At 68.3% G+C, this 115,343-nt stretch carries 81 protein-coding genes and 2 pseudogenes (1 of these 83 cut by a window edge); 36 read left to right on the top strand and 47 right to left on the bottom strand.

Features of this window, described 5'->3' with window-relative positions:
* From M0G41_RS07655 to M0G41_RS07600, 12 genes are all read right to left on the bottom strand, one after another.
* Positions 1–1,128: the 5' end (the start) of a TonB-dependent receptor plug domain-containing protein gene (locus M0G41_RS07655; protein ID WP_248207237.1), read on the bottom strand. It extends 1,521 nt beyond the left edge of the window; 1,128 of the gene's 2,649 nt are visible here — the first part of the coding sequence; it begins with the start codon at positions 1,126–1,128; the stop codon falls past the left edge of the window.
* An 806-nt stretch (positions 1,129–1,934) separates the two neighbouring features.
* The gene (locus tag M0G41_RS07650) at positions 1,935–2,405 is read right to left on the bottom strand and encodes a hypothetical protein (protein WP_248207235.1); all 471 of its coding nucleotides are present in this window, start codon (positions 2,403–2,405) and stop codon (positions 1,935–1,937) included.
* 108 nt (positions 2,406–2,513) lie between these two features.
* Complete coding sequence (locus M0G41_RS07645) at positions 2,514–3,539, bottom strand: serine hydrolase domain-containing protein (RefSeq protein WP_248207234.1); 1,026 nt, start codon at positions 3,537–3,539, stop codon at positions 2,514–2,516.
* 122 nt (positions 3,540–3,661) lie between these two features.
* Complete coding sequence (locus M0G41_RS07640) at positions 3,662–6,169, bottom strand: ABC transporter permease (protein ID WP_248207228.1); 2,508 nt, start codon at positions 6,167–6,169, stop codon at positions 3,662–3,664.
* Between the two features lie 15 nt (positions 6,170–6,184).
* Complete coding sequence (locus tag M0G41_RS07635; RefSeq protein ID WP_248207227.1) at positions 6,185–8,602, bottom strand: ADOP family duplicated permease; 2,418 nt, start codon at positions 8,600–8,602, stop codon at positions 6,185–6,187.
* Positions 8,603–8,638: 36 nt separating this feature from the next.
* On the bottom strand, positions 8,639–11,125 hold the full coding sequence (locus M0G41_RS07630) for an ABC transporter permease (protein ID WP_248207225.1): 2,487 nt from the start codon (positions 11,123–11,125) through the stop codon (positions 8,639–8,641).
* A 12-nt stretch (positions 11,126–11,137) separates the two neighbouring features.
* The gene (locus M0G41_RS07625) at positions 11,138–13,534 is read right to left on the bottom strand and encodes an ABC transporter permease (protein ID WP_248207223.1); all 2,397 of its coding nucleotides are present in this window, start codon (positions 13,532–13,534) and stop codon (positions 11,138–11,140) included.
* 10 nt (positions 13,535–13,544) lie between these two features.
* The gene (locus M0G41_RS07620) at positions 13,545–15,986 is read right to left on the bottom strand and encodes an ABC transporter permease (RefSeq protein WP_248207221.1); all 2,442 of its coding nucleotides are present in this window, start codon (positions 15,984–15,986) and stop codon (positions 13,545–13,547) included.
* 30 nt (positions 15,987–16,016) lie between these two features.
* Entirely contained in the window at positions 16,017–16,781 is a 765-nt protein-coding gene (locus tag M0G41_RS07615) for an ABC transporter ATP-binding protein (RefSeq protein WP_248207219.1), read from the bottom strand.
* A gap of 193 nt (positions 16,782–16,974) precedes the next feature.
* Positions 16,975–18,228, bottom strand: coding sequence for an efflux RND transporter periplasmic adaptor subunit (locus tag M0G41_RS07610; RefSeq protein ID WP_248207216.1), 1,254 nt, complete (start codon positions 18,226–18,228; stop codon positions 16,975–16,977).
* 140 nt (positions 18,229–18,368) lie between these two features.
* Positions 18,369–19,667, bottom strand: coding sequence for a TCR/Tet family MFS transporter (locus M0G41_RS07605; protein WP_425511236.1), 1,299 nt, complete (start codon positions 19,665–19,667; stop codon positions 18,369–18,371).
* A gap of 484 nt (positions 19,668–20,151) precedes the next feature.
* Positions 20,152–23,061: an HzsA-related protein gene (locus M0G41_RS07600; protein WP_248207212.1), complete on the bottom strand. Its 2,910-nt coding sequence runs from the start codon at positions 23,059–23,061 to the stop codon at positions 20,152–20,154.
* Between the two features lie 185 nt (positions 23,062–23,246).
* Between M0G41_RS07600 and M0G41_RS07595 the strand changes: the two genes are divergently transcribed.
* Positions 23,247–24,029: a rhomboid family intramembrane serine protease gene (locus tag M0G41_RS07595; RefSeq protein ID WP_248207206.1), complete on the top strand. Its 783-nt coding sequence runs from the start codon at positions 23,247–23,249 to the stop codon at positions 24,027–24,029.
* Between the two features lie 69 nt (positions 24,030–24,098).
* Here M0G41_RS07595 and M0G41_RS07590 read toward each other — a convergent pair whose 3' ends face one another.
* Complete coding sequence (locus tag M0G41_RS07590; protein ID WP_248207202.1) at positions 24,099–25,025, bottom strand: 2-hydroxyacid dehydrogenase; 927 nt, start codon at positions 25,023–25,025, stop codon at positions 24,099–24,101.
* 159 nt (positions 25,026–25,184) lie between these two features.
* Between M0G41_RS07590 and M0G41_RS07585 the strand changes: the two genes are divergently transcribed.
* Both M0G41_RS07585 and M0G41_RS07580 read left to right on the top strand, forming a co-directional pair.
* A complete protein-coding gene (locus M0G41_RS07585; RefSeq protein WP_248207200.1) occupies positions 25,185–25,577 on the top strand; it encodes an ExbD/TolR family protein in 393 nt (130 codons plus the stop codon).
* A gap of 64 nt (positions 25,578–25,641) precedes the next feature.
* Positions 25,642–26,526 carry a vitamin K epoxide reductase family protein gene (locus M0G41_RS07580; RefSeq protein ID WP_248207198.1) on the top strand — a complete coding sequence of 295 codons (885 nt, stop codon included), beginning with the start codon at positions 25,642–25,644 and terminating at the stop codon, positions 26,524–26,526.
* Between the two features lie 22 nt (positions 26,527–26,548).
* On the opposite strand, the gene M0G41_RS07575 is transcribed toward M0G41_RS07580, so the two are convergent.
* Positions 26,549–27,493, bottom strand: coding sequence for a LysR family transcriptional regulator (locus M0G41_RS07575; protein ID WP_248207195.1), 945 nt, complete (start codon positions 27,491–27,493; stop codon positions 26,549–26,551).
* A gap of 309 nt (positions 27,494–27,802) precedes the next feature.
* Between M0G41_RS07575 and aceB the strand changes: the two genes are divergently transcribed.
* The gene (aceB, locus tag M0G41_RS07570; protein WP_248207193.1) at positions 27,803–29,401 is read left to right on the top strand and encodes a malate synthase A; all 1,599 of its coding nucleotides are present in this window, start codon (positions 27,803–27,805) and stop codon (positions 29,399–29,401) included.
* Between the two features lie 60 nt (positions 29,402–29,461).
* A complete protein-coding gene (gene aceA / locus M0G41_RS07565) occupies positions 29,462–30,802 on the top strand; it encodes an isocitrate lyase (protein WP_248207189.1) in 1,341 nt (446 codons plus the stop codon).
* A gap of 219 nt (positions 30,803–31,021) precedes the next feature.
* On the opposite strand, the gene M0G41_RS07560 is transcribed toward aceA, so the two are convergent.
* The 3 genes from M0G41_RS07560 to M0G41_RS07550 all read right to left on the bottom strand — a co-directional run bounded on the left by M0G41_RS07560 (position 31,022) and on the right by M0G41_RS07550 (position 32,785).
* Positions 31,022–31,219, bottom strand: coding sequence for a CsbD family protein (locus M0G41_RS07560; RefSeq protein ID WP_248207186.1), 198 nt, complete (start codon positions 31,217–31,219; stop codon positions 31,022–31,024).
* 78 nt (positions 31,220–31,297) lie between these two features.
* Positions 31,298–31,519 carry a hypothetical protein gene (locus M0G41_RS07555; RefSeq protein ID WP_248207183.1) on the bottom strand — a complete coding sequence of 74 codons (222 nt, stop codon included), beginning with the start codon at positions 31,517–31,519 and terminating at the stop codon, positions 31,298–31,300.
* A gap of 630 nt (positions 31,520–32,149) precedes the next feature.
* Positions 32,150–32,785, bottom strand: coding sequence for a peroxiredoxin-like family protein (locus M0G41_RS07550; protein ID WP_248207180.1), 636 nt, complete (start codon positions 32,783–32,785; stop codon positions 32,150–32,152).
* 167 nt (positions 32,786–32,952) lie between these two features.
* Between M0G41_RS07550 and M0G41_RS07545 the strand changes: the two genes are divergently transcribed.
* Both M0G41_RS07545 and M0G41_RS07540 read left to right on the top strand, forming a co-directional pair.
* Positions 32,953–35,019 carry a protein-disulfide reductase DsbD family protein gene (locus M0G41_RS07545; RefSeq protein ID WP_248207178.1) on the top strand — a complete coding sequence of 689 codons (2,067 nt, stop codon included), beginning with the start codon at positions 32,953–32,955 and terminating at the stop codon, positions 35,017–35,019.
* A 28-nt stretch (positions 35,020–35,047) separates the two neighbouring features.
* The gene (locus M0G41_RS07540; RefSeq protein ID WP_248207176.1) at positions 35,048–35,662 is read left to right on the top strand and encodes a redoxin family protein; all 615 of its coding nucleotides are present in this window, start codon (positions 35,048–35,050) and stop codon (positions 35,660–35,662) included.
* A 51-nt stretch (positions 35,663–35,713) separates the two neighbouring features.
* On the opposite strand, the gene glnK is transcribed toward M0G41_RS07540, so the two are convergent.
* The gene (glnK, locus tag M0G41_RS07535; protein WP_248207174.1) at positions 35,714–36,052 is read right to left on the bottom strand and encodes a P-II family nitrogen regulator; all 339 of its coding nucleotides are present in this window, start codon (positions 36,050–36,052) and stop codon (positions 35,714–35,716) included.
* Between the two features lie 155 nt (positions 36,053–36,207).
* Between glnK and ubiK the strand changes: the two genes are divergently transcribed.
* The 4 genes and pseudogenes from ubiK to M0G41_RS07515 all read left to right on the top strand — a co-directional run bounded on the left by ubiK (position 36,208) and on the right by M0G41_RS07515 (position 39,921).
* Positions 36,208–36,474 (top strand): ubiquinone biosynthesis accessory factor UbiK, encoded by a 267-nt coding sequence (gene ubiK, locus M0G41_RS07530; protein WP_248207173.1) that lies wholly within the window; start codon positions 36,208–36,210, stop codon positions 36,472–36,474.
* A gap of 56 nt (positions 36,475–36,530) precedes the next feature.
* Positions 36,531–37,175: pseudogene (locus M0G41_RS07525) on the top strand (magnesium chelatase domain-containing protein); the annotation flags it as partial.
* A 161-nt stretch (positions 37,176–37,336) separates the two neighbouring features.
* Positions 37,337–38,305, top strand: a complete 969-nt coding sequence (locus M0G41_RS07520) for a hypothetical protein (protein WP_248207172.1) — start codon at positions 37,337–37,339, stop codon at positions 38,303–38,305.
* Entirely contained in the window at positions 38,302–39,921 is a 1,620-nt protein-coding gene (locus tag M0G41_RS07515) for an N-6 DNA methylase (RefSeq protein WP_248207170.1), read from the top strand. Before M0G41_RS07520 ends, M0G41_RS07515 begins: the two co-directional genes overlap by 4 nt.
* Here M0G41_RS07515 and M0G41_RS07510 read toward each other — a convergent pair.
* Together M0G41_RS07510 and M0G41_RS07505 are read right to left on the bottom strand one after the other, a co-directional pair.
* Complete coding sequence (locus M0G41_RS07510; RefSeq protein ID WP_248207167.1) at positions 39,918–40,595, bottom strand: recombinase family protein; 678 nt, start codon at positions 40,593–40,595, stop codon at positions 39,918–39,920. The two genes, M0G41_RS07515 and M0G41_RS07510, sit on opposite strands and share 4 nt — an antisense overlap.
* An 852-nt stretch (positions 40,596–41,447) precedes the next feature.
* A complete protein-coding gene (locus M0G41_RS07505; RefSeq protein ID WP_282452791.1) occupies positions 41,448–43,175 on the bottom strand; it encodes a recombinase family protein in 1,728 nt (575 codons plus the stop codon).
* A 130-nt stretch (positions 43,176–43,305) separates the two neighbouring features.
* Here M0G41_RS07505 and M0G41_RS07500 point away from each other — a divergent pair.
* The 3 genes and pseudogenes from M0G41_RS07500 to bioC all read left to right on the top strand — a co-directional run.
* Positions 43,306–44,175 (top strand): annotated as a pseudogene (locus M0G41_RS07500) (YifB family Mg chelatase-like AAA ATPase); the annotation flags it as partial.
* 46 nt (positions 44,176–44,221) lie between these two features.
* Positions 44,222–46,024, top strand: coding sequence for a potassium/proton antiporter (locus M0G41_RS07495; protein WP_248207163.1), 1,803 nt, complete (start codon positions 44,222–44,224; stop codon positions 46,022–46,024).
* 57 nt (positions 46,025–46,081) lie between these two features.
* Positions 46,082–46,963, top strand: a complete 882-nt coding sequence (gene bioC, locus M0G41_RS07490; protein WP_248207160.1) for a malonyl-ACP O-methyltransferase BioC — start codon at positions 46,082–46,084, stop codon at positions 46,961–46,963.
* Positions 46,964–47,592: 629 nt separating this feature from the next.
* On the opposite strand, the gene M0G41_RS07485 is transcribed toward bioC, so the two are convergent.
* The 5 genes from M0G41_RS07485 to M0G41_RS07465 all read right to left on the bottom strand — a co-directional run bounded on the left by M0G41_RS07485 (position 47,593) and on the right by M0G41_RS07465 (position 54,037).
* Complete coding sequence (locus tag M0G41_RS07485) at positions 47,593–49,317, bottom strand: endonuclease (RefSeq protein WP_248207158.1); 1,725 nt, start codon at positions 49,315–49,317, stop codon at positions 47,593–47,595.
* 146 nt (positions 49,318–49,463) lie between these two features.
* Positions 49,464–49,796, bottom strand: coding sequence for a hypothetical protein (locus M0G41_RS07480; RefSeq protein WP_248207156.1), 333 nt, complete (start codon positions 49,794–49,796; stop codon positions 49,464–49,466).
* Between the two features lie 39 nt (positions 49,797–49,835).
* Entirely contained in the window at positions 49,836–50,966 is a 1,131-nt protein-coding gene (locus M0G41_RS07475) for a peptidoglycan -binding protein (protein ID WP_248207153.1), read from the bottom strand.
* 120 nt (positions 50,967–51,086) lie between these two features.
* Positions 51,087–52,088 (bottom strand): flagellar motor protein MotA, encoded by a 1,002-nt coding sequence (locus M0G41_RS07470; protein WP_248207150.1) that lies wholly within the window; start codon positions 52,086–52,088, stop codon positions 51,087–51,089.
* 188 nt (positions 52,089–52,276) lie between these two features.
* On the bottom strand, positions 52,277–54,037 hold the full coding sequence (locus M0G41_RS07465; RefSeq protein ID WP_248207148.1) for a patatin-like phospholipase family protein: 1,761 nt from the start codon (positions 54,035–54,037) through the stop codon (positions 52,277–52,279).
* 102 nt (positions 54,038–54,139) lie between these two features.
* Between M0G41_RS07465 and M0G41_RS07460 the strand changes: the two genes are divergently transcribed.
* Both M0G41_RS07460 and M0G41_RS07455 read left to right on the top strand, forming a co-directional pair.
* On the top strand, positions 54,140–56,194 hold the full coding sequence (locus M0G41_RS07460; RefSeq protein WP_248207146.1) for a M3 family metallopeptidase: 2,055 nt from the start codon (positions 54,140–54,142) through the stop codon (positions 56,192–56,194).
* Positions 56,178–56,969: an SGNH/GDSL hydrolase family protein gene (locus tag M0G41_RS07455; protein ID WP_248207144.1), complete on the top strand. Its 792-nt coding sequence runs from the start codon at positions 56,178–56,180 to the stop codon at positions 56,967–56,969. The genes M0G41_RS07460 and M0G41_RS07455 overlap by 17 nt, the downstream gene beginning before the upstream one ends.
* Positions 56,970–57,962: 993 nt before the next feature.
* Here M0G41_RS07455 and M0G41_RS07450 read toward each other — a convergent pair.
* The 7 genes from M0G41_RS07450 to M0G41_RS07420 form a co-directional block, all read right to left on the bottom strand.
* Positions 57,963–59,234: an HlyC/CorC family transporter gene (locus M0G41_RS07450; RefSeq protein WP_248207141.1), complete on the bottom strand. Its 1,272-nt coding sequence runs from the start codon at positions 59,232–59,234 to the stop codon at positions 57,963–57,965.
* A gap of 111 nt (positions 59,235–59,345) precedes the next feature.
* Positions 59,346–61,004 (bottom strand): AsmA family protein, encoded by a 1,659-nt coding sequence (locus M0G41_RS07445; protein WP_248207138.1) that lies wholly within the window; start codon positions 61,002–61,004, stop codon positions 59,346–59,348.
* Between the two features lie 161 nt (positions 61,005–61,165).
* The gene (locus M0G41_RS07440; RefSeq protein ID WP_248207135.1) at positions 61,166–62,125 is read right to left on the bottom strand and encodes a DMT family transporter; all 960 of its coding nucleotides are present in this window, start codon (positions 62,123–62,125) and stop codon (positions 61,166–61,168) included.
* A 91-nt stretch (positions 62,126–62,216) separates the two neighbouring features.
* Entirely contained in the window at positions 62,217–66,116 is a 3,900-nt protein-coding gene (locus M0G41_RS07435; protein WP_248207134.1) for a carboxypeptidase regulatory-like domain-containing protein, read from the bottom strand.
* Positions 66,117–66,524: 408 nt separating this feature from the next.
* Positions 66,525–66,896, bottom strand: coding sequence for a hypothetical protein (locus M0G41_RS07430; protein ID WP_248207132.1), 372 nt, complete (start codon positions 66,894–66,896; stop codon positions 66,525–66,527).
* A gap of 997 nt (positions 66,897–67,893) precedes the next feature.
* The gene (locus M0G41_RS07425) at positions 67,894–73,341 is read right to left on the bottom strand and encodes an AMP-binding protein (protein WP_248207131.1); all 5,448 of its coding nucleotides are present in this window, start codon (positions 73,339–73,341) and stop codon (positions 67,894–67,896) included.
* A 159-nt stretch (positions 73,342–73,500) separates the two neighbouring features.
* On the bottom strand, positions 73,501–75,009 hold the full coding sequence (locus M0G41_RS07420) for a hypothetical protein (protein WP_248207130.1): 1,509 nt from the start codon (positions 75,007–75,009) through the stop codon (positions 73,501–73,503).
* An 882-nt stretch (positions 75,010–75,891) separates the two neighbouring features.
* Here M0G41_RS07420 and M0G41_RS07415 point away from each other — a divergent pair.
* Positions 75,892–76,695 carry an isocitrate lyase/PEP mutase family protein gene (locus M0G41_RS07415; protein WP_248207128.1) on the top strand — a complete coding sequence of 268 codons (804 nt, stop codon included), beginning with the start codon at positions 75,892–75,894 and terminating at the stop codon, positions 76,693–76,695.
* A gap of 51 nt (positions 76,696–76,746) precedes the next feature.
* Positions 76,747–77,124, top strand: a complete 378-nt coding sequence (locus M0G41_RS07410) for a VOC family protein (RefSeq protein WP_248207126.1) — start codon at positions 76,747–76,749, stop codon at positions 77,122–77,124.
* 351 nt (positions 77,125–77,475) lie between these two features.
* Here M0G41_RS07410 and aceK read toward each other — a convergent pair whose 3' ends face one another.
* Positions 77,476–79,203, bottom strand: a complete 1,728-nt coding sequence (aceK, locus tag M0G41_RS07405; RefSeq protein WP_248207124.1) for a bifunctional isocitrate dehydrogenase kinase/phosphatase — start codon at positions 79,201–79,203, stop codon at positions 77,476–77,478.
* Between the two features lie 299 nt (positions 79,204–79,502).
* Between aceK and M0G41_RS07400 the strand changes: the two genes are divergently transcribed.
* Both M0G41_RS07400 and M0G41_RS07395 read left to right on the top strand, forming a co-directional pair.
* Entirely contained in the window at positions 79,503–80,264 is a 762-nt protein-coding gene (locus tag M0G41_RS07400; protein ID WP_248207120.1) for a hypothetical protein, read from the top strand.
* Positions 80,261–80,722: a DUF3592 domain-containing protein gene (locus M0G41_RS07395; RefSeq protein ID WP_248207117.1), complete on the top strand. Its 462-nt coding sequence runs from the start codon at positions 80,261–80,263 to the stop codon at positions 80,720–80,722. The genes M0G41_RS07400 and M0G41_RS07395 overlap by 4 nt, the downstream gene beginning before the upstream one ends.
* 45 nt (positions 80,723–80,767) lie before the next feature.
* On the opposite strand, the gene M0G41_RS07390 is transcribed toward M0G41_RS07395, so the two are convergent.
* Positions 80,768–81,838 (bottom strand): zinc-dependent alcohol dehydrogenase family protein, encoded by a 1,071-nt coding sequence (locus M0G41_RS07390; protein WP_248207115.1) that lies wholly within the window; start codon positions 81,836–81,838, stop codon positions 80,768–80,770.
* 103 nt (positions 81,839–81,941) lie between these two features.
* On the opposite strand from M0G41_RS07390, the gene M0G41_RS07385 reads away from it, so the two are divergent.
* On the top strand, positions 81,942–82,835 hold the full coding sequence (locus tag M0G41_RS07385; RefSeq protein WP_248207112.1) for a LysR family transcriptional regulator: 894 nt from the start codon (positions 81,942–81,944) through the stop codon (positions 82,833–82,835).
* A gap of 351 nt (positions 82,836–83,186) precedes the next feature.
* Positions 83,187–85,478, top strand: coding sequence for an FdhF/YdeP family oxidoreductase (locus M0G41_RS07380; protein ID WP_248207110.1), 2,292 nt, complete (start codon positions 83,187–83,189; stop codon positions 85,476–85,478).
* Between the two features lie 41 nt (positions 85,479–85,519).
* On the opposite strand, the gene fdhD is transcribed toward M0G41_RS07380, so the two are convergent.
* Genes fdhD through xth form a run of 3 tightly spaced genes read right to left on the bottom strand, consistent with a single transcriptional unit; the run spans position 85,520 to position 87,762 of the window.
* Positions 85,520–86,338, bottom strand: coding sequence for a formate dehydrogenase accessory sulfurtransferase FdhD (gene fdhD / locus M0G41_RS07375; protein WP_248207108.1), 819 nt, complete (start codon positions 86,336–86,338; stop codon positions 85,520–85,522).
* Positions 86,339–86,342: 4 nt separating this feature from the next.
* Positions 86,343–86,984, bottom strand: a complete 642-nt coding sequence (locus tag M0G41_RS07370) for a DUF6498-containing protein (protein WP_248207106.1) — start codon at positions 86,982–86,984, stop codon at positions 86,343–86,345.
* A gap of 10 nt (positions 86,985–86,994) precedes the next feature.
* The gene (xth, locus tag M0G41_RS07365) at positions 86,995–87,762 is read right to left on the bottom strand and encodes an exodeoxyribonuclease III (protein ID WP_248207103.1); all 768 of its coding nucleotides are present in this window, start codon (positions 87,760–87,762) and stop codon (positions 86,995–86,997) included.
* Positions 87,763–88,288: 526 nt separating this feature from the next.
* Here xth and M0G41_RS07360 point away from each other — a divergent pair.
* Entirely contained in the window at positions 88,289–89,179 is an 891-nt protein-coding gene (locus M0G41_RS07360) for a TolB-like translocation protein (protein ID WP_248207101.1), read from the top strand.
* 456 nt (positions 89,180–89,635) lie between these two features.
* Here the strand turns inward: M0G41_RS07360 and M0G41_RS07355 are convergent, their stop codons facing one another.
* Entirely contained in the window at positions 89,636–90,343 is a 708-nt protein-coding gene (locus M0G41_RS07355) for an HAD family hydrolase (RefSeq protein ID WP_248207099.1), read from the bottom strand.
* A 17-nt stretch (positions 90,344–90,360) separates the two neighbouring features.
* Positions 90,361–92,589 (bottom strand): DUF5916 domain-containing protein, encoded by a 2,229-nt coding sequence (locus tag M0G41_RS07350; protein WP_248207098.1) that lies wholly within the window; start codon positions 92,587–92,589, stop codon positions 90,361–90,363.
* 118 nt (positions 92,590–92,707) lie between these two features.
* On the opposite strand from M0G41_RS07350, the gene M0G41_RS07345 reads away from it, so the two are divergent.
* A complete protein-coding gene (locus M0G41_RS07345) occupies positions 92,708–93,811 on the top strand; it encodes a hypothetical protein (RefSeq protein WP_248207096.1) in 1,104 nt (367 codons plus the stop codon).
* Positions 93,812–93,816: 5 nt separating this feature from the next.
* A complete protein-coding gene (locus M0G41_RS07340) occupies positions 93,817–94,692 on the top strand; it encodes a DMT family transporter (protein ID WP_248207094.1) in 876 nt (291 codons plus the stop codon).
* Between the two features lie 457 nt (positions 94,693–95,149).
* Here the strand turns inward: M0G41_RS07340 and icd are convergent, their stop codons facing one another.
* Entirely contained in the window at positions 95,150–96,448 is a 1,299-nt protein-coding gene (gene icd / locus M0G41_RS07335) for an NADP-dependent isocitrate dehydrogenase (RefSeq protein WP_248207093.1), read from the bottom strand.
* A 125-nt stretch (positions 96,449–96,573) separates the two neighbouring features.
* The gene (locus M0G41_RS07330) at positions 96,574–97,041 is read right to left on the bottom strand and encodes an Lrp/AsnC family transcriptional regulator (RefSeq protein ID WP_248207091.1); all 468 of its coding nucleotides are present in this window, start codon (positions 97,039–97,041) and stop codon (positions 96,574–96,576) included.
* A 161-nt stretch (positions 97,042–97,202) separates the two neighbouring features.
* Between M0G41_RS07330 and phhA the strand changes: the two genes are divergently transcribed.
* A complete protein-coding gene (gene phhA / locus M0G41_RS07325) occupies positions 97,203–98,090 on the top strand; it encodes a phenylalanine 4-monooxygenase (RefSeq protein WP_248207074.1) in 888 nt (295 codons plus the stop codon).
* A 122-nt stretch (positions 98,091–98,212) separates the two neighbouring features.
* Complete coding sequence (locus tag M0G41_RS07320; protein WP_248207071.1) at positions 98,213–99,592, top strand: GAF domain-containing sensor histidine kinase; 1,380 nt, start codon at positions 98,213–98,215, stop codon at positions 99,590–99,592.
* A 517-nt stretch (positions 99,593–100,109) separates the two neighbouring features.
* Here M0G41_RS07320 and M0G41_RS07315 read toward each other — a convergent pair.
* Positions 100,110–100,526, bottom strand: a complete 417-nt coding sequence (locus M0G41_RS07315; protein WP_248207069.1) for a DUF2141 domain-containing protein — start codon at positions 100,524–100,526, stop codon at positions 100,110–100,112.
* 20 nt (positions 100,527–100,546) lie between these two features.
* On the bottom strand, positions 100,547–101,257 hold the full coding sequence (locus tag M0G41_RS07310) for a DUF2306 domain-containing protein (protein WP_248207067.1): 711 nt from the start codon (positions 101,255–101,257) through the stop codon (positions 100,547–100,549).
* A gap of 143 nt (positions 101,258–101,400) precedes the next feature.
* On the opposite strand from M0G41_RS07310, the gene M0G41_RS07305 reads away from it, so the two are divergent.
* From M0G41_RS07305 to M0G41_RS07295, 3 genes are all read left to right on the top strand, one after another.
* Positions 101,401–102,549, top strand: a complete 1,149-nt coding sequence (locus M0G41_RS07305) for a sensor histidine kinase (RefSeq protein WP_248207065.1) — start codon at positions 101,401–101,403, stop codon at positions 102,547–102,549.
* Entirely contained in the window at positions 102,546–103,181 is a 636-nt protein-coding gene (locus tag M0G41_RS07300; RefSeq protein WP_248207063.1) for a response regulator transcription factor, read from the top strand. Before M0G41_RS07305 ends, M0G41_RS07300 begins: the two co-directional genes overlap by 4 nt.
* A 519-nt stretch (positions 103,182–103,700) precedes the next feature.
* Positions 103,701–104,018, top strand: a complete 318-nt coding sequence (locus M0G41_RS07295) for an antibiotic biosynthesis monooxygenase family protein (RefSeq protein WP_248207060.1) — start codon at positions 103,701–103,703, stop codon at positions 104,016–104,018.
* Here the strand turns inward: M0G41_RS07295 and M0G41_RS07290 are convergent.
* On the bottom strand, positions 104,012–105,172 hold the full coding sequence (locus tag M0G41_RS07290) for a baeRF7 domain-containing protein (RefSeq protein WP_248207058.1): 1,161 nt from the start codon (positions 105,170–105,172) through the stop codon (positions 104,012–104,014). The two genes, M0G41_RS07295 and M0G41_RS07290, sit on opposite strands and share 7 nt — an antisense overlap.
* Before the next feature lie 249 nt (positions 105,173–105,421).
* On the opposite strand from M0G41_RS07290, the gene M0G41_RS07285 reads away from it, so the two are divergent.
* The 5 genes from M0G41_RS07285 to M0G41_RS07265 all read left to right on the top strand — a co-directional run bounded on the left by M0G41_RS07285 (position 105,422) and on the right by M0G41_RS07265 (position 109,094).
* Positions 105,422–105,988 (top strand): gamma carbonic anhydrase family protein, encoded by a 567-nt coding sequence (locus M0G41_RS07285; RefSeq protein ID WP_248207056.1) that lies wholly within the window; start codon positions 105,422–105,424, stop codon positions 105,986–105,988.
* A gap of 12 nt (positions 105,989–106,000) precedes the next feature.
* Positions 106,001–107,074, top strand: coding sequence for a PA0069 family radical SAM protein (locus M0G41_RS07280; RefSeq protein WP_248207054.1), 1,074 nt, complete (start codon positions 106,001–106,003; stop codon positions 107,072–107,074).
* A gap of 43 nt (positions 107,075–107,117) precedes the next feature.
* Positions 107,118–107,552: a GFA family protein gene (locus tag M0G41_RS07275; protein WP_248207052.1), complete on the top strand. Its 435-nt coding sequence runs from the start codon at positions 107,118–107,120 to the stop codon at positions 107,550–107,552.
* A complete protein-coding gene (locus tag M0G41_RS07270; protein WP_248207047.1) occupies positions 107,549–107,893 on the top strand; it encodes an MmcQ/YjbR family DNA-binding protein in 345 nt (114 codons plus the stop codon). Before M0G41_RS07275 ends, M0G41_RS07270 begins: the two co-directional genes overlap by 4 nt.
* 757 nt (positions 107,894–108,650) lie before the next feature.
* Positions 108,651–109,094, top strand: coding sequence for a hypothetical protein (locus M0G41_RS07265; protein WP_248207044.1), 444 nt, complete (start codon positions 108,651–108,653; stop codon positions 109,092–109,094).
* A 13-nt stretch (positions 109,095–109,107) separates the two neighbouring features.
* On the opposite strand, the gene M0G41_RS07260 is transcribed toward M0G41_RS07265, so the two are convergent.
* Positions 109,108–110,190: a leucine-rich repeat domain-containing protein gene (locus M0G41_RS07260; protein ID WP_248207041.1), complete on the bottom strand. Its 1,083-nt coding sequence runs from the start codon at positions 110,188–110,190 to the stop codon at positions 109,108–109,110.
* Positions 110,191–110,349: 159 nt separating this feature from the next.
* On the opposite strand from M0G41_RS07260, the gene M0G41_RS07255 reads away from it, so the two are divergent.
* Positions 110,350–110,790, top strand: coding sequence for a GFA family protein (locus M0G41_RS07255; protein WP_248207039.1), 441 nt, complete (start codon positions 110,350–110,352; stop codon positions 110,788–110,790).
* 343 nt (positions 110,791–111,133) lie between these two features.
* Here M0G41_RS07255 and M0G41_RS07250 read toward each other — a convergent pair whose 3' ends face one another.
* Together M0G41_RS07250 and M0G41_RS07245 are read right to left on the bottom strand one after the other, a co-directional pair.
* Entirely contained in the window at positions 111,134–113,902 is a 2,769-nt protein-coding gene (locus M0G41_RS07250) for an FG-GAP repeat protein (RefSeq protein WP_248207036.1), read from the bottom strand.
* A 133-nt stretch (positions 113,903–114,035) separates the two neighbouring features.
* Positions 114,036–115,343: fibronectin type III domain-containing protein (locus tag M0G41_RS07245; protein ID WP_248207034.1), on the bottom strand; the 1,308-nt coding region annotated here is incomplete at its 5' end.

Here is a 115,343-nt window from a genome sequence, read left to right as displayed (position 1 = left end):
GAAGCCGACCATGAAGTCATAGGCGTTGGCATCGACGGTATCGTCGCGGGTGCCCAGAGCGGCGAAGCGATGGCGCAGGCGCAGATCGGTACCAAACGGGTTGTTCGGCGAGCTGGCAGGCACGGCTGCGGTGGCCAGCGAGGGCGCGTAGCGGCCGAAGGATTCGACCCGGCTGACCGAGGCGTTCATGTAGGTCGCCCAGTCGTCATTGATCTGATAGGTGCCGCGGGCGAACAGGGCGCTGTTGCGCAGTTCGGCCTCGTCGGCGGCGACCAGGGCGAAGTTGTACAGGCAGCGGTTTCCGACCACGCTGAAGGCCGGTGCCGAGCAGCCACCCGGCACCACCGAGGTGCCCTGGGTCGGGCCGCTTGGCGCACTGAAGAACGTGCCGTTCGGATTCTGGAAGTTGTTGGAGAAGGTCGAGGCTCCGTCGTTGGACCATGGCCGCTCGCGCTGGAAGACGATGCCGCGGTTGGCATAGGAGACGCCGGCAATCAGCGCGCCGCGATCGCCCGAGGCGCCGAAGATCACCGAACCATCCTCGGTCTCGCCGCCGCTGCGACTGGGGTTGGAGGCGCCCAGCTGCATCTCGACGCCGTTGAAGTCCTTGCGGGTGATGATGTTGACGACGCCACCGATGGCGTCCGATCCGTAGATGGCCGACGCGCCGTCCGAGAGCACCTCGACGCGCTCGATGGCGGCCAGAGGAATGGCGTTGAGATCCTGGTTGGTGCCGCCCATGGCGGAGACCGGGGCGCGGCGCCCGTCGATCAGGATCAGGGTCCGGCCCGAGCCGATGCCGCGAAGGTTCAGCGAGGCCGTTGCCTGGCCGGCACTGCCGGAGCGTGGACGGAACGAGCCGAAGCTGTTGAACGTGGTGTTGCGAAGCAGGTCGGCGACGTTGAGCTCGCCGCTGAGGTCGATGTCCTCGCGGCTGATGACGGTGACCGGCAGCGCGCCTTCGATGTCGGCGCGCTTGATGCGCGAGCCGGTGACTTCGATGCGATCCAGCGTGGCGGCATCGTCGTCGGAGTCCTGCGCCACAACCGGCGCGGCCAGCGCAAGGGTGCCGAGGGTAACGGGGAGCAGTGCGAGACGGATGGCCTCCCGCAAAGGATTGCACTTCATCGTTGTTCTCCTGAGGTTCGTTAAGAGTGCGTAAACGCACCCGACGAACTTAGGAGCAGGCCGCCGCCGCCGCCTTGCCGAGTTTGGCCTGTCCGCATGCACGGCCCACGCAAACGGCGCAACATGGCGTTTCATCACTCCGGCACCGGCGAAATCGCAAGTTCGGCAAAGCCAACGACTGGCATCCGGCAAAGCCGTCAGGGGCCCGAAGGTTCATCCTGTTCCCGTCGCCCGCGCCCAGGAGGGCATGACGAGGCGACGCGTTGAGCCAGTGACCCCCATCCCCTGTCTCTTCGACGAAAGTGTCATCGCAGTTCGGGAAGCGCCGCTGGAGTCGGCGCTTTTTTTTGCCCGCGGGAATGCCCAGCGCCTGGAGTCGGATCGCCGAGGGGCAGGGTCGGTGCGCAGTCGGAGCGCAAAGAAGACAGTCATAGGGTGCGGCTGGCCGCACCGGGCGTACCGTCCGCACGCCCCTATCGGTGCGCCAAGGCACACCCAATAAGGGCTTCACGATGATGGGCGAAGCGACCGGGAGAGCAAGCGCCAAAGCCAGATGCGCCTTCGTTGTCAGGCCTTGAGAACCCGAACCCTCACCCCTGACCCGCACCCCGGCCCACGGGCCTGCATGCCGGTGGGCGTTCGCAGGCTCGCAGCTGCGCTGCTCGAAAGCCCTGCTCACCCCACCGGGGAGAGGGGAACCATCGGTCGAGCGCGCAAGCGCGAATGTCCGTTTGGCGCGCGGACTTTCCGGCGGGCCATGCGCCGCTCTCGCCGGAGTGGGGACGACGCCCGGCCCGGTGACGGGATCACCCAGCCCCGGCGTCGGGGCTGAACTCCAGCGTCACCTGGGTGGGCAGCAGCAGGTCGTGGATGAAGTCCTTCTCCTGGCTGCGGTCCCACAGGGCGACCACGCCCCTGAGCCTTTCGCCATCGAAGATTCCGGCCCAGTCGACGAAGCTGCCGTCGGGATGGATGACCCGTGCGCTGAAAAGCAGAATGCCGTTCCGTGTCTCGACCTGGTACGGCGCGGTCTCACGTGATCCCTGAGCCTGCCAGACGAGCTGACCGGCCTCGAAGGACAGGGTGCCGCGAACGCGGACCAGCCCGAACAGTCCGCGGGCGCGGATGCGGCCGTCGAAGGTTCGGCCCTCAAGGCTGAGCGCCCTGTCTTCGCCATCCGGGGCGGGATCCGCAGGCAGCTGTTCCGCCGCGCAGCCAATGGCAAGGCCGAACCCGACCAACCCGAGCAGGGCGTACATCCAACGCCTTCGCTTCATGGTCCCTCCCGGGCCCTACGGCGCGGTCAACGCGCCGGGGGCATTCGCTGACCTGGCCCGATCCTCCCACCGCTTTCCCGACCGTCCGCTGAAGGGCGGCCGGCAGGTTCAGTCTGGCGCCGCGGCCGACGCGCCCAGAGCGAGCAGGATCCGTTCGCCGAGCCAGCGCAGCGGCTCCATTGCCTCGGGCCGGTTGTAGCGCCGACCCACCGAGACGTAGACCGCGTCCAGCTCGGGCATCACCACCAGGAAATTACCGCCGTTGCCCCAGGCCATCTGCAGGCGGGTGCCCGGCAGCGCCGGATTACGCGTGGCGTCGATCCACCACAGGTAGCCGTAGCGCTGCGGACGGCCGGGGATGTCGGCGTGGGCGGTGGTCATGGCCTCGATCCAGGCGCGGCTGACGACCTGCCGGCCGTCCCGCACGCCGCCGTCCAGCACCAGCTGCCCGATCGCCAGCAGGCCTTCGGGGGCGATCGCCAGATGGCCGCCGGTGTCGGTGTCGCGGCCGCGGTTCCAGCTCGCCCAGCGTGCCTGGTCGATGCCCAGCGGCTGGAACAGCGCCTCGCGGGCGAACTCGGGCACCGGCTTGCCGGTGGCATGGGCCAGCAGCCGTCCCAGCGCGATTACATTGCCCGTGCAGTAGGAAAAGCGTTCGCCCGGCGCCTCGCGCATCGGCACCGCGGACCAGAAGCCGAGCCAGTCGCGGGTCTCGTACATAGTGTCCTCGTGACCGGGCGAGCCGGGCGTCCAGTCGTCGCAGTCGAGGCCGGAGCGCATGGTGAGCAGATCGGCGAGGGTAATCCGCGCCCGCTGCGGATCCTCGAAGGACTCGGCCAGCTCTGGCAGCAGCGTCCGCACCGGCACCTCGACCGATTGGATGTGCCCGCGGTCGATGGCGATGCCGACCAGCAGGGCTGTGACCGACTTGGTCGCCGAGCGGATGTCGATGCCGCGCCAGCGCAGTCGGGGCCGCTGCGCCGAGATCAGCAGCGTCCCGTCGCGCGACAGCAGCACGGCGTCGACGTCGCGGTGATCGCCGCGGCTGACCTCCCCGGCCAGCGCATCAAGTTCGCTGGCGCCGCAGCTCCAGGACAGGGCGCAGGCCATCAGCAGGCTCAGCGGCGTTCGCATGCTCGTCTCCCGCGGCGATCAGGAAAAGGTTCGATGCGCGCCGGCGCGCCAGGGTTTAAGGCCTTCGCAAGCAGCTCGTGACCAAGGTCGGGGCCTGCCGACGATCCGGTAAATCGTAGTGATCAGTCGTGGCGCAGTGCCTGCATGGGGTCGATGCGCCCGGCGCGCCGGGCCGGGACCAGGGCGGCGCCCAGGGCCGCGGCGAGCAGGACGGCCAGAGCGCCGAACACCACGCGCGGGTCGTGGGCGCTGAGTCCGAAGAGCAGAGATTCGGCCGAGCGGGCGGCGGCCAGGGCGGCACCGAGGCCGAGCAGCAGGCCGATCGTGGCCATCCGCCCGACCTGGGCGAAGACCATGCGGCGCAGGCGCTCGGGCGGCGCGCCGAGGGCCAGGCGCAGGCCGAACTCGCGCAGGCGCTGGTTCAGGCCATAGCTGACCACGCCGTACAGGCCGACCGCGGCGAGCAGGGTGGCCAGCACGGCGAAACTGCCGGTGAAGAGGCTCAGCACGCGCTCCATCGCGGTGCTCTGGCGCACGCGCTGGGACAGGGTCTCGAGGTTCTCCACCGGCAGCTGCGGATCGAGCTCGGCCACCGCCGCGCGCAGACTCTGCAGCAGCGCCTCGGGGGCCTGAGCGGCGCGCACATAGAAGAGCATCTGCGGATGGCCGCCGGTCTGCCGGCGCGGCAGGAAGAACTGCTCCTTGCCCTGGTCGCGAATGCTGTCGTAGCTGCTGCCGGCGACGATGCCGACAATCTCGATGTCGAGCTCGACGTTGCCGCTGCCAAGTCCCATGCGCTTGCCTACCGCCTCGCGGCCGAGGCCGAACTTCTCGGCAAAGCGCTGGTTGACGATGGCGACCCGCGGACGCTCGCCGGTGTCGGAGGCGGCGAAATCGCGGCCGGCGAGCAGGCGCACGCCGAGGGTGTCGAAGAAGTTCAGGCCGATCTCGTTGTAGTAGCTGTGGTCGTCGCCGCGCTCGCGCTCGCGGCCTTCGACCTCGACATTGGTGCCCCAGTCGCTGCCCGAGAGCAGGGGGACCATCGACGAGGTCACCGACAGCGCGCCGGGCACGGCGGCGAGGCGCTCTTCCAGTCGGCTGTAGAAGGCGTCCGCCTGCTCGGCGCCGTAGCCATTGCGGCGCGGCGCCACGGAAAAGCTGGCCACCGCCTCGATGTCCAGGCCCGGCTCGGCGCGCTGCAGGTTGTAAAGGCTCTGCGCAAACAGGCCGGCCAGCACCAGCGAGGCCATGGACAGGGCGATCTGCGCAGTGGCCAGGGTCTGCCGGAAGCGCGTCGCAAAGCGGCTGCCGCCGCGCGAGTCCCCCTGCCGAAGGGCCTGCATCGGCGGCACGCGGGATTGGCGCCACGCCGGCAGCAGGCCGAACAGCAGGGTGCTGCAAAGGGCCAGCAGCAGGGCGAAGCCGACGACCGGCAGGTTCAGCGCAAGGTCGAGGCTGGCGGTGGCGGTGTTCGGCAGCAGGCGCGCCATCAGGCCGAGGGTGGCCGCCGCCACCGGCAGGCTGGCAAGGCCGCCGAGCAGGGCCAGCGCGAGCGACTCGGCAAACAGCTGGCGCAGCAGGCGGCCCCGGCTGGCACCGATCGAGGCGCGCAGGGCCAGCTCGCCGGAGCGCGCCACACCGCGGGCCAGCAGCAGGTTGGCGACGTTGAGGCAGGCGATCAGCAGGACCAGGCCGGCTATCGCCCAGAGCATCGAAAGGCCGGTGCCGGCGCGGGCGGTGATGCTGCTCTGGCCCTGGAAGCCGGGCAGCAGCTGCAGGGTCTTGGCGGCGAAGGCCTCGCGCTGGCCGGCGTCGCCGAAGCTGAGCGCCGGCAGCTCGACCTCGCGCACCAGGCGCTGGTACAGGGTGTTCAGAGCGGCCTCGGCATGCGCCGCTTCGACGCCCTCTGGCAGGCGACCGAAGGCATAGACCCAGTAGCTGTTGCGGTCCTCGCGATCGTTGCGCTGCTGCGGCAGCAGGGCCCAGCGCAGGCCGATCGGCAGGAACACGTCGGTCGGGCTGGTGAGGGTGGTGCCATGGAAGCCTGGCGGGGCGATGCCGACGATCTCCAGCGGCTGGCCATTGACGCGCAGGGTCTGGCCGAGCACGCCCGGATCACCGCCCAGCCGCTCGCGCCAGAAGCGGTCGCTGAGCACCACGATGCGCGCATCGCCGGCGCCGCTGTCGTCGGCCGGGCCGATCAGCCGTCCCGCCTGCGGCGCCAGGCGCAGCAGCTCGAAGTACTGGCCGCTGACCAGGAGGCCTTCGCCCGGCTGGCTCTCGCCGGCGAAGCCTAGACCGACATCGATGCCGCGATGCCCGGCAACGCCCTCCAGCGGCGCCGGCGAGGCAGCCAGGTCGCGGAGCATCGGCAGGCTGAGGATGTGCTCGCGCGGACCGGCGTCGTTGTTCGAGGTCGAGCCGGGCTTGGGACCGGGCGCGCTGAAGTTGACCAGCTGGTGCGGCTGCTCGACCGGCAGCGGGCGCAGCATCACCTGCTCGTAGAGCGAGAAGATCGCCGCATTCACGCCGAGCCCCAGAGCAAGCGACAGGGCGGCGACGACCGCGACGACCGGCTGGCTCGACCAGCCGCGCAGGGCGTAGGCGAAATCCTTGATGAGACTGGTCATGGCGTTGTCCGGCTTCTATTCGTGGCGGAGGGCCACCAGCGGGTCGATGCGCGAGGCCTGGCGGGCGGGCAGCCAGCAGGCCAGCACCGTGCTGGCGGCGATCAAGAGGGCGGGCAGCAGCAGGCTGCCCGGATCAAGGGCGGGGATGCCGTACAGCAGGTGCTCCAGCGAGCCGCCGGCAAACAGGGCCAGCGGCAGGCCAAGGGCGAGGCCCAGCGCGGCGATATGCAAGCCGCGGCGCAGCACGAGGCGCTGCAGCAGGGCGGGACCGGCACCCAGGGCGGCGCGGATGCCGAGCTCGCGGCGCAGCCGGGCGACGACGAACCAGAGCACAACGGCCAGCCCCTGAAGGGACAGCAACCAGGCCAGCAGGGCAAAGCCGGAGGCCAGCCGCGCGGCGAAGCGCTCTGAGGCCGAGGCCTCGCCGACCCGCAGGCTGAGCGGGGCGACCTGGTCCAGCGGCACCTCGGGATCGACCGAGGCGATGGCATCCTGCATGGCGGCGGCGTATCCGGCCGGTTCGCCCTCGACCTCGATCAGGAAGCTGCCGAAACGCACCCACTCGCGCTGGCGCTGGGGATAGGGCAGGTAGACCGCGGGCACGTCGTCCTCGCGCAGGGTCGAGGCGCGGATGTCGCCGACCACGCCGACCACCTCCATCCACAGCGGTCCCTCGGCGTCGCCCGACACCGAGCCGGTCCGCCAGGCGATCCGACGGCCGACCGCGTCGCCCTGCGGGAACAGCTTCGAGGCCAGGGCTTGGTTGACCAGGGCGACCCGCGGCGCGTCCTCGTCGTCGTCCACGCCCAGCAGGCGGCCCTGCTGCAGGGGAATGTCCAGCGCGCCGAAATAGTCGCCGAGCACCGGCCGCACGCGCACGCCCAGCTCCTCGTTGGCCGGCTGCTCCACGTTCTCGGCGATCAGCCGGCTGCCGATGCAGCAGTCCGGCTGCAGCGGCCCGCCGGTGACGAAGCTGGCCCGGCGCACGCCGGGGATGGCCTGCAGCGCGGCCAGCATGCGCTCGACCGCCAGGGTCTGCGGCGGGCGGCTGCCGTAGCGGCTCTCCGGCAGCACCAGCTGGGCGTTGAGAATGCCCTCGGCGTGGAAGCCCAGCGGCACCTGGGACAGCGCGTGGACGCTGCGCAACAGCAGGGCGGCGCCGACCATTAGCACGCAGGCGAGGGCAATCTCTACCACCAGCAGGCCGCCGAGCGCGCGACGCTCGCCGCGGCTTCCCGCGGACTGCATGGCCGCCGGGCGCACCGCGCGCAGCGCCGCCCAGGCCGGCAGCAGGGAGGCGAGGATCGCCCCACCCAATGACAGGGCGAGACAGGCGCCCACCACACGCAGGTCCAGCGATGTGCTGACCTCGCCGGGCAGGGCGTCGGCAAACCAGCTGCCGGACAGCCCGATGGCCAGATGCGCCAGCGCCAGCCCGAGCAGCCAGCCGCCCAGACCCAGCAGGCTGCCTTCGGCGAGCAGCATGCGGATCACCGTGGCGCGGTCGGCGCCCAGCGCCGTACGCAGCTGGTACTCGCTGCCGCGCGCGCTGCCGCGGACCAGCAGCAGGGCGCCGAGGTTGACCACGGCCACCGCCAGCAGCACCAGGGTGGCGAGCTGCAGCGACCAGAGCAGGGGCGCGCTGCCGGCGTGCAGGAAGCGGTCGAGCGGGCTGAGCTGCAGCCGCTTGCCCTGGTTGGTGCGCGGATGCGCCTCGGCCAGGGCTGCCATCAGAGTGTCGACGTCGGCCTGCGCGGCGGCCTGTCCGACGCCCGGGGCAAGCCGCGCCAGCACGTCGAACACGTTGGCGCCGCGCTCGTTGGGGACCCAGTCGCCGGCCAGGCCCACCGGGGCGAACAGGTCGGCACCGATGCGCAGGGCATCGGCGGCGTCCGGCACCACGCCAATCAGGACATGGCTGCGTCCGTTGACCATCAGCGGCCGGCCCAGCGACGCCGGGTCGGCGCCCAGCTGGCTGCGCCAGAAGCGCTCGGAGGCGACCACCGTCGGACCGTCGCTGGCGATCGTGGATGCTTCGGGGATGCGACCCAGCAGCGGCTCGACGTCGACCGCCCGCCACCAGCCAGGGTCGACCAGGGCGCCGACCAGCCGCCGCGGACGCCCGTCGACCTGCACGTCGAGCGCGTAGCCGGCCCAGATCGCGCCGACGGCGGCGAAGCTCGAACGGCGCGCGGCGAGGTCGGCGATGTCCGGATAGCCGAGGTCGCCCTCCACCGAACCGGGCCGGTGCAGGACCATCAGGCGCTCTGGCTCGGCCATCTGCGAGGGGGTCAGCAGGGTGCCGGCAATCAGCGAGAACAGGGTGGTCGCCGCGGCGACGCCAAGCCCCAGGGTCAGCACCGCGAACGCTGCGAAGGGCGGACGCCGGGCGAGGCTACGCAGGGCGTCGGCGAACAGGCTGGGCAGGGTCATGGCGATGGCTCCCGAAGGCGTTGGGGCGGCGAGCAGCTACTCGTAGCGCAGCGCGACCAGCGGGTCGATGCGCGCGGCGCGGCGCGCCGGCAGCCAGCAGGCGAGCAGGGCGATGGCGGCCAGCAGCGGCGGCACGGCGACGAAGGTCAGCGGATCCCAGGGCGCGACGCCGAACAGCTGGGCCTTGGCCAGCTGACCGAGCATCAGGGCAAGGCCGACGCCGATGCCGAGGCCGATCGCGACCAGGCGGGCGCCGTGGCCGAGCACCAGTCCGAGGATCTCCCGGCGGCCGGCGCCGATCGCCATGCGCACGCCGAGCTCGCCGGTGCGTTGGCTGACGCTGAAGGCGAGCACCGCGTAGATGCCGATGGCCGAGAGCAGCAGGGCAACGCCGGCGAAGCCGCCGACCAGATTCATCGGCGCACGCTGGGTGTCCAGCGAGAGGGCGATGCGCTGCTGCATGCTGAGCACGTTGAACAGCGGCAACTCGGCATCGACGCGGCCGAGCGCGGTGCGCAGGGCGTCGGCGGTGTCCGGCGCCAGCGCGTTCGGGCCGCGTAGCACCAGGGCGCCGAAGCCGCCGAGATTCTGCCGGTGCGGCCAGTAGATGGTTTCCTTGCCCGGCGTGTCGCGCAGGCTGCCGTGCTTGACCGTGCCGACGACGCCGACCACGGTGGCCCAGGGCGCGTCGCGGCCGCGGCGGATACGCTGGCCGATCGCCGGCTGGTCCTTGAAGTATTTCTCGGCCAGCAGCTGGTCGATCACAACCACCGGTTCCGCCTCGCCGTGGTCGCCCGGGGTGAACGTCCGGCCCTGCAGCAGCGGGATGCGCAGGCTGGCAAAGAAGTCGTCGCTGATCTGGCGCTGGTTGGCATGCGGCGAGGCCGAGGCATCGGCCACCTCCAGCCCGTCGATCGAATAGCTGCCCTGCGAATTGGAATTGGCGAAAGGCAGGGACGAGGTCCAGGCGGCGTGCTCTATGCCCGGCAGGGCGCGCGCCTCGCGCAGCACTTCGTCGAGCAGGCGGGCGCGACTGGCAGTGTCCGGGAAGCGGTTGCCGGGCAGGGCCAGCTGGGCGGTCAGGGTGCCTCCGGGCTCGAAGCCCGGCGACTCCTGCTGCAGGCTGACGAAGCTGCGCAGCAGCAGCCCGGCGCCGACCAGCAGGGCCGTGGCCAGGGCCATCTGCGCCACCACCAGCAGATTGCGCGAGGCGCCGGCGACGCGGCCGCCGCCGCCGATCCGGCCGGCGTCGTTGATCTGCCGCGCAAGATCGCTGCGGAACAGCGAGACCACCGGCACCAGGGCGGCGAGCAGGCCGGTGGCGATGCTGACGGCCAGGGCGAAGCCGAGCACCGGCAGGTCCAGCGTGATCGGATAGCGACCAACCGCGGCGTCAAGGCCAAGCCGCGGCAGCAGCTCGATCAGGCCCAGCGCCAGCAGCAGGCCGGCCGCGCCGCCGGCGAGGGCTACGATCAGCGACTCGCTGAGCAGCTGGCGGGCGATGCGTCCGCGGCTGGCGCCCAGCGCGTTGCGCACGGACAGCTCCTTCTGCCGCGAGACCATCCGCGCCAGCAGCAGGTTGGCGACATTGGCCGCGGCGATCAGCAGTACCAGGGCCACCGCGCCCTGCAGGATCAGCACCAGCGGCCGGGTCTCGCCGACCTGCAGCTCGCGCAGGCTCTGCGCCCGGCCGGTGAAATTGCCGCCGCGCAGGAATTCCGCGAAGCGCGCGGCCTGCTCGGCCATCGCCGGATCCAGCCCGCCGATACCGGCGATGCGTTCGGCGTTGCGGGCGACGATGGCGTCCAGCTCGGCGTCGAGCTGGGCGATCGTCGCGCCCTTCCGCAGTCGGCCGATCGACTGCGAATACTCGTTGCCGCGCTCGAAGTCACCGCGCTGTTCCGGGGTGAAGGCAAACGGCACCCAGAGCTGGGTCTCGCGGGAAGGAAAGCCGAAGTCCTCGGGCATCACGCCGATGACCTGGTAGGTCTCGCCGGACAGCCGCAGGCTGCGGCCGATCACTCCGGGATCGGCATTGAAGCGATTGCGCCACAGCGCGTGGCTGATAACCGCCACCTTGTCCTGCCCCGGCTCGGCATGGCGCTCGTCGAAGACGCGGCCGAGCGCCGCGCCGCTCGACAGCGTGCTGAACAGCGAGGGTGTGGCGCGCAGGCCGACCAGCCGCTCGGGCGGCTGCCCGTCCTCGGCCAGGTTGAGATTGGCGCCGGTGTAGAGGGCGAGATCCTCCAGGCTCTGCGCCTGCTCTCGGCGGTCGAGGTAGTCGGGGATCGAGGTGCCCGCGTACTGCAGGCTGCTGGTCGGATAGGTGTTGTAGACGTCGACCAGGCGCTCGCCATGGGCATAGGGCAGCGGGGCGAGGAACAGGCCATGCATCACCGAGAAGATGGCCGTGTTGGCGCCGATGCCCAGCGCCAGGGTCAGCACCGCCACCGCGGAGAAGCCGGGCCGGGCGAGAAGGGCACGCAGGCTGTAGCGGAGGTCGTTGGCGGTCGCGCTGAACATGGGGCGGACTCCTCAGTCGTGGCGCAGGGCGAGCATGGGGTCGAGGCCCAGCGCGCGTCGGGCCGGCAGGTAGCTGGCAAGCAGGACGGTGGCGAGCAGCAGGCCGAGGCCGGCCGACAGGGTCAGCGGGTCGAGTGGCGAGGTGGCGTAGAGCAGGCCATCGATCAGCCGGGTGAGCGCCCAGCTGCCGACCAGGCCGAGGGCGATGCCCAGCGCGGCCAGGCGCATACCGCGGGAGAGCAGCAGGGCGACCAGGGAGTCCGGTCGCGCGCCGAGCGCGACCCGCAGGCCCAGCTCGCGACGCCGCTGGGTGACGTTGGCGGCCATCACGCCGTAGATGCCGATCGCCGCGAGCAGCAGGGCGACCGCGGCGAAGGCGCCCATCAGGCTGCTGCGCAGGCGCGGCTCGGCCACCGCATCGGCGACCTGATGCCGCAGCGGCCGCAGCGAGCCCAGCGGCAGGGTCGGATCCAGGGCCTGGATCTCGCCGCGCACCGATTCGATCAGCGCACCCGGCTCGCCGCGGGTTTCGATCAGCAGGGCCATCTTCGGCCAGGGCAGCTGGTTGTAGGGCAGGAACAGCACCGGCTCGGGCTCGGCGCCGAGGTTCACGTCCTGGTAGTCGCCGACCACGCCGGCGACGATCCGCGTGCGCCCGCCGACGTCTCCCCAGTAGATTTCCCGACCGACCGGGTCCTCGCCCGGCCAGGCCTGCTCGGCCAGGCTGCGGCTGACCACGACCCAGCGCGGACCGTCCCAGCGGTCGCTGGCATCGAAGGTCCGGCCGCGCAGCAGCGGCAGGGACAGGGTCTCGAAGAGCTCGGGGGTGACCGCGCGCCAGTGCGCCTGCATCAGCCCGCTGCCCCGCACCTCGGCGGCGCGCTCGACCGGGGTGACCGTGTTCATGAAGCTGCCGCCGCTGAACGGCAGCGTGGTCGTGGCGCCGACCGCGACCACCCCGGGCAGGGCACGCAACCGCTGCTGCAGGGTGTCGAAGAAGATGACCTTCTGCCAGGGCTCGGCATACCGGTCGCCAAGCTGAAGCTCCACCGAGAGCAAGGTGCCGGGGCGGAATCCCGGGTCGCTGGCGCGCAGCTGCATGAAGCTGCTGATCAGCAGGCCGGCGCCGACCAGCAGCACCATGGCCAGGGCCACCTGGCCGACCACCAGCGCGTCGCCCAGCCGCCGCTGCGCGGCCGGCACGCCACCGCGCTCGCCGCCGCGCAGGCTCTCCAGCGGCTGCACCCGCTGCGCCTGCCAGACCGGCAGCAGGGCGAGCAGGATGCCGGTCAGCACGCCGAGCGCGACGCAGAAGCCGAATACGTCGGGGGCCAGCTGCACCCCGTCGAGGCGCGGGACGCCCGCCGGCGCCAGCCGCTTGAGCAGCTGGATCAGGCCGTGGGCCACGGGCAGGGCGAGCAGCACGCCGGCAAGCACCAGCCAGGTGATCTCGGCCAGCATCAGCCGGGCCAGCTGGCCGCGCCCGGCGCCCAGCGCCGCGCGCAGGCCGATCTCGGCGCGGCGGCGCTGGTTGCGTACGAACAGCAGGTTGGCCAGGTTGACGCAGGCCATCAGCAGCAGGGAACCGACCGCGGCGAACAGCAGCTGCACGGTCTGGCGGAAGCTGTCGCCGACCAGCCAGCGCGGAAAGCCGAGCAGCTCGACGCCCCAGCCGGCATTGCTCGCCGGGTGCTCATTGCCGAGCGCGGCGGCGATCAATGAGAGATCCTCGCTGGCCTGCTCAAGGCTGACCCCATCGCGCAGGCGGCCGACCATGGCCAGCCAGTGGTCGCCGCGATCGCTGGCCGGATCGGCCCGCCACGGCACCCAGAAGCCGGCACCGGCGAACTCGAACTCCGGCCCCATCACACCGACCACGCGATGGCTGCGGCCTTCCAGCCGCACCTCGCGGCCGATCACCCCGGGGTCGGCGCCAAAGTGGCGCGACCAGACCGCGTGACCGAGCACCACCACCGCTGCCGGCTCGCTTGTGGCATCGTCGGGAAAGCCCGAACCGAGCCGCGGTGCGACGCCCAGCGTGCGGAAGAAGTTGGCGCTGACCGCGTGGCCCTCGAGGCGCACCGGATCGCCAGCGTCGAGCAGGGTGTAGGAGACATCGCGCACCGCAGCCAGCGATTCGAAGCTGCGGTTGCGGGCGGCGAAGTCGAGGTAGTTCGGATCCGAGGTCGAGAAGCGACCGCCCTCGGGCGTGGTCTCCCATATCCGCACCAGGCGCTCGGGCTCGGCGTAGGGCAGCGGCGTGATCAGCGCGGCGTGGATCACGCTGTACACGGCGGTGTTCGCGCCGATGCCCAGGGCCAGGGTGAGCACCGCCACCAGGACGAAGCCCGGCTGCTGCAGCAGGCTGCGCAGGGCGTGGCGAAGGTCGCGGGCGAGCGTGGCGATCATGGTGTCCCCGTCAGGTGTGGCGCAGGGCCAGCATCGGATCGAGCCGCGCCGCGCGCAGGGCAGGCACGGCGCAGGCGGTGAGCGCCACCAGGCCCAGCGTAGCGACCACGGCGAGCAGAACCCGGGGGTCGCCGGCGCCGACGCCGTAGAGCTCGCTGGCCAGCAGGCGGCCGAGCGCCAAGGCGCCGGCGATGCCGAACAGCAGGCCGAGGCCGACCATCCGCGCACCCTGGCCCAGCACCATGCGCAGCACGTCGCCGGCCTGGGCGCCCAGCGAGAGGCGGATGCCGATCTCCTGCCGGCGCTCGGCCACCGAGTAGGCAATCACGCCATACAGGCCGATCGCCGCGAGCAACAGCGCGATGCCGCTGAACACGCTCATCAGGGCCATGTTGAAACGGCGCAGGGCGGTGGTGCCCTCGACCAGCTGGTCCATGCTGCGGACCTCGAACAGCGGCACATCGGGGGCCACCTCGCGCACCGCCCGGCGCAGCTGTTCGGCATAGTCCATCGGCTCGCCGGAGACCTTCAGCGCGAGATAGAGCTGGCGCTGGGTGGCGTGCAGATGGTGCATGTAGACCTCGGCCACCGGTTCACGGTCGATGCCGAACAGGCGGGTGTCGTTGACCACGCCGACGATGCGCTTGGGCTCGTCGCCGCCGAGGAACTGCAGGCTCTGGGTCAGCGGATCGACATCGGACAGATAGCGGCGGACGAAGGTCTCGTTGACCAGCACGTTCTGGAACATCTCGCCGGGCCGGGCGTCCGCGTCCTCCAGACTGCGTCCGCGGACCATGCGCATGCCCAGCGTGGACATCAGGCTCGGGCTGACGAAGCGCCAGTTGGCGCCCGGCTGGCGCTCACCTTCGCCCGGCTCGCGACCGATGATGGTGATGTCCGAGCTGGCGTTGTTCAGCCCGGACAGCGGCAGAGAGTCGGTCAGGCCCGCCGACTGCACGCCGGGGATGGCGCGGACCCGTTCGAGGATGGCGGGCAGCGAGCGGGCCAGGATGGCGGTGTGGCGGACGTACCAGTCGACCGGGTCCTCGCCCGGCTCGTTGCGCGCGCCCTCGACCACCACGGCCGCGGTCAGTACGCCCTCGGTCTGCACGCCGGTCTCGACCTTGCCGAGCTGGCGCAGGCTCTCGATCAGCAGGCCGGCGCCGGTGAGCAGGGTCAGCGACAGGGCCACCTCGAAGGCGACCAGCGCATTGCGCGCCCGGCTGCGGCGGCGGCCGCCACTGCCCCCCCGGCCTTCCTCCTGCAGGGCGCCGGCCGGCGCCGTGGCGGCGGCGCGCAGGGCGGGCACGCTGGCGAACAGCATCACCGTGGCGATGCCGGCGAACAGCGCGCCCAGCACCACGACGGGCTGCATGCCGACCTCGGCATGGCTGGGCAGCAGCTCGGGCATCTGCGAGAGCAGCAGGGGCACGCCGAGCGCGGCGATGAGCAGGCCGAGCACGGCGCCGAGCAGGGCGATCACCAGGGCGTCGGCGATCACCGCGCGGACCAGGGCGCGGCGGCCGGCGCCGAGCGCGGCGCGCACCGCCAGCTCGCGCTGCCGGGCGCTGCCGCGGGCCAGCAGCAGATTGGCCAGATTGGCGCAGGCGATCAGCAGGACCAGGCCCGCCGCGCCAAGCAGGACCAGCAGCGGCTGCTCGACTCGGGCATTGAGCTGCTCGGGCAGCGCGGTCAGCCGCGCGCCCAGCTCGGCGTGGTTGGCCGGGAACTCCTCGGCCAGCCGCGCGTTGACCGCGGCCAGCGCGGCCTCCAGCTGCTCCATGCTTGCGCCCTCGCGCAGGCGGCCGATGACCATCAGGTAGTTGTTGCCGCGCGGACCGCCGGTGCTGTCGAGGAAGGTCGGCAGGTAGACCTGGGTAGCCCCGGGATAGCGGAAGCGTGCCGGGGTGACGCCGACCACCTGGTAGGACTCTCCGTTGAGCATGATGCTCTGGCCGACGACGCCCTCCTGGCCGCCGAAGCGGCGCTGCCAGAGCTCGTGGCTGATCACCGCCAGGCGCTCGCGGCGGCGGTCCTCTTCGACGTTGAAGTAGCGGCCCAGCTCGGGGGCCAGTCCCATCACCTGCCAGAAGCCGGGAGTGACCTGGTAGGCCGCCAGCCGCTCGGGCTCGCCGTCGCCGGTCAGGTTGACCGTGGCGCCGACGAAACCGCCGATGGCCTCGAGCTGGCCGCTGGTGGCCTCGGTCCAGTCGGCCAGCGCCGGCGCCGACACCGGGCCGCCCCAGGCGCCCTGCACGCGGTTGATGCGGATGATCCGCTCGGCATCGGCATAGGGCAGGGGCGTCAGCAGCACACCGTTGACCACGCTGAAGATCGCCGAGACGCTGCCCACGCCAAGGGCAAGGGTCAGCACCGCGACGGCGAGAAAGCCGGGTTGGCGGGCCAGGGATCGCAGGGCGATACGCAGGTCAGTGAGCGGGACGCTGAACATGTGAGTTCACCGAGAGAGGCGGGGTGGGGATCAGGTGCCGGTGCGGGCGCGGAGGATCTGCGCGTCGAGGCGCGATTCCTCTTCCTTGCGCAGGCGGTGCAGGGTCTCCTCGTCGACCACGCGGCCGTCGAACATGAAGATCTTGCGCTGCGCGAAATCGGCGTAGCGCGGGTCATGGGTGACCATGGCGATGGTCGAGCCGGACTTGTGCAGCTCGTCGAGCAGGGCCATCACCGCCTCGCCGTTCTTCGAATCGAGGTTGCCGGTCGGCTCGTCGGCGAGCAGCAGGGACGGCTTGCCGACCAGGGCGCGGGCCACCGCGACGCGCTGCTGCTGGCCACCGGAGAGCTGCGAGGGATAGTGCTTCAGGCGATGGGCCATGCCGACGCGCTCCAGCGCCTCCTGCACGCGATCGCGGCGCTCGGCCTTGGACACGCCATCGCGATAGGTCAGCGGCAGCTCGACGTTCTCGAACACGGTGAGGTCGCCGATCAGGTTGAAGGCCTGGAAGATGAAGCCGATTTCCTTGTTGCGGATCCGCGCCCGCTCCGCCGCGGAGATGTCCTCCACCGGTACGTTGTTCAGCCGGTAGCTGCCCGAGGTCGGCGAGTCGAGCAGGCCAAGGATCGACAGCAGGGTCGACTTGCCGCAGCCCGAGGGGCCGGTGATCGAGATGTACTCGCCGCGCTGGATGTCGAAGTGCACCCCGGACAGCGCATGGGTCTCGACCTCATCCGTATAGAACACCTTGGCGATGTCCTTGAGTTCGAGCAGGGCGTTGGTGGGCTGGGTCATGGCTTTTCCCTTTGGGCGTGATTCGTTCAGGAGCGTGATTCGTGATTCGTGATTGGTGATTCGATCAAGATCTGTGATTCGTGATTGGTGATTCGCCAGAGCAGGAGCGCGAAGCGGGCTCGCTATCAGATCGATGGATTCGGACGGCGGGAACGTGCTGTTCACGAATCACGAATCACCCATCACGTTTTATTCAATTGATGCGCAACCGGTCATAGTCGTCCCACTGCGAGGTGTCGCTGAGGATGATCTGGTCGCCGGGAGCAAGGCCCTGCTGGACCTCGATGACGCTGACCGAGGCGCGTCCGAGTCGCACCGGGACGCGCTGGGCGAGGCCGGAGTCGGGATCGATGCGGAACAGGCGGACGTCGCTTTCCGGCTGGCCGTAGGCGGGGCGGCCGACGAACAGCACGTCGGGCAGGCGCTCGATTTCGATGATGCCGTCGACGCTGAGGTCCGGGCGCGCGCCGCTCGGCAGCTCGCCGCTGAGCTCGACGTCGACCAGGACCGCGCCGTTCTGAACCGCCGGGTCGATGCGCGTGACATTGCCCGCGACCACGCCGTTGCGGGTGTCGACGCGTACGCCCTGGCCGAGCACCACGTCCTTGATCTGGGTTTCCGGGATGCGCAGCTCGGCCATCAGCTCACCGGGACGGGCGACCCGGGCGAGATTGGTGCCGGGCGCGACCTGCTGGCCTTCCTGCACCGGCACCTGCTGCAGCACGCCGGCAATGCCGGCGCGCAGGTTCAGCGCGTCGGCCTGGCGGCGGCGCAGCTGGGCGGCGTTCTTCAGCTGGGCGATGCGCGCGCGATCGGCGGCCAGCTGGGCGTCGAGGCTGGCCTTGAACTGGTCGATGCGCTGTGCCTCGATGGCGACGCGACCCTTGAGCTGCTCGGCATTGAGCTGCGAGCGACGGAACTGGATGCTGGGAATGATTCCCTTCTTGGCCAGCTCGCCCTCGGCCTCGGCCTGCAGCCGCGCCGACTCGTACTCCGCGGTCACCTGGGCCTGCAGGGCGCGTTGGTCGAGCAGCTGGCTCTGCAGGGTGGCGACCCGCGCCGTGTAGTCGGCCTCGGCAGCGGCCAGCGCGGCCTCGGCGGCCAGGGCCTGGTCGATCACCTCGGGGTTGGATAGCTCCATGATCACCGTATCCGGCTGCACGCTGGCGCCGGGGCGGACGATGATCCGCTCGACCCGGGCCGGGGTGTCGGCGGCGATCCAGCGGATCTCCTTGGGCACCAGCACGCCGGGTCCGCGGACCTCGCGCAGCATCTCGCCGCGCTTGACCGTGTCGGTCCACAGGCTGGCCTTATCCACCGAGGGGGCAGCCGGATCGAGGGTGGCCAGCCAGGCCAGCAGGCCGAGGGTCGCGAGGCCGCCCAGCAGGCCAAGGCCCCAGCGGCGGATCTGTTTCTGACGCTTGCGGTCGATGCGTTGGATATCCATGCCGTCAGATATCCATCTTCCGTGCCATCAATGAATGGCAATAAAAAACAAATACTTATCGATGGATCAGCCTCGGCCTGACGCTTGGGTGTTCGATTCCGGACGGGTCGGCGTTCGCCGCCGCACGCGGCGCGGAGGGCTCAGGCGCGCCGCGCGCTGGCCCGCTCCTCCAGCGGGGACTCGCCCGAAGGCGGGATCGGGATGGTCGCGGCCGTGCGGGTGACCCGCGCGGCGAGCGCCACCCCCCCCAGCAGCAGGACCGCGGCCAGCAGGAAGGCCAGGCCCGACCAGTCGACCCCGGACAGGGCGGCGATCGAGGCGGCAAAGACCTGGGTGAAGACGACCGGGGCAAACACGCCGGACAGGCTGACCGCGCTGGTCACCGCGCCCTGCAGCCGGCCCTGTTCACGCTCGTCGACCTGGCGGGTCATCAGGGCCTGGGCCGAAGGGCCGGCCAGGCCCCACAGGGCCATGAAGGGAATCGCCATCAGGAACACGCTGCCGACCGCGGCCAGTCCCATCCAGGCAAAACCCAGTGCGCCGAAGCCAAGGCCGAGCAGCAGCGCGTTGCGCTCACCGATTCGCGGCACCAGGCGGCGGATCAGCAGGGCCTGGACCAGCACGTTGCAGACCCCGACCAGGGCCAGCACCCAGCCGACCCGATCCTCGCCCCAGCCGTAGCGGTGCGCGGCGTAGAGCACGAAGACGCTGGGCAGGGCGTAGTGGGCGATCTGCGAGAGCAGGACCACACCGACCAGGCCGAACACCTGCGGATAGCGGCGCAGCATCTGCAGCGATCCCACCGGGTTGGCGCGCGACCAGCGGAATCCGTCGCGGCGCTCGGGGGGCAGCGACTCGGGCAGGATCAGCAGGCCATAGAGAAAGTTGGCCAGCGCGAGCCCGGCGGCGACCCAGAACGGCAGGCGCAGGTCCACTCCGCCCAGTACCCCGCCCAGGGCCGGGCCGACCACGAAGCCGATCCCGAAGGCGGCGCCCAGCATGCCGAAGCTGGCCGCGCGGCGCTCGGCCGGGGTGACGTCGGCGATATAGGCATTGGCCGTGCTGATGCTGGCCGAGGTGATGCCGGCCAGCACGCGACCGAGGAACAGGATGGGCAGGGTGCCGGCCACCGCCATCAGCACGAAATCGAGGCCGAGTCCGAGGTTGGACACCAGGATGACCGGCCGCCGCCCGAAGCGGTCGCTCAACGCCCCCTGCACCGGCGAGGCGATGAACTGCGCCAGCGCGAAGGCGCTGCCGAACACGCCGACCCAGATCGCCGCCGAGGCGGTGCTGCCGGTGAAGCGCTCGATCAGGTGCGGCAGCACCGGAATGATGATGCCGATCGCCAGCACGTCCAGCAGGACGGTGATGAAGATGAAGGCAAGCGCCGCGCGGCGCACGGTCGGCTGGCCGGATTGCTCGGACACGGAAGGCACGCGATGAAACGAGGGCGGCGAGTGTAGCCCGCACAGGGCGGCGGCGTCGCGGCGCGGACGGCGACAGCGGAGCGTGCCGGGCGGTACCGGGCGCGAAGCAGACCTTCCGCAGAACCCGAATGTAGGAGCCAGCTTGCTGGCGATAGGCACCCCGGACCGGACGGTCGCCAGCAATCTGGCTCCTACACACGCAACGGCGTTGCCAGGTCCGGTTGGCGCCGCAAAGTAGAGCTCGCCGCAGTCAGATTGTGGGAGCGCCCTTGGGCGCGACCGCAGCGCTACGGATTCCCCAAAGACCGCGGCCAGAGCGGATCTCCGCGGCCGCGCCCAAGGGCACCCCTGCATTCGGGCTTCGTCGGGCGTCGGCAAAACCTCATAGGGTGTGCCTTGGCGCACCGGTACGGGCATTCGGACGGTATGCCCGGTGCGGCAAGCCGCACCCTATAAATGTCTGCTTCGCGCCCTTTCCTGCCTTTCGGTCCCGCTACTCGAACCCATCGCGCAACAGGTCGTCCGGGCCCATCACGGTGGAGAAGCTCACCGCGACGCGGGTGATGTTGCCCTGGCGGTCGCGCACGCCGGCCTGCAGCGTGGCGCGCTCGAGCCGGGGCAGGGCTGCCGGCAGCGACAGCGCCCAGACATCCTGCGCCACTTCAACGAACAGGTCGGCCAGCTCGGCGCCGGCGGCGCGGCCGGCGACCGGCGCATCCAGCCGTACCGACAGCGAGCCCGGTTCGATGCCGCTGTGGGCATCGGCGACGCCGACGCGCAGTTCGGTGACGTGGACGCTATTGGTTCGCGGTCGCGGCGAGGCCACCGTGAGGGTGGGGCGGAGGTCGTCGAGGTGCCAGCCGTAGTCGGGGTTGCCGGTGTCGATCGGCGCGCCGAGGTCGATCCAGCGCACGAACAGCCGCTTCTCATCCTCACTGAGCGGCTGGGCCGGGGGTGGCGGCATGATGCTGCCGGTGAAGTCGAGGTCGGCGTCGTTGGGGTCGGCACCGGCTGGAAGGGTATTGGCATCGCCCGGCACGCTCTCGGTCGGGTGGTCCTCATTGCTCCAGCCATCGAGACGCTCGCCGAACAGCTTCCAGATCAGCAGGGAGCGTCGGCTCTGGAAGCTGCGCACGTAGCGGCTGGCATTGGTCTGCCGCCAGGTGCCGTTGCGGATCACCGGCTTGTGCCCGAAGCGCGCGGATTTATCGGCGGCGAGGCGGTAGTAGTCGCCCGGCAGGCCGTCGACCTCGGTGAGGTCGTCGAGATCGAGGTTGCCAGCGGGATTGGGTGACCGGTGGCAGCTGACGCAGCGCGCCTGGAGGATCGGGCGGATGTCGGCAAGGAACTCGACGTCCACGTGCGATACCGGCTCGACGCGCAGCGTCGGCGCGTCGTCCTGCCACGCCAGCAGGGGTGTCTGAACAGACAGATCCGCCACCGGATAGTCGGGGGCGGAGGCCGCGGTGCCCTCGAAGGCCAGCGGCTGCTGGCTGTGCGCATGGCAGCCGCCGCAGTCCACACGCATCTCGCCGGGGCGGACCTGGTGCCAGGTCTGCGCCATGTTCAGCACCATGCCGCGGCGGTCGAGGGTCTGGAAGGTGAACGGCGTGTCCGCGGGAATCCTGGCCAGGAAGCTGGTGTCGGGATTGTTCTCGGCGTCGAGCAACGGCCCGCCGCCGGCGGCGGTCTTGCGCAGCGGGATCTCGCCGAGGATGCGCAGTCGCTCGTTGGCGTGGCTGTGGAACTGCCGGCCCTCGTTGGGCCCATAGCTGCGGTGGGTGTTCGGCTCCATGGCGACCACGCGTACCGCCCAGATGTCGGCGTTGTCGTAGCGGCCCGCATCGCTGCCCTGGCTGAACCAGTTGTTCGACTGTCCGTTCTCCGAGGTGTTGAAGGCGTCCAGGCCGTCGAAGCTGTTGGCCCAGCTGCGGACGATGCCGGGAAAGCTCTCGCGCTTGTAGAAGCTGGAGCTGCCGACCAGGCCATGCGGCGTGCCGGCGGGCAGGGCGGCGTGCAGCGAGCCGTCATTGGGCAGCCAGGGCAGGTCGTCCGGCTCGCGCACGCCGTGCACCGCCGAGTAGGGCACCACGGCGCGTGGCCAGGCCTCGTTCCAGGCGGGATCGTTCTTGATCAGCACCAGCTCGGCGGGGTCGTTGACCGTCTCCCCGTCGGGAATCAGATACAGGCCGGCGTCGTAGTAGGGCGTCGTGGTCGGCCGAGTGAGGTCGTTGGCCGGGCCCGGCGTCCAGACCACCAGCAGGTCGTTGCCGGGGGCGGCGGACGGATGGGTGAACTTGCCGACCCGTACGCCGCCGGCGCCGACCGGTGCGGCCTCGTCACCGCCATGTGTGAACGGAGTGATCGAGCGCATCCCGCGCGGCTGGAACGGCATGGTGAACGCCAATGAGTGACCGCCGCCGCTGGTGTAGGCGATACCCGGCGCGTCGTTGCCGAAGGCGTCGTAGAACGCCGGCTGCCCGGCCGGCGCCGACGGTGGCAGCCGATAGAGCGCGCCGAAGCCGTTGTTGTTGAGGTTGTAGTAGTCGACCACGACGATGTCGCCATCGCCGAGCTGGGTCATGAAGTGGAAACTCTGCGGCTCGTTGAAGGCGCTGATCAGCGGCGCCCAGTTGCGTCCGTCCGGCCAGATCGTCCAGATCCCCCACAGCCGGCGGTCGCGCAGTCCCTGGCTTTCGTGGGTGCTGAACATCAGCCGGCCATCGCGCAGCACGGTCGGGTGCAGGGCGCTGGAGATGCTCATCGGCGCGATGGCGGTGACATTGCCGCCGTCCTCATCCATGACATACATCTGCAGCGTCGGATGGGTGAAGCCCTTGGGCGGGACCAGCGCGTTGCGGTTGCTGGTGAAGGCGATGCGCCCGCCGGGCAGGGGCATCGGGCCGAGATTGAGGATGCCGTAGCCCAGGCGGTTGAGGCCGGAGGGGGGGTCCAGCGGGTTGGACTCGTCCCAGTTTCCGGCCCCGGTGTTGGGGCTGAAGCCGCCCTGGGTCAGGCGCTCGATCTGCCGGCTGCGCAGGTGGATGCGATAGATGTCGGCGCCGGCATAGGGCAGGTTGCGCTGCGAGTTGATCGCCTGCGGGCGCATGTCCGGGAAGTAGGCGTAGTAGACCCACTGCGCATCGAAGGAGAGCACCGGATCGGTCACGCTGCCGTTTCCGCCGGCGACCAGCACCTCCTCGCTGCCGTCCGGGTGCAGGAGCATCAGGTCGGCACCGGGATCGATGCGCGCAGGATGGAAGACCTCCGGCCAGGTGGTATTGGTGCCGTCGCCGAAGCGCGGCTGGCGCACGTAGACGATGTCGTAGCCGACGGCGCCGATCTCGCCGCAGCCCAGCGTGGCCAGCAGCAGGGCGGCGAGTGCCCGTAGAGCGCGATGCATGCAACCCCCAAATGCAGCGGGCGGCCCCCCGGCCCTGCCCCGATGCGCACACGCTAGTGCGCCCGGCGAGCGGGGCCAAGTGCGGGCTTCCGGGCGGAGCGGGTGACGGGATGGGCGGTCGTCGGGCATGTGCTGATGCCACATGGCAGGCTTGCCCTCGACGCCCGCGCCCCCACCTGCCCTGAATGGACCTTCCCGAAATCGACCCCGGATCCGACCCGCGCGCCCAGCTGGCCCGCGACCGTCGACGCTTTCGCCGCGCCGCCCTGATCAGCGCGGCCTTCGTCGCCCTGCTCTGGTGGATCCATCTTGCCCAGCACATGTTCGACGCGCCGCTGCGCGCACTGACCCTGCGCCCCGGCGATCCCTGGGGTCTGATCGGCGTGCTGACTGCGCCTCTGCTGCACGGCAGCTTCGAGCACCTGGTCTCGAACTCCCTGCCCCTGCTGATTCTCGGCACCCTCGCCATCGCCACCCTGCCGAGGGCGACCCCGCGCGCCCTGGTCTTCATCTGGCTGCTGGCAGGGCTGGGCACCTGGCTGATCGGCCGGCCCTCCGCGCATCTTGGCGCCAGCGGGGTCACCCACGGCCTGATGCTGCTTGTCTTCGTCGCCGGCGTCCTGCGCCGCGACCGCCCGGCCATCGCCGCCGCGCTGATCGCCTTCTTCCTCTACGGAGGCATGCTGCTGACCGTGTTCCCGCGCGAGGAAGGCGTGTCCTGGGAGTACCACCTGACCGGCGCCGCGGCCGGGCTGCTGGCCGCGCTGATCTGGTTCCGCCTTGACCCGCCGCCGCCGCGCAAGCGCTACAGCTGGGAGGACGAGCCTGATCCCCAGCCGGTCAACGACGAGCTGGAGCCGCCGCCGCCGGAGGACGTGCCGGTGCTCTGGCACCGCGTCGAGCCCAGGGACGATGACCGCCGCGGCGTGGTGCTGCAGTTCCCACCGCGCAACGACCCGCCACAGTAGGAGCCAGCTTGCTGGCGATCGCGGCTTGGAACGGCCAACCGCCAGCAAGCTGGCTCCTACGGTTGTCGCTCAGTAGCCGCGGGCGCGGTCGACCACGCCCTGCAACGGATCGCCTGCCTTCCAGCGCCTGAGGTTCGCAACTACCTGTTTCACCGACGGGCCTGGCACGGTCAGCGCGGCCACGTGCGGGGTGATCATCACCTTCGGATGCGACCAGAGCGGGCTGTCCTTGGGCAGGGGTTCGCTGGCGAAGACATCGAGCAGGGCGGAGGACAGGTGTCCTGAATCCAGCAGGGCAATCAGTTCTTCGGCGACCAGCTGGTCTCCGCGCGCCGCATTCACCACGAGGGCGCCCTCGGGCAGGCGCGACAGCCGGGCGTGATCGAGCAGGTCGCGGGTGTCCGGGGTCGAGGGCAGCATCGAGACCAGCACGTCGCTGCGCCCGAGCAGGGTGTCGAGGCCGCCATCGCCGTGCAGGCAGTCGATGCCCTCGATCTGCCGGGCGCTGCGGCTCCAGCCGGCGACCGCGTAGCCGAAGCCGGCGAGGCCGCGGGCCACCGTGCCGCCCATCTGGCCAAGGCCGAGCACACCGACGCGTACCTCGCCGCGCTCGCGTGCCGGCCACTGCCACCACTTCGCCTCGGCCTGCTGCTCGCGGTACAGCGGCAGGCGACGCTGCCAGAGCAGGGCGCCGAGCAGGGCGTACTCCACCATCTGTTCCGCCATGCCGGCATCGAGCAGGCGGACCAGGGGCACGTCGGGAAGGTCCTCGCGCTTCAGGAAGCCGTCGACGCCCGCGCCCAGCGCATGCACCAGGCGCAGGCCGGGCAGCTGGCGAAACAGGTCGGGCGGCGGGTTCCAGCCGACCATGACCGAGGCATCGGCAGCCCCGTCGATGTCGGGCCAGCACAGCCAGCGGAATTCCGGCGCGGCAGCTTCAAAGCGATCGCGCCATTCGCCGCTGCTGCGGCCGGTGAAAACGAAGATGGTCTCCATGCGCGGCGATTGTGCCGCGGCGGCCGGCGGTGCGCATCGCCTTGCCGCCGCAATCCGGGCTGAACGTCGGTCAGCGACAGGCGCGCGATGGCGAGGCCGGCGCGGGAGACTTCACGCATCCGCCTTCAGCTCGATGTCCCCACGACGAGGAGTGCGACGATGGCGTTTGCTGTGCGATCGGAAGCGGCGGCGGTGAGCGAGATGAACATTACTCCGCTGGTGGATGTGCTGCTGGTTCTGCTGGTGATTTTCATGCTGGCGGCGCCGGTGGTCAGCCGGCCTCTGGCCCTTGATCTGTCTTCGCGCCCCGACGCCGGGCCGCCTCCCGAGGTTTTGCGGCTGGGCCTCGATAGCGAGGGTCGCTGGCTGTGGCAGGGCCAGGCCCTGCCCAGCGCCACCGTGAGTGGCCTGCTGCAGGTCGAGGCCGGCCGCAGCCCGCGCCCCGTCCTTCAGCTGGAGGCCGACCCCGTCGCGCGCTACGAAGACTGGGTCGCCCTGCTGGCCGCCACCCGCGCCGCGGGCTTTGCGCAGGTGGCCTTGCCGGTCGACTGATCGGGTGTCCGGGATCGCGGCGGACTGCTACAGTCCGCCGCTTTCCCGCGTTGCGAAATCCGCCATGGCCAAGCGCAAATTCAAGCCCGCCCCCGCCGCCCGGCCCGCCGCGCGCGGCGAGCGCACGCCGCCGGACTGGGTCAGCCTCGGGCTTGCCGGTCTCGGCCTGCTGATCACCGGCTACCTCAGCATCGTCGCCCTGTCCTCGAGCGCGCCGGCGTTCTGCGCCGCGGGCTCCGACTGCGATCTCGTCCAGCAGAGCCGCTATGCAATCTTCCTCGGCCTGCCGGTCGCGATCTGGGGTTTCCTGACCTATGCCCTGATCAGCCTGGTCATCGGCCTGACCCGCAGCCGGGTCAAGCGCTGGAGCCGCGCCTTCGCGCTGGCGGTGATCGGCCTGATGGTGAGCCTCTACCTGACCGCGGTGGGCTGGTTCCAGCTGCAGGCCCTGTGCCTGTGGTGCCTGACCTCGCTCGGCGTGATCGCCTCGCTGACCGGCTGGCTGGCGATGACCCGGCCGGACAGCGCGCCGGCCACGCCCGGCCCGCGCTACGCCGCGAACCTGGTCGCCCTGTGTATCGCGGTGCTGGGGCTTCTGCTGGTCGACCATGGCGGCCTGCTCAGCCCGCGTCCCGATGCCCGACTGCAGGCCCTGGCCAGGCATCTGGATGAGAGCGGGGCCAAGTTCTATGGCGCGTCCTGGTGCCCGAACTGCCAGGACCAGAAGGACCTGTTCGGCGGCGCCGCCGGGGACCTGCCCTATATCGAGTGCAGCCCGAACGGCCGCCAGGGCGGTTTCGCCATCGAGTGCGTGGAGGCCGGCATCGAGGGCTTCCCGACCTGGGAGATCCGCGGCCGCCGCTATGTCGAGGTGCTGCAGCCGGAAGAGCTGGCCCAGCGCTCTGCCTTCGACTGGAAAGGCTTCGAAGAGAAAGCCACCGCCGACTGATTGCGTCGCGGGAGCGCTGTGTTCAGCGCTCCGAGTGGCCGGCCTCGAAGTAGTCGCGGCGGGTGAACAGGGCCGGCTTGACCAGGTCGACGAAGGCCCGCGCCTGCGCGCTCAGATACTTGCCCTTGCGCACCACGATGCCGTAGCTGCGCGGCGGGAAGTACTCGCGAAGGTTGCGTATGGCCAGCTGCTCGCGGTCGGCATCGGTCAGGCAGATGCCGGTGACGATGGAGATGCCCAGGCCCATCGCCACGTATTGCTTGATCACCTCCCAGCCGCCGACCTCCAGCGCCACGGTGTAGGGCACGCGGCGCTGCTGGAAGACCAGGTCGACCAATCGATAGGTAGTCAGGCGCTTGGGCGGCAGGATCAGGCCGTAGGGGGACAGGTCCTCCAGCCGCAGCGGGTCCTTCGAGGCCAGCGGGTGGTCCAGCGGGGCGATCAGCATCGGGTCGAAGCTGTGGGTGGCCGCGTAGTCGATGTCGTTGGGGACGTCGAGCATCGAGCCCACCGCAAGGTCGACCTCGTCGGCGCGGATCCGCGCCAGGCCATCGACGCCGGTGACGTTGTGCAGCTTGAGCTGTACCTCGGGGTGCCGGTCGCGGAAGGCCTGCACCAGCGGCGGCAGCAGGTAGAGGATGGTCGAGCTGCCCGCGGCGATGTTCAGCTCGCCGGCATCGAGGCCCTTCAGGCGCTGGCGGAACTCCCCATCCAGCCCGTCTATGCCGTCGATCAGCGGCCGCGCCATCTCGTACAGCACCTCCCCTTCGCGGGTCAGCGCCAGTCGCCGCCCGAGGCGCTCGAACAGGCTCACGCCCAGCTCCTTCTCCAGCGCTCCCAGCTGCAGGCTCACCGCCGGCTGGCTGAGAAACAGCGCCTCCGCCGCCCGGGTCACCGACCCCAGCCGCGCCACGTGGCAGAAGGCCCGCAGTTGCTTGAGCTTGGCGCCTTTGTAGTAGTGAGTCATTCGGGGAGGGCCTAGGGGCTAGGGGCTAGGGCTCAGGAGAGCAGGTTGTCGGGTGCGTGCGAGTTTGATGCTCTTCCCTGAGCCCTGAGCCCTGAGCCCTGAGCCCTGAGCCCTGAGCCCTGAGCCCTGAGCCCTGAGCCCTGAGCCCTGAGCCCTGAGCCCTGCTTCAATTCAAACGCCCGTTCTAAACGACTGAATTCCCGCCAGTATTAAACCGCACAATACAGAACATTGAAACATTTGCTTTCCAAAGACTGCGGTGGGGGCCTATGGTCGACCTGCAATGATGCAGTGCAGCGGAGCAGGCGGATGGCGGCGGTCTTGATGGAAAGCGGAACGGCCCTGGTGCGGGGACCCAAGGTGGACGGGCTGGACGAGATCCTGACCCCGGAGGCGCTCGACTTGCTGGTCGCGCTGCACCGCCGCTTCGACGGCACCCGACAGCAGCTGCTGGCCGCCCGCAAGACCCGCCAGAAGCGCTTCGACGCCGGCGAGCTGCCCGACTTCCGCGCCGACACCGCGGCGATCCGCGAGGGGGACTGGAAGGTGGCGCCGCTGCCGAAGGCGCTGCAGGACCGTCGGGTCGAGATTACCGGCCCGGTCGACCGCAAGATGATCATCAATGCGCTGAACTCGGGGGCCAAGGTGTTCATGGCCGACTGCGAGGACAGCAGCAGCCCCACCTGGCAGAACATGGTCGAGGGCCAGATCAACCTGCGTGATGCGGCGGCGGGCACCATCAGCTTCACCGCCGAGAACGGCAAGCACTACGCTCTGCGCGAGGATGCCGACACCGTCCTGCTCGTCCGTCCCCGCGGCTGGCACCTCGACGAGAAGCACGTCGAGATCGACGGCGCCCGGCTTTCCGGCGGCCTGTTCGATCTCGCCCTGTTCGCTTTCCACAGCGCCAAGGCCCTGCACGCCCGCGACCTCGGGCCGTTCTTCTACCTGCCCAAGCTGCAGTCGATGGAAGAGGCTGCGCTGTGGGATGAGGTGCTGGCCTTCCTCGAGGTGCGCCTCGGCCTGCCGATCGGGACCATGAAGGTCACCGTGCTGATCGAGACCCTGCCGGCGGTCTTCGAGATGGACGAGATCCTTCATGCCCTGCGCGGACGCATTGCCGGACTTAATTGCGGCCGCTGGGACTACATCTTTTCCTATATCAAGACCTTCCGTAAGCACGCCGACCGGGTCCTGCCCGAGCGCGGCCAAGTGCCGATGACCGTGCGCTTCCTGAAGAGCTACTCCGAACTGCTGATCAGGACCTGCCACCGCCGCGGTGCCCACGCCATGGGCGGCATGGCCGCGCAGATCCCGATCAGCGGCGATGCCGAGGCCAACGAGGCGGCCATGGCGCGCGTCCGCGCCGACAAGCTGCGCGAAGCCCAGGCCGGCCATGACGGCACCTGGGTCGCGCATCCGGGCCTGATTCCGATCGCCCGCGAGATCTTCGACGAGTACATGCCGGCGGCCAACCAGGTCGAATCGGCGAAGCGCGAGGACGTCAGCGTCACCCGCGACGACCTGATCGCCCCGGCCAGCGGCACGATCACCCGCGCCGGTTTCCTGAACAACATCGACGTCTGCGTGCGCTACCTCGCGGCCTGGCTGGATGGCCTCGGCTGCGTGCCGATCCATCACCTGATGGAGGACGCAGCCACCGCCGAGATTTCCCGCGCCCAGCTCTGGCAGTGGCTGCACGTCGGCGGTCAGAAGCTCGACGACGGCACGCCGATCGACTTCGCGCAGTTCGACCTCGCCCTCTCAGGCGTCGCCGAGCGACTGCCCGAATCAGGCCTGCCCGGTCAGGCGCGCATCCCCGAGGCGGTGAAGCTCCTGGGCGAGCTGACCCGGGCCAAGGAACTGGCCGACTTCATCACCCTGCCGGCGTACGAGCGCCTGGCCTGAGGCCCTTCTTTACCGCAGCACCGGGGCCCCCGCCGCATTCTTCCAACAGGAACCACCACGATGAGCAAGCAAGCCGAACAGATCGCCGCCCTGGAGAAAGACTGGGCCAACAACCCGCGCTGGAAGCAGGTCAAGCGCCCGTATTCCGCTGCGGACGTCGTCCGCCTGCGCGGCAGCCTGCAGCCCGAGCACACGCTCGCCAAGCGCGGCGCCGAGAAGCTCTGGAAGCTGGTCAATGGCGAGGCCAAGAAGGGCTACGTCAACGCCTTCGGCGCGATCTCCGCCGGCCAGGCGATGCAGCAGGCCAAGGCCGGTCTCGAGGCGGTCTACCTGTCCGGCTGGCAGGTCGCCGCCGACGGCAACACCTCCGAGACCATGTATCCGGACCAGTCGCTGTACGCCTACGACTCGGTGCCGACCATGGTCCGCCGCATCAACAACACGTTCCAGCGCGCTGACGAGATCCAGTGGAAGAACATCTGCGACGGCAAGATCAAGGAGGAGGACGCCATCGACTTCTTCCTGCCGATCGTGGCCGATGCCGAGGCCGGCTTCGGCGGCGTGCTGAACGCCTACGAGCTGATGAAGAACATGATCACCGCCGGCGCCGCTGGCGTGCATTTCGAAGACCAGCTCGCCGCGGTCAAGAAGTGCGGCCACATGGGTGGCAAGGTGCTGGTGCCGACCGGCGAGGCGGTTCAGAAGCTGGTCGCCGCGCGCCTCGCTGCCGACGTGCTCGGCGTGCCGACCATCGTCCTGGCGCGCACCGATGCCGAGGCGGCCAACCTGATCACCTCCAACCACGATGCCAACGACCAGGGCTTCCTCACCGGCGAGCGCACCGCGGAAGGCTTCTACCGGGTCAAGAACGGCCTTGAGCAGTCGATCTCGCGCGGCGTCGCCTACGCGCCCTACGCCGACCTCGTGTGGTGCGAGACCGGCACCCCGGACCTCGGCTTTGCCCGCGAGTTCGCCCAGGCCGTGCATGCCGCCCATCCGGGCAAGCTGCTGTCCTACAACTGCTCGCCGAGCTTCAACTGGAAGAAGAACCTCGACGACAAGACCATCGCCAAGTTCCAGGACGAGCTGTCCGCGCTCGGCTACAAGTACCAGTTCATCACCCTGGCCGGCATCCACATCAACTGGTTCAATACCTTCAAGTTCGCCTACGACTACGCCCGGGGCGAGGGCATGCGCCACTACGTCGAGCAGGTGCAGGAGCGCGAGTTCGAGGCGCGCGAGAAGGGCTACACCTTCGTCAGCCACCAGCAGGAAGTGGGCGCCGGCTACTTCGACGACGTGACCACGGTCATCCAGGGCGGCTCGTCGAGCGTCACCGCGCTGACCGGCTCGACCGAGGAAGAGCAGTTCTACGACGACGGCAAGACGAAAGCGGCGTAAGTCCGGCGTTTGACGACGCAGCGGGGGCTGCGTCGTCATGATGTCATCCCGGTCGGAAAGAATCCGCCCACCCGTCCAAAGCACTTGCTCGCGCGTTGGACCGGCGGCAGATCGTCGGGGGAAGGCGAAAGCCGGAATGGGGTCGACGGCCGGTGGTGACACCGGCCGTCTTTTTTTCCGGCCGCAGGGCGCAGGGCCCCGAGCCGGGAGGGGCGGGCGTCAGAGACGCTCCTCGAAGCGGCGAACCTGGGCGTCGGCCTCGTCCTTGGCGATGCCGTAGCGCTCCTGCAGCTTGCCGGCGAGGTACTCGCGGTGGCCGTCGGCGACCTGGAGGTCGTCGTCGGTGAGCTTGCCCCACTCGGACTTGATACGGCCGGTGAGCTGCTTCCAGTTGCCCTTGATGCGATCAGCGTTCATGGGTGAATCTCCTTGTGGTGGGGGAAAGACACGACGGCCCGCCCGCCTTGCGGCGCACAGGCCACCGGGTTGGGGGGGTCAGAACTTGCGCAGACTGAAGCCCGCAAGGCCGACGATCGCGCCGATAACCAGCAGCGCGTAGCCGAGGACCGGGGGAACCGTCTTCTCGGTCTGAACCTGCAGGGCGGCATCGCCCACGCTCAGCACCGACTGGGTGTCGGGATACTGGAGGACGCCGGTGGCGATCAGGGCACCGGCCAGCAGGCAAAGAACAGCGATGACATAGGACGCACGTTTCATGGAAGTCTCCTTGACTGATGGCCGGATTCGTCGGCCTTCGGGGGAGATATCGCAAGGGGCGTGCCAAGGCCCCCGATCCGTCGCAAGTACCTGTACCTTCAGGGAGTTATGGTGCTTCCCCGCCGGCCTCCTCAGCCCGGCGAGCAGGCGGAATCGGGCGTCCTGCATGGGCGAAATGCACGCAGCAGCGAGAATCGAAGGCACGATTCCGACGCAGCAGGCCCGCGACGCGCATCGACGCCCCGGGCGCAACCGCCCGATTCGATCGCCATCGGAGAATGCAAACCTCGAGCGCGAATCGCGCATTCGCCGCGATGCATCGATTGGGCCGATGTTCTGTGGGAGTGCGCTGGGGCGCGACCGCGGAGATCCGCTCTGGCCGCGGTCTGTGGTGAATCCGTAGCGCTTCGGTCGCGCCCAAGGGCGCTCCCACAATTTGACTGCGGCGAGGTCTGCTTTGCGGCGCCAACCGGACCTGACAGCGCCGTTGCGCGTGTAGGAGCCAGCTTGCTGGCGATCGTCCCTTCCGGGGCGCCCATCGCCAGCAAGCTGGCTCCTACATTGGGTTCTGCGCTACGTCCGTTTTTCGCCCAGGCCGCGTCTTTCGCTGCGCAATGGGCAACCGCGCCGCTAGCGCAGCGGCTTGATCTCCTTGAGCGAGCGGGCGGCCTCGAGGATCAGTGCGCCGGGCACCCGGATGCGGTAGTCCGGATTGACGTAGTGGAACTGGATGATGCCCGCGGCATCGACCACGAAGACCGCCGGGACCGGCAGCACGTAGTGGGTCTGACCGCCCGAGGCCGCTTCCAGGTCGATGCCGTATCCGCGGTATTTCTCCAGCGTTTCGGGGTCGACGCGGAAACCGATGCCGAGCGCAGCGATCAGCGACAGTTCGCTGTCCGAAAGCAGGGTGTAGGGCAGCGGTTCCTTCTGCAGGGTGGCGGAGAGCGAGGCGGGGCTGTCCGGGCTGACTGCGATCATCTGGTAGCCGAGCGCCTTCAGCGGCTCGATCACCGTGCGCAGCTGGCTGAGCTGCAGATTGCAGTAGGGACACCAGCCGCCGCGGTAGAACACGATGACCGCCGGACGGCCATCGCGGACCGCGCCGATCGATACCGGTTCGCCGTCGACCGTGCGCAGCTGTGCCTCGGGGAGCGGCGTGCCCAGCAGGGGCGGCTGGACCGCCTGTGGGTCGGTGGGAAAGTCTGCCGCGTTGGAGGCGGCAGCAGCCAGCAGCAGTGCGGCGGCGCATAGCGATCGGAACATGCGGGGCTCCAGGGCCAGGGGGTGACTCAGTGTTGCCTTGCCGCCTGCTCCCCGACAGGGCAGCAAGACCGGGATTGCTGTCCGAACGGCCGGAAGCCCTGTCCGATCGGCGCAGATCCACATCGGGTTCACTCCCCGCGTGTAGGGCCGGTGCCAGAATCGCCGCCATGAAAATCCTGTCAGCCCTCCTGCTTCTTCTTGCTGCGCCGCTGGTCCAGGCGGAGGCACAGCGCACCGACCACCTCAGCTCACAGCTGGTCGCCGAGCAGACCGCCGCCGTCCCCGGCCAGCCGCTGCGGCTGGGCCTACTGCTCGAGCACGACCCGCACTGGCACACCTACTGGGTCAACCCGGGTGACTCCGGGATCGCGACCAAGCTCGATGTGGTGGCACCGGAAAGGGTTGAGGTCGGCACCATCGACTGGCCGGTTCCGGATCGCTTCGACCTTGCCGGCATCATCAACTACGGCTACGGCGACCGCGCCCTGCTGCCGTTCACCGTGCAGGTGCCGGCCGACTTCGCCGGCGACACGCTGCGCATCGAGGCCAGCGGGCGCTGGCTGATCTGCGAGATCGAATGCATCCCGGGCAAGGCCAGCTACGTGCTGGAGCTTCCGCTGGCGGCCTCCGCCGAGCCCGATCCGCGTTGGCAGGCCGACTTCGCCTGGGCCGATGCCCGGCTGCCGCGTGCGGCTGAGCAGATCAGCCTCGCGGTCTCGATGGAGGGTGAGCGGGTCCTGCTCGATCTTTCCGGCGCCCTGCCCCCGGGCATCGAGCACTACACCTTGTTCCCGCGCACGCCGAAGCTGGTCGCCAACCCGGCGCAGCCCGAGTGGCGGGAGAGCACGGCCGGTTGGCAGGTGCGTTGGCAGCAGAGCGAGTACTTCGGTGGCCTGTCGGCAGGCAGCGAGTGGGTTCTGCGCGGTCCTGATGAAGTGCTGGCCCTGACCGCCGGCGACGCGCCGGCCGCAGCCGCGCCGCCGCCGACCGTTGCCGACGCAACCGGCGCGAAGGAAGGCGCGACCGCTTCGCTCTGGCTGGCCATGGGCCTGGCCTTGCTCGGCGGGCTGATCCTCAACCTGATGCCCTGCGTGTTTCCGGTGCTGTCGATCAAGGCGATGGGCGCGCTGGAGTCTGCCGATGACCGCGCTGCGCTGCGCAGCCACGGCCTCTGGTACACCGCAGGCGTGGTGTTGAGCTTCCTTGCCGTGGCAGGACTGCTGCTGGCGCTGCGGGCGGCCGGTGAGCAGATCGGCTGGGGCTTCCAGCTGCAGTCCCCGGGCTTTGTCGCCGGCATGGCCCTCCTGCTGTTTGCCATGGGGCTGTCCTTCTCCGGCGTGTGGGAGTTCACCGGGCGCTTCACCAGTGCCGGGCAGGGCCTGACCGAGGGGCACGGGGCGCGCTCGGCGTTCTTCACCGGCGTGCTGGCGACCGTCGTGGCCAGTCCCTGCACCGCGCCCTTCATGGGCACGGCGCTGGGCGTGGCGCTGGCCCAGCCGCCCCTCTTCGCGCTCGCCGTGTTCGCCGCGCTCGGCCTGGGTCTGGCGCTGCCGATGCTGCTGCTGGGCTGGGTGCCCGCGCTGGCCCGCGCCCTGCCGCGTCCGGGACCGTGGATGGACGGGCTGCGCCAGCTGCTGGCCTTTCCGCTCTATCTCACCTGCATCTGGCTGCTCTGGGTCTATGGCGAACAGACCTCGCCGCTGGCCATGGCCTGGCTGCTGGCCGGCCTGGTGGCGGTGGCCTTCGGGCTGTGGCTGCTGCAGCGGCGCAGGTCGATGGTCGGTGGCGGCTGGCGGCTGGCCAGCGCGATCGCCATCGTGGCCGCCCTGGGTCTGGGCCTGGCCGCGCCGTTCCGCGACGCGCCACGTGCCCAGGCCGACGCCGCGGCATCGGGCGCGAACGAGGTGTTCAGCCATGAGCGTCTGGCCAGTCTGCGTGCTGAGGGCCGCCCGGTGCTGGTCAACATGACCGCCGCCTGGTGCATCACCTGCCTCGCCAATGAGCGCGTCGCCCTGTCGAGCGATACGGTACGCGAGGCGCTGGAGCAGACCGGCACCGTCTACCTGAAAGGTGACTGGACGCTGCATGACGCCAGCATCACGGCCTACCTCGAAAGCTTCGATCGCAACGGAGTGCCTCTCTACGTCCACTACCCGGCCAATGGCGGCGCCCCCACGGTACTGCCGCAGCTGCTCACGCCGGAGATCGTCGTCACCGCCCTGCGCGGCGGCTGAACCCGCTCCCAACCAGGAGGATCCCATCATGAAACCTGCTCTCAGCGTGCTCGCTTCCGCCCTGCTCATCGGCCTGCCGACAGCGCAGGCTGCCCCGGCCAAGGTCGGCGAGGCCGCCCCGGCATTCACCCTGACCGACAGCACCGGCGCCGAGCGCTCGCTGGCCGACTTCGCCGGCAAGACCGTGGTGCTCGAGTGGACCAACCACGAGTGCCCCTTCGTCAAGAAGCACTACAACGCCGCCAATATCCCCTCTCAGCAGCGCGAGGCGGTTGACGATGACGTGGTGTGGCTGGTGCTGAACTCCTCTGCGCCGGGCAAGCAGGGCCACGTGGACGGCGCCACCGCGAACAGGATCCAGGCCAACTGGAAGGCCGCGCAGACCCACTACCTGTTCGACACCGACGGCAGCGTCGGCCGCGCCTACGCGGCCAAAACCACGCCGCACATGTACATCATCGATCCCGAAGGCGTGCTGCGCTACGCCGGCGCCATCGACAGCATTCCCAGCGCCGATACCGGTGACATTCCCGAGGCGACCCAGTACGTGCCGCAGGCGCTGGCCGAGCTGGCCGCCGGCAAGCCGGTCAGCCTCAGCACCTCGCAGCCCTACGGCTGCAGCATCAAGTACAAGGACGCCTGAGCGGTTCCGGCAGCGCCGCCCGGCCGATCGGCCGGGTGGCGGCTGCGCTGGCTAGACCGCGTCGGCATCCATTTCGCCGGTGCGGATGCGGATCACCTGGTCGAGCGGGCTGACGAAGATCTTACCGTCGCCGATCTTGCCGGTGTTGGCCGCCTGAAGGATGGTCTCCACCACCCGCTCCACCTGGTCGTCGGTGACCGCGATCTCGAGCTTGATCTTGGGCAGGAAGTCGACGACGTACTCGGCGCCACGGTACAGCTCGGTATGGCCCTTCTGCCGTCCGAACCCCTTCACCTCGGTGGCGGTGATGCCGTTCACGCCCACCTCCGACAGCGCCTCGCGCACGTCGTCGAGCTTGAACGGCTTGATGATGGCGGTGATCATTTTCATGCGTGGCGTGCCCCGGCGCGGTCTGTGTTCAGGATAAGCCAAGCGGGCGCGCCGCGGCATTGTGGGAAAATTCCGACCCGAACTGCCGGCGGCTGCCGACAGACGCCCCACCCGCGGGTCGCTAGGCTGACCCCACTCCAGAACGGATCGCTCCCATGCTCGATTTCAAGGCCCTCGACGACCTCGCCCGCCGCCTCAGCGACCTGGTGCCGCCGGGCCTCGACGGTGCCCGCGGTGACCTCGAGAAGAATTTCCGGGCCGCGCTGCAGGCCGGCCTTGGCAAGCTCGACCTGGTCACCCGCGAGGACTTCGACGTCCAGCGCGCCGTGCTGCTGCGCACGCGCGAGAAGCTGGAGCTGCTCGAGCGCCGGGTGCGCGATATGGAATCGGGCTCGACCACGCCCGGCGCAGCCGAAGACTGAGGTGCCGTACGCCGCGACGACCCGCCCGGCGGGTCACGGCGGCGCGCGCCCCGGCCATGGCCATCGCCCTCATCCATAGTCGCGCCCAGTGCGGCGTGCAGGCGCCGCCGGTGCAGGTCGAGGTGCATCTCTCCGGCGGTTTGCCGGGCATGTCGATCGTCGGCCTGCCCGAGGCCGCGGTCCGCGAGTCCAAGGACCGGGTCCGCGCGGCCCTGCTCTGCGCCCAGTTCGAGATGCCGCAGCGGCGGATCACGGTGAACCTCGCCCCGGCAGACCTGCCCAAGGACGGCGCCCGCTTCGACCTGCCCATCGCGCTCGGCATCCTGGTCGCCAGCGGCCAGGTGCCGGCCGATGCCGTGGCCGATCTCGAGTTCATCGGCGAGCTGGCGCTGACCGGTGAGCTGCGCGGCGTGCACGGCGCGCTGACCGCGGCCCTTGGCGCCGGCCGGGCAGGGCGCGGCGTGGTGCTGCCGCGGGCCAACGCGGAGGAGGCGGGCCTGGCCGGCGCGGTCGACGTGCTGCCGGCCGAGACCCTCCTGCAGGTCTGCGCCCATCTGCGCGGTGAGGACCGGCTCGCCGCCTTCGTCGCCGCCAATGACGACCGGATGGCTGGCCAGCGTCCCGACCTGTCCGAGGTGATCGGCCAGCCGATCGCCCGCCGCGCGCTGGAGATCGCCGCCGCCGGCGGGCACCATCTGCTACCGTTATAGCTGATTAACTGCCAAGCGCCCGTTTCTGTCTGCTGCCCCGCCTGCTTCCTCCGAGCCCGTCTCGGCTCGCGCGACAGGCGCGGTGCATCTTTCTAGACGCCCGATGGTGGCGTTGCTACCGTTCCTCTCAGCCAGCCTGGGGGAGCGGAAGAATGTCGACACTGAAGGAAGAAGCAACCGCGTTGGAGTTTGATACGGAAGCTTTGCGCTGCTGGGGCATCAAGTGGAGGGTTGGCACCAAGCAGAAAGAAAAATCGAAGGTAGAGCCACGCACGATTGCCCAACTCAGAGCTGAAGGGGTTGCGATTTCAAGCGACATCGAGTCAGAGATCGAGGAGAACAAGTACCCATGTGCGTTCAACAAGAAGCAAGGCATGGATTTCGGAATCGACTTTGACCGCGCCGTTGGAGCTTCTCTTGCTGACATGCTCGGAGATATCCCCGTCGTGGACCATGCCAAACTTAGTGCAGCCAAGAAGGTGGCGGCCGCGGCCAAGAAGGCTGCAACGCCAAGCACAAGCGCAACTGTTGCGGCGAAGAGCTCCAAGACTACGAAGAAAGAAGAAATCGAATGGACTACCAATGAGCTTCTACCGCCGCATCACAACTGCATCGAGGTAGGACCAGCGCGCGTCATCGGGGGAGTGCGACCGCAGAATTTCGACGTTGCCTATAGGCCCGATGGCCCGCGCATCGTCTACGACAGCAAGTCTTTGAATGACGCGGAAAGCATTCCGAAGAACTGGCAGAACATGGTCAATGATCTCGGTACAGAAGCCACGACGATTCACACACGATTTCCGTACTGCATCGTTGCATTCATCGTGGCAATTCCGAAACCCGCGATTCGGGATCAGCAAATGTTCGACATGGTCCGAACCCTCGAACGCCTAGCAACGCGCAGGGACACGGACCACCCTAGTCATCTTGCCGAAGCCATAGCCCTAGTGTTCTGGGATCCAGACACAGGCGAAGTGGATTCGAGCCACTTGGATGCGAAGTCCAATCTACACATAAGCACCTTTATGGAAACGATTCATGCTCGCTACGTGGAGCGGTACAAGGGACTGCCTCCACATGACAAGAGCACGCGCCCCGACGAAAGTGAGACTACGAATTGAAGCAGCAACCCTCTGATAACAAGCTTCGCGGTGGGTACTACACGCCTCCTGCGATCTCGAAGTTCCTGGCTGCATGGGCTATTTCTGAAGACACGAGGTCCGTACTCGAACCATCGTGCGGCGATGGCAATATTCTCGTGGAGGTCCTTTCTCGTGCTTCTGCGCTCGATGCTCCCGCCAACGTCACCGCCATCGAGCTATCTGAGTCCGAGGCCAAGAAGGCTTTACGGCGCGCGAAGGACCTTGGCACCAACGTTGCTCATGTCGTGCGCGGAGGCAGCTTCTTCGATCACGCAGAGAAGATGCTGGATAGGGGGTCAGCTTTTGACGCGGTAGTAGGCAATCCGCCCTTCATCAGGTATCAAGATTTCCCTGAAGACCAGCGGCAGCAAGCCTTCGCGCTCATGAGGCGGCTCAGCTTGAACCCGAGCAGACTGGCCAACGCTTGGCTACCTTTTGTCGCGTTGTGCACTGGGCTTCTAACGGATCGCGGACGTCTAGCGATGGTCGTTCCTGCGGAACTATTTCAGGTGGGATATGCCTCCGAGGTGAGGCAGTTCCTCGCTGATAGTTTCGATCGCATCAGCATTGTTGCGTTCAAGAAGCTGGTTTTTCCTGAGATACAGCAGGAGATTGTTCTCGTCCTTGCAGAGCGGGGAGCGGGCAAGAGTCGCGGCGTTCGCGTACATGAGGTGGAGGACGCTTCCGAGCTTGGCAGCATGGACCTACTGGCTCTGGCCAAGAAGGCTACCAAGCCGATCGATCACGCCTCCGAGAAATGGACGAAATACTTCCTCTCTAAGTCCGAGATCCTACTGCTGAGAGATCTACGCGAACGTCCTGACATTCCGATCATGAGCAAATTCATTGACGTCGATGTGGGCGTGGTTACGGGCAACAACGATTACTTCATGCTGTCAAAGGAGGAGGTTGCTGACCATGGTCTATCGTCGTCGTGCATCCCACTGGTAGGTCGATCAGCCGCTCTTCAGGGGACGCTTTTCGAGGAGTCCGATTTCCAGGCCTGGGTCAAGTCGGGCCGCAAGGCATACATGTTCGCTCCTGCCGCCCCTCATCACCGAAATGTGCAGCGATACGTTCGACACGGACAGGCATTGGGTGTGAACGCAGGCTACAAGTGCCGAATCAGACGAGAGTGGTACGTCGTCCCAGCAGTGTGGCGACCTGATGTCTTCTTTTTGAGGCAGGCCGATAGCTCGCCGCGGATGGTGGCAAACGAAACCACCGCAATCTGCACCGATACGCTCCATAGAGGACGGCTCGTTGACGGTTACAACGCGCGTTCTTTGTCGACGGCGTTCGTGAACTCCCTCACATTCGCTGCTTCCGAGGTGACGGGACGAAGCTATGGCGGTGGGGTCATGACCTTTGAGCCCTCCGAAATGGAGCGCCTACCCTTGCCCGTAAGCGGTGTAGACCAGCTTGATCCGCTGGAGATCGACCGTCTCATACGCGAGAAGAAGGTTGACGTCGCCCTCGACATGGTCGATAGCATCACGTTGATCGATGGTCTGGGGCTTACTACCAAACAGGTCCAAGCGCTTCGGGGCATCTGGCAAAAGCTCAGAGATCGTCGGCGCGGACGCAAGAACTAGGGCATGAGTCCGTTTGCTCTCAGTCGAATGCAGATATTTCTGACGCCCGCAGCGGTCCAAGACCGCTTGCGCTGCGTCTCGTAGCCCCGCGCATTCAAGACGTCGGCAATCTTCTGGTAGGGCAAGCCAACAAGCTGAAGCTCATTGACTAGGCGCAAGAAACGCTCGGCAAAGTCATCGGCGTTCTTGACTGTTGCTCGCGTCCCCTTGGCTCTTACCTGATCGAGCCTGGGATTCCCAAGTACAACGCCTCGCTGCTTTGCCGCCCTAAGCGCCGCCTTGGTGTTCCGAGCGATGTTCTCCCGCTCATGCTCAGCCATGGCAGCTAGTAGGTGGATTGTCAGCTTGTTCGCAGTCGGCATATCCGCCGCGACAAACTCGATACGCGACTCCATCAAGGAGGCGATGAGGTATAGGTTCCGCGCGAGTCGATCGAGACGCGCAATCACGAGTACGGCTCTGTCCCGCCGACAGGCAGCAAGTGCCATGTCGAGCTGAGGCCGCTGGGTCACTCGTCCCGACTCAACCTCCTGAAACTCCTTGAGGATCTCGCCACCGAGGCCCTTCACGTACCTCTCGACTGCAGAGCGCTGAGCCTCCAGACCGAGCCCCGAGACACCCTGTCCCGAAGTCGAGACGCGGTAGTAGGCAATGAACTTGGTAGTACCTGACATGGGCTTGTAAAGGCTTATAAGGTCCAAATGACCGTTAAGCCTTTATACCTCTGCGCCACCTAAATAGCTAGGTCGCGAGGAGGTAAGCAATGAAATTCAATGATTTTCAACCACTTAAGGCGGCGCTGAATGGCTGGCTAGGTGAGTTCGATGGGCCTGCGGTCTCCGCGTCCCTAACATTTCGACCTAGCCTCATCGGTGCTGGTGACGGCGGGACCAAGTCCCATCGTCAATGGCTGACGGTCGCAACTGCCGAATCCACGATCCGACAGCTTCTGCGTCGACTGGATCGAAAAGCGTTTGGTCGTCATTCGCGGAGCAAAGTGCTCGCCATAGCCGTGCGAGAGGGCGGTGAAGGTCAATGCGACAAGCACATTCACTATCACCTATGCCTACCGACCCCACCTGGGTTCTCCACGGAGCAGTGGTGTGAAGTGGTTGCCAGCACTTGGTACAGCCTTGACTGGGCGAGCCCCCGACAAAACCGCGTAGTCCCCATGAGAGATCGTGGCTGGATCGGCTACATACTGAAAGAAAGAGACAAGCCCCACTACATCGACTGCATCGATTTCGGGAACCTCCGCTGGGAGTGACTCGGGTTCAGCGCTGATGGCCTGCCCCTGCCGAGATCGCAAAAGCTGGGCCCTGCTGACGGCGGGGCCTTGATAGCGGAGCTTTACCTTAAGAAACACAAATGAAAGGGTACTGACATGACACCACTGACGAACCAGCAGCTTCAGTCCAAGGCTAATGACATTCAACGAAAGCAAGTAGAAATGACTAAGGCAAAGACAATCGATGACCGCGTCAAGGCGCTGGTAGACCTAAACAAGGTCATCAGCGATGTAGTGCTCACTCTGGCAAAGCGTTGATGATGCGAAGGTCCTTGAATTTTCTGGACCACTTAAGTCGAATCGATTCATCAGTAAGCATGTCAACTTCTTCGACTTGATCATCGTTGTGGTGAATCTTCACCCTATAGCCGACGCGATGAATCAGCCGCTCAAGCCCCACCGTTGACCTCACGCCGAATCGCTTCTTCCAGTCTGCATAGTCACATTGAAGCTCATGCGCGACGTGAGTAGGCATGCTGATGACAATGATACGAATCGAACGCCTAAGCTCAGCAGCCAACGCTCTTCGGTACACCTCTGTCTGCTCTTGATGGGCAGCCTTGCCTATCTCGGCCAGCAACTCGCTGACGCGTTTTCTATGTTCTGCGGGGTCTACCCGTTGCATGGAAGAAATCTCTTTCTGGACAGCTTCCATCTCCGAATTCTTCGTAGCAACCTCGAGGGAGAGGGCAGTAGCCCGAGACACAAAGCTTGAGTCGAGCTCGGAACCTGCCTGTTCAATGACGGATTGCAGATTGGTTATGGATTGCTTGAGGTTGCTTATTTCTTCGGCGAGGGCATCCCTCCTGTTCCGCAACTTGCGCAGCCTCTGATTTCGCGGTGTTCGCTGCAGGACGCGATCTACATCCAGCGCCAAGAAGAGATTCAGGAGCGCCTGTTCGAAGTAACCATACTGGAATGCTCGCGCGTGACACTTCCCCTTCGCTGACGCTACCGAACAGTGAAGATACTGACCTCCTTTGCTCCCCTCGCCTTTATTGATGTAGCGGTAGCCTCCTCCGCAGTGCCCGCAGCGAAGCAAGCCCGTGAACAGATTCGAGTAAGTCCTTCCCTTTCGCCCCGCACCGTTGTTCCTCCTGGATGCAATGGCGACATGGGCTCGCGCGTACAACTCCTCGTCAACTATCGCGGGGTAGTAGCCTTTGATGGGTTCGCCGTCTGCCACCCGATCTCGTTGGCTGTAAAGCCCATCCTTTATTAGGTGAGGTTGGTACTCGCCGAGCACCGTTCTACCGAAGATGATCTTCTTGATGTACGACTCGCGCCACACTGGGGGCGCACCTGATTTCCTCTTCGGCCCCCAGGTCGGGATCTGTTCTTCATTGATAAGCCGAGCGATGGAGTAGCTTCCAAAGCCCCCCGCTGACAATTCGAATACTCTTCGAACGAGAGCAGCGCGTTCTGGGATGGGCTCGATAGCGCCCTGATCGTTTACTCGAAGCCAAGCAGGTATCCGCCGCGTGGCAACGGTCATATCACGCGCCTTCTTTTTCTTTTCAGCCCATACGGCCGCGATCATCTGCGACTTGCGCCGTGACTCTTCATGCGCGCGAGACATCGCCCCGAGTGCAACGTGCAGCTGATATCCCTGAACGACCAAGCTTTCCTTCGAGTACTCCTGACGATCATCGAGAGTGACGATCGTCACTCCTTTATCGATGATGTCGAAGAACAGCTGGGCTACCGCAGGCACGTTCTGACGAGAGAGACGGTCCATGGACTCGATAACCAAGAAGCTACCTGCTTCGATCTCGCCTTCTTCGAGCTTCTCCAAGAACCAACGCAGCCTACCTTCCTCACGGTTGCGTCCTCGGAATGCCGAGATGCCAAGGTCAGCCATAGACTCGACTAGCTCCAACCCCCTCTTTTCCACGTACGCCTGTGATTCAGCGAGCTGACGACGTGCTGAGTCGCCCTTGAGCTGGTCTGGGGTGCTCATTCGCATGTAGGTGTACGCCAGCGGTCGTTGGCGAGCAGAGATCGTGCGGTCGTGGCTCGTTAGGGGCTTGCGGCGAGGTTGCGACTTCATCGGGGCACCTACTCTAGGACGAGGCAAGGATACTTTACTATTCAGCCACATTAGGCTGCTCGTCGGTCCGCCCGGCAGCGGCAAGACCCTGCTCGCCTCGCGGCTGACCGGCCTGCTGCCGCCGCTGGACGAGGCCTCGGCACTGGAGGCCGCCGCGGTGCGCAGTCTTGGCCAGCAGCGCCTGGATCCGGGCCGCTGGCGCGAGCCGGCCTTCCGTCATCCGCATCACACCGCCAGCGGTATCGCCCTGGTCGGGGGTGGTTCGCCGCCGCGGCCCGGTGAGATCAGCCTTGCTCACCATGGCGTGCTCTTCCTCGACGAGTTGACCGAGTGGGACCGCCGCGTGCTGGAGGTGCTGCGCGAGCCGCTGGAGTCCGGGCAGATCACCATTTCCCGCGCCGCCCAGCAGGCCGAGTTCCCGGCCCGCTTCCAGCTCGTCGCGGCGATGAATCCCTGTCCCTGCGGCTGGGCCGGCGATCCGTCCGGTCGCTGCCACTGCAGCGCCGAGCTGGTCGCCCGCTACCGTGGGCGGATTTCCGGCCCGCTGCTCGATCGGATCGATCTCATCGTCGAGGTCCCGCGCCTGTCGGCGGCCGAGCTGCGGCCCGGCCCGGTCCCGCCCGAGGACAGCGCAACGGTCGCCCGCCGGGTCGCTGCTGCGCGCGCGCGTCAGGACGTCCGCGGGGCGCTCAACGCCCGGCTCGGCGCCGGCGCCCTGGCCTCGGCCGCCCCGCTCGACGCGGAGACCCAGGCGCTGCTGGATCGCGCCATTGATCGGCTGCAGCTCTCGGCGCGGGTGGCGCAAAGACTGCTGCGGGTGGCCCGGACCATCGCCGATCTGGCAGGGGAATCACAGGTCGTCCGCGCGCACCTGGCCGAAGCCATCTCGCTGCGTCGTTTCGCCTTGCCTGGCTGAACAGGTGGCTCAGGAACGGCCGCGACCGCTCGGCTAGGATTTCCCGATGGAAGCCATCGCCGCTGCCAACTGGATCCTGTTGTCCGGCGCCCTGCTGGTGCTGGCCGGTATCGCCTCCAGCCTGCTGGCCACCCGCTTCGGTGCACCGCTGCTGCTGGTGTTCCTGGCCATCGGCATGCTGCTGGGCGAGGACGGACCGGGCGGGCTTGCCTTCGACGACTTCCAGCTCACCTACGTGCTCGGCTCGCTGGCGCTGGCGATCATCCTGTTCGATGGCGGCCTGCGCACCCAGGCGGCGCGTATGGCCGGCGCACTCGGGCCGGCAGCCATGCTGGCCACGCTCGGCGTGTTGCTGACCGCGGGCCTGGTGGCGCTGGCCGCGATCCCGCTGCTCGGCCTCGAACCGCTGCAAGCCCTGCTGCTTGGCTCGATCATCGCCAGCACCGACGCCGCGGCGGTGTTCTTCCTGCTGCGCTCGAACGGACTGCACCTGCACCGCCGGGTCGGCAGCACGCTGGAGATCGAGTCGGGCAGCAACGATCCCGCGGCGGTATTCCTCACCCTGATGCTGACCGCGCTGATCGCCAGCGACAACGCGGTCACCGCCACGCAACTGCTGGTTCAGCTGCTGCAGGCGGTGCTGGTCGGCACCCTGGGTGGCGTGCTCGGCGGGCGCACCATCGCCTGGGCACTGAACCGTTTCGAGCTGCCCTCCGGCCTGCATCCGGTGCTGACCGTGGCCGGCGCGGTCAGCGTGTTCGGCGTGACCAGCGTCGCCGGGGGCAGCGGCTTCCTCGCCGTGTACCTGGCCGGGCTGGTGGTGGCCAACCGCCCGGTACGTGCCTATGCCAACGTGCTCAGCGTTCAGGACGCCGCCACCTGGCTGGCACAGGGCATGATGTTCCTGGTGCTCGGCCTGCTGGTGACGCCGAGCAAACTTCTGGTGGTGCTGGTGCCGGCGCTGGGCATCGCGCTGTTCCTGATGCTGGTCGCCCGGCCGGTCGCCACCGTGCTGTGCCTGGCGCCGTTCGGCTTCCGGCGCAACGAGGCGGCCTTCATCAGCTGGGTGGGTCTGCGCGGCGCGGTCGGCGTGTTCCTGGCCTCGGTGCCCAAGCTGGTCGGCCTGCCCAATGCCGACCTCTACTTCAACGTCGCCTTCGTCGTCGTGCTCGCGTCCCTGCTGATCCAGGGCTGGACCCTGGCGCCGGCGGCGCATCGCCTGGGCGTCGCCCTGCCGCGTCGCGACGCGCCCACCCGGCGGATCGAGCTGGACCTGCCCGGCCAGCTCCACTACGAGATGGTCGGCTACCGCGTCGCGCCCGACTGTGCGGCCCTGCGTGGCGTGGGTCTGCCGAGCTGGGCGCGCGGCGCCCTGGTGGTGCGCGACGGTCAGGTGCTGACACCGGAGCAGGCCGGCGCCCTGCGCGCCGAGGACTACGCCTACCTGCTCGCGCCGCCCGGCCACGTGGCCAAGCTCGACTGGCTGTTCGTCGAGCGCAGCGAGGGTCTGGAGGCCGAGCGCGAACTGTTCGGCAGCTTCACCTTCGACGGCAGCGTGGTCCTGCGCGACATCGCCGACTACTACGGCATGCTGTTGCCCGAGTCGGTCGCCGGACGCACCGCGGCCGAACTGTTCGCCGAGCGCTACGAGGGCGCCCCGCAGGTCGGCGACCGGATCGCCGTCGGTACGGCGATCCTGATGGTCCGCGAGTTGGAGGACGAACGCGTCACCCAGGTCGGCCTGAAGTTCGGCAGCGCTGCGCTGAACCTGATCGCCGACGCCGCGCCTCAGGTGGGCCGGCCCTCGATCCGGCAGCGCCTGCGCCGCTGGCGGCCGCGCCGGCGCTGAGGCCCGGGGGCGGGCTTGCGGCAGCTTCGCGCCGGCTGGTCCATAATCCGCGCCCCGATGAATCCGATGCTCGATCTCCGCCAGGTCCGCCGCGCCTTCTCCCGCGCCGCGCCCGACTACGCCGCCACCGCCGTGCTGCAGGCCGAGGTGCGCACGCGGCTGCTGGAGCAGCTCGACTACCTGCAGGCCGCCCCGGCAAGGATTCTCGACCTCGGCTGCGGGCCGGGCATCGCCTCGCGCCTGCTCAAGCAGCGCTGGCCCAAGGCCGAGGTGGTCGCCATGGACCTTGCCCTGCCGATGCTGCAGCAGGCCCGCGGCGAGCAGCGCCTGCTGCGCCGCTTCGCCCGGGTCTGCGCCGATGTGCGTGCGCTGCCGATCGCCGATGCCAGCTGCGACCTGCTGTTCTCAAACCTCTGCTTCCAGTGGGTGGAGGACCTGCCGGTGCTGCTGGCCGAGCTGCGCCGCGTGCTGCGGCCGAACGGCATGCTGCTGTTCAGCACCTTCGCCCAGGGCACCCTGGAGGAGCTGCGCGAGGCCTTCGCCGTGGCCGATCCCGGGCAGGCCCACGTCAGCCGCTTCGCCCACGTGCAGCAGATCGGCGACGCGATCCTCGCCGCCGGCTTCCGCGACCCGGTGCTCGATACCGACCGCTTCACCCTGACCTACCAGCACCCGCGCGAGCTGATGCAGGAGCTGCGCACCATCGGCGCCGGCAACGCCAGCCAGACGCGCCGCCGCGGCCTGACCGGCCCCAAGCGCATGGAGGCTGTATATGCCGCCTACGAGGCGTTCCGGGAGGCCGGTCGCCTGCCGGCGACCTACGAGGTGGTCTACGCCCACGCCTGGGGCCCGGATGCCGGCCAGCCACGACGCCACGCCGGTGCCGAGATCGCCAGTTTCCCGGTCAGCAGCCTGAAGGTGCGCCGGCGCGAGGGCTGAGCCCGTCATTCCCGGTGGAATGATGTGTTGCGCGCGCGGAGCAGCCCTGCGCCGCGTCAAACCCCATAGGGTGCGGCTGGCCGCACCGGGCGTACCGCATGAACGCTTGCGGCTCCTCGCCGAGGCGAACGACGGGCGCAAAGCAGACGTACCGCAAATCCCGAATGTAGCCAGCTTGCTGGCGATAGGCACCCCGGACGGGATGATCGCCAGCAAGCTGGCTCCTACACGAAAGGGCGTTGCCAGGTCCGGTTTGCGCCGCAAAGCAGACCCCGCCGCAGTCAAATTGTGGGAGCGTCCTTGGGCGCGACCGCGGAGGTTCGCTCTGGCCGCGGTCTGTGGAGAACACGTCACGCCGCGGTCGCGCCCATGTGCGCTCCTACAGTCGGGTTTCGTTGGGCGTCAGCGAAGCCACATAGGGTGTGCCTCGGCGCACCGATACGGGCGTTCGGTCGGTACGCCCGGTGCGGCCAGCCGCACCCTATGAATCTCTAGCCTTGCGCCAAGTGTTCGCGCTCTCGCACCGACGCCGTGCGCACGGGCTGCCCGGTGCGTCCAGGGCGCACCCTGTCGGCTTACCGAGAGCGCCCGGGAAGGCGCCGCCGAGGCTGGGCGGCGGCGCCGGGGGCCTAGTTGCAGACGCCCTGGTAGATGCAGGCCACCCACTCGGGGTGGTCGACAAAGGGGTTGCGGTTACCCTGGTAGCTGTAGATGGCGTCGTTGCGCAGGCGCTCGGCGGCGTCGACCGGGTCTTCGGCGTGCCACTGCAGCAGCACCGACAGGCTGCCCATGTAGGCGACGGTGGCATTGCCGCTCGAGGTGGTGACCAGGGACAGGTTGTCGGTCAGGCGCAGGTCGGGTTCGGCCGCTCCGCTGGCGCCGTGGGTTCCGCCCTCGTAGCGCAGGTCCATGTAGAACATGGCGCGGGCGACATTGCCCTTGAGCTTGCGCCAGACCTGCCAGATCGAGCCGTTGCTCCAGTTCGAGTTGCCGGGGAAGCTGCCGCTGCCGCCGCCGGCGCCGGCGTAGGCCTGGGTGGGGTATTCGGTGCAGCTGGCCGTGCAGTTGCCGAACGGCAGATTCCCGCGCGAGGCGTTGTAGTTGATCTCGCTGAGCATGAGCATGTGCAGATCGGTGTACGGATAGTTGGTGGGCCCGTCGGTCGGAAAGCCCAGCGACTTCGGCCAGGTGTGCTCGCGGTTGTAGAAGTTGTTGCCGCCGCCGGCCTTGGCGTAGGAGACGTTCTTGTAGATGTCGAGGATGCGGCCGGTATCCAGCGGATCCTCATCGGCGAACTCGAGCACGTCCCAGCTGTCGGTGGTGCTGGCGGTGTAGGGGATCTTGGTGTGGTCGTCGATCACCGGATGCAGGCTGCTGCGCAGGGCGCTGGCGCTGGTCGCGGTGACGCCGGCGTAGTAGCCGCTGGGGACTCCGCCACCGCCGCCCCCGCCGCTGGCCGGCGTGTAGTCGGCCAGCAGGCTGGCCCCGCTGAAGCTGTTGTAGGCGCGCAGCATGATGTGCCAGGTGCCGGCCTGCGGGCTGGCCACCGTGCAGGTCTCGTTGTTGCCCGAGAGGTAGGGCCGGCAGTCGTAGCTGCTGGTGGTGGGTGCGCTGCCGTAGCGCAGATAGAGGTCGGCGTCGCCGCTCCCCCCGCTGCTGGAGACCTGCAGGTTGGTCGCCCCGGCCGGCACTTCGATGGTGTAGGCCAGCGACTGACCGGTGCTGGCGGCCAGGGGGCCGACGGCGACGCCGCGGGTCAGCGCGGTCGTTCCGCCACCACCACCGCCGCCACCGCCGCTCAGCGTCTGGCCCGGGTTGCAGGCGCCGAAGCTGCTGGCCGCAGGCGCCTGCCAGGTGAAGCTGGCGGCGCTGCTGCCGCTGCCGGTCAGGCGCAGCGAATGGCCGACCGGCGTGCTGCTGCTCTCGCTGACCCCGATGTTCTGGCTGGCAAGGCCCTTCGCCGGTCCGTCGGTGGCGGTGAACTGGCCCTCGTAGCTGAGGAACTGCACGACCGTCCCGCTGGCATTGACCAGGGCCAGGCCGTCTGGGGCGCCGTTCTGCATGCCCGGCGCCTGGACCACGGCGGTGCCGTGTCCGCCGCACTGGCTGGGCAGGGTGCCGGACAGGTTCAGCGTGGCGTAGCGGCGGCCGTCGCCGCCGTTGTAGAGCACGACCGTCCAGCCGGCCAGCGAGGTGCCGGCCGGGCCGATGACCTCGACCGCCTCGTTGCTGTCGGTGTTGACGTTGTCGTAGTGGAACTCGTTGATGAAGACGTCGGCGTGAACCGGCATGGCGGCGCAGGCAAGCGCCGCCAGCGTCAACGCCTGGCCGAAGCCGGCAGCCCGCTGGAACATGGAGGATCCCCGATGCGTGGTGTGGGCGCGGGCCCGGGCGGGCGCCGCGGCAGGGACCGCCGGCCCTGCGCCGCGCAGTCTAACGGGTTCAGATTGCGTTCATATTAATCCGTTCCCTGACCCCCCACCCACGGGGCGTGGCGGGCTCAGACCGACGGGTGGCGCTGCAGGGCCGGCTGCAGGCGGCGGGCGCCCTCGCGCCGTCGGCGCAGGATCCGGGACACCAGCCAGGCCAGCGGGCCGCCGGTGTCGATCAGGAACAGCAGGACCAGCGCGCCCTGCGCCGGATGCCCCGCGGGCAGGCCGAGGGATGCGGCCAGTGCGCTGATCGAGCCCAGTGCCGGGATGCCGAGCGGCAGAGCCATCGGCCAGCGGCCCTCGCGCAGTCGCTGGACCAGCAGGGACAGGGCCGAGTAGTTGAGGTTCAGGGCGACCACCAGGATCGTCAGGCCGAGTGCGCAGCTTGCGAAGAGGCTCATGGTTTAAGGCTCCGTGCCCGGTCCGGTCCGTGGATGCGATCAACGATTGGTGAGCTGGATCTCGATGCGCCGGTTGCGCGCCAGCGCAGCCTCGCTGTCGCCCGGGTCCAGCGGCTGGAACTGGCCGAATCCATTGGCGGCCAGATGCTTGGGCGGGATGCCGGCGGTGACCAGATGCTTGACGATTGCGATCGCCCGAGCGGAGGAAAGTTCCCAGTTGCTGGGGAAACGCGGCGTATTGATCGGCCGGCGGTCGGTGTGGCCATCGATGCGCAGTACCCAGTCGATGCTCGAGGGGATCTCCGCGGTCACTTCACGCAGGGTTTGCGCGATACGGTCGAGTTGGCGGCGGCCTTCCGGTCCCAGCTCGTCCGAACCGGAGGGGAAGAGCAGCTCGGATGGAACCACGAAGCGGTCGCCGACCACCACGATGTCGTCGCGGTTGCCGAGGATCTCGCGCAGCTTGCCGAAGAAGTTCGAGCGGTAGCGGGCCAGTTCGTTGACCTTGTCGGCCAGTGCCAGGTTGAGCTGCCGGCCCAGATCCTCGATCTGCTGGTCCTTGGCCTTGGAGGCCGCGCGCTGCAGCTCGAGCGCGGCGCTGATCTCGTCCAGCTGCTGGCGCAGCGCCGCCATCTGCCGGTTGAGCAGCTCGACCTGTGCCGCAGACTTCGCCGACAGCTCGGTCTGCACGGTCAGCTTCTCGCGGGTCTGCTCGAGGTCGGCCAGGCGCGAGGCGATCTCGGCCTCCAGCTGCTGCTTGAGCTCGCTGAGCGCGGCGATGTCGGCCACCAGCCGGGCCACCTCGCCCTGGCTCGATTCCAGCTGGGCCTGGGTCTGGGTCAGCGCTGCCGAGGTCTCGTCCAGGCGCAGGCGCAGCGCGTCCCGCTCCGACGACGCGCTGGCCAGCGAGGCCGACAGCTCCTCGACCTGGCGCAGCGCCCCGGCCTTGGCCTCGCGCTCCATCGACAGCACTTCGGCCAGCTGGGCCAGTTCGGCGTTCAGCCGCGCCAGCGCCTTGTCGCGCCCGCTCAACGCATCGCTGAGCACGAACTGGCCGATGGTGAACACCAGCAGCAGGAAGACCAGCACCATGAGCAGCGAGCTCAGCGCATCGACGAAACCCGGCCAGAAGTCGACCGGCCGGCGGCGGCGGGCAGCCAGGGTGCTCATGTGCAGGGCCGTGATTGGTGATTGGTGATTGGCGATTGGTCAAAAGCGATCATCGGCGCCTCCCGAGCGAGCGCCGAGCTGCACAGCGCTGGATCCTTGCGAGCTTCCTTGAGTCACAAATCACGAATCACGCTTCAACGAATTGGCAATCGTCCGCGACAGCAGGCGCAGTTCGCTGCGCAGGTCCTCGCTCATGCCGCCTTCCTGCTGGGCGAGGGTGCGCAGGGTGGCGCGCAGCTCGGTCTGCGACTCAGCCAGGCGCGCAAGCTGGCTGTTCAGCTCGGCCAGCTGCTCGTTGTTCGAGCGGCGTTCGCGGTCGTTCTCGACGATGGCTCGTTGCATGCGTTCGAGGCCGTCGGCGGTCTGCTCCAGCAGGGCCTGCACGTAGGCCGGTACCGAGGTGTCGCCATCGCCGCCGAAGCTGCTGCCGGAAGACAGCCGGGTCATGCCGGACAGCCAGTCCTCCAGCTCGGAATAGAAACGGTTCGAAGCGCGCCCGGCGAACAGGTCGAGCAGGCCCAGCACCAGCGAGCCGGCGAGGCCGAACAGCGAGGTCGAGAAGCTGGTCGCCATGCCGGCCAGCGGCTCGCGAAGGCGGGTCTTCAGTGCGTCGAACATGGCCAGGGCGTCGCTACCGGCGGACAGCCCGGCGATGATCTCGGCCACCGAGGCAATGGTCAGCAATAGACCCCAGAAGGTGCCGAGCAGGCCGAGGAAGATCAGCAGGCCGATCAGGTAGCGCGACAGGTCGCGCTGTTCCTCGAGGCGCAGGTAGATGCTGTCGAGCAGCGAGCGCATCGACGCCGTCGACAGCGACTGCGGCTTGCGCTCGCTGTGCGAGAGCAGCTTGGCCATCGGCGAGAGCAGCACCGGCTGGGTGGTCGGCGGCCGTTCCGGGTTGGCCCGGCGGAAGGCCTCGATCCAGCGGACCTCGCCCTGCAGGCGGAGCACCCCGCGCAGGTTGACGGCGATGCCGAGGGCGAACACCGCAAGGATCAGCCCATTGAACCAGGGCGTGGCGAGGAAGGCGTCCAGAAGGGGTTGGCCGAGCGCCACGACCAGGGCGACGAGGGCGCCGAGGACAATGAGCATCGGCAGCAAAACGCGGATCGGTTGCGACATGCTCGGTTCCTCTTCGGGCCCGGGGAAACCGGCCCTGGAAAGCCTGCGACCGCGCCCGGGCTGGATCGTTCCCGGTGCGGTCGACGGCGATGGGGAGCAGCCGCGCGGGCATCACGCGGCTCAGGACACCGATCTTGCCCATCCAATGTGAACGCAGGCCAAGCCGGGGTGGCTAAATTCAGTTGCAATTACAGCGCGGGTGGGTCCATCCCGCGCAGGCGCTCGCAGGCGTACTCATAACCGGCCGTTTCAGCGCGCTCGAAACAGTCCCAGTCGAGCAGGTCGATGCCCTCGAGCGACGGGGTCAGCAACAGGCGGCTGAGCTTGCGCGCGCGCTGGGTGCCGAGCGCCGAGTTGACCATGCCCGAGCGCAGCAGGATCTGACCGATGCGCGGCCGCCGGCGTCGGCCGAACAGTTCGGGCAGCAGCTCCCACCAGCCGGGGAGATGGTCCTCGTCGATGTCGGTGGGCAGGCGGTACTCGCCGCCGACGTCGCTGGCGATGATCGGGCCGAAGATCCGCCGGCGCATCTCGCTGACCGGCAGGTTGTCGATGACGCCGCCGTCGACCAGGACGCGACCGTGGCGGAACAGCGGCGGAAGCACCCCCGGGATGGCGCAGGAGGCGCGCAGGGCGCGCCACAGGGTTTCGGTCTCATGGACCTGCAGGGCGCCCTCGGTGAGGTCGCTGGAAACGCAGAAGAAGGGTATCGGCAGGTCCTCGATGTCGAGGTTGCCGAAGGCCTCGCGCAGGCGCCGCACCACGCTGCGCCCCGAACGCAGCGAGACCAGCGGCAGGGTCCAGTCGGCCAGCGGATTGGAGGCGACGAAGGCGCGGTGATAGACCTCGCGCAGGGTGGCGTCGTCCCAGTCGCAGGCGACCCCGGCGCCGATGATCGCCCCGATGCTTGTGCCGCCTACGTAGTCGAAGGTCCAGCCGTGCTCGCGCAGGGCGCGGATCGTGCCGAGGTGGGCGAAGCCGCGCGCCCCGCCGCCGGAGAGCACCAGGCCCACGGCGCCGCGGGTCAACCGGCGCACGAGTCGGGCGATGTCGCGCGGGCCGCGGATGTGGTGGTGTGCACGGCCCTGCGGCAGGCGCTCCAGCCAGGGGGCGGTGCTGCCGGGCGAAGGGCCGCGTGGATTGACCAGGACCAGATGCACCGGCACCGCCGGGCCGCGGGTCGGCACCGGTAGGGGCGTGCAGAGCTGGGCCGGGCGGCTGGCGTCGGCGATGAGCAGCACGCAGTCGCTCTGCCGTACGCAGCGGCTCCGCCAGTCCTCGTCCTCGTTGCCGAGATAGACCAGGTGGCGCATCGCCGCCTCGCGCTCGGCGAACCAGCCGGGCGGCTTCTCCAGCGCCTTGTCGGCATCGATCAGCTCGGTCTGTTCGCTGCCGTCGAGGGCGGCGATGAAGTCGCGGGCGCACTCGGAAAGGTCGAGCCCGGCATGCGCCGGCAGCAGGGCAAAGCAGGCCAGGTATTCCTCCTGGCTGCGTCGGCCGTAGCTGCGCTTCAGGGCCAGCTGGACCAGCCTCAGCATGGCCTCGGGATGGACCCGGGCGAGCTGTTCGAAGCCCAGTCGCGGCAGGAACAGCAGCTCGCAGTCGCGCAGCGCCACCACCCTGGCATTGCGCGGCTCCCCGGCGAGCAGGCCGGTTTCGCCCACGGTCTCGCCGGCGGCGATGGTGCCGAGGGTGCGCAGGCTGCCGTCGGCCTGCCGCCGGCTGGCGCTGAGCCGGCCGTGCACCAGCAGGTACATGCCGTCGGAGTCCTCGTCCTGGTCGAACAGCAGGCGGCCGCCGCCGAGCGCGAACCACTCGACCTGGTCGGCCAGGGCCGACAGTGCGCTGCTGCTCATCCCGTCGAACAGGGGTTGGTCTTCGAGCGCGGCAAGTACGCGCCGCCGGATGACCTCGGCCCGCCCGGTCACCGGCGGCGCCCTGCCGAACACCTTGAAGCTGCCTGCATCCAGCCCTCCTGCGGCGACGCCAGCCTGGGCATCCAGTGTAGCCGCGCCCTTGCTTTTCGGCGCACCGGGACTAACGTGGGGGAGATGAACGCACCCTCCCGCGATACCGACAATCCGCTGCTGGCCGACGATCCGCTGCCGGCCTTCTCCTCCATCCTGCCCGAGCACGTCGTGCCGGCGATCCGTGAGCGCATCGCTGCGGTCGAGGCCGGCGTCGAGGCCCTGGTCGCCGACCCCGCGGCGCGCGACTTCGACGCCCTGATGGCGCCGCTGGAGCGGCTTGAGGAGGCGGTCAGCCGCAGCTGGTCGCCGGTGTCCCACCTGCACGGCGTCAAGGACTCACCCGCGCTGCGCGAGGCCTATGCCGAGGCCGATGCCCTGCTCACCGACTTCCACACCGACCTCGGCCAGCATCGCGGGCTCTACGAGGCGGTCAAGCAGGTCCACGACGGGGCCGGGTTCGCCGACCTCGATCCGGCGCGGCAGACCCTGGTCAAGGACAGCCTGCGCAGCTTCGTGCTCTCCGGCGTGGCGCTGGAAGGCGCGGAGCGGGAGCGCTTCAAGGCGATCCAGAGCGAGCTCTCGCAGCTGGCCACCGGCTTTGAGGAGGCGGTGCTGGATGCCACCGACGCCTGGACCCGGCCGCTCAGCGAGGTCGAGCTGGCCGGCCTGCCCGATTCGGCCCGCGCCCTGCTTCGCGGCATGGCCAGGCAGCATGACGCCGAGGGCCATATGGCGACGCTGAAGGGGCCGGCGGTGCAGGCGGTGCTCAACTACGCCGACGACCGCGACCTGCGCCGCGAGGTGTACACCGCCTACAACACCCGCGCTTCCGACCAGGGCCCGCAGGCCGGCCGTTTCGACAACGCCGGGCGCATCGAGAAGATCATGGCCCTGCGCCACGAGGCCGCTCGCCTGCTCGGCTTCGCCAACGCGGCCGAGCTGTCGCTGGACGACAAGATGGCCAAGTCACCGGACAAGGTGCTGGGCTTCCTGCGCGACCTCGCCGCCCGCGCCAGGCCGGTGGCCGAACGCGAGCTGCAGGCGCTCCGCGAGTTCGCCCGCGAAGAGCTCGGCATCGACGATCTGCAACCCTGGGATGTCGGCTACGCCAGCGAGAAGCTGCGCCAGCGCCGCTTCGACTTCAGCGAGGAGGACCTCAAACCCTACTTCCCGCTGCCCGCCGTCATCGAAGGCATGTTCGCCATCACCGGCCGCGTGCTGAACGTGTCGTTCCGTCAGCGCGAGGGGGTCGACACCTGGCATCCCGACGTCGCCTTCTACGACGTCGTCGACGCCGACGGCGGCGTGCGTGCCGGCTTCTACGTCGACCACTACGCCCGCGCCGGCAAGCGCGGCGGGGCCTGGATGGACGTCTGCCGGTCGCGCTTCGCCGACCAGGCACTGCAGCCGCCGGTGGCCTACCTCACCTGCAACTTCCCGCCGCCGGTCGACGGCCGGCCGGCCCTGCTGACCCACGACGACGTGGTCACGATGTTCCACGAGTTCGGCCACGGCCTGCACCACATGCTGACCGAGGTCGACTGGCCGAGCGTGGCCGGCATCAGCGGCGTGGAGTGGGACGCGGTCGAGCTGCCCAGCCAGTTCATGGAGAATTTCTGCTGGCAGCGCGAGACCCTCGACCTGTTCGCCCGCCACGTCGATAGTGGCGAGCCGCTGCCGCAGGCGCTGTTCGAGAAGATGCTGGCCGCGCGCCACTTCCACGCCGGCCTGTTCCTGGTCCGCCAGCTCGAGTTCGCCCTGTTCGATTTCCGCCTGCACCTGGAGTTCGACCCGACCCGCGGGGCGCGCACGCTGGCCCTGCTCGATGAAGTGCGCGACGAGGTCTCGGTGATCAGGCCGCCCGCCTGGCACCGCTTTCCGAACAGCTTCACCCACGTGTTCTCCGGCGGCTATGCGGCGGGCTACTACAGCTACCTCTGGGCCGAAGTACTGAGCGCCGATGCCTTCGCCGCCTTCGAGGAGGCCGGCCTGTTCGACGCCGAGACCGGCGCCCGCTACCGGCGCGAGATCCTCGCCGTGGGCGGTTCACGTCCGGCGCTGGAGAGTTTCGTCGCCTTCCGCGGGCGCGAGCCGGATGCCACGGCCCTCCTGCGCAGCTATGGGCTCGCGGCCTGAGACCCGCGTCGGACCGGGGGCAGCGCGTCCCGCCTTCGACGCGCGCTCCCTGCTGTTCTGGCCGGCCCTGCCGCTGATCGCCGCGCAGGGCCTGTGGCTGCGGCGCACCGCCTATCGCGCACCGCCGGCAACCGGCGCGGTGCGCGGTCGCGCCGGCAACGGACCGCCCCTGCACCTGCTCGCCCTGGGTGACTCGATCACCGTCGGGGTCGGCCTGCAGCGTCTGGACGAGGCCCTGCCGGCGCAGCTGGCGGCTGTGCTGTCGGCCCGTCTCGAGCGCGAGGTGCACTGGTGTACCGGCGGCCGCAACGGCGCCACCAGCCGGCATCTGCGCCGACAGATCGGAGAACACGGCACGGATCTCGGCGCCGCCGACCTGATCCTGATCTCGATCGGCGTCAACGATGCCACCGGGTTGCGGCGGCGCGCGCGCGTGGCCGAAGACCTCGACGCAGCGCTCGACGCCCTGCGCGCAGCGAATCCGCGGGTTCCGATCATGCTGGCCGGGCTGCCGCCGCTGCAGAGCTTTCCCGTGCTGCCCAGCCCGCTGCGCCAGCTGCTGGGCCTGCGCGCCCGCCAGCTCGACGGCCTGCTCGCCGCGCTGGCCCAGTCCCGGGCCGGCGTACTGCACCTGCCGATGCCGCTCGTTCCGGCGCCTGGCCAGTTCGCTGCAGACGGTTTCCACCCGAACGCCGCCGCCTGTCGCCAATGGGCCGCGACGCTCGTCGACAGGCTGCCCGGATCCCTGCTCCAGACAATCGCCGTCGGTGGCTGAGCGGTTCCGTTTCGGCGCCGGGTGGTTGCAGAAATGGACGCGCCGCACGGGCGGCTCGGGTTTCGGGCCTTGCGGTGAAACGAAGAGTGGTCTAGGGAAAATCCCTTGGAATGCATGCAGGACTTCGCTTCAAGGCATCAATCCGGCGCGACAAGCGGTCGCCGCAGCGCTTCAGCGGCCCGGTTTCGGGCCGCTCCTTATGGCCTGAAAGCCAATGCTGGCGCGGGTTCCAGCCCGATGCATGACTTTCGGCAGGGGGCCGGTGCCGGAGCGATGAATCATTCCTGAACTTATCGGTTTATTTACGATGTGGATCACTGAACTTTCAGCTTTGATCGGTAATCTATAGCTGCGGACGGTGCAACGCTGTCCGCGGATTCACTCCTCCCCCCAACGAGTGGATCTCTGGGACCGGTCCTCCCCTACCGAGTCCCAACCCCCCGACCCCGCCGGTGCCCCCTCACCGGCGGGGTTACTTTTTTCCACCACCGGAAAACCGTTCCACGCGACGCGAAAGCGGCCGCGCCGATGCGGCCTGCGCAGCTGGACCGCATCGGGCGCGAAGAAGACATTCATAGGGTGCGGCTGGCCGCACCGGGCGTACCGTCCGAACGCCCGCATCGGTGCGCCAAGGCACACCCTATGGATCTCGCCGACGCCCAACGCAGCCCGACTGCGGGAGCGGACATGGCCGCGACCGCGGAGATCCGCTCTGGCCACGGTCTGCGGTGAATCCGTAGCGCCGCGGTCGCGCCCAAGGGCGCTCCCACAATCTGACTGCGGCAAGGGCTGCTTTGCGGCGCAAACCGGACCTTGCAGCACCGTTGCGTGTAGGAGCCAGCTTGCTGGCGATAGGCGCCCCGGACCGGACGATCGCCAGCGAGCTGGCTCCTACATTCGGGGTTTGCGGTACGTCTGCTTCGCGCCCGAAACGGACTCCCGGCTCGCCCCATCCACGCCTTGCCCGCGGCCGCGGCTTCGAGGCGCCGCGCCCTACAAGCCCGGCTGCGGGGCGGCGGGTTCGATGCGGACCAGGGTGATGACGTTGTCCTCGACCTGTTCGAAACGCATGCGCAGGCCCTGGACCACGGCCTCCTGGCCGATGTTCGGAAGGCTTTCCATCTGCTCGATGATCAGCCCGCTCAGCGTGTTCGCCGAATCGGTGGGCAGCTCCCAGCCCAGGCGCCGGTTGAGGCTGTGCACCGGAATGCGGCCGTCGACCAGCACGGCGCCGCCGGCCAGCTTCTCGACCCGGCGCACGGTGTGCTTGGGCGCGCTGGTGAACTCGCCGACGATCTCCTCGAGGATATCGGCGAGGGTGATCAGGCCGACGATGTCGCCGTACTCGTCGACCACCAGGCCCGAGCGCCGCTGCTGGCGCTGAAATTCCAGCAGTTGCTGCGGCAGGCGGGTGCCCTCCGGGACGAAATAGGGCTTGCGCAGGCGCGCTTCCACCGCCTTGGCGTCCAGCTCGTGCAGGGCATGCAGGGAGAGCAGGCTGCGCAGGTTGAGGATGCCGAGCACGTTGTCGATGCCGTCGCGATGCACCACCGCCCGGCCGTAGGGAAACTCGGCCAGTTCCCGACGCAGGCTCTCGGTGTCCTGATCGAGGTCGATGCTGCGGATTTCGGTGCGCGGCACCATGATGTCCTCGACCCTGGCCTCTTCGAGGGACAGGATGTTGAGCAGCATGTGCCGATGCCGCTCGGGCAGCAGCTGACCGCCCTCCTCGAGCAGGGTGCGCAGCTCTTCGGGGCTGAGCGCGTCCTCGGCCTTCTGGCCGCCACGATGGCCGACCAGGCGCAGCACGCCGGCGGCCAGCACGTTGATCAGCCTGACCAGCGGATAGAGCGCGCGCAGCATCGGCCACAGCACGTAGGAGGCCGGCAGGGCGATGCGCTCGGGATTGAAGGCGGCCAGGGTCTTCGGTGCCACCTCGGCGAAGATCAGCACGACGACCGTCATTACCCCGGTCGCCACCAGCACGCCGCTTTCGCCGACCATGCGGACGAAGGCCACGGTGGCGATTGCCGAGGCAAGGATGTTGACGAAGTTGTTGCCGAGCAGGATCAGGCCGATCAGCCGGTCGGGTGTCTGCAGCAGCTTGGTGGCCAGCTGCGCGCCACGGTCGCCCTCGCGGGCCAGGTGCAGCAGCCGGTAGCGGTTGAGGGCCATCAGCGCGGTCTCCGAGCTCGAGAAGAACGCTGAGCAGCAGAGCAGCACGAAGAGGGCGGAGAACAGCAGGCTTAGGGGAATGTCGTTCATGGCGGCGATCGCGGAGCGGACGTCCCGCCGGATCGAAAAGGCCTCATGTCATGGGGTGGGTCAGCCACGATTATGCCCGCTGGCGGCTGACGGGCAATCCGTCGACGTCGCTCAGTCGCGGTTGCCGCGCAGCGCATCGAGCAGGGCGCGGGCAGGGTCGGGCTTCGACTCCTCCTCGTCTTCCCCGCGCCGCTCACCGCCCAGCAGGGCGGGCAGCAGGTCCCGGGCCAGACCCCTGCCGTCGAGGCGGAAGCGCGGGGCATCGAGATCACCGTCGACGCGCAGGGACAGCCCGCTGCGGGCCAGCGCCGCGCCCGCACGGCCCAGCCTGCCCCCGGAGCGGGCCTGGGCGGCGACGGCGTCCGCGAGCGGCGCCTCGAGGTCCAGGCGGGCGCGCAGGTCGAGCTGGCCGCTGCGCGCGATCTCGCCCTCACCCTGCAGCGTGCCCAGCCCGATCAGCTCGGCTCGAAAGTCGTCGAGGCGGGTCACCCGCGGATCGCCGCGCAGGCTCAGCCCGGCCTCGCGAATCCGCGTCTCGGCCGGCAGCGGCACGCCGGCCAGCAGGGAGACACCGGCCAGCGAACCGCCCAGTGAGAATCCTTCCAGGGTCGCATTGCGCAGGGCCAGCGGCCCGGCGATGCGCAGCGCATCGAGCGGCCCTTCGAGTCGCAGATCGATATCCATCTCGCCGCCGACCAGTCGCGAGCGTTCCGGCAGGGCCACGCCCAGCGCGGGCAGCAGGGCCTGCAGCCCGTCCACCGGCAGGGCCGCGCCGCGAAGGGCAAGCGCCGCCCGGGGGGTGTCGTCCAGCTCGCCCAGCGAGCCCGACAGGTCGAGCCGGGCGTCGCCCAGCAGCAGCTGCATGCGGTCCACCCGGGCAAGGTGGCGAGGCAGATCCAGGCCCAGCTCGAAGGCCCAGTTCAGTGCGCCATCGCCGACCTCTTCCGTGCCGAGCAGCCGAAGCCCGTAGCTGGTCGCCGTGCCCTGCGCCCGCAGTTGCCCGTTTTCGCCCGATACGTCGATGGCCGCATCGAGTCTGCCCTGCAGCGATGGGTCGCCGGTCGGGACGGCCCCGGCGAGGTCCGCGCCCTCCAGGTCGATAAGCGCCTGGAACGGCATCTGCTGGAACTGCCCGCGGCGGGGTCCGGCGCGGCCCTCAGCGCGCAGGTTTCCGCCGCCGGGAAGTCGCATCGAGAGACGGAACGGCGAGCCGGTGCTGGCGCCGACCTCGCGGACCTGCAGTTCGATCGCAGCGTAGGTACGAGGCGGCTCGCCTCGCGCTTCGACCCGGGCCTCGCCATCGACGAGCTCCAGCAGGCCAAGGCGCAGCGCAGGGCCGGCCTCGACACCCTCCGCGGCGGCTTCTGCGGCCTCGTCGCTGCGCCGGCCCAGCGAGGTGCCGTTCCAGACGCCCGGGGCCATCTCGACCAGCCTCAGTCTCGGCTGCTCGAGCCGCACGCCCTGCAGATGCAGCCGCCGATCCCGCAGCAGCGCCCAGAGGTCGACATCGACCCGCAATGATTCCGCGATGAGGAAGGGCTCAGGCCCGCTGCCGGGGTCATCGGCGATGCGTAGCCCGTGCGCCTTCAGCCGCAGCGGGATCTTCTGCAGCGTCAGCGCGCGGATCTGCACCGCGCGGCCCAGCTGCTCGCCAAGGCGCGTCTCCAGTTCGGGCCTCAGTGCCTCGCCGTCCAGCCGCCAGAGAGCGAAGGCGGTTACCGCGACCAGGCCCAGCAGGAGCGTTGCGGCAACCCAGGCAAGCGTGCGCATCCTCGTTCTCCTCCCGCTACGGCGGACCAGCACGACCGTACCGCATTCCTCGCCAGCGCGAAGGCCGGCTCGGCAGCGGTCTCGCAGTCCGGGTCAGCCGCCCTGCCGGGGGCAAGCGCCGGCAGGCCCTCCCGGGCGGCGCACGGGCGATCGCGCCCGGCTCAGGGGCGTGGGGGCTCGGGAGTGGTCGCCGGGGCATCCTTGCGCGTCGCCGGACCGCGCCTTGCCGTCTCGCGACCCAGCAGCAGCACGGCGACCAGTACGACGCCGGTGCCCAGCAGCTGCAGTGCGGTGATCACCTCGTCGAGCAGCCACCAGCCAAGGAAGAGCAGCGACACCGGGCCGATGATCGAGAGCTGCGAGGCCATGCCCGAGCCCATCCGGCGCACTGCGGCCATGGTGAAGGTGACCGGCAGGAAGGTGCAGAACAGCGCGTTGGCCGCGGCCCAGAGGTAGACCTCGGCCGGCCAGCGCCACAGGTCGGACCAGTCGCGCAGCAGCAGGTAGTGGGCCAGCACGGCCAGGGTGGAGATGGTCATCGCCGCCAGCACCAGCCGGGCGGTGCCCAGCCTCTCGATCAGCTCACCGGAGAACACCAGATACAGCGCGTAGCTGAGCGCGGCACCGAGAATCAGGGCGCTGCCGAACAGCACGTGCTCGCCCTCGATGCGCAGGTTCTCGCGCAGCACCAGCAGCAGGCCGGCATAGCCGATGGCAAGCGCCAGCCACTGCGCGGCGCTGACCCGGCGGCCGAACCACAGGGCACCGATCAGCAGGACGAAGGTCGGCGAGAGGAACAGTATCAGCCGCTCCAGCGACACCGGCACGTACTCCAGGCCCCAGAAGTCCAGCAACGAGGACAGGTAGTAGCCGAGCAGGCCGATCAGCCAGAGCACCGCCCACTGCCGGCGGCTGAGCCGGACCGGCGGCAGGCGTCGCGCGGCCAGCACGCCGTAGACGACGAACAATGGCAGCGCGAACAGCATGCGCAGGCTGAGCACGTCGAGTGAGTCCGGGCCGTAGGCGTACTGGAACTTGGCGAGGATCGCCTTGGCCGAGAACAGCACCGCGCCGGCGGCGCCGAAGAGCAATCCGTGGAGGCGGGAGGTGGAATCCGACACGGGCATGCAGGCCGGGGCAACGGGGCGGCACAGCATAGCTGCCGCCCTGTGCGGGCTGGCCGATAGACCGTCGGGCGCGCGGCCTCAACGCTCAGCGATCACCGCATACCGGTGCGGCGCTGCCGAACTGCAGCCGTTCGATCCGCTTCTCCTGCTGCACGTCGCCAACCCGGTAGCTGAAGCGACCGCTGCGGCCGCTATCGAAGCGGAACTCGGCCTCGCCGACGCTTTCCGCACCCGGGCTGGCGGGCTGGCCATCGATGCGGGAGAAGGGCGTGCCGTCCCGCTGCAGGAACACCGGCCCGGTGAAGACCTCCCCGTCGCCCTCGGCGGTGGCCACGAGGAACACCGGAGAGCCGTCCTCCGCATAGGTGTACCAGGCGGCAAACAGGCTCTGGCCGCGCTGCTGAAGGAACAGGCCCCATCCGCTTTCATCGGGGTTCCACCACACATCGCTTACGTGTGCGCTGTCTGCGGCGAGGACCGTGCCCTCGGGGCGGCAGGTCGGCTCGACGCCGGCGAAGGGAAAGCCCTGCAGCCGCACATCGCGCTGGGCCGCGCCCACCCGGTAGCCGAACTCGAGGGTGCCATCCGCGGCGAAGCGCAGTTCGGCCTCGCCGGCGGTCTCGCCCTCGGCGACGCTGCCCGGACCGATGCTGGCCAGCGGCGTACCGCTGAACCTCAGCACGGGCGCGCGGTACTGTCCCGGCGCCTCGGGGGTCGCCGGCAGCAGGAACCAGGTCGGTCTGCCATCCTCGGCGTAGGTGAACCATGCGGCCGCCAGCTGGTCGCCCTGGTCGACGATGAACACGCCCCAGCCCGGCTCGTCCGGATGCCACCAGACGCCGCTGCGCAGCGCGGGGAAGCGCTCGCAGGCGCCAAGCCTCGCGCAGGCTTCGCGCTTCATCGCGGCCAGCGAAGGGCCGTTGAAGCGCAGCCGGTTGCCATGCATGGTCGACTGGTGACTGGGTCGGAAGATGCCCCCCTGGTAATAGCCGGCTCCCTCGAACCAGCCATCCCCCGGTGACCCCAGCGGATGCGGGCCCGGACCGGCGGCGGTGATCGGCCAGCGCGGCAGGTCGGGTTCCAGGATCCGGGTCAGGTTGGGCGCGGCGGATTCGACGCCGAGATGATTGCCACGGAACTCCTGGTACTCGTCGGCGAGCAGCCCGAGTGAATGGCCCAGCTCGTGGCTGGCCACCGTCGACACCGGGCTCGCCCCCGGCAGCCCGCCGTAGTAGAGGATCCAGGCGTTGGCCCTGCCCATGGCAACCGGCTGGTTGAGCAGGACGACCCGCTGCCCGTACTGCGGGAAGTCCCTCGCCAGCGCCCCTTCCGCCTTGGAGTAGTCGATGGCGAGAAGGCTCCTGTCCTGCAGCCAGCGCGCGCCGAACGCGGTGTTGCGCGTCTCGATCGGCTTGCCCTCGCGGTCGATCAGGTCCATGCCCGCCTGCTCCGAGTCATACCAGAGCGCCCAGGCGTTGATGGCGTCGCGACGCTCGGCCCAGAACGGCAGCGAAAGCAGCTCGCGCACGAAGTTGCGGATGTTGAGCCCGAACACCGACGGATCGTCGATGCTCGGGTAGCCATCGCCATTGAGGTCCTCGAAGGGCTCGTTGCCGCTGCGGATGTCCGTGCCGTACTGACTGTCGCTGGGCGGCGCTGCCGTGCCGTAGCGGGTGTAGGGCTCGCCGCGGTCCCAGAGCCCGTTGCGATCGAGGTCGGCGAACAGCAGCCCGTCCCAGAGCCCGTTGCCGTTGCGGTCCTCGAAGCGCTCCTGGGTGGCGACATAGCCCTCGGCCATGAAGACGATATCGAAGCGATCGGGATCGCCTGCATCGCCGTAGATCAGCTGCCGGCCGCTCCGAGGCTGTGGCAGGGCGGCAAAGTCGAGCCCTTCCAGGCGGACATCCTCCGCGAAGCTCGCCCTGCGGCGTTCGATGACGCGCACCTTGCGCAGCGAGCGGCCGGACTCGGGCGGTGAGAACCCATAGGCGAACCCCGGTGAGATCGGCAGCGAGAAATGTCCCTGCCCGTCGGTGCGGGCCCAGGCGACGACCTCGTGGGCCTCGTTCTCCATGCGCACGAAGGACTGCGGCACCGGCTGGCCATCGGCGTCCAGAAGCTGCCCGGTCCAGCGTCTGCACTCACCCTCCAGCGCCGCGCCCGAGACCTGCACCGATCCCGCCGCGGGCACTTCGGCCGTGCCCTCCCAGGCCGGATAACCGGGGATCTCGGCACGGAACTGATAGCGTCCGGGCGCCAGCTCGACGCGCACCGAGCCGTCGTTGGGCGAAGGGCTGAGATGTCGCACCGCCACGCTGCCGGAGGCATCGGTAAGGCTGATTGGAACCCGATAGCTGTAGGCGCCGTGGCAGCTCGATGGCAGGTTGAGGACCAGGCTGGTTGCCGGTCGGGGCAGGGTGAGATCGACCTCCGCCGGCGAGGACCCGATCGAAACGATCTGCTCTACGCCCTCCGTCACCGGTGCGGTCAGACCCTCGAAAAAGGCATGCAGCGCGTACTCACCGACCGGCAGGGTGAGCGTATAGCGCCCGCTGCCGTCGCTGGTGTCGCTCGCGACCAGCCTGCCCGCCTGCAGGGCCTGCACGCGGACGTTGCCGAGGGCCGACCCGTCGCCAGCCAGGACCCGGCCACTGACCTTTCCCTCTTCGGCGAGGCGCAGGCTCAGTCCACCCGGCGCGGCGAAGCGCCCCTTGTGGCGCGTGGGTGAGCGGCTTCGGGGGCCGGCCTCGATCACCACCTCGGCGTCGTGCGGCACGGCGATGCGAGCGCCGGACTCAAGCCGCTGCAGGCTGTGGAAGTCCCGGGCGCTGACCGACACGTCCATCGACTGCGCCTGGCCCTCGGTACCCAGCAACTCGAGATCGAGCGCGACGCCGGGATCGAATGCCGGATCGATGCGCAGGTCGCGATCGAAACGCTGCCCGCGAAGCACCTTGGGCAGGCCGGGCGGCGGCGGTTGGATGGCGATCCGCATGGGCTCTCCCGGCACCACTAGCAGGCGCAGCAAGTCGCTGCCGCGGACCTCGCTGAACCAGCGCCCCGAGCGCTCGCGGTAGGCCGTTGCGCTGCCCGTGCCGGCGATCGGGATGTCGACCAGCACGCCCTTGTCCAGCGGCAGCGTGAGTTCGCCACGCTGCTGGCCAATGTAGTGGGCGACCGTGTCGAAGTAATGGGGGGAGGGCGGAACGGGTCGCGTTGTGGCTTCGGCGCCGGGCAACAGCGCGATCCGGTCGACCGCATCCGGCCCCACCCAGCGCGCGAAGTTCGATACGCCATCCACCGAGTAGTAGGCATAGAAGCCCGAGGACAGCACCCCGCTGCGCGGCGTGTAGCGCAGGGTCAGCGGATCGCCGTCCTCGAGCGCGACCGTGTAGTCGGTCCGCCCGGCTTCGATCTCGAGCGAGAGCGTGCGCATTGCCAGCGGCGCCGACGGCGCCACGCTCAGGGAGTAACGCTCGACCGGCCCGGACTCGAAGCTGATCTCGCCGCTGCTGTTGGTCTGGAAGAAGCGGCCGATTGTGCTGTTGAACACCCAGACCGCGGCGACAGGTGCCGCATCGGCCGCGCGCTGGAACCGGACCCGCACCGTTTGCGTGCTCTTCCCTGCCTCGACTACCTCAATCGCGCTTTCTGCCGAGCCGACATGGTGGAGGTAGCGAAGCGGGAACTCGGGGTCGACGACGGCATCGGCCCCCTGCTGGATTTGCATCCAGCGCGCATCCTGCGTTCTCAGCGCCCGTCCGAGCATGTCCTCGATCCGCGGGTCGGGTCGATAGGCCTGCTTCGATACCGCCTCGCCAAGCCGGTCCCTGCCGACGTCCCCACGCGGAGCGAAGGGGCCGATCCACTCCGTCCCGGCTGCCGGCTCGACCGCCTCCCGCGGCTCGGGCGGCGGCTGCGCCCCGGACTGAAACGGGGCAAGACAGAGGATCGCGAACGCAAGCAGGGGAGGGGCGATACGCATGATACGAAGCTCTTCGTTATTCCTGAACGACGTGTTACGTGGCCGGCTGCCGTAAGTCAAGCAAACCCCGATTCGCGAGACCTCGGAAGTTCGACGCCCGCCGAGACGATCACCCGCTCAGCCGAGGCCACGGCCACGAGCCGTAAGGGGATTCTGAGGGGGCGGCCGCGAGGACGCCGGCGATCCTGCTTACTGCTGCGCAGACCCGAGCGCAGCAACTGCAGCCCAAATCCACCGTGCATCTCGACCCTTTTCCCGACCGCCGTTCGGCGCGATGGCAGACCTCCGCTGGAGCAGGTGGGATTGCGGCGCTTCCCCGGTGCAACGATGGCGGGCCGAGCAGAGGTGTCCACAGCACCTCAGTGGATTGGATCCGCGAAGCACGACCGAATGACTGATCGCGAACTCTCAGCCCAGCAGGATTTCGGCCAACAGGATGAGGGTGACGTAGGCAAATGCCGCAGCGGCGCATCCAGCTACGACCGACCCGGCACGCGAGTGCCACGTCCGCCACGCGAGCATCGCGCCCGCGAGATAGGGCAACGACAGGGTGATTGCCGCGAGCCAGACCAGAACCTGCTTGTCGCCGGCATCGATCACTACCGCCGCAACCAGCGGCAACAGGGCCGGACCGGCCCAGATCGCCGGCCACGTGGCTCTCGTATCCCTCTTGTCTTGCATGTGTTCCAAGGAGTTCTGATGCAGCAGCCGGCAGTCGATCGGGCCAGCATACAACCGCAACAGAAGGACCTGGCAGTTGGCAAACAGGCGCCACCACAACGCACACTCTGGATACTCCACCCGCGACTGAGCCTCCCATCTCGGCCGCCCTCTGTCGGCTGGACCCCGACCCGAAACCTGCAACGACGCGACCGCTGCATCCCGCCCCAGAACGTGCACTGGGTGATGTGTACTTCGGGCGCAAGGAAGACACTCATAGGGTGCGGCTGGCCGCACCGCGCGTACCGTCCGAACGCCCGTACCGGTGCGTCCAAGACGCACCCTACGGGGCTTCGCTGACGCCCAACGAAGCCCGACTGTAGGAGCGCACATGGGCGCGACCGCGGCGTGGCGTGTTCTCCACAGACCGCGGCCAGAGCGCGCCTCCGCGGTCGCGCCCAAGGGCACTCCCACAGTTTGACTACGGCAGGGCCTGCTTTGCGGCGCCAACCGGACCTGGCAACGCCGTTGCGTGTGTAGGAGCCAGCTTGCTGGCGATCGTCCGGTCGGGGGTGCCGATCGCCAGCAGGCTGGCTCCTACATTCGGGTTATGCGGTACGTCCGCTTCGCGCCCGAACTCAACATTACGAAACAGCCGCTCTCGGCTGGCCTCGGTCTACGGAGCCCGTCCGTGGCTACATACCTGCGTCCACCGGCGCATTCCGACCCGAAGCGAGTTTTCAATTCGCCCCTAAAGTGAGTATCCAGCACTACCCGACTGAACGTACCCCATGATGGCCAGGATCAACGATGGCCACCATCAACGCGACCAAACCAAAGGCCAAGTGCACGACTGCAGCTGATCCGGTCTGCTTATCAATTACAGATGTTCCGTACGATTTGAAGAGGTATCCGCACACACATCGTTCGACGGCGGCGCCGCAATCATGCGTCGTCACACGCGTACCAGATGAGAAACTCCATCGCAGCTGCCGGTTGGGTTGGGCACCCTGTCGAAGGTAGGCTGGCAGCGGTGTCGCCCTCGACGAAAGCACGTGAAGCCCGGGCCCCCAACAGCCGCAACCTAACTGACAGGCGCAGCAGCTCATCGTAGACCTCAGCCGGAGTCGATGGAGCGCTCCGCATGGGGTGATGCATCGAAGGCTGCTGCGACTTCGACGGCTGTGCCCGCAGCCAGCTCGGGGCCGACTACGCTGAAGTGTCCACCGGCGATTACCCGGCTCTCCAAGTCCTCGACGAGGCTGCTCCAGCCGAGGTGCGGGTCGTTCTGCAAGGTTTGCAGCAAGGTGCCCTCGATGCCTGCTTCTGGCTCGGGCGCGCGCAGTTGCACGACGTGCACGCCCCGCGCCTCGCCGGTTTCAGAGTCCCTGTCCACTGGATCGAGCGATTCCACTTTGACAAGAGATGCGCTGTGGAGATCCCAGGCCATCTGTGCCTCGACTATCGCGGCCGCATCATCATCCTCCACGACCAGCTGTCCGGCACGCTCGGCCATTCTGCGCCCGGTTGCCGCGGTGCTCTCGAGAGCAGACGGGTCCACGGTCCCACGGGTATAGGACGCCAGATTAGGGGCGAGTCCGTCGATGAGCACCAAATCACAGTGGCCGAGCTCCTCGGCTACCAGAGCACCAGGTACGCCACCCAGCGAATACGCCAGCAGGTGCCAAGGGCCTTCGGGCTGCAGCGTGCGTATGGACTCGGCATAGCGCCGGGCCAGTTCGTCCATCGGAGTCCGCGACTCGGCGCTGCGATTCTCGAAGGCGACCAGCGTACGCGGCGCGAGATGCTGGGCCAGATGGACATAGGCGAACACGTGACCGCCGCCGGGTGGCATGCAGAAAACTGTACGCGAACCGTCGAGCAGCTTCTCTCCGTCCGCGCGATGGTCGTTCAAGACAACATAGGGGTTGGTCGACATGGCACGGCTGATCGAGCGAGCGCTTATGGCTGTCGCCAATGCGTCGATGGTCGGGAAGTTGAACAGGTCGGATGGACCGAAGCGCTGGCCACAGCGATCGCTCAACAGCACCATTGCCTCCACAGCGCCGAGCGAGTCGATCCCAAAATCGGAAAAGCTCTGATGGGTCGCGATTGTGCCGGAGTTGATGCCAACGAGTTCGGCGATCACCTCCTTTATCCACGTTACCGCCTGTGTCGGCTCGATCGGGCGCGCCGCCTTCATTATTGTCGATGAGGAGTCAGGACACTCCCTGCGTGCGGGGCTGCGCTCGGTCCGCTCAATATCGAACTCAAAAACCGGAGCTACCAGCGACAGCCCACCCATAGCGAAACGCTGGCGAACGTCGACTCGACGCAGCTTGCCGGACGTGGTCTTCGGCAGCGACCTCTGCGCGACTAAACCGACGAAGCGGCAGCGCTCGTTGACCGCATGCCCCACCGCCTGAACGATTGCAGCTACGACCTCGGAAAGTGCGTCGCCCGAGGGCCGCCGGCGATATGCGCTTTCGCGGAGCTCGGCAACCACGCAGAGCACCTCGGTGCCCTGGTCCTCAATGCCGAAGGCGACGACGCAGCCTTCGCGGATAGCCGGATGGGCGCGGCCCACAACATCTTCGATATCCATAGGCACGAGGTTGCGACCGCCGGTGATGATCAACTCCTTGACCCGGCCACAGACGTAGACCATGCCCTTGTGCAGGAAGGCGAGGTCACCGGTTCGGAAAAACTTCGACCAGCTCTCCGGCCTTTGCGTTGGCACGGCGAAGCGGGTTGTGTCCTCTGTCCCTGGGCGAATGTGCCCGGGGGTAACGGAGGGGCCGCGGATCCACAGTTCACCAACCACGCCGGATGGGGCGACCGCGCCTGAGGCGAGTTCGGTGATCACGGCGCTGGTGTCGTTGCGTGCGGAAACCGGCGGGCCGCAGGCGATCAGGGTCTGCGCGTTTGGATGCTCGGGCGAGACCTCGACCACGCGCATATCCTCGCGAAGCGAATTCCGCTCGAAAGAGGTATAGCGGGAGTCCCCGTCGCGGCCGCCGGAGAGATACAGCGTGCACTCGGCCATTCCCATAATGTTGCGAATGTTCCAGAAGCGTAGCCCGAACTCGCCGAATCGATCGACAAAAGCTCGGTGGGTTGCCGGCCGGCAGAGCTCCGCCCCCGAGTAGATGACCAAGCCGGTGAGATCGACGCCCGCCAGCTTCGATTCATCAGCACGCTTGATCATCAGTTCCAGCGCAAAGTTGGGTGCCGCAGTGTTGTTGATGCGCTCGGACGCGCAGGCCTCGAACCAGAAGTTGGGCCTGGCAAGCCACTTGATGGCTGAGAAGTAGACGATGGTGGTCCCGAGGATCGGCGGCACGCAGAAGCCGATTACCAACATCAGGTCGTGCCACCAAGGAAGCCACGCAAGTCCGCGCTGGGGCGGAAACACACGACAGTCTCGCGATGACATGATCGCGTTGTGCATCAGCATGTCGTGCCTGATCAGTACGCCACGCGGCGCGCGTGTCGAGCCGCTTGTGTACTGCACGTAGGCAATGTCGTTCGGCACGGGAAGGGGCCTGGGCTTGGAAACTCCGCGGGGGGCCTTGTCGGTCCGGATCCACCGCAGGCTTGCGGGCCAGCGATTGCCAGCAGAGCGGCTACTGCCAAGCGCTGATCGTATGCGCTGCAGGGGGCGGTCTAACTGGGTCAGTGAGTAATATCGGGAATCGGTCAGTGCGGCCACCGCGCCGGCGTCCTCGACAATGCGGTTGAAGCGCTCGAGGCCTTCGGCATCGCCCTTCAGAGGAATCGGTGGCGCGACGGGGACGGCGATCACGCCAGTCATGAAGCACGCATACAGTGCGGCCGGAAAGTGCACGCTATCCGGGGGGTAGACCAGCACCGCTCGGTCACCGGCCTTAAGGCCAGCATCCTCGATCCATGTGGCTACCGTGCCGGCTTCCTCCCACATTTCGCGAAAGGTCCACGCGCGTCTTCCGCGCTCCAACGAAACAATGAATTCCCCGTCGGGCTGCGTGTTGGCATGATGGTGGAAAGCGTGCAACAGCGTCGGAAAGGCCGCCCCGAGCGCATCGAACCAGCGGTCGACCGCGTCCAAGTCACACCTGTCCTCCGGCAACGGTGTGTCGATAAAGCGCCTTACGGGATCCACCTCTGCGCACCGCTCTGCTGCAGGTGCAGGTTCATGGCAAACGCGATCGATGAACTCACGCGTCCAGCCGACGATGCAGTCGGTCAGTTCGAAGGAGGTCAAACCGCCTCCGAACCATGTACGGTTCAGGCCCTGACGAGCTTCGAGCCGCTCGTAGAACCCGGCTGCTAGGTCGCCGGGAGCAACATGCGGCACGTAGTCCCAGCGCTGAAGGAACAGGGGTTCGTGCCCCCGAGTGAATCGGGCGCCCATCGCCGTCAGTTGCTGCAGAGAGGCGTTGAGAAACTCCTCGTCCGACTGCCCTGGGGCGGCGTAGCCCCACCATGCCAGCACGTCGCTGTCGGGATTGTAGTAAGTGTAGGACGCAACCGGCGATGGCCTTCCGGGGTCGTCGGTCACGCAAAAACCGTTCCTGTTGAGACCTTCGGCGCGGATGAAGCCCGTGATGTAGGGCAGGTAGCGCAGCTGAGAAAGCAGCGCCGTCTCCTCCTCATCGCCTGCAAGGAAGGCGAGCGGTCGATTGGCGGCGACGAATAGCTGGTCTGCCTTCAGTCGAGTGCCATCCTCCAGTTGCACGCTGACGCCGTCGATGGTCCGCTGCGTGGCCACAACGCGCTGCCCGCAACGCACATCCAGATCAGCGGCCAGAGCGCGCAGCAGCCTGCCAAAGCCACCTGCTGGTGTGCCGGTGCGGTCCGGACTCTGCAGCGAATGCCGCGAGGCGTCCGCAAAGCGCAGCAGGTAGGCTGAACTCATCTTATCCGAGGACCCGTAGCCGGCGCCGTGGAAGAACGGATGGACGAAATCAACGAACGGCCGAGCGTGTTTGCGCCAACTGCTGATGTTTGCCGCGTACGCATCCAGGCCAAGAAATCCATAGCGCTCGGCGCCGGCATCGGCCAGAAGACTGGTCACCATGGATCCGGCATGCATTAGCTCAAGGCCGTCTCGATGGGTGCCATCGCCAGCGCGTTCGCCGAACTTTTGATGCTGCCCGAGGTAGGGTTCGATACCGATGCCGACTTCGGCTGCCAGCTGCTGGACCGGTCCCTCGCGCCGCACGATGTGGGCGCCCACATTGTAAGTTTGGCCGTCGATCTCAAGGGTCTCGCACTTGCCAAGGCCGACGCCGTCGGCGGCCTCGATCACGGTGACTCTACAGCCGCATTTCTGCAGCTCGCGTGCTGCAACGAGGCCCCCGATGCCGCCGCCGACCACGATTACCCGGTCTCCCGGCGGAATGCAGTTCTCAGTGTGTCGCTTCGGCGGGACCCGGCGCGGCAACGAAACTGTCCGAGATGAAGCGAAACCGAGCAGCCCATCCGGGTACGTGACCAGCAAGGGGACCGGCGGTGGCGGGCCCGGTGGCAGTGACTGGATCTCCCAATTAAGCCCGACTAGAAGTTCGCGCAGAAAGGCCAGGGAGAAACCGTGCATCAGTGACTTGGCGGGGCAGTAGATGACCTCCGGGAGACCGGTCTTCGGATCGCGACGGCCATTGTTGTGCGGCACGCCCGCGAACGTTGCGCTGTGCTGCGCCTCGTCCAGCGGGTCATCACACCAGCGCGACCAATCAAACGACTCGCTATAGTTTTCACCGTAGACGCTGTATTGCACCTGGGCGCCGTGCGGAATGTCAGTCTTGCTGAGCGGCAGCGGGCAACCGCCCCGTGCGGTCCGATCCAGTGACACTGTCATCGTCGGAACGATTGGCGTGCGACAGAACGCCTCGGTGACCAGCGACGCCAGCGCTCGCTCGTCGCTCAGCAGTGCCTCCCGCCACAGCACTCCATTAGATCGGGCGGTGTCGTGGGATCGATTGAGTTCGACCAGCAACACGCAGAAAGACTTGACCAGCGCGACGGTAGTGCCCAGCCCGTGGATGAGTGCGTCGATCGTTCCTTCCCGATCCATCCGCCCTGTGCGTTCATCGCGCAGGTACTGCACAACGAAAGCAGAATCATGTACTTGGCCCTGCTCGGCGCGCGACACAGCCTGTCCGATACGTTCGGCCAGACGTGAATAGCCGGCACCGTGCTCACGTATGCCAGGTTGGTAAAGAAAGTCCCAGACCATCTTCGCGCCATGATCATGCGGCAGCGCTTCGCCCAGCTGACTGCGCCAGCCGATCGCGAAAGCGAGCTCTCGGCATGCAGACTGGAAGTCGACTTGCTGGCGCTTGACCCAAAGGCGAAAGTGATCGCGGATGACCGGGAGCGCCGCCTCGACCTGGTCGGTTACCGATACGTGCATATCGAAGGCGCGGAAGATCTCGGGGATCATCCGGCGATCGACCTCGGTCTGGTACAGCACGCCGTGCCCCTCACGGCTTGCTGTCGCTCGGTCATAGATGAACTCACGCGCAGCCGGGCCGGCAACTACGAATGGCCGTTCAGAGCCGCCGCCGCCCGAGACGCGGAACACGGGGCATCTGGCGGATTCTCGCCAGACCCAGGCGTCATACTGCGCGCGTTCGGCGGGGGCTCTGCGCACGGGCGCCGGGCGGGTCATGCGGTCGCTCCGGATCTGAACACGGAATTTGGTTGGGTGCTGGTCAGGACATGAATGATCGGCAGCTCCAGTTCAGCGGCCCCGAAACAAGCTTAGGATCTGCCCCGGGTTGCGCGCGAGTGAGACCAGCGCCGACATTCGAATTGTCGGCTCAGCCGGATAGGCGATGCCGTGGGCGCCGCCATGAATCTTGATTGCGTTGAGTGCCTCAACGCGATCCAACGGGCACGGGAACGGCGCGGAAGGATTGCCGGGCGCCGAGGGGTCAAGCCAGTCACGAACCATCAGCAGCCCGTTCAGATCCTGTGTGGTGGCCGGCTCGAAGATGTCAATCTCGAAGCTTGGCGCACCGCGGAAGGCAATCTCGAACACGGGCTTCTGCATCGAAGGCGTCGCGGTAATCGCCGCGGTGTTCGCCGACACATGGTACTGCGCCTTCCGCGCCCCGCCTTGTGCTCCCAAGGTGCACCAGGTCTCAGCAGCCATTATCTTGTCGATGTACTGGGCGGCCTGATAGCTGACGCCTTGCATCGCAATCACCGCGCGCGCCACCGACACCTGACCGTCGGAATAGTGTCCTTCGCCCCGACCAAGGAGGCCCATAGCCGCCATTGACTTCTTCCAGCTAGAGGCTTGGTGGCGCTGTCGGTCCGCTCGCGCCACTTCTTCATCGGTCAGTCGCAGCGGCGATGCTGGCGAGATGAACATGCTCAAGGTACGTACTGAAAGAGGCGACAGCGCAGCCACGATGGCGTTCATCGATGCAGTGAGCAGCCACTCGCGTCCGCGCCCAGGCGCATAGGCAAACAGGCCGAGATCGATCGGGCCATTCTCTGCAAACGCTTCGACGGTACGCACCACGCGTCGCGGCTGGGCAATCAGGTCCGCACCCTGCGTTGGCCAATGCAGCCTGCCGGCAAGATCGTCGCGATGAGTCAGCATGTCGTCCGGGGCGCGCAGATCCAACCACAGCACTTCGGCGCCGCCCCGCAACAGCAGCTCGATCGGTGCCAGCGCAGCGCCTGCGCCGAGAACCGCCACTCGTCGGCCGGATAGGTCGAGTCCATTTGGGCCCTGCTCGGCAAACCCCGCGAGCCACCTGAACGCCTCTCGCGCAGGACCGGTCATCCGCCCGCTTACATGCAGTCGGTCCAGGAAGGTATTGAGCGCGTTACCGTGGAGCGTGCGGTCACCGACGCGCACGGAAGGACGCACGCCGGCCTGTCCGCGGAAGCGAACACTCTCCAGCGCAAGCGGCCTATCGTCCTCGCGCAGCGCGTCGGCGAGTGGGCGTGATTCGCCGTTCTCATGGTAGACGAAGAATCGCGTGCTGGCATCGAACAGATGGTGCGCGATCTCAGTTCGTCGATCGGAACGCTGCCGCAATGCCTCGAACTTCGCGAGTAGATCTGGGAAGTGCCTGCGGAACTGGCTTCGCGATGCTGGAATCGGTGCCGGATCGAACTCGGAAGCAAATGCAGATTGGGTACCCAAGAGGAGTTCGTGAAATGCGCTCGTCGCCGAGCCGCCGCGTATTCCTACGCCGCTCGGCATGGCATTTACCTCTCGCTTATCCGTCATCAGCCGGATGGCTCCCCCTGAGTGGCAGCCATCCGGAACCGAAGGACCGCGGAGTGCAACGGGCATCATGCTTGTTCAGGCGCCCATCTTGTTGCGCCAGCATACCCGTCGAAACCTGAGTATACGTGAGCCTTCCCGACGAGGAAGCCCGGATGCTGTCGCGGGCCAAAAATCACGGAGAGCTGCGCAGGAAATGACAGCCACAGAGGCGGCGTGCACCAAAACATCTGAGCGCTGTGCTTCAAGCTTGCCCACATCGTCGTGCATGGCGGCGAATCATCTCTGGGCTAGTCCAGATTGCAGTCTGGGCTCGTGGCCACTGAGAACGCCAACGAAGGCGTCTGACGAAACGATGAGCACCCGCCAATCGTATCGATGCCTGCGGTTACATTTACGAACTTGTTCGTCGCGCCATCAAGTCAGTCACCCGGCTTCACTCGGTACCCAAAAGAGTTGCTCAAGCAGAGGCGGGACGCAGATCTGAAGCATGTCGCCCTCGTCGATGATCTGGAGGGCGCGGAAGGGTATCCGTATTTCCCCAAACGACGCGTTAAGCGGCCGCGACGCATTCCGGTTGCCGTGGCCAATCAGCACGGAGGCGTGGTCCACTGGATCGGTGGCAGCGCACACTGGTGATTTGCAGGCCCGGCATGAAGCGACAGGCTGTTTGCGACCCGTTGTTAGCTTTCGCTGCCACCCGAAAGCGGCCCTTCGCGCGGAGGGGTATGGATGCGAGCGCACGTATGACAAACCCTGGGCGATTCAATGATCAGTGACGTAGGGCCTGACTGCCTCAGTCATTAACGTCCGAATCCGGCCAGCGTCGTTCGCCATCTAGCGATAGATTCTCCCCGCCCAAAGTCACTGAGGAGATCGTCATCCATGAGTTCTGCCCTGATCGCCAATCCCTTTCGGCAGCTTGCCAACAGCGCGGAGCTCTTGGTGCTCGCCAACATATGGGACGCTGGCAGTGCACGCTTGGCCGAATCGCTTGGCACCACCGCGGTTGCAACCACCAGCGCCGGTCTGGCCTGGGCAAACGGGTACGCCGACGGAGCGTTCCTCCCGGTTGATGTGCACACACGAGCGCTTGCCCGAATCTGCCGTTCTGTGAATTGTCCTGTCACCGCCGACATCGAGAACGGCTATTCAGACAGCCCAGTCCATGTAGCAGAGATTGCAATGCGTCTGGTATCGCCCGGAGTCCAAGGCATCAATATTGAAGACGGCGACGGGACCTCAGACTTGTTGTGCCAAAAGATCGAGGCGGTGAAGAACCGAATGGCAAGTCAAGGGCTCGACTTGTTCGTGAACGCGCGTACAGATGTGTACCTGAGGCGTTTGTCTGGCGATCCAGCGGCAGAAACATTGCGCCGCGCGAGCAAGTATCACAACGCAGGGGCCGATGGTCTGTTCGTGCCAGGACTGATCGACGCATCCGACATCAAGCTCATCACTGACGCCGCAAAGCTGCCACTGAATGTAATGGCCTTGCCGGGCTTGCCGTCATTGGAGCGACTGCTTGGTCTGGGCGTACGTCGACTCACCGCCGGGCCGGCTTTGCTGCAGCGGCTCTGGAGTTCAATGGCAGAGTTGATCGAGGAGTTCAACCAACAGGGCGGAACCCCCTCACTATTCGACCATGCTGCTTCCTACGACGCTGTTCAGTCACACTTCGCAGAGTAATCGGCGGAAAGGTTACAGCAAGTATTCAGACACCGACTCATCGGAGAGCTAATGTTCGACCACGTGAAATTCGGAGTCACCAACTATGAGACCAGCAAGGCCTTCTACCTTAGTGCACTGGAGCCGCTAGGTGTCTGTGCCGGGCCAGAAGGGCCACCGCACTATGGAATTGAAATGTATGTGCCAGGGCAGGAAGCCTCGCTATGCCTGTTCCAATGTGACGAAAAGCCCTCGCGGCTGCATCTCGCCTTCGCCGCATCGACTCCGCAGGCGGTGGATGCATTCTATCGAGCGGCGATTGCTGCGGGGGGGAGAGACCATGGCCGACCGGGCTATCGTGATAAGTATCATGCAGGCTACTACGCGGCTTACGTGCTAGACCCTGACGGACACAACATCGAAGCCGTATTCCACTCGCGTGAACCGTAATCCATGAGTCCGCCCCTGCCATTCACGCTGGCGCGCACAGGTTGGTAATCCGTGCAGCGCTCTCCAAAGGATTCGAGACGCTTGCCTGAATCGCCCAAGGTTTCCGAGACATCTGAGAGCGGGAATGCTCAGTTTCAGGCAGTTCAACTTGGATACGAACGCTCACTCCTGGCCGGTTTCTGCCGGTCACCCGGTCGCTCCTCCCGGATGACCAGCCTGTTGATCCATTGGGATGTAGCTGGCGGCACAGGTCTAGAAACCGCACCGGGGCGGTCGACCTGGAGGCGTACTCCCGGCAAGACGGCCGATCGGGCGCGTTGGTTCCGAGATTGTGTTGCCTGCCCGGCCCGCTCAGCCGGAAGGCAGGCGCAGATCGTCGTAGTAGGGCGGCACATCGGCGTAACCGCCGCCGCGCAGTCGCTCCTGCACCTCCAGCCACCAGCGCACGTCGAAGATCTCGCCATGGGTGGCGAGCAGGGCTTCCTGCTGTTCCGGGGTGAGGCCCAGGAAGCGCGGGAACTGTTCGGGAAAGACGTCGTTGTCGTCGACGTGGAACCAGGCGCCGTGGTGCATCTCCTCGTCTTCCGAGCGCGCGGTGGGCAGGGCGCGGAAGCGGCACTCGGTGACCAGGCAGAGCTCGTCGTAGTCGTAGAAGATCGCCCGGCCGGTGCGCGAGATGCCGAAGTTCTTCAGCAGCAGGTCGCCGGGGAAGATGTTGCTGCGGGCAAGGTCCTTGATTGCCTGGCCGTAGTCGACTGCGGCAAGCAGGGCATGCTCGGCGTCGACCTCCTTGATGTACAGGTTAAGCGGGCGCAGCCGGCGCTCGATGTAGCAGTGGCTGACGACGATGTCCTCCCCGTCGTCGATCACGCTGAGCTTGCAGCCGGTCAGAAGCTCCTCTAGCAGCACCGGGTCGAACTGGGTCTTGCGGAAGCGCAGGAAGCGGAACTCCTGGGCGTCGACCAGGCGACCGACGCGGTCGTGATTGAAGACCAGGCGGTACTTGGCCTGGACCTCTTCGCGGGCGACATTCTTGGGAAAGGCGAAGGTGTCGCGGATCAGCTTGAAGACCAGCGGGTAGGAGGGCAGGGTGAACACCAGCATCACCATGCCGCGCTCGCCTTCGGCGTGGACGAAGCGCTCCTCGGGCACGCCGCCGAGGTGGCGGAAGAAGTGCCGGTAGCGTTCCGTCTTGCCCTGCTTGGCACGGCCGAGCACGGTGTAGATCTCGTCCAGCGGCTTGCGCGGCACCAGGGTGCGCAGGAAGACCACGGCGTCGCCGACCGTCGGCAGGTCGGCGTGGAAGTAGCTTCGCGTGTAGCCGAAGAGCACGGCGATGTGCTCGCGTCGGGTCAGCACGGCGTCGGCGCGAATCCCCTCGTCGGTGTTCATCAGCGCGATCACGCAGGGAGCGAAGCGCTTGTCGCCGAACACCCGGCCGACCAGGTAGGCGCGCCGTTCGCGGTAGAACACCGTCTGCAGCATTTCCAGAGCGATCACCGGCGGCTCGCCCCATTCGTCGAGCTGGGCCTCCAGCGAGGCGGCGAGCTTGGCCGCGCAGTCGGCGACGTTGCGATAGGGCACCGAGAAGCTGTAGTCCTCCAGCAGGCTGCGCATGGTGCGTTCGAGCTGCGGTGAGGCGGCATAGGCATAGCGCGCCACCGGCTGGGCGATGCGATCGGTCGGCTCGATATCGAGCGCGACGAACTCGATGTCCGGATCGGTGCCGCGGATCTTGTGCGAGCGACGCGACAGGGTGTTGAAGAAGGTCTTGTACAACTCCTGATCGAGCAGGTCGGCGATCAGGGCGGCATAGCCGTCGCGGATCCGCTTCCACAGTGCGCGGTCGGTGGCCGACTCGCCGAGCAGCTCGGCCAGGCGTACCGAGGTCTCGCCGACGCAGCGGTCATAGAGTTCGATACGCTCCACGGCGTCACTCCGCGCGCTGGCCCAGTCGCGCTCCTCGAAGCGGCGCCGGGCGCGCTGGGTGACCGTGGCGAAGCGGGCGTGGTAGTCGGCAAAGCCGTCGCGCAGCAGGGCGGCGGCGCGGGCGGAAAGTTCATTGGATTCGGCGTTCATGGCGTCGAGTCTAGGTCAGCCCGGGCCCCGCGTGGTTGCGGTTGAAACGCGGCCAGCGAATCTCCGTACGACGAAGTTGGCATGGGGGCGTGATGGGCGGACGGTGGGGCAAGCGTGCTGCCCTCGGCAATGGCTGCCGGTTTGACCCTGCTTGCCCTGCCGCTTAGCCTTGCCCTGCGCGGTCGCATGGGGATGCGGCCGGCGCTCTCCACGGCCCGCACAGGCGGGTCCCGTTCGCTGCATGTCGCGGCATGCACGTATTCCTGTTGGCCCCGCGCCCGGGACGAAGGAGCTCCGCCATGGCTGCACCGTTGGTCTACAGGACGCCGGAGGATGATCCCGGCCTCGAGCTGGGCCGCCATCTGATCGAGCAGGGCCTCGAGCGGCAGCCCGACAAGGGCGCCGCCATCTGGTCCGGCAGTCTGGACGGGCGCCGGGTCGAGGTGGCCGTGGCACGGCAGAAGCGCACCCGCTACGTCGGCGACATCCGCTACAGCAAGCAGCTGGGCTTCATGCTGAGCATCCGGATGGACTGCGCGGTGAAGACGCGACTGGCCTTTGTCCGCGAAGGCCTCGCCAGGCAGGGTTTCGTGCGCTGGCTGCATGCCCGGTTCGGCCGCCAGCAGGTGCGCGACATGCCCGAGGGCCTGGAAGGTTTCTGCGCTGTGGCCGCCGATGCCGACTGGACGCGGAACCTGCTGGCCAAGCCGCGGGCGGCGGCCCTGCTTCCCGATCTGCTCGCAGGCACCGGGCGGCAGGGGCACAAGCTTCCGGGCGTGCAGCTGATGCCGGGTGAGCTCAGCTACACCAGCCCGACGCTGGAGGGCGAGGCCTTCACGCTGGAACGCTTCAAACCGGTGCTCGAGGGGCTGCAGACGCTGGCCTCGATTGCCGAGCAGCTGCCGCCGCCGGCGCAGCCCAGTGAACAGGCAGGACTCGAGCGGCTGCTGCGCGGGGATCCGAAGAAGGGCGCCCTGATCCTGATTGCCATCGTCCTCGGCGGCGTGTTGCTGGTCTCGGCCCTGTTCATCGGCCTGCTGATTTGGGTGGCGACGCGATGAGCGCGCTGGACAAGCAGCGTCGCGCCGGCCGGATCAGCAATATCGTGCTGGGCGGGATCACCCTGCTGCTGCTGGGGGTCTCGGCCTTCCTCTTCTGGACCGACTACAGCGTCTTCGTTGTCGGTGAGCGCAGCGAGGGCGTGGTGATCGCCAAGCGGGAGGTGAGCACGCCCAGCCGCACCGGAACGGGACATACGACCTCGTATCAGGTGCGCTACCGTTTCCAGCCCGAAGGACAATCGATGCGTTATGGGCGACAGTCGGTCGCCCGCTCGCGCTACGAGCAGCTGGAGCCCGGCGACCGGGTTCCGGTGTGGTTCGATACCGGGGGTGGCGAGGTCAGCTACATCGACCGCCGCGCGCGCTGGAACGGGCCGATCTGCCTGCTGATCGCGCTTTGCTTCGCGGCGGGAACGGCCTATTCGATCCGCTACCAGCGCCGGCTGGAAGGGCACTGAGCGCCAAGCGGCATTCTGGCGTTTCCGGGCCCGCGAGAACGCACCTCAGACGGCTGCCTCGTCGAGGCGGATGACCAGCTTGCCGACGTGGTCCGCGCGGGCCAGGGCGCCGAAGGCTTCGCCGACCGCCCCGCGCGGATAGACCTTCTCGATCACTGGATGCAGTCGTTGGTCGGACACGAACGCAGCGAGCTGCGCGGTCATGGCGCGGCTGCCGACCATCAGACCGAGCAGACGCTTGTGCTCGAGGAACAGGGCGGCAGGGTCGATCGCCGCAGGCTCGCTGCCGCTCAGACGGCCGACAACCGCGACGCTGCCGCCGTAGCGCAGGGCCTCGATCGACTGGGCAAGCGTTGCCGGACCGACCACGTCCAGCACCCGGTCGGCGCCGCCCCATTCGCGCTGGATCATCTCGGACCAGCGCGGATGGGTGCGCCGGTCCACGCAGAGCGACGCGCCCAGCGCCGCGGCGCGCTCCAGCTTGGACGCATGGGAAGAAACCACGGCGACGCGCAGGCCCAGCGCGACGCCAAGCTGCAGCGCCCAGATCGCGACGCCGCCGGTGCCGAGCACGACGATGCCGGCGCCGCGCGGCAGCGCCACGGGCGCGTGCAGGGCGTGCCAGGCGGTCACCCCCGCGCAGCTCAGGGTCGAGGCCGCATCGACCGCCACGCCGTCGGGAAGCGGCACCCAGGCCGCGGCCGGATGGCAGACCTCATCCCCGAGCACGCCGTCCAGCGAGCCACCCAGGGCGCGGGCGGTGGCAGCTGCGCTGGCGGGGCCGCGCTCCCAGTCGGGAAAGAACGCGCTGATCACGCGCTGGCCGGGGACCAGGTCTCGTACCGCGCTGCCCACCTCCAGCACCTCGCCGACCGCATCCGAGCAGGGCACCACCGGGCGGTCGGCGGGGCCGGCCCGGCCGTCGAGCAACATCAGATCGCGATGGTTCAGCGAGACCGCCAGCACCCGCACGCGCACGGCGTCGGCGGCCAGCGGCGCCTGGACCAGCGGCGAGGCAACCAGACCGTCCGGCCCGGCGCCGCGGCGGGCACGCCAGTGCAGCGCGGCGGGCAGGGCCGGGGCGGAATCAAGCGGGGCAGGCTGTGCGGCAGGCATGTCGGGCTTCCGGATTGGATGTCCGTCAGTTTCGACCTGCGCAGCGCGTCGCGGAACTGGCAATCTGTGCCGAACCGATCGGCATTTCTGCACAAGGGTGGCCATGCCTGCGCCGACACAGTGGAGCGACCTGCAGGTCTTTCTCGCCGTCTGCGAGCGCGAATCGGTGGGTGCGGCCGCGGTCCAGCTCGGCATCAATCACTCCACCGTGCTGCGCCGGCTGTCCCGGCTGGAGGAGGGCCTCGGCGCCCGCCTCTTCGATCGCCTGCCCAGCGGCTATGTGCTGACGGCGCAGGGCAGACAGTTGGCCGCCGACCTCGCAGGGCTCGGCGAGCAGATCGCCGCCGCCCAGCGCGAGATCGGCGGCGATGATGCCGTGCTGTCCGGCCCGGTGCGGCTGACCGCGCCCGACGTGCTGCTGCCGCTGATCCTGCCGGCGCTGGCGGCGTTCCAGCGCCAGCATCCGCAGGTCGAGATCGCCCTGGTCCAGGGCAACGCCTTCGCCAGCCTCGCCCAGCGCGAGGCCGACATCGCCGTGCGCGGCGCCAACCGCGTGCCGGACACGCTGATCGGCCAGGAGGTCGGTCAGATCCGCACCGCGCTCTACGGCACCGTCGAGCGTTTCGCCGCCGAACCCGGGCCGCTGGAGTCCCTGCCCTGGATCGGCCACACCGAGACCCTCGCCCACCTTGCCTCGGCGCGCTGGATCGCCCAGCGCGTTCCGGTGGAACGCATAGTGATGAGGGTCGACAGCCTGCTTGCCCTCGCCGACGCGGTGGTGGCCGGAATCGGTGTGGGCTGGCTGCTCTGTCCACTGGCCGAAGCACGCCCCGGCCTGCGCTGCCTGCGCCCGCCGCTCGAAGAGTTCAATACCCGCGTCTGGGTCCTCTGGCACGCCGACCTGCGTCGCGTTGCCCGCGTGCGCAGCCTCGCCGCCCACCTGGCCGAGTCGCTGCGGCGGGATCTGCGCCTGCACCATCCCTCATCTTTAACATAGTGATTCACCATGACGCGTCGCCAGGGAACCGGCGACACCCGTTCGCCCTGAGGAATCGAAGGGCGGCCGGAAACCTTCGCCATGCTCCGGTAGGCGCGGGCCTTGCCCGCGACAGCCGCGTGTCGGATTGCCCCGAGGAACGTGGCTGGGCGCAGCGCCGCGGTCGCGGCCATGGGCAGCTCCCACAGGTGGACTGAGCCGACGGGGGCAATGCCGTCCTCAGGCGTGCCGTGCAACGGCTCCTCGCGGAGCGCAGCCTGCTGCGCTGCAGCCCGCACAACCCCGTTCGCGGTGAGGTATCGAACCCCGACCCGAGTACCATCGAAACCCGGACAGGCATCAGGCGAAGGCATGGCGAAGAAGCAGCAGGTGCCGGGGGTCGAGGAGTTTGACGGTCCGGCCGGTGGCTGGCCGGCGCTGGGCGCGGTGGCCCGGGCGGTGCGCGATCAGATGGCGGTGGCCGACGAGCTGCGCGCGCTGAAGCGGGTCAACCAGCCCGACGGCTTCGACTGCCCGGGCTGCGCCTGGCCTGACCCGAAGCACACCTCCTCGTTCGAGTTCTGCGAGAACGGCGCCAAGGCTGTGGCCTGGGAGGCCACCGGCAAGCGCGCCGGGCCGGAGTTCTTCGCCGGGCATTCCGTGGCCGAGCTGTGGTCATGGAGCGACCACCGGCTGGAGGACATCGGCCGCCTGACCCATCCGATGCGCTACGAGCACGCAACGGATCGTTATGTGGCGGTCGACTGGGACGAGGCCTTCGCCGGCATCGGCGCGGCCCTGCGCGCGGTGGGCGACCCCGACGCGGTGGAGTTCTATGCCTCGGGCCGGGCCTCCAACGAGGCCGCCTTCCTCTGGCAGCTGTTCGCCCGGGAGTTCGGCACCAACAACTTTCCGGACTGCTCGAACATGTGCCACGAGGCGACCAGCGTCGGGCTGCCGGAGTCGATCGGATTCGGCAAGGGCACGGTCAGCCTCGAGGACTTCGAGCACTGCGACGCGATCTTCTCGATCGGCCACAACCCCGGCACCAACCATCCGCGCATGCTCAGCACCCTGCGCGCGGCGGCCCGCCGCGGCGTGCCGATCGTGGTGATCAATCCGATGCGCGAGCGCGGCCTCGAGCGCTTCGCCTCACCCCAGCACCCGCTGGAGATGCTGACCGGCGGAGAGACGCGGCTCGCGACCACCTACAGCCAGCCGCGGGTCGGCGGCGATATCGCCGTGCTGCAGGGGATCATGAAGGCTCTTCTGGCGGAGGACGCCGCGCAGTGCGAAGCGGGCGGGGCAGGGCTGCTGGACCGCGAGTTCATCTCCCGCCACACCGAAGGCTTCGAGGCGCTGGGCGCCGAGCTGGCCACGCTCGACTGGCCGGACATCGAAGCCCGCAGCGGTCTGGGCCGCGCCGACATGGAGGCCCTGGCGGCGATCTACGCCCGTGCCGACCGGGTCATCGTCTGCTACGGCATGGGCATCACCCAGCACCGCCACGGCACGCAGAACGTCCAGCAGATCGCCAACCTGCTGCTGCTGCGCGGCAATATCGGCCGGCCCGGCGCCGGCATCTGCCCGCTGCGCGGTCACTCCAACGTGCAGGGTGACCGCACCGTGGGCATCACCGAGGCGCCGACCGAAGCCTGGTGCGCCGCGCTGGAAGGCGAGTTCGGCATCCGGGTGCCGCGCCGGCGCGGCCACAATGCGGTGGAGGCGGTGCAGGCGATCAGCCAGCGCCGCTCACGGGCCATGCTCTGCCTCGGCGGTAACCTTGCGGTGGCCATGTCCGATCCCGATACCGTGTTCCCCGCCCTGCGCGGGCTCGATCTGTCGGTGCATATCGCGACCAAGCTCAACCGCTCGCACCTGCTGGTCGGGCAAGGACAGTCCTTCCTGCTGCCCTGCCTCGGCAGGACGGAACGGGATGTTCAGGAGGGCGGCGAGCAGTTCGTCACCGTCGAGGACTCGATGTCGATGGTCCACGCCTCACGCGGAAGTCTCGCCCCGGCCTCCGATCAGCTGCGCTCGGAGCCCGCCATCGTCGCCGGCATCGCCGGCGCCACCCTGCCGGACAGCCGCGTCGACTGGCGCCATCTGGTGGCCGACTATGCTCGCATCCGCGCCGCCATCGAGGCCGTGCATCCGGACTTCCGCGACTACGAGGAACGGATCTCCACGCCTGGCGGCTTCCACCTGGAGAACCCCGCGGCGCGCCGTCAATGGCATACGCCAACCGGCCGCGCCCGCTTCCTTTGCGCCGGGGCCGGTCCCGCCGCGCCGGCCCCGGACGTGCTGCAGCTGGCGACGGTACGCAGCCACGACCAGTACAACACCACGATCTATGGCTTCGACGACCGCTATCGTGGGGTGCGCGGCCGCCGGGACGTGGTCTTTGCCCATCCCGATGATCTTGCCGCGCTCGGTCTTGCCCACGGCGACCGGGTCGATATCGAGGCGGTGGACGGCGGCGCCGGGACAAGGCGCCGTCTGCGCGGCTACACCGTGATCGCCGGGCAGATCGCCCGGGGCTCGCTTGCCGCCTACTACCCCGAGGCCAACGCCCTGCTTTCGCTGGACAGCCATGACCGGCAGAGCGGTACGCCCGCCTACAAGTCGATCCCGGTCAGGTTGCGCGCCGCGGCGGCCGAATAGGGTCGTCCCGACCGCCGGGTCCGGCCTGTGGCGCGGCAGGCTCAGTCTCCGAGCAGACGCTCGGCGTGGGCGTAGATGTTGCAGGTCTCGGCGCGGGCGAAGCCGACGAGGCAGAGCCCTGCGCGCTCGGCGAGGTCGACCGCCAGCGCGGTGGGCGCCGACAGCGCGGCCAGCAGTCCGACCCCGGCCGAGGCTGCCTTGAGCACGATCTCGTAGCTGGCCCGGCTGGTCACCAGAAGCATGCCTTCATGGATTGGCAGGTCGGACAGCGACAGCGCGCCGATCAGCTTGTCGACCGCGTTGTGCCGCCCGATATCCTCGCGCAGCAGGCCGATCGCGCCCGCGCCATCGGCCCAGGCCGCGGCATGCACTGCGCCGGTGGCGGCATTGAGCGGCTGCAGCGAGGGCAGGGCGCCGAGCGCACGCCGCAGCGCGGCCAGGGTGAAGCGTCGGGTCGTGTGCACAGGACGCGGCAAGCGCAGCGCGTCCTCCAGTGCGCGCGCCCCGCACAGGCCGCAGCCACTGCGTCCGGGCAACAGTCGACCCGACGCCTCGCCGAGCCGCGCAGCGGGGGCATCCTCCGCCACCCGAAGATCGACCTCGATGCCTTCCAGTAGCGGCCTGATCTCGCATCCAAGAAGCTGTGGCGGCGCCTCGATCAGCCCCTCGCTCAGCGAGAAGCCGAGCGCGAAATCCTCGATGTCGCACGGGGTGGCCAGCATCACCGCGAAGGGCTGGCCGTTGTAGCGCAGGGCGATCGGGACTTCCTCGGCAATGCGGTCGTCCTCGCTGCGCCGCTCATCGCCGCCGAAACGCAGTACGCGGCGACAGACAAAGGCGCTGTCCTCGTTCGCGGCCACGGTCTCAGCGGCCGCCCTGCAGCACGCGGTGTTCGACGTGATGCATTCCGAGATCAGCCGCCGTCTTCAGCAGGCCGAACAGAAGCAGCCCCAAGCCGCTGTTCAGCGCCGCGCCGACGATGATCGTCACGTGCATCGGCAGCACCCGGCCGTAGGGCAGGAACATCAGGGTGCCAATGTTCGGCCGCCCGCGGAGGTCCGCCGCCAGATGCTCGCGATGCGAGGCCGCATGGCTGAAGTAGAAGGACAGGCCTAGCAGGGCGATCAACGGCAAGTCCAGGGCGCTGACGGTGCCGAAGCGCTCGACCAGGTCGCCCTGCGCCGCGCCGCTTTGGCCGGCCAGGCTGAAGATGCCGAGGAAGAACAGGTATCCGACATGGAAGAAGCCGTAGTGCAGGGCGAAGAACTGGGCGATGCGGCGGCGGGTGTCGGGACTCTCATCGACCGGCTGATTGTTCATCCTCAGGTTGTCGACCGCGAACCGGCGCAGCGCGCGGATCCGCCGGTAGCTGAACCAGCCGATCACCACGCTCTGGATCCAGTAGGGCCAGAGCAGGGCAAGCAGGCCCCAATCGGCCCAGTAGGCGACGCCAAGCGTTACCAGGTTGCTGGCCAGGATGCCGAGTGTCGCGCGGTCGCGAAGCATCGCGTCCAACTCAGCCGGTGACGTCCACCCAGACCGGCGCGTGGTCGCTGGGCCGCTCCCAGGTGCGGGGTTCGCGCTCGATGGCCGAGGCGCTGCAGCCGGCACGCAGTGCCTCGCTGACCAGCAGCAGGTCGATGCGCAGGCCGAGGTTGCGGCGGAAGCCCGCCGCCCGGTAGTCCCACCAGCTGAAGTGGCCGGCCTCGTCATTGTGCAGGCGGAAGCTGTCATGCAACCCGAGCGCGCAGAGCCGCTTCAGCGCATCGCGCTCGGGCGTCGAGCAGAGGATCTTCTCGTGCCAGGCCTCGGGATCGTGCACGTCGCGGTCGTCCGGCGCGATATTGAAATCTCCGAGTACCACCAGCTTCGGATGGCGGGCGATCTCCTCGGCCAGCCAGTCGTGCACGGCGTCCAGCCAGCGCAGCTTGTACTCGTACTTCTCGTCGCCCACCGCCTTGCCGTTCACGACATACAGGTTCACCACGCGGACATCCCCGAATCGGGCCGCGATCACGCGCTTCTGCTCGTCCTCGAAACCGGGGATGCCGACCTGCACCTCCTCGGCCGGCTGCTTCGACACCAGGGCCACGCCGTTGTAGGTCTTCTGCCCGGCGAACACGCTGCGGTAGCCCAGCTCGAGCAGGGCATCATCGGGAAACTTGGCATCCTCCAGCTTGGTTTCCTGCAGCCCGACGATGTCCGGCTGCGCCGCCTTCAGCCACTCCTGCAGATGCGGCAGGCGGACGTTGAGCGAGTTGACATTCCAGCTGGCGATCTTCATGGGCAGCACATCCATTGAGAGGGCGGAAAGCGTCCCCGACACCAGCGCCACCGCGCCCGTGCGCCCGGGGACCGACACGGCGGAGGATAGCCCGAAGGGTGGAAATGGGTGCGAGGTTCGCATTCGCCGCGACCTCGGATGGGCCGGCTGTTTGTGGGAGTGCCCTTGGGCGCGACCGCGGAGTTCCGCTCTGTCCACGGTCTGTGGTGAAACCGTAGCGCTGAGGTCGCGACCAAGGGCGCTCCCACAGTCAGGCTTCGCTGCACGTCGGCGAAGCCCCATAGGGTGTGCCTTGGCGCACCGATACGGGCGTTCCAACGCTACGCCCGGTGCGGCCAGCCGCACCCTATCCCGCGTCAGAATGATCGTCCCGGCGCGGCCGCGATGCCGATGGTGCGCTTTCGGCGCGGCATCGAGGCGGGCGTCCTCGACTCGACCCCGCGCGGACCTCGGCGCGGCGCAGGGGCTGAAACCTGCCGAGGGAACGGAGTGTCCAATGCGTAATCCCCCATCACGGACCGTCCCGATGCGTCGCGCCCTGTTTGCCTGCAGCCTGATCCTTTCCCTTCCCGTGCTGGCCGAATCGCCCGGCGAGGTGCGGCGGATCGGGGACGGGATTTCGACCCCGCGCAACGAGTACAACCTGAGCGAGCGTGCCGAGGTGGGGCTTCGGGTGTTTGCGCGCTCGGACGCCGACTTCGCCAACTCGCGGATCTGGCTCTCGCGACGGGTCGCGAACGGCTGGAGCGCCCCGGTCGAGGCGCCGATCACCGACCCCCGATATCGCGATTCCGATCCATGGCTGAGCGTCGACGGTCGCAGCCTGTATTTCGTCTCGGATCGCCCGGCCGCGGGCCGCGGGGCGGAGCGTCGCGACCTCGACCTGTGGCGGCTGGAGATCGACGCCGAGGGTCGCTGGGGCCCGCCGCAGCACCTCGGTGAGACGATCAACAGCCCCGGCTACGAGCTGGGTCCGGAACTGCACGGCGGCGTCCTCTACTTCAACAGCGCTCGGCCGGGCGGGCCGGCAGGACTCAGCCTCTACCAGGCAAGCCAGGCCGACGACGGCAGCTTCCCCGACCCGGCCCAGCCGCTGCCGGCACCCTTCAACAGCGGCAAGGCGCAGGGCGACTTCACCCTCTCACCGGACGGCCGCATCGCGCTGTTCTGGAGCATTCGGGACGGCCGTGCCGACGGCGACCTGTTCAGCGTGCGCCGCGAGGGCGAGGGTTGGGCCGACAGCGCCGAACGCCTGCCGGCGCCGTTCAACTCGCCCGGTTTCGACTACACCCCGGCTTTCTCGGCCGATGGCCGGCGCCTCTTCCTCGCCAGCGACCGCATCCCGGCCGAGGCCGGCGGCGAGGGAGGCGTCCAGCTGTCGGATCTGTATGAGGTCGATGCCGCGGCGCTGCGCTGAGTCCGCATCCCCCGCGGCGATGGCGCGAATCGTAGAGATGAGCTTGTTCGCTCAGGCGTCGCGGAATGGCGACATTGTCAGTTGCGTCAGTCGAGCGTGCTCGACTCTACGGGGCTTCGTTGGGCGTTGAGATGCCCGCCTGTGGGAGTGCCCTTGGGCGAGACCGCGGAGAACCGCCCTGGCCGCGGTCTGTGGTGAATCCGTTGCGCTGCGGTCGCGCCCAAGGACGCTCCCACAATTTGACTGCGGCAAGGCTTGCCTTGGGCGCAGAGCACGCATTCGCCCCGCTCCCCCTGTAGGAGCCAGCTTGCTGGCGATCGTCCCGCCCGGCGCACCTATCGCCAGCAAGCTGGCTCCTACATTCGGGTTCTGCGGAAGGTCTTCATTTGCGCCCAAGGCTCGCCTTGTTGCACCGACCACGCCGTTCGGGCGGTACGCGGTGCGGCGAGCCGCAACCTATGCTGCGGCGAGCTCGCGCAGGGTGGCGGCGATCTCGGTGGCGTGCTGGACGATGCGCAGGCGGGGGTGCTTCTCGTCGACGGCGTGTTCGGTCTCCAGCGCCCAGGTGGTCGAGTAGGGGACGTGGACGCCGGCGCCGCCGAGGTTCAGCACCGGCTCGATGTCCGAACGCAGGGAATTGCCGACCATGGCAAAGCGCTCGGCAGGCAGGTCGAACTCGCGGAGCAGGCGGGCGTAGCTGGCCTCGTCCTTCTCCGAGACGATCTCGATGCGCCGGAACAGGCTGCCAAGGCCGGACTCGGCGACCTTGCGCTCCTGGTGGAACAGGTCGCCCTTGGTGATCAGCACCACCTCGAACTCGGCGCCGACTTCCTCGACCGCCTCGCGTACGCCGGGCAGCAGCTCGACCGGGTGTTCCAGCACGCTGCGGCCGATGGCCAGCACGCGGTGCAGGTCGGCGGCCGAGATCCGCTCGGCGGTGAGCGCGATGGCGGTTTCCAGCATCGACAGGGTCATGCCCTTGGCGCCATAGCCATACAGGCGGATGTTGCGACGCTCGGTGGCGAGCAGCTCCTCGTGGACGCGGCGGTCGTGGATGTCGAGGTAGGCGGCGAGGATCGACTCGAACTCGGCCTGGGCCGCATCAAAGTATTCCTGGCTGCGCCACAGCGTGTCGTCGGCGTCGAAGCCCACCATCTGGAGCATGTGCGTGTCCGGGCAAATCACAGCGAGAAACGATACGCGATCTTCAGCAGCAGCTGGTCCTCGTCGCGCAGCGAGAAGGTGTCGCCGAACACGCCGGACAGGCCGCGGTTCTGCCCGGCCTCCAGCTCGTCCAGGGCGAAGCCGCCGCGGCCGTAGACGGCATAGATGTCGCTCAGGGTGCCGAGCTTGTAGCGCCAGCGCACCTGCACGCCGAAGTTGCGCAGGGTGAAGTCCTCGACCGCGGCATCGTTGTCGACCAGCCGGCCACGTACCAGCTGCCGCGCCTGGCGCAGCTCGGCATCGATGGCGATGGCCTGCAGCTTGATGCGGAGCTCCTGGCGCTCGGTCGGGAACCAGTTGAGGTTCGAGTACAGCTCGACCTGGTTGGCTCGGAAGCTGGCCAGCTGGTCGTCCTGCTGCCAGATCAGCCAGTCCGGCCGGTGCACGGCGTACAGCCCGAGGTCGACATCGAAACGGTCGCCGAGGTGCCAGCGCGGCTGCACGCCGCCATACCAGCCGTGGCCGTCGGCCACGCCGGGGAACATCTCGAATTCCCAGGACCAGGCGAAGCGGCCTTCGCCGCGGCGCGGGTACTGGCTTTCCATGAAGAACTGCCAGCCGGCCCGCTGCGGCACGCTGCCATGGCCGCGGGTGAGCAGGTCGTCGACCGAGGAGCGCCGGAAGCTGAGGTACCAGTTGCGCTCGACGCCGGTGCGGCCCGAGGACCTGCGCGAGAGCGCAAAGCTCTGCTGCAGCCGCTCGCCGGCGAGATTCTCGCGGTGGGCGATCTCGCCCTCCCAGGCGTGCGAGCGCCAGGCCGAGTCTTCGGGCAGGCTGTCCTGGCGATAGCCGGTCTCCCACTCGAAGTAGCGGTAATCGTTGCGTGGCTGGAATCCGAGATCGTTGAGCTCAAGTTCGTCGTCGGCGTAGAGGGCGAAGTACTCCTGGCGCCAGGGCCCTTCGGGATCCCAGTCGGCGACCAAGCCGGCGCCGCGGCCGCGGCGTTCGATGCCCGCGGTCTCGCTGCGGCTCTCGCTGAGCAGTGGCCGGATCCGCCAGGTCGGATCGGGCTGCCAGACCGCGTCGACCGAGGTTACCGCGGCGGTGCGTGCAAGGAACGGCCGCTCGACCTCGCTGCGGGTCAGGCCCAGACGCAGCGAGTCGGCATCCCAGGTGCTGCGCAGCAGGTGCGCCTCACGCCCGGCCTGGCCGTCCTCGTCAGCGATGAACAGGCCGTAGCCGAACTGGCCGAAGCTGCCGTTGGCCTTGACCGCGGCGTTGATCGAGGCAGCGCCGCTGCGGTCGTCCAGCGGACCGCCGACGCGCCGGGTGTAGAACAGCGTGCCCAGCGGATGGCCCAGGTCGAAGTAGCCCTGGTTCTCGGTGAAGAACGGCCGGCGGTCGGTGAAGAAGGTTTCCACGGCGCTGAAGTTCACCACCAGCTGGTCGCTCTCGACCTGGCCGAAGTCGGGGTTCACGGTGAGTGCGAACTGGTGGTCGCCGCTCGGCTTCCAGAACAGGTCGAAGCCCTGCTCGGTGTCGCTTTCGCCGCTTATCCGGTTGTGGCGGAGCACGCCGTAGGGGGTGATGGCCAGTTCGCGCTGGCGGTACTGGTCGATCTCGACCTTGTGGAAGTCGGAGAGGAAGCGCGGCCGCATGAAGCTTGCGCCAGGGAAGGCGAAGCGCTGGTTGCTGGCGACGATAACCCGGTCGAAGTGGACCGCGATGGTCCGCCGCGGGGCGGACGAGCCGCGCATCGGGGCGATGCTCCAGGGGATCCGCCACTCCGCCACGGTGCCACCCTCGAAGTCGGCCACGGCGTGCTCCCAGGCGCCGTCCCAGTCCTTGTTGAACTGGTTTTCGTTGCGGATCACCTCGTCCATCACGTCACCGGCGGCGGTGATCGTGAAGTCGTAGCCCTGCCGGCCATCGGCGTCAAAGTCGATCATCAGGTTGAAACGGTCGACCGGGGTGTTGCCATCGCGCGGAATGCGGGTGCGGGTCTGCGGCACGCCCGGCGGGTGCCAGGCGCGAATCGCCACCACCAGCCCTTCCGGCGTCGACAGCAGCAGGGCCTCGGCGCGGCGGTCCTCAGGTGCCGGTTGGCCGCTGAGCGGCTGCACGGCGACGAAATCGGTAAAGCGCTGGGCCGAATTCCACTCCGCTTCGTCGAGCACGCCATCGATGCGGATTTCCGCCTGCACCGGCAGGCAGGCAAGGAGGAAAGCGAAACAGGCAAGGCGCACGAAAATCCCGGGAGAGGCGAAAGCGGCGGGCACCTTGGCCGCTGGGCCCGGCAAAGGCAAGTGCAGGAAGCCGGGGTCGCGACATGCCGCCTTGACCCTGCGACGGGCGGGGCGGAACATGCCGCGATCTTCAGACGCCGCCCTCCGCGTGGACGCCGAAACGCCGCCCCCCTACCGCTACTCCGAGTCGCGACTGTCCGCGGCCTGGTATGACCTGCGCGGCTTCCTCGCCGCGCGGCGCCGCCTGCTGGCCGAACCGCGGCTGGCCCTGGAAGGCGAGCGCGCGCTCGGCTTCAGTGCCCGCGGTTTCGCCCACTTCCTGTGGATCGTGATGCCCTTCGGCGTGCTGGCAGCGCTGGCCTCGGTCAACGGCTTCCTGCTCGAGCAGCCCAACCAGGTGTTCGACCTCAGCGCCGATGCCGCGGCCGAGCTGCGCCAGCGCATCGCACCGGACGAAGCCCTCTACCGGGAGGCTGGCTGCCTGCCGGGGGAGGCGATCCCGATGAGCCCGGAAGAGCGTGAGGCCCTGTCCGCGGCGCGCAAGCGGATGGTGGGCCTGCACATCATGCCCTTCATATCCCTGGACAGCGCGCAGATCGATGCCGAGGAGCGCCGGGCCAGCATCGCGGCCATCGAGGCCGGTCTGAGAGAGGTCTCCGAAGGCCAGACTGCCGCGGTCAGGCTGAGGCTGGCCGAGAGCCTCGAGAACCGCCTGCGCGGCACCGAGAACCGGCTGCGCTTCATGCGCCGGATGGTCGAGACCGGCGCTGCCAACCTGCTCGGCATGGTGTTCACCGGACTGCTGCTGCCGCTGACCGCGATGGCTTTTGCCTGGTGGGCGCGTCGACTGAAGCCGCCGGGCGAGCGCGTCGACCAGGCCCGGCCGGTCATGCTCTACCTGCTCAATGCCCGGCTGACGCCGTGGATGTTTGTTCTGGTCGGGCTGCTGGTGGTGACGCAGATCGGCATCTCCTGGCAGCTGGCCCAGGTGACCTACTGGGCGCAGTGGGCGACCTTTGCCATGACCCTTGCCCTGGCGGTGGTCTACTTCCGCTGCGGCAGCCTGATCGCACCGGTTCTCTACGACGCGCCCGACGCCCGGGTGGCGCGCAGGCTGTCCTGGCGGATGCTCTGGGTCTTCCTGCTGCTGCAGCTGATCGCGATGCTCTGGGCCGGGCTGCTGTCCGCGGGCATGGCGCTCTACTTCCACATCACCGCCTGATCGGCATGCAAGCCTCGAACCTGCGCGGCATCGTGCTGCTGGTGCTGGCCATCGGTTTGCTGTCGCTGATGGACGCCGGCCTCAAGCTGCTGGCCGAGCACTACGGCAGCTTCCAGGTCGCTGCCCTGCGCGGCCTGGCCTCGCTGCCCTTCGCCCTGGTCTGGATCATGGCCACCACCGGGCTCGGCACCGTGCTGCGCATCCGCTGGCCGATCCATGCCCTGCGCGGCGTGCTCGCGGTCTGCATGATGGTGCCCTTCGTCTACGCCCTGCAGCACATGCCGCTGACCACGGCCTACGCGATCTTCTTCGTCGCGCCGCTGCTGGTCACCGCGCTGGCCGTGCCGATCCTTGGCGAGAAGGTCGGGCCGCGGCGCTGGGCGGCCATCGTGGTCGGCCTGCTCGGCACCCTGGTCATCCTCCGCCCCACCGGCGAGGGGGTGGCCACGCTGGCTGGACTGGCCTGCCTGCTCGGTGCCTTCTGCTACGCGCTGTCGGCGGTCCTGGTGCGGATGCTTGCGCGCACCGACAGCAGCCAGAGCATGGTGTTCTGGATGCTGACCTCGGTCAGCGTCGGCGCCGGCGCCCTGGCCTGGCCCGAGTGGCAGCCCATTGGCGGACAGCATGGCTGGCTGGTCGCCGGCGTGGGTCTGGCCGGTGCGCTCGGTCAGTACTGCCTGACCGAAGCCTTCCGCCACGGCGAGGCCAGCGCCATCGCGCCCTTCGAATACACCGCCCTGGCCTGGGGCACCGGTCTCGATGTCGTGCTCTGGGGCGTGCTGCCCGACCGCGTGACCTGGCTTGGCACCGCCATCATCGTTGTCGCCGGCCTCTACCTCATCCGCCGCGAGAAGGTGCATGCGGAGGCGGAGCATCCGTAGGGAAAGAAAGGGCGCGAAGCAGGCATTCATAGGGTGCGGCTGGCCGCACCGGGCGTACCGTCCGAACGCCCGTGTCGGTGCGTCCAAGACGCACCCTATGGGGCTTCGCCGACGCCCAAGGAGGCCCGACTGTGGGAGCGCCCTTGGGCGCGACCGCCGAGATCCGCTCTGGCCGCGGTCCTCGGTGAATGCGTAGCGCTGCGGTCGCGCCCAAGGGCACTCCCACAGTTTGACTGCGGCAAGGTCTGCTTTGCAGCGCAAACCGGACCTGGCAGCGACGTTGCGTGTAGGAGCCAGCTTGCTGGCGATCGTTCCGTCCGGGGTGCCTATCGCCAGCAAGCTGGCTCCTACAGCGGGGCCGGGGCGAATGCGAACTTCGCGCCCGCAGTTCGCGTTCCCCTAAAACAGCGAGGCCGCCCTGCGGCGGCCTCGCAACACATCGTTCGGGTGATCGGGCTTACATCGCCTTGATCAGCAGGTCACCGAACTCCGAACACTTCACTTCCTTGGCGCCGTCCATCAGGCGGGCGAAGTCGTAGGTGACGGTCTTGTCGCCGATGACCTTGTCCATCGCGTTGATGATGGCGTCGGCCGCCTCGGTCCACCCCATGTAGCGCAGCATCATCTCGCCGGAGAGGATCACCGAGCCCGGGTTGACCTTGTCCTGGTCGGCGTACTTCGGCGCGGTGCCGTGGGTGGCCTCGAACACGGCGTGGCCGGTCATGTAGTTGATGTTGCCGCCCGGGGCGATGCCGATGCCGCCGACCTGCGCGGCCAGGGCGTCGGACAGGTAGTCACCGTTGAGGTTCAGCGTGGCGATGACATCGAACTCGGCCGGACGGGTCAGCACCTGCTGCAGGGTGATGTCGGCAATCGCATCCTTGATGATGATCTTGCCGGCGGCGACGGCTGCGGCCTGCTCGTCATTGGCGGCCTTCTCGCCCGAGGCGGCCTTGGTCCGCTCCCACTGGTCCCAGGTGTAGACCTTGTCGGCGTAGTCGCGCTCGGCCAGGGCGTAGCCCCAGTTGCGGAACGCGCCCTCGGTGAACTTCATGATGTTGCCCTTGTGCACCAGGGTCACCGACTTGCGGCCGTTGGCGATGGCGTACTCGATGGCGGCGCCGATCAGGCGCTCGGAACCCTCCCGCGAGACCGGCTTGATGCCGATGCCCGAGGTGTCCGGGAAGCGCACCTTGCCGAACTCCTTGGGGAAGTGCTCCTTGAGCAGGGCCAGGAACTTCTTGTTGTTCTCGGCGCCGTTCTCGAACTCGATGCCGGCGTAGATGTCCTCGCAGTTCTCGCGGAAGATCACCATGTCGACCTGGTCGGGACGCTTGACCGGGCTCGGCACGCCCTTGAACCAGCGCACCGGGCGCAGGCAGACGTACAGGTCGAGCATCTGGCGAAGCGCGACGTTAAGGGAGCGGATGCCGCCGCCGATCGGCGTGGTCAGCGGTCCCTTGATCGAGACCAGGTAATCGCGGCAGGCCTGCACGGTGGCTTCCGGCAGCCAGGTGCCGAACTGGTTGTTGGCCTTCTCGCCGGCATAGATCTCCATCCAGTGGATCTTGCGCTTGCCCGAATAGGCCTTCTCCACCGCGGCATCCAGCACGCGCACGGACGAGCGCCAGATGTCGCGGCCGGTGCCGTCGCCCTCGATGAAGGGGATGATCGGGTTGTGCGGCACATTGAGCTGGCCGTTGTCGATGCTGATCTTGGCGCCGCCGGTGGGCGGGACGAGAGTCGGTTCAGCCATGGAATCCTCCCGGTTGGAGCCCGCGGCGGAGCCGAAGGCGGAATGAAGAAGCGAAACACCCCATTGTCGCGGTTTGGCCGCCGGGTTTGAAGCCGGCCGGGCGGCGGCGGGCTCCTCGCGCCGCGTCAGCGCTGCGGCAGCGGTACCGCGCCACCGGCCTTCACCGCGCGGAGCACGAAGCTGGAGTTGACGTCGGCGACGTCCCCGGGGCGCAGCACCTTGTCGAGCAGGAAGCGCGAGAAATGGTCGAGATCCTGCACCATCACGTGCAGCAGGTAGTCCATGTCGCCGGTCAGCGCGTGGCAGGCAACGACCTCGTCCCAGTCTCCGACCCGCTGCACGAAGCGCTCGACGCTGTCCGAGTCATGCCGGGCCAGCTGCAGGCGGACAAAGGCCTGCAGCCCGTATCCGAGCCGGTTGGGGTCGAGCACCGCGCGGTAGCCGGCGATGTAGCCGTCGGCCTCCAGCCGCTGCACCCGGCGCAGGCAGGCCGAGGGCGACAGGCCGATGCGCTCGGCCAGTTCGGTGTTTGCGATGCGTCCTTCGCGCTGCAGGGTGGCCAGCAGGGTGATGTCGTGGGCATCGAGGGACATCGAGGGCTCCGGTTCAGGCGGGCGTGCACGAATGGGGCGCCGTAGCTCAAATCGGCGCATCATTATTGCATTGATGGACCGACTTCGCGCGCCATATGCGCCGAAATTGCGCCCGATCATCGCTAGACTGTGTGCAGAAACGCTCGCAGCAGGAGATTCCCATGGCCGTGGCACAACGCGTCGAACACCAGATGACCGACAAGGGCTACGTCCCGGTCTACACCACGCGGATCGTCGAGCAGCCCTGGGACGAGTACAGCGCCACCGATCACGATGTCTGGGGCCAGCTGTTCCGCCGCCAGCGCGAGATCCTGCCGCACCGCGCCTGCACCGAGTTCCTCACCGCCCAGGACGCGATGGGCATGTCGGACGAGCAGATTCCGCGCTTCGACGAGCTGAACACCCATCTCGCGCGAAAGACCGGCTGGCAGCTGATCGGCGTCGAGGGCCTGCTGCCCGAGCTGGACTTCTTCGACCATCTGGCCAACCGCCGCTTCCCGGTGACCTGGTGGATCCGAAAGCCCGAGCAGCTCGACTACATCTCCGAGCCGGACCTGTTCCACGACCTGTTCGGCCACGTGCCGCTGCTGATGAACCCGGTCTTCGCCGACTACATGCAGGCCTATGGCGCCGGCGGGGTGAAGGCGCACGGCATCGGGCCCGAGGCGCTGGTCAACCTGACCCGCCTGTACTGGTACACGGTGGAGTTCGGCCTGATCCGGCAAAAGGACGGCCTGCGCATCTACGGGGCCGGCATCATGAGTTCCAAGGGCGAGTCGATCCACTGCCTGGAGAGCCCGGCCCCGAACCGCATCGGCTTCGATCTCAAGCGCATCATGCGCACCCGCTATCGCATCGACAGCTTCCAGAAGACCTACTTCGTGATCGACGACTTCGAGCAGCTGTTCGATGCGACGCGGCCGGACTTCAGCCCGATCTATCGCGAACTGGCCGAGCGTCCGGCGATCCCGGCCGGCAACGTGCTGGCCGATGACCGGGTTATCCAGGCCGGCACCGGCGAAGGCTGGCCGGAGGACGGCGACGTCTGAGCCCATCGTTTCCGCGGCCATGGTCGCCGCGGCCGGGAAGGCGTAAGGTGTTGCCTGGAGCCGGCCAGGGGGCCGGGAACAGGGCGGCCGCTGAACGCGCCGTATCCTCGATGGGTGAAGCCATGGGCGAAGCATCGCGCTGGCAGGGCCTGCTTGCCGGGGTGTCGCGCGCCGAGTGCATCGACGACGGCAATGTACCGGCCGCTGCCCGGATGGTCTGCGACGCCGCGGTCGCCGGCCTCGGCGTGCCGCGGGCCAGCGTCTGGCTGGTCGACGACCCGCCCGTTTCCATGCACTGCGTGGCCCTGGTCGATCATGCCGATCCCAGCGCTTCGAACAATCTCTCGCTGACCCACGAGGACTACCCCTCCTACTTCGTCGCCATCCAGGCCCAGCGCTGCATCGCGGTCCGCGACTGCCTGCGCGACCCCTGCTGCGTCGAGCTGGTCGAGCCCTACCTGTGCCCGCTGGGCATCGGTGCGATGCTCGACACGCCGATTCATCGAAGCGGCCGCATGGTCGGCATCCTCTGCGCCGAGCACCGCGGCGGACCGCGTACCTGGAGCGAGGGCGAGCAGATCTTCACCGGCAACCTCGGCGACCTGTTCGCCCGGGCCATGTCCTCGGCCGAGCGCATGGATTACGAGGAGCGGCTGGAACAGCTCAACGCCACGCTCGAACGCCGTGTCGAGGAGCGCACCGCGCGCCTGGAGCAGGCTCTCGAGAGGCTGGAAAGCACACAGCGCCAGCTGATCGAGCGCGAGAAGCTGGCTGCCCTGGGCTCGCTGGTCGCCGGCGTCGCCCACGAGATCAATACGCCGGTCGGTGTGGCGGTGACCGCGGCCAGCCATGGCCGTGACCTGCTGCGGGCACTGGACCGCGATTTCCGCGCGGGCTCCCTGCGCCGGGGCGACATGCAGGCCACGCTGGACGGACTGGGCGAGGCCCTGGACATGGTCCAGCGCAATGTCGAGCGCGCGGCAAAGCTGGTCGAGAGCTTCAAGCGCACCGCTGCCGACCGGACCTCGGAGAAGCGTCTCGACTTCGAGGCCAATGCCTATGTCGAGTCGGTGCTGGCCACGCTCGGGCCGATGCTGCGCAGCCGCGGCGTGGCACTGCAATTCGAGCGCGGCCCGGACTGCGAGCTGACCTCCTACCCGGGGGCCCTGGCACACGCCCTGTCCAACCTGGTGGCGAACGCCGCCCTGCATGGTTTCGAGGCCGGTGCCCAGGGCGCGCAGCTGAGGGTGGTCCTGAGCTGCGAGCCGGAGTGGCTGCTGATCGAGGTGGTCGACAATGGCTGCGGGATGAGCGAGGCGGTGCTGCAGCGCGCCTTCGAGCCGTTCTTCACCACGGCACGTGCCCAGGGCGGTACCGGCCTGGGCCTGACCATCGCCCGCTCGATGGTCGAGCAGAGCCTCGGCGGCAGCCTTGATGTCGAGACCCGGCCGGGCGAGGGCTGCCGCTTTGTGCTGCGCATTCCGCGCCGACCGGTCGACTGAACCCGCAATGCGGCCCCGGCCTGCCCGTTCGCCCTGAGGTATCGAAGGGCGAAGCCTGGAGATTCCGGGGCCGCTCGTGCTTCGATACCTCAGCACGAACGGCTCGAAGGGGTGGGGCGATGGCGGCCCCCTGGGTCCTGCCCGGTCCGATGTCGCCCTGTCTGGTCGGGGCCAACGCGACAGCTCTGGATGACCCCGCCGGCCACGCCCCGGACTGCCCGTTCGCCCTCAGGTATCGAAGGGCGAAGCCTAGAAATTCCGGAGGCCGTTCGTGCTTCGATACCTCAGCACGAACGGCTCGCAGGGGTGGGGCGACAACGTCCCCTTGGTTCCTGCCCGGTTCGATGTCGTCCCGCCTGTCCCGGGCCGACGCGACAGCTTCGGATGAACCCGCCGTCCACGCCCCGAACTGCCCGTTCGCCCTGAGGTATCGAAGGGCGAAGCCTGGAGGTTCCGGAGGCCGCTCGTGCTTCGATACCTCGGCACGAACGGCTCGAAGTCAGAACTTGGCGGTGGCCTAGTTGAGTACGATCGAGATGCCGAGATCGTCCTCGCCCAGCTCGAACACCGCCTCATCGAAGCGCGGCGCGCGCATCACCTGCGGGTTGTTCGAGGAGCCGACGCCCTCCTTGGGGATGCCGATGAAGTTGGTATCGAGCTTGCCGTTGCCGTTCTCGTCGTGGGCCACGCGCACCGCGTAGCGACCCGGCGGCAGGTTCACGAAGGTAAAGCGCAGCGCGCTGCTGCCGTCTGGCTTGCCGACCCGGCGGTCGACCGGCTTGGCCTCGCCCTTCCAGCCCGCTTCCGAGCCGTACAGGGCGAGGCTCAGCTGGCCGCTCTGGGCGGCGATGCCCTGGACTTCGACGGCCAGCGTGGCGGCATCGAGCGGCGCAGCGGCGAGGGCGAGCAGGGCGGCGATCAGGGCAGGGCGCATGGGCGGGTTCCTTGGCGGGTTCAGGCAATCGGAAGCGTCGGACTGGGCTGGCCAACCCTCGCGTCGGCGGCCGGGCGGCCATAGCGCCGATCAAGGCGGATGCTTGCGATCACCGCCACCACCAGCGGCGCCAGCCAGGCGATCAGGGTCAGCGTCGAACCGTCCAGCATCGGCAGCAGCCGGCGCAGGCCGATGCCGAGGAAGGCGATGTGGGTGGCGACGCCGCAGCCGATGATGTTGCCGTAGTGCTCCTTCAGCCACCAGCGCGGATCGTTCGGCGCGCGCCGCCAGCTCTGCACCGAACCGGCCGCGGCCAGCAGGCCGACGCCACCGAACACCTGCAGCACGACGCCCCCCGCCTGGGTGCCGAGCCAGATCATTCCTGCGCCGCCCAGGCCGACGCTGGCGTTGAGGATCCAGTACACCGGTCCGAAGTAGCGCTGACGGTCGCCGCGATCGCGGATGGCGCGCAAGGCGTTCCAGCAGGCGCTGCCGGTCAGCAGCAGTAGGAAGCTGAGGAACAGTGCGCTCACCGGATGGCCCCTTTCCAACAGGGCATGAGCCAGCGGCGCGCCGCTGACGATGACGCCGAGCATGGCGCCCATGTAGACGCGCCCGGCGAGCACGTGGGGGCGGCTGCCCTTGCGCACGAAGGCGGCGATCCAGAAGCAGACGAGGGCCAGCGTGCCGGAGGCGAGGTGCAGGACCAGACTGATCGTGTAGCTGTTCATGGCGGACTCCCGTGTGTACGGATCCAGTCTGCTGCGCCGACGTCCACCACTCAGGTGCCGACGGTCAGTCATCACAGGTGAAGGAAGTCACTTTCTGCATGCGAAGGCTTGTCCTCGGACAGCCGGCGGGCCAAGCTCGATGCATGTCGACGCGTTGGCGCCAGATCACAAACGAGCTGCTGTCTCCGCTTGCCCTGGCCGCTTACGTGGCCTGGGCCGTGGTCTGGCTGGTCACCATCGGCGGCATGGAACGCGACGGCTCGCCCTGGCTGTGGCCGGCCCGCGTCGCCATGCTGGTCTTTCTCGCCGGGTTCCTGGCCATGGTCTCGGGCCTGTGCGACAGCCGGCCGGGGCGCCACCTTGCGCTGAGTCTGGTGCTCGGTGTCTGCGCGCTGGGCCTTACCCTGATGCGGCCGAACAGCGCCGCGGCCATCCTGCTGGTGCTGCTTGCCGCGCAGATGGCCGTGTATCTCTCCGGCTGGCGCCTGTTCACGGCGATCGCCCTGGTCAACGGTCTGTTCCTCGGCGGCCTGTTCTGGTTCTGGGACGCCGGGCCGATGGCGGCCCTCACCACGGTGGTGGCCTTCGCCAGCTTCCAGGCCTTCGCCGCCCTGATGATCCGCAGCAACCAGACCGCCGAGCAGATGGCTGAAGAGCTGCGCGCGGCCAATGCCGAACTGCTGACCAGTCGCACCCTGCTCGCCGCCGGCGCGCGCGACGCCGAGCGCCTACGCCTGTCGCGGGAACTGCATGACGTTGCGGGTCACAGCCTGACCGCGCTCAAGCTCAACCTGCGCGCACTGGCCGCCGACCCCCGGCAGAGCGACCCCGAGCGCGTCCGCCTCTGCGCCGGCCTGGCCGACGAACTGCTCGGCAGCCTGCGCGAGGTGGTCCGCGAGATGCGTCAGGACGAGGGGCTGGATCTGGGCGAGGCGCTGGCCCGCCTCGGCCTGCCGTTTCCGCGTCCGGCGCTGCGCCTGGACATCGAGCCCGGGCTGAAGCTGCGAGGCCGGGATCGCATCGAGGCGGTGCTGCGTGCGGTGCAGGAAGCGCTGACCAATGCCGCCCGCCACGGTCCAGCACAGGAGCTGGCGGTGCATATCCGCCCCGAAGCGGGCCGCTTGCAGCTGTGCATCGAGGATGACGGACGGGCTCCGTCCGAGCCGCGGGCCGGCGGCGGCCTGTCCGGGATGCGCGAACGCTTCGAGGCCCTCGGCGGAGAGGTCTGCCTGTCACGCTCCGGGCGCGGCGGCCTGCGCATCGACGCCTGGCTTCCGGAGGGCGAAGCATGACCTGCCTGCGTCTCGCACTGGTCGACGACCAGGCCCTGGTCCGCCACGGCCTGCGCGCCCTGCTCGACGGCCTGCCCGACATTGAGGTGGTGGTCGAGGCCGCCGATGGCGAGGCCCTGCTCACCGCGCTCGATGCCCAGCCGGTTGATCTTGTGCTCTCCGACATCCGCATGCCCGGCCTTGACGGCTTCGCCCTGGCCGAGGCCCTGGCTGCCAGGGTGCCGGCCCCGCCGCTGATCCTGCTCACCACCTTCGACGAGCCCGACCTCGCCCTGCGTGCGGCCGAGGTCGGCGCACGCGGCTTCCTGCTCAAGGATGCTTCGCCCGAAGACCTGCACGAGGCCATCCTGCGCGTGGCCGCCGGCGAGACCCTGCTGGCCCCGGTGCCGACCGACCCGGTCCGCGCCCGCTACGCCTACCGCGACCAGGCCCCGCCGAGCGACACCTTCAACGAACGCGAGATCTCCATCCTTCGCCTGCTGGCCGGCGGCTACTCGAACAAGGAGATCGCGCGAAGCATCCACCTGTCCGAGGGCACGGTGAAAAACTACGTCAGCGAGATCCTCGACAAACTCGGCACCCGCGACCGTACGAGGGCGGTGCTCAAGGCGATCACCCTGCGGATCATTTGAGGGGAGCGGGGACTCGGGGGCTCGGAGGTCCGCTTCGGGCGCGAAGCAGATATTGATAGGGTGCGGCTGACCGCACCGGGCATACCGTCCGAACGCCCGCATCGGTGCGCCAAGGCATGCCCTATGGGGCTTTGCCGACGCCCGACGAAGTCCGACTGTGGGAGCGCCCTTGGGCGCGACCGCGGAGATCCGCTCTGGCCGCGGTCTGTGGTGAATCCCTAGCGCGGCGGTCGCGCCCAAGGGTGCTCCCACAGTCGGGTCTCGTTGAGTTGCGAGAATGCGGTCGAAAGAGGGCGGGATTCAGACGCGCCGGAAGGGCGCAAACCGGACCTTACAGCGCCGTTGCGTGTAGGAGCCAGCTTGCTGGCGTTAGGCGCCCCGGATGGGACGATCGCCAGCAAGCTGGCTCCTACTGCGGGTTTTGCGGAAGGTCTTCTTCGCGCCCGTGCTGCGCGTTCCGCCGGCGCCCCCGCCCTTCAGCGTTACCCTGTCCTCACCCCGCTTCCGCAGTGAAACGCCATGCTGTTCATTTTCGAGGTCGAGATCGGTGAGGGCTACTCGGCCGAGCAGTACGCCGAGGCCTGGGTCCGGGCAAGCAGGCTGATCCAGCAGGCCGAGGGGGCAGCCGGCACGCGCCTGCATCGCTGCATCGGCGATCCGCGCCGGCTGCTGGCGATTGCCCGCTGGGAATCCAAGGCGGCGCGCGACGCGATGGCCGGTGCGCCGCAGGCGCAGATCCGCGAGATCATCGACGGCCAGGCCGAGTTCGTCTCCGTACGCATCCTCGGCGAATTCGAGGAGGCCGAGTGGCGGGTCGACCCGCCGGACGCTCAGTAGCGCCCGATCGCAGCCGCCGGGGACCCTGCCGGCATGTGCTCGCCGCTCAGCGCGAAGACCGTCCCGCCCTTGGCCAGCGTACGCCGGACGGCGAGGTCGAGCAGGTCGTAGTCGCCCGGGGCGACCTCATCCGGATCGCTCAGGTAGACCTTGTTCGCTGTCGGGTCGAACTGTCCCCACACATGCTGGTCGCGTTCGACGAACAGGGTGTCCACCCGACCCCAGTAGGCTGCCGGCACCAGCTTCTCGATGGAGTCGATCGCGCGTTTACTGTCGGCCAGCGCGGCAAGCCGGTCCTTGGCCTCGCGCTCGGCCTCGCGGAACACCGGCTCGACCAGCGGCAGCGCGCGGTCGCGCAGCGTCTCGTTCGCGAGCGAATCCGGATTGCCGTCGATACCCGGCTCGATCAGTCGGGCGTAGTGGTTGGCCTCGCGATACAGCGCCTGCTGGTAGTTGACCGAGGCCAGCACCATCGGCGCCTGCTCGTTGGCCAGGAAGCGGCTGAGCGCCCGATCGACCTGCTGGAAGAATCGGTACAGATCCAGCTTCTCGGTGTCGTCGCTGCCGCCCTGGCCATGGAAGATCGCCGGTCGGGCACCGCCGTTGCCGCTGGCGCCGGTATGGAACTGCAGCGACTGCTCGCGATCATCGTGGGCCAGCGCCTCGGCCTGGCTGCGCGGCATGTCTGGCACTTCGAGTTCGACCACGCTGTCGTGCGTGGCCTCGAGCAACCTGACCTGGTTACGGCTGAGGGCGAGGATGTAGAAGCGGTCGCCCAGGGCCAGCAGCGGCAGCAGGGGCAGGATCTCGAAAGCGTCGGCCACCACGGCAAGCGGCTCGAAGGAGATCGGCAGCGAATAGCTGCGCAGGCCCTCGGCGTTCAGGAACAGGGCCAGGCCCTCGCGCTGGTGCTCCCAGAACGGGGCGTCGTCGATCAGCGCGACGGCCGGTGCCAGGGCCGCTTCGGACTCATGCGGCTTGAGACCGCGTGCCTGCAGGTGGCGGTCGGCTTCGGCAAGCAGGTTCTTCAGATGGATCGGCGCCTGGCGGACGCCTTCTCCGCTTCGCGCGGTCGGCAGGAACAGCGACACGCAGCGCGGCGAGCGATGGTCGAGCAACTCCTGGAGTTCCTCTCCGGACAGGTGGCTAGGCATGGGGGCCTCCTTCTCGGTTCGGGTCAGCCGCCCCGCCCTTGCAGGCGCAGGGCACGAGAAAAGAGGGTAGTGCCGCCACGGTTAACGCAGGCTGTCATGCATCCCGGTCGTAACGTGGAGATTCACCGAGGTTCAGCGCCCGGCGATAAACCGCGGGGCAGCCGCTAGCGCATGACTGACCGCGGCGTCGGGATGGCTGCCGGCGCTCCGCTGCGGGACAATACGTCCACGTCGAAAGGAGTTCCGCCGATGTCGATTCGCCCCTATCTTGACCAGCAGCCGCGGCTGGGCGAGCGCGTCTATGTCGATCCGTCCGCCGTGCTGATCGGCGACGTCGAGCTGGGTGACGACGTCTCGCTGTGGCCGATGGCGGTCGTGCGCGGCGATGTGCACCACATCCGCATCGGCGCGCGCAGCAATATCCAGGATGGCGCCATCGTCCACGTCACCCACGACGGCCCTTACGGGCCACCGGGCGGGCTGCCCTGCCTGATCGGCGCGGACGTCACCGTCGGCCACGGCGCCATCCTGCACGCCTGCACCATCGAGGACGCGGTGCTGATCGGCATGGGCGCGCGGGTGCTCGACGGCGTGGTGGTGAAGAAGCACGGCTATGTGGGCGCCGGCGCCCTGGTCCCGCCGGGCAAGGTGGTCGGCGAGGCCGAGCTGTGGGTGGGCAGCCCGGCGCGCTGCGTGCGCACCCTGAGCGACCGGCAGATCGAGCAGCTGCACTACAGCGCCCAGCACTACGTCCGGATCAAGGATCGCTACCTCGGCCAGACCAGCGCCCGCGGCGTCCAGGTCAGCGGAGGCTGAGGCGCCAACGCGATGGCACCCGGCCGGATCAAGGGACGCGGCAGTGCCTGGGACCAGCCCGGACGCTTCGAGTCCACCGCGGTCGATGCCTCCGCCCAGGCCGACGAGGGCTGGGAGGTCGAGGCCGCGCTGCCGCCGGGCACCACGGTGGTCGAGGAGCGCGCGCGCAGCATCATCAGCCGCAACAGCTCGCCGGACATTCCGTTCTCGCAGTCGATCAATCCCTATCGCGGCTGCGAGCACGGTTGCAGCTATTGCTTCGCCCGGCCCAGCCACGCCTACCTCAACCTTTCCCCGGGCATCGACTTCGAAACCCGGCTGTTCGCCAAGACCAATGCTGCCGAACTGCTGCGCGCCGAACTGGCCCTTCCCGGCTACCGCTGCGAGCCGATCACCCTCGGCGCCAACACCGATCCCTACCAGCCGATCGAGCGCCGCTTCGCGCTGACCCGCCAGCTGATCGATGTGTTGAGCGCGACGCGTCATCCGTTTTCTCTGATCACCAAGAACGCCCTGGTCGAGCGCGACCTCGACCTGCTGGCGCCGCTGGGCCGCGAGGGCCTGTGCAGCGTGATGGTCTCGGTGACCACGCTCGACAACCGGCTGTCAGCCCGACTGGAGCCGCGGGCCAGCGCCCCGGCGCGGCGCCTTCGGTGCATCCGAACCCTGCGCGAGGCGGGCGTGCCGGTCGGCGTGCTGGTGGCGCCGGTGATTCCGGCAGTCAACGACGCCGAGATCGAGCGCATCCTCGAGGCCGTCGCCGAGGCCGGCGCGCTGAGCGCGGGCTATGTGCTGCTGCGCCTGCCGCACGAGGTGGCGCCGATCTTCCGCGACTGGCTGGCGCAGCACCTGCCCGATCGCGCGGCCCACGTGATGAGCCTGGTCCAGCAGCTGCGCGGCGGCCGCGACTACGACGCCCGCTTCGGCCAGCGCATGCGCGGCCAGGGGCCGTTCGCCGACCTGCTGGCGCAGCGCTTTGCCATCGCCCTGCGCCGCCACGGCCTCGACCGCGAGCGCCCGGCGCTGGACTGCAGCCGCTTCCAGCCGCCGCGGAAGCCGCAGGCGCAGGGCGACCTGTTTGGCTGAGCAAAGCCGCTATCCTGTCGCCCCCTCGCCATCGGGTGCGTCCATGAGCGCCTATCTCGCCAGCTGCCTGTGCGGCGCCGTCGCCTTCGAGATCCACGGCGGCATCGATTCGATCATCCACTGCCACTGCTCGCGCTGCCGCAAGTCGAGCGGCACCGCCTTCGCCACCAACGGCTTCATCGCCAGCGCCGGCCTGCGCGTGCTGCGCGGCGCCGAGCGCATCGCGGCCTTCGAGATGTCGCCGGGACGGAAAAGGCACTTCTGCGCCACCTGCGCCTCGCCGCTGTACAGCTCGAATGCCGCCGATCCCGAACGTCTGCGCCTGCGCCTTGGCGTGCTTGATTCCGAGATCAGCGAACGGCCGCTCTCGCACAACTTCGTCTCCTCGCGCGCCTGCTGGGAAGACCTCGACGCCGACCTGCCGCGCTACGACGCCCACGAGCCAGGGCGAAGCGCCCCTGTCGGGACAACCGGATGAAACTGGACGCTGTCCGCGCCCTGGCGCTGGCCCTTCCCGAGACGACCGAGGCGCCACACCACCACTACACCTCGTTCCGCGTGAACGGCAAGATCTTCGCCACCGCGCCGCCCGAGGGTAACGCGCTGCACCTGTTCGTCTCCGAGACAGACCGTGAGCGCGCCCTGGCCCTCGACCCCGACTGCCTTGAGCCGCTGTTCTGGGGCGGCAAGGTCGCCGGCCTGCGCCTGACGCTGGGCAAGGCACGCAAAGCCACCGTCGCCAGCCTCCTGCGCCAGGCCTGGCGCCACAAGGCGCCTGCCCGCCTCGCTGCCACGCTGTCGCGTGCCGATTCGGACTGAGGTTCGGACTGAGGCTTGTGCTGAGGTTGAAACGCCGTCACCACCGTTCGCCCTGAGGTAACGAAGGGCGAAGCGCAGGGTCGCGGGGCCGTCCGTACTTCGATACCTCAGCACGAACGGCTGGAAGGTCTCGGCACGAACGGCTCCGAAGTCCCAGCATGGGCGGCTTGAAGGTTTCCGCACGAGCTGCGCGCAGGTCTCGGCTCGGACAGCTCTGATGCGTGCAGCACCGTAGTCGCCTTGGACGCGGCGTAGGCGACAGCAGCTGGCAAGTTCTGCGGCAACTTCGCGGGGTGCCCGTTCGCCCTGAGGTATCGAAGGGCGAAGCGCAGGGTTGCGAGGCCGTTCATGCTTCGATACCTCAGCACGAACGGCTGGAAAGTCTCGGTATGAACGGCTTGGGGATCTCAGCATGGACGGCTGGGAGGATTCGGCCCGCGCCGCTCGCGGGCCGCAGGACGGACGGCTTTGATGGGTGCAGAACCATCGTCGTCCCGGTCTCTGCCGAGGCGGAGGGGATGGCTGCCGGTTGGTCTTGCCGCAGGTGCTCAGGCTGCCCGTTCGCCCTGAGGTATCGAAGGGCAAACCCGCAACGCAGAACGCTTCACAAGTCGCGCGCGTTGCAGCAAAGGAACGCCGGTCCGCCGCCCCTGCCTGCCGCGCCACACCGCCGAAGGCCCTCCGTCCGTCGCAACACCCACTTCCGCCCAGCGCCCCGCCGTGCTGGGATGCCAGGCATCGCAAACGGAAGTCCCTCATGCACCCCGACGACGCCATCCGCGCCCTGGTTACCGAGCTGTACGCCATCGTTTCCGGCCCCGGCGACCAGCCCCGTGACTGGGCGCGGCAGGCCGAGCTGTTCATGCCGGGCGCGCGGATGATCCGCACCGTGCTCGATGCAGAGGGCCGGCCGCAGCCCGAGTTCATCCAGGTCGAGGACTACGCCGCCAACTTCGAGCGCAAGCTGGCCGGTCGGCCGTTCTACGAGGTCGAGACCCACTCGATCATCGAGCGCTTCGGTTGCATCGCCCACGTCTTCAGCACCTACGAGGCTTTCGCCGACGAGGCGCGTACCGAATTCCTCAAGCGCGGCATCAACAGCATCCAGCTCTATGACGACGGCAGCGGCTGGCGGGTCGCCGCCATGGTCTGGGACGACGAGCGACCGGGTCTGTCGATGCCCGAGCGCTACCGCGGCTGAGCGGCAGCGTCGATCAGAGCGCGCAGTCCGAGGCTTCGAAGCCATCCTCGTGCAGGGTGATCGCAGGCGTCTGCGCGGCGATGCTGGTCGAGGGGATGCCGGCGAACCAGGCCTGCAGTGCAGGCGGAATCCTTGCAAACCCATTGGGCTCGGCATCGAGGCGATTGGTGTCGATGCCGAAGAACTCCAGCGGCAGGGCCGACAGCGTGTCGGGCAGGCTGCCGCGCAGCCGGTTCTGGCCCAGGCTCAGGGTGTCGAGCCGGCTCAGATTGCCGAGCGTGGCGGGTAGCGTGCCCTCCAACTCGTTGTCGAACAGCACCAGGGCCTGCAGGGTGGTCGCCCGGCCCAGGCAGGCCGGAATCGGTCCGCCCAGCGCATTGCGATCAAGGAACAGCAGTTCGATCTGCGGCAGCAGGCCGAGTGCCGGCGGAATGCCGCCGCTGAATTCGTTGCCGCCGATCAGCACCAGGCGCAGGGCGGGCATCTCGGCCAGCACGTTGATCGAGCCCGAGAGCTGGTTGTCGAACAGGAACAGGGTCTCCAGCTGGTCCAGCTGGCCGAAGCTGGCGGGCAGGGCGCCGTCGAGGCGGTTGCCGTCCAGCGCCAGGCTGCGCAGCTGGGCCAGCTCCCCGAGCTGCGTCGGCAGCGCGCCGATCAGGAAGTTGCCGGACAGATCGAGATTGCGCAGCGCGGGCAGGCTGCCAAGGCTGGCGGGAATGCGGTCGGCGATGCGATTGTCGGCCAGCAGCAGCGACTGCAGGCTGGTCAGCGCATCGAGCTGCGAAGGCAGGATGCCCTCGAGATTGTTCGCCGGCAGCTCGACGGCCAGCACGGTGCCCGCCACCGGGTTGATGCTGATCCCGAACCAGCTGCCGGCATCGGCGCTGCCCCAGCCGCTGCGGTTGCTCCAGCTGTCGCCGCGGGTGCTGTTGTAGAGGCTGATCAAGGCGAAGCATTGCTCGATCTGCAGGTTCATCCCGGGCTGGGTGCAGACCGCGGAGGCCGACAGGTTGGCCCGCGCCGGCGCAGCCACGGCCAGCGCCCCGACGAGTAGCGCGCAGAGCAGAAGCGGAACCCCGCGTGGCTGGTTCGACATCCCCATGCTGCGAGCCTAGTCCACGCGCTGCGAGCCCGCCACCGCGACGGCGGCAGTCTCGGGACGGAGCCGGCGTTTCCGGGTCAAGAGCGCGCTACCCTTGTTCCGCCGCGTCCATGCTGCATGCCGCAGCCCGGGGCGACGGTGGGGGGACGCGCCATGCAGCAGGTCACCGGCGGCTGCCTCTGCGGCCAGCTGCGCATCACCGCCCAAGGTCCGCCCTACCGGGTCGGCCTCTGCCACTGCCTCGACTGCCGCAAGCACCACGGCGCCCTGTTCCATGCTTCTGCCGTCTACCCGCAGCAGACCGTACGCATCGAGGGCGAAGTGCGTGAGTATCGCGGCCGCTGCTTCTGTCCGCACTGCGGCAGCTCGGTGTTCTCGCGCAGCGGCGACGAGATCGACGTCCACCTCGGCACACTCGACCAGCCCGGCCACTTCACGCCCAGCTACGAGCTCTGGACCCTCCGCCGCGAACCCTGGCTCCCTCCCTTCCCGATCGAGCGCCTGTACATCCGCGATCGCGAAAGCCAGGGGCGGGACGAAGGCCCGGTAGTCGCTGTTCCAACACAGCCCGAAGACGGCCTCCACCCCGGCTGAAGCGTCGAGTTGAGCGCAGGTCAAACACCGCCGCTTCTACTCCTCCCCTTGCGCTTCCTCAAGAAGCGCAAGGGGCAGGCTGGGAGGGGGGGGCGCCCACACGGCGCCGCGGCCCCCGCGCGATACGCGTTCGCTCGGATCAGAGTCCTGGACTGTGCAGCGATACTGCCGTGTCGAGCGTCTTGGCCGTGGTGCCACCACGTTCTGCGAGGCGGGCTTTGCCGGCCGGCTGCACAACCTCCAGCGCAGGGCGCTGGACTTGTCCAGAGTCTCCTTGAGAGGTGCGCATCGTACGCGTCGAGTTCTGCCCCCTTGACTTTCAATCGAAGGCGACTCGCCTGGTCTATTCGAATCCGGAGCGGAGCAGTCCGTCGGGGCTGACCGGATCGATCAGGGCACGCTGGATGACCCTCGACTGGCTGCTGTGCGCATCCGCCACGTTCTCGCCACGGAGCTGGGCGATCAGTTCGACGAAGCGCACTTCATCGCTCACGGTGCCGGTCAGCTCCACGGTGACCGACTGGCCCACGTCGAGACTCGTCAGGCTGCGTACGTCTCCGCTGCCATTGACCGGGCTGCAGGGGACCTGTGGCGTGCAATCCCAGAGCAGATCTTCCAGCCCGCGCTGGGGGACGGTACGCAGCTCGGCTGCGGAGAGCGGGACAGGCCCGCGATTGGTCAATGTCAATGCATAGCCCCGCAGCGGTTGGCCCTTGCCGGGCTGCCGGTGCAGGTCCGGCCCCTTGCCGAGGCCCCCCAAGGGCTGCCATCGCAGGCTGACGTGGGCCATCTGATTGACGTAGGTACAGGTCACTGCGACCGAGACGACAGGTTCCCCGCTGACCGCCCCGTTCCCGTTGCCCACGGTGCAGGCCTGCGCCGGCGCGCCGGGCTGGGCGTGTACGGTGACCGCGTAGGTGCCGCCATCGATCACCGAGGTGGGGAAGCTGAAGGGGCCGTTGGCGTTGATGACCAGGTCGTCACCGCCGTTGTTGCGCAGGACCAGGCCCGAACCGGTCAGGCCGCTGACCGTGCCGCCGATGGAATAGGTGGGTGCGCCAAACAGGTAGATCGCCCCGCTTTCTTCGGCGCTGTTGTCCCCTTGGTCGCCATTCTCCCCGGTGGCGGCGCTGTCCTCCTGGTAGGCGCCGACGACAACCGTCTCGCCGGAAATCGCGGCTGCGAACCCGAACGCGTCTCCAGCATCGGTGTTGCTCGCCTTGAGGTAGGCCTGCTGGCTCCAGAGGCCGGCAGCCCGGGTGAACAGGTACGCCGCGCCGCTTCGAGGCGCAAGCTCATTGGTGGCATCTCCGTCAACGCCCTTGGCGTTGCTCGACTCGCCGGGCGCGCCCACCACAAGGCGGTCTCCGGACAGGGCGAGCGAGGTGCCAAAGTAGTCTGTGCCGCCGGTGTACTCCGCCTTGAGATAGGCTTGCTCAGTCCACTGGCCGTCGCTGCTTACAAAGACATAGGCGGCGCCCGCCGCGAAAACCGATTCATCGGCCGGGGAGGAAGCATGGCCGCTGCTCTCGCCCGCCGCACCGACCGCGGCGGTATCCATCGACAGGGCCACCGAAGTTCCGAACCCGTCTCCCGGGCCCGCGTTGCTGGCCTTCAGGTAGGCTTGCTGGCTCCAGGTATCGCCCGTTCGGCGGAACACATAGGCCGCACCACTCTGCGGCGCCGAGTTGTCCAACTCATCTCCGTTGATTACTGAGGCGTTGCTGTCTTCGCCCGGGGCACCGACCAGCACGGTGTCGCCGGAGACCGCGACGCTAGATCCGAACTCGTCCACAGCACCGGCGTTGCTTGACTTGAGATACGCCTGCTCGGCCCAGCTATCGCCAACTCGCACGAACACGTAGGCGGCACCGCTGTCCGGGGCCGTGTTGTCGCTGGCGTCGCCGTTGATCGTGGTGGCGCTGCTGTCCTCTCCCAAGGCGCCGACCACCAAGGTGTCACCGGAGATCGCCACGCGCTCGCCAAAGTAGTCTTCGGGGTCGGCATTGCTTGCCTTGAGCAAGGCCTGCTGCCGCCATACTCCCGCCTCACGCACGAAGACATAGGCGGCGCCGCTGTTGGCCAGAGCGTCGTCCTCGCTATCCTCCAGCGGCGCGCCCACCACCAGCGTGTCGCCGGAGAGCGCGACGGAGACGCCGAAACGGTCGTCTCGGCCGGCATTGCCGGCCTTGATGAAGGCCTGCTTGCGCCAGCCGAGGCCTTCGCGCACGAACACGTAAACGGCGCCGCTGTTGACGCCCGCGGGGCCCTCGGCATCCTCGGGTCCGTTGATCCCCGCCGAGCTGGTGTCCTCCCTTGGCGCCCCCACCGCCACAGTGTCGCCGGACACCGCCACCGAGAAACCGAACGCGCTCTCTCTACGGGCGTTGCTGGCCTTGAGATAGGCCTGCTGCACCAAGGTCGGATCAATGGTGACCGGGTACACCGCGCCGCGATCGTCGATCTGCAGGGCCAGCTGCCGTTCGTGCAAGACCATCCGTGCCGGCAGTTCGCGCTGCTGCGCATCCCACACCTTCAGGCCCTGGTAGCGCAGCTCGGCGCGCGTATCGAACAGCCTCAGATACTGATTGGGCAGATCGCCTTCCAGCGTCATCTGCAGGCTGCTTTGCACGTCCAGAAGCACCTCCAGCGGAGCACCCTCAGCGCCGCCTGCCGGGCGGCGGGCCAGCTCGAACCACTGCTGCGCTCCACTCGGACGGTTCTCCCACCACTCGCGAAAGCTGGGTGTCCACTGCGTGTGCACCGCGCCCTCCTCGGCGCGCTGGGACAGCGGCGTGTCCAGCCGCTCCCGCTCATCGGCGTAGCCGATCGACAGGGGGCGGATCCGCACAGTGAAGTCCACGTCCACGTCGGAGGGCGTGACCTCGGTCTGGCCGTCGGCACCAAACCGCAGCCGGTAGCCCTGCTCCGGATTGCCGGCCGTGAACCCCGCTGCGCTGGCTCTCGGCGTGTACGCCGGCGCCTCCATCGCAGACCGGATCAGCGACCAGTCGGCCGAATCAAGCTGCCCGGGCAGGGCCTGGGCAGGGCCCGCCTGCAGACCGATCAGGCACACCATCCAGCCCAAGGCTGGCAGGACATGGCGGAACATACGACCCCCTTTGTGCAGGTGGAAACACCGCCCCCATTTTGTCCAAGCGGGGCCGCGACCGCTGCTCCGAATGGTGCGGATCCGTGCTCATTTGTTGCAGGTCAGCACGGCCGGCTTCCGGCCGTGCCTGTGATCAGCTCCGCCGGGCCAGCACCGCGCCCGCGAGGCCGAGCGTCGCCAGCATCAGCGCCATCAGGGCCCAGGTGGACGTGGCCGGGATCGTCACCGGCGTCGAGGGGGCGAACACCCCGGTCGCCGTCGCCGCCGTGCCGGAACCCACCGCGTTGCTCGCGCTTACCGCAACGCTGTACTGCCCGGGAGTGAGCTGCGAGATCGTGCACCGCGTGGGCGGTGGGTTACCGGTGACCGAGCAACTGCGCCCGCCGGGCGCGAGGGTGACCGTATAGCCGGTGATCGGCCTACCGCCGTCCGAAGCCGGCGCATCCCATGCCACCACCAGGTCCGAGCCGGAGGGGGTGAACCGCACGTTCCGCGGTGCCGAGGGCGCGATGGGGTCGTTGCTGCAGCTCACCGCGACTGTGCTGATGTTGGCCGTCGTGACCGTGCCGCTGCCGTTGGCGACCGTGCAGGTCTGGGCGGGACTGCCCGGCTGGGTATGCACGGTCACGGCATAGGTCGCGCCGCTCGCCACCGGCGCGCTGAAGACGAAGCTGCCGTTGCTGCCAAGGCCCAGGTCATCGCCGCCGTTGTTGCGCAGGACCAGGCCTGACCCGGATAGACCGGACAGCGTGCCGCCCACCGTGTAGGTGTTGGTGGAGCAGGTCACTTCAACGTGGGTGATATCTGCCGAGCTGACCGTGCCACTGCCGTTGGCGACGGTGCAGGTCTGGGTGGGACTGCCCGGCTGGGTATGCACGGTCACGGCATAGGTCGCGCCGCTCGCCACCGGCGCGCTGAAGACGAAGCTGCCGTTGCTGCCAAGGCCCAGGTCATCGCCGCCGTTGTTGCGCAGGACCAGGCCTGACCCGGATAGACCGGACAGCGTGCCGCCCACCGTGTAGGTGTTGGTGGAGCAGGTCACTTCAACGTGGGTGATATCTGCCGAGCTGACCGTGCCACTGCCGTTGGCGACGGTGCAGGTCTGGGTGGGATTGCCCGGCTGGGTATGCACGGTCACGGCATAGGTCGCGTCGCTCTCCACCTGTGTGGAGAAGACAAAGCTGCCGTTGCCGCCAAGAGCCAGGTCATCGCCGCCGTTGTTGCGCAGGACCAGGCCTGACCCGGATAGACCGGACAGCGTGCCGCCCACCGTGTAGGTGTTGGTGGAGCAGGTCACTTCAACGTGGGTGATATCTGTCGAGCTGACCGTGCCACTGCCGTTGGCGACGGTGCAGGTCTGGGTGGGATTGCCCGGCTGGGTATGCACGGTCACGGCATAGGTCGCGTCGCTCTCCACCTGTGTGGAGAAGACAAAGCTGCC

It is taken from the genome of Pseudomarimonas salicorniae (assembly GCF_023156535.1).
GTDB classification, from domain to species: Bacteria; Pseudomonadota; Gammaproteobacteria; order Xanthomonadales; family Xanthomonadaceae; genus Pseudomarimonas; species Pseudomarimonas salicorniae.
Note: the sequence above shows the minus strand (reverse complement) of the source record. Positions and strands in the feature narration are given on the sequence as shown.

Coding starts and splice junctions, on each gene's coding strand:
- M0G41_RS07285 (WP_248207056.1), top strand. CDS start 105,422: ATGTCGATTCGCCCCTATCTTGACCAGCAGCCGCGGCTGGGCGAGCGC.
- M0G41_RS07420 (WP_248207130.1), bottom strand. CDS start 75,009: ATGACGGATAAGCGAGAGGTAAATGCCATGCCGAGCGGCGTAGGAATA.
- M0G41_RS07395 (WP_248207117.1), top strand. CDS start 80,261: ATGAGCGCGCTGGACAAGCAGCGTCGCGCCGGCCGGATCAGCAATATC.
- M0G41_RS07270 (WP_248207047.1), top strand. CDS start 107,549: ATGAAACTGGACGCTGTCCGCGCCCTGGCGCTGGCCCTTCCCGAGACG.
- M0G41_RS07620 (WP_248207221.1), bottom strand. CDS start 15,986: ATGTTCAGCGTCCCGCTCACTGACCTGCGTATCGCCCTGCGATCCCTG.
- aceB (WP_248207193.1), top strand. CDS start 27,803: ATGGCGGCGGTCTTGATGGAAAGCGGAACGGCCCTGGTGCGGGGACCC.
- M0G41_RS07255 (WP_248207039.1), top strand. CDS start 110,350: ATGCAGCAGGTCACCGGCGGCTGCCTCTGCGGCCAGCTGCGCATCACC.
- M0G41_RS07645 (WP_248207234.1), bottom strand. CDS start 3,539: ATGCGAACGCCGCTGAGCCTGCTGATGGCCTGCGCCCTGTCCTGGAGC.
- M0G41_RS07595 (WP_248207206.1), top strand. CDS start 23,247: ATGGACCTTCCCGAAATCGACCCCGGATCCGACCCGCGCGCCCAGCTG.
- M0G41_RS07300 (WP_248207063.1), top strand. CDS start 102,546: ATGACCTGCCTGCGTCTCGCACTGGTCGACGACCAGGCCCTGGTCCGC.
- M0G41_RS07600 (WP_248207212.1), bottom strand. CDS start 23,061: ATGCATCGCGCTCTACGGGCACTCGCCGCCCTGCTGCTGGCCACGCTG.
- M0G41_RS07415 (WP_248207128.1), top strand. CDS start 75,892: ATGAGTTCTGCCCTGATCGCCAATCCCTTTCGGCAGCTTGCCAACAGC.
- M0G41_RS07480 (WP_248207156.1), bottom strand. CDS start 49,796: ATGAGCCTCTTCGCAAGCTGCGCACTCGGCCTGACGATCCTGGTGGTC.
- M0G41_RS07445 (WP_248207138.1), bottom strand. CDS start 61,004: ATGCGCACGCTTGCCTGGGTTGCCGCAACGCTCCTGCTGGGCCTGGTC.
- M0G41_RS07520 (WP_248207172.1), top strand. CDS start 37,337: ATGTCGACACTGAAGGAAGAAGCAACCGCGTTGGAGTTTGATACGGAA.
- M0G41_RS07585 (WP_248207200.1), top strand. CDS start 25,185: ATGGCGTTTGCTGTGCGATCGGAAGCGGCGGCGGTGAGCGAGATGAAC.
- M0G41_RS07265 (WP_248207044.1), top strand. CDS start 108,651: ATGCACCCCGACGACGCCATCCGCGCCCTGGTTACCGAGCTGTACGCC.
- M0G41_RS07435 (WP_248207134.1), bottom strand. CDS start 66,116: ATGCGTATCGCCCCTCCCCTGCTTGCGTTCGCGATCCTCTGTCTTGCC.
- M0G41_RS07455 (WP_248207144.1), top strand. CDS start 56,178: ATGGGCTCGCGGCCTGAGACCCGCGTCGGACCGGGGGCAGCGCGTCCC.
- M0G41_RS07450 (WP_248207141.1), bottom strand. CDS start 59,234: ATGAACGACATTCCCCTAAGCCTGCTGTTCTCCGCCCTCTTCGTGCTG.
- M0G41_RS07315 (WP_248207069.1), bottom strand. CDS start 100,526: ATGCGCCCTGCCCTGATCGCCGCCCTGCTCGCCCTCGCCGCTGCGCCG.
- M0G41_RS07550 (WP_248207180.1), bottom strand. CDS start 32,785: ATGTTCCGATCGCTATGCGCCGCCGCACTGCTGCTGGCTGCTGCCGCC.
- M0G41_RS07540 (WP_248207176.1), top strand. CDS start 35,048: ATGAAACCTGCTCTCAGCGTGCTCGCTTCCGCCCTGCTCATCGGCCTG.
- M0G41_RS07410 (WP_248207126.1), top strand. CDS start 76,747: ATGTTCGACCACGTGAAATTCGGAGTCACCAACTATGAGACCAGCAAG.
- M0G41_RS07260 (WP_248207041.1), bottom strand. CDS start 110,190: ATGTCGAACCAGCCACGCGGGGTTCCGCTTCTGCTCTGCGCGCTACTC.
- M0G41_RS07340 (WP_248207094.1), top strand. CDS start 93,817: ATGCAAGCCTCGAACCTGCGCGGCATCGTGCTGCTGGTGCTGGCCATC.
- M0G41_RS07590 (WP_248207202.1), bottom strand. CDS start 25,025: ATGGAGACCATCTTCGTTTTCACCGGCCGCAGCAGCGGCGAATGGCGC.
- M0G41_RS07470 (WP_248207150.1), bottom strand. CDS start 52,088: ATGTCGCAACCGATCCGCGTTTTGCTGCCGATGCTCATTGTCCTCGGC.
- M0G41_RS07345 (WP_248207096.1), top strand. CDS start 92,708: ATGCCGCGATCTTCAGACGCCGCCCTCCGCGTGGACGCCGAAACGCCG.
- M0G41_RS07510 (WP_248207167.1), bottom strand. CDS start 40,595: ATGTCAGGTACTACCAAGTTCATTGCCTACTACCGCGTCTCGACTTCG.
- M0G41_RS07305 (WP_248207065.1), top strand. CDS start 101,401: ATGTCGACGCGTTGGCGCCAGATCACAAACGAGCTGCTGTCTCCGCTT.
- M0G41_RS07560 (WP_248207186.1), bottom strand. CDS start 31,219: ATGAACGCTGATCGCATCAAGGGCAACTGGAAGCAGCTCACCGGCCGT.
- M0G41_RS07290 (WP_248207058.1), bottom strand. CDS start 105,172: ATGCCTAGCCACCTGTCCGGAGAGGAACTCCAGGAGTTGCTCGACCAT.
- icd (WP_248207093.1), bottom strand. CDS start 96,448: ATGGCTGAACCGACTCTCGTCCCGCCCACCGGCGGCGCCAAGATCAGC.
- M0G41_RS07250 (WP_248207036.1), bottom strand. CDS start 113,902: ATGTTCCGCCATGTCCTGCCAGCCTTGGGCTGGATGGTGTGCCTGATC.
- M0G41_RS07485 (WP_248207158.1), bottom strand. CDS start 49,317: ATGTTCCAGCGGGCTGCCGGCTTCGGCCAGGCGTTGACGCTGGCGGCG.
- glnK (WP_248207174.1), bottom strand. CDS start 36,052: ATGAAAATGATCACCGCCATCATCAAGCCGTTCAAGCTCGACGACGTG.
- M0G41_RS07575 (WP_248207195.1), bottom strand. CDS start 27,493: ATGACTCACTACTACAAAGGCGCCAAGCTCAAGCAACTGCGGGCCTTC.
- M0G41_RS07615 (WP_248207219.1), bottom strand. CDS start 16,781: ATGACCCAGCCCACCAACGCCCTGCTCGAACTCAAGGACATCGCCAAG.
- M0G41_RS07630 (WP_248207225.1), bottom strand. CDS start 11,125: ATGTTCAGCGCGACCGCCAACGACCTCCGCTACAGCCTGCGTGCCCTT.
- M0G41_RS07580 (WP_248207198.1), top strand. CDS start 25,642: ATGGCCAAGCGCAAATTCAAGCCCGCCCCCGCCGCCCGGCCCGCCGCG.
- M0G41_RS07475 (WP_248207153.1), bottom strand. CDS start 50,966: ATGAGCACCCTGGCTGCCCGCCGCCGCCGGCCGGTCGACTTCTGGCCG.
- M0G41_RS07380 (WP_248207110.1), top strand. CDS start 83,187: ATGGCGAAGAAGCAGCAGGTGCCGGGGGTCGAGGAGTTTGACGGTCCG.
- M0G41_RS07330 (WP_248207091.1), bottom strand. CDS start 97,041: ATGTCCCTCGATGCCCACGACATCACCCTGCTGGCCACCCTGCAGCGC.
- ubiK (WP_248207173.1), top strand. CDS start 36,208: ATGCTCGATTTCAAGGCCCTCGACGACCTCGCCCGCCGCCTCAGCGAC.
- M0G41_RS07355 (WP_248207099.1), bottom strand. CDS start 90,343: ATGCTCCAGATGGTGGGCTTCGACGCCGACGACACGCTGTGGCGCAGC.
- M0G41_RS07635 (WP_248207227.1), bottom strand. CDS start 8,602: ATGACCCTGCCCAGCCTGTTCGCCGACGCCCTGCGTAGCCTCGCCCGG.
- phhA (WP_248207074.1), top strand. CDS start 97,203: ATGGCCGTGGCACAACGCGTCGAACACCAGATGACCGACAAGGGCTAC.
- M0G41_RS07295 (WP_248207060.1), top strand. CDS start 103,701: ATGCTGTTCATTTTCGAGGTCGAGATCGGTGAGGGCTACTCGGCCGAG.
- M0G41_RS07625 (WP_248207223.1), bottom strand. CDS start 13,534: ATGATCGCCACGCTCGCCCGCGACCTTCGCCACGCCCTGCGCAGCCTG.
- M0G41_RS07370 (WP_248207106.1), bottom strand. CDS start 86,984: ATGCTTCGCGACCGCGCGACACTCGGCATCCTGGCCAGCAACCTGGTA.
- M0G41_RS07400 (WP_248207120.1), top strand. CDS start 79,503: ATGGCTGCACCGTTGGTCTACAGGACGCCGGAGGATGATCCCGGCCTC.
- M0G41_RS07640 (WP_248207228.1), bottom strand. CDS start 6,169: ATGACCAGTCTCATCAAGGATTTCGCCTACGCCCTGCGCGGCTGGTCG.
- aceA (WP_248207189.1), top strand. CDS start 29,462: ATGAGCAAGCAAGCCGAACAGATCGCCGCCCTGGAGAAAGACTGGGCC.
- M0G41_RS07545 (WP_248207178.1), top strand. CDS start 32,953: ATGAAAATCCTGTCAGCCCTCCTGCTTCTTCTTGCTGCGCCGCTGGTC.
- M0G41_RS07385 (WP_248207112.1), top strand. CDS start 81,942: ATGCCTGCGCCGACACAGTGGAGCGACCTGCAGGTCTTTCTCGCCGTC.
- M0G41_RS07495 (WP_248207163.1), top strand. CDS start 44,222: ATGGAAGCCATCGCCGCTGCCAACTGGATCCTGTTGTCCGGCGCCCTG.
- M0G41_RS07275 (WP_248207052.1), top strand. CDS start 107,118: ATGAGCGCCTATCTCGCCAGCTGCCTGTGCGGCGCCGTCGCCTTCGAG.
- M0G41_RS07460 (WP_248207146.1), top strand. CDS start 54,140: ATGAACGCACCCTCCCGCGATACCGACAATCCGCTGCTGGCCGACGAT.
- M0G41_RS07310 (WP_248207067.1), bottom strand. CDS start 101,257: ATGAACAGCTACACGATCAGTCTGGTCCTGCACCTCGCCTCCGGCACG.
- M0G41_RS07505 (WP_282452791.1), bottom strand. CDS start 43,175: ATGCGAATGAGCACCCCAGACCAGCTCAAGGGCGACTCAGCACGTCGT.
- bioC (WP_248207160.1), top strand. CDS start 46,082: ATGAATCCGATGCTCGATCTCCGCCAGGTCCGCCGCGCCTTCTCCCGC.
- M0G41_RS07650 (WP_248207235.1), bottom strand. CDS start 2,405: ATGAAGCGAAGGCGTTGGATGTACGCCCTGCTCGGGTTGGTCGGGTTC.
- M0G41_RS07280 (WP_248207054.1), top strand. CDS start 106,001: ATGGCACCCGGCCGGATCAAGGGACGCGGCAGTGCCTGGGACCAGCCC.
- xth (WP_248207103.1), bottom strand. CDS start 87,762: ATGAAGATCGCCAGCTGGAATGTCAACTCGCTCAACGTCCGCCTGCCG.
- M0G41_RS07390 (WP_248207115.1), bottom strand. CDS start 81,838: ATGCCTGCCGCACAGCCTGCCCCGCTTGATTCCGCCCCGGCCCTGCCC.
- M0G41_RS07555 (WP_248207183.1), bottom strand. CDS start 31,519: ATGAAACGTGCGTCCTATGTCATCGCTGTTCTTTGCCTGCTGGCCGGT.
- M0G41_RS07360 (WP_248207101.1), top strand. CDS start 88,289: ATGCGTCGCGCCCTGTTTGCCTGCAGCCTGATCCTTTCCCTTCCCGTG.
- M0G41_RS07610 (WP_248207216.1), bottom strand. CDS start 18,228: ATGGATATCCAACGCATCGACCGCAAGCGTCAGAAACAGATCCGCCGC.
- M0G41_RS07320 (WP_248207071.1), top strand. CDS start 98,213: ATGGGCGAAGCATCGCGCTGGCAGGGCCTGCTTGCCGGGGTGTCGCGC.
- aceK (WP_248207124.1), bottom strand. CDS start 79,203: ATGAACGCCGAATCCAATGAACTTTCCGCCCGCGCCGCCGCCCTGCTG.